General features: G+C 54.5%; 103 protein-coding genes and 1 tRNA gene (2 of these 104 cut by a window edge). 53 read left to right on the top strand and 51 right to left on the bottom strand.

From position 1 onward, the window contains the following. From pdxA to LG301_RS12065, 5 genes are all read left to right on the top strand, one after another. On the top strand, positions 1-68 hold the 3' portion of the coding sequence (gene pdxA / locus LG301_RS12085; RefSeq protein WP_404471406.1) for a 4-hydroxythreonine-4-phosphate dehydrogenase PdxA. It extends 997 nt beyond the left edge of the window; only the last 68 of its 1,065 coding nucleotides appear in the window; the start codon falls outside the window, past its left edge; it ends in the stop codon at positions 66-68. 96 nt (positions 69-164) lie between these two features. Then, positions 165-992 carry a 16S rRNA (adenine(1518)-N(6)/adenine(1519)-N(6))-dimethyltransferase RsmA gene (gene rsmA, locus LG301_RS12080; RefSeq protein ID WP_404471404.1) on the top strand — a complete coding sequence of 276 codons (828 nt, stop codon included), beginning with the start codon at positions 165-167 and terminating at the stop codon, positions 990-992. Next, the gene (apaG, locus tag LG301_RS12075) at positions 989-1,366 is read left to right on the top strand and encodes a Co2+/Mg2+ efflux protein ApaG (RefSeq protein ID WP_404471403.1); all 378 of its coding nucleotides are present in this window, start codon (positions 989-991) and stop codon (positions 1,364-1,366) included. The genes rsmA and apaG overlap by 4 nt, the downstream gene beginning before the upstream one ends. A 23-nt stretch (positions 1,367-1,389) precedes the next feature. After that, complete coding sequence (locus LG301_RS12070; protein ID WP_404471402.1) at positions 1,390-2,202, top strand: symmetrical bis(5'-nucleosyl)-tetraphosphatase; 813 nt, start codon at positions 1,390-1,392, stop codon at positions 2,200-2,202. 1 nt (position 2,203) lies between these two features. Continuing rightward, entirely contained in the window at positions 2,204-3,319 is a 1,116-nt protein-coding gene (locus LG301_RS12065) for a polynucleotide adenylyltransferase (RefSeq protein ID WP_404471401.1), read from the top strand. A 9-nt stretch (positions 3,320-3,328) separates the two neighbouring features. On the opposite strand, the gene folK is transcribed toward LG301_RS12065, so the two are convergent. Both folK and folB read right to left on the bottom strand, forming a co-directional pair. Next, entirely contained in the window at positions 3,329-3,874 is a 546-nt protein-coding gene (gene folK, locus LG301_RS12060) for a 2-amino-4-hydroxy-6-hydroxymethyldihydropteridine diphosphokinase (protein WP_404471400.1), read from the bottom strand. After that, positions 3,871-4,251, bottom strand: a complete 381-nt coding sequence (gene folB, locus LG301_RS12055; RefSeq protein ID WP_404475251.1) for a dihydroneopterin aldolase — start codon at positions 4,249-4,251, stop codon at positions 3,871-3,873. Before folB ends, folK begins: the two co-directional genes overlap by 4 nt. A 117-nt stretch (positions 4,252-4,368) precedes the next feature. Between folB and plsY the strand changes: the two genes are divergently transcribed. Next, entirely contained in the window at positions 4,369-4,938 is a 570-nt protein-coding gene (plsY, locus tag LG301_RS12050; protein ID WP_404471399.1) for a glycerol-3-phosphate 1-O-acyltransferase PlsY, read from the top strand. Here the strand turns inward: plsY and tsaD are convergent. Beyond that, positions 4,922-5,980 (bottom strand): tRNA (adenosine(37)-N6)-threonylcarbamoyltransferase complex transferase subunit TsaD, encoded by a 1,059-nt coding sequence (gene tsaD, locus LG301_RS12045; protein ID WP_404471398.1) that lies wholly within the window; start codon positions 5,978-5,980, stop codon positions 4,922-4,924. The two genes, plsY and tsaD, sit on opposite strands and share 17 nt — an antisense overlap. Before the next feature lie 209 nt (positions 5,981-6,189). Between tsaD and rpsU the strand changes: the two genes are divergently transcribed. The 3 genes from rpsU to rpoD all read left to right on the top strand — a co-directional run bounded on the left by rpsU (position 6,190) and on the right by rpoD (position 10,533). Continuing rightward, positions 6,190-6,405: a 30S ribosomal protein S21 gene (rpsU, locus tag LG301_RS12040; RefSeq protein ID WP_008956349.1), complete on the top strand. Its 216-nt coding sequence runs from the start codon at positions 6,190-6,192 to the stop codon at positions 6,403-6,405. A 187-nt stretch (positions 6,406-6,592) separates the two neighbouring features. Further along, positions 6,593-8,452 carry a DNA primase gene (gene dnaG, locus LG301_RS12035; RefSeq protein ID WP_404471397.1) on the top strand — a complete coding sequence of 620 codons (1,860 nt, stop codon included), beginning with the start codon at positions 6,593-6,595 and terminating at the stop codon, positions 8,450-8,452. 224 nt (positions 8,453-8,676) lie between these two features. Continuing rightward, on the top strand, positions 8,677-10,533 hold the full coding sequence (rpoD, locus tag LG301_RS12030; RefSeq protein ID WP_404471396.1) for an RNA polymerase sigma factor RpoD: 1,857 nt from the start codon (positions 8,677-8,679) through the stop codon (positions 10,531-10,533). Positions 10,534-10,619: 86 nt separating this feature from the next. On the opposite strand, the gene LG301_RS12025 is transcribed toward rpoD, so the two are convergent. Together LG301_RS12025 and LG301_RS12020 are read right to left on the bottom strand one after the other, a co-directional pair. After that, on the bottom strand, positions 10,620-12,191 hold the full coding sequence (locus LG301_RS12025) for an AbgT family transporter (protein WP_404471395.1): 1,572 nt from the start codon (positions 12,189-12,191) through the stop codon (positions 10,620-10,622). A 186-nt stretch (positions 12,192-12,377) separates the two neighbouring features. After that, positions 12,378-13,025: a hypothetical protein gene (locus LG301_RS12020; RefSeq protein WP_404471394.1), complete on the bottom strand. Its 648-nt coding sequence runs from the start codon at positions 13,023-13,025 to the stop codon at positions 12,378-12,380. 188 nt (positions 13,026-13,213) lie between these two features. On the opposite strand from LG301_RS12020, the gene LG301_RS12015 reads away from it, so the two are divergent. Beyond that, complete coding sequence (locus tag LG301_RS12015; RefSeq protein ID WP_404471393.1) at positions 13,214-14,581, top strand: L-serine ammonia-lyase; 1,368 nt, start codon at positions 13,214-13,216, stop codon at positions 14,579-14,581. Here the strand turns inward: LG301_RS12015 and LG301_RS12010 are convergent. After that, a complete protein-coding gene (locus LG301_RS12010) occupies positions 14,578-15,474 on the bottom strand; it encodes a LysR family transcriptional regulator (protein WP_404471392.1) in 897 nt (298 codons plus the stop codon). The genes LG301_RS12015 and LG301_RS12010 overlap by 4 nt on opposite strands. 160 nt (positions 15,475-15,634) lie before the next feature. On the opposite strand from LG301_RS12010, the gene LG301_RS12005 reads away from it, so the two are divergent. The 3 genes from LG301_RS12005 to mtgA all read left to right on the top strand — a co-directional run bounded on the left by LG301_RS12005 (position 15,635) and on the right by mtgA (position 18,406). Next, positions 15,635-16,744: an S-(hydroxymethyl)glutathione dehydrogenase/class III alcohol dehydrogenase gene (locus LG301_RS12005; protein WP_404471391.1), complete on the top strand. Its 1,110-nt coding sequence runs from the start codon at positions 15,635-15,637 to the stop codon at positions 16,742-16,744. 80 nt (positions 16,745-16,824) lie between these two features. Further along, complete coding sequence (gene fghA / locus LG301_RS12000; protein ID WP_404471390.1) at positions 16,825-17,679, top strand: S-formylglutathione hydrolase; 855 nt, start codon at positions 16,825-16,827, stop codon at positions 17,677-17,679. Positions 17,680-17,689: 10 nt separating this feature from the next. Further along, complete coding sequence (gene mtgA, locus LG301_RS11995) at positions 17,690-18,406, top strand: monofunctional biosynthetic peptidoglycan transglycosylase (protein ID WP_404471389.1); 717 nt, start codon at positions 17,690-17,692, stop codon at positions 18,404-18,406. Here the strand turns inward: mtgA and LG301_RS11990 are convergent. Together LG301_RS11990 and LG301_RS11985 are read right to left on the bottom strand one after the other, a co-directional pair. Beyond that, the gene (locus LG301_RS11990; protein ID WP_404475249.1) at positions 18,403-19,092 is read right to left on the bottom strand and encodes an EAL domain-containing protein; all 690 of its coding nucleotides are present in this window, start codon (positions 19,090-19,092) and stop codon (positions 18,403-18,405) included. The two genes, mtgA and LG301_RS11990, sit on opposite strands and share 4 nt — an antisense overlap. Positions 19,093-19,212: 120 nt before the next feature. Next, positions 19,213-20,136, bottom strand: a complete 924-nt coding sequence (locus tag LG301_RS11985) for a DMT family transporter (protein WP_404471387.1) — start codon at positions 20,134-20,136, stop codon at positions 19,213-19,215. Between the two features lie 132 nt (positions 20,137-20,268). Here LG301_RS11985 and LG301_RS11980 point away from each other — a divergent pair, with 132 nt between their 5' ends. From LG301_RS11980 to LG301_RS11970, 3 genes are all read left to right on the top strand, one after another. Further along, a complete protein-coding gene (locus LG301_RS11980; RefSeq protein ID WP_404471386.1) occupies positions 20,269-20,658 on the top strand; it encodes a DUF4168 domain-containing protein in 390 nt (129 codons plus the stop codon). Between the two features lie 257 nt (positions 20,659-20,915). Beyond that, a complete protein-coding gene (locus LG301_RS11975; RefSeq protein ID WP_404471385.1) occupies positions 20,916-22,826 on the top strand; it encodes a DUF294 nucleotidyltransferase-like domain-containing protein in 1,911 nt (636 codons plus the stop codon). 1 nt (position 22,827) lies between these two features. Continuing rightward, the gene (locus LG301_RS11970; RefSeq protein WP_404471384.1) at positions 22,828-23,553 is read left to right on the top strand and encodes a 3'-5' exonuclease; all 726 of its coding nucleotides are present in this window, start codon (positions 22,828-22,830) and stop codon (positions 23,551-23,553) included. 78 nt (positions 23,554-23,631) lie between these two features. Here the strand turns inward: LG301_RS11970 and LG301_RS11965 are convergent, their stop codons facing one another. From LG301_RS11965 to LG301_RS11945, 5 genes are all read right to left on the bottom strand, one after another. Continuing rightward, positions 23,632-25,272, bottom strand: a complete 1,641-nt coding sequence (locus LG301_RS11965) for a BCCT family transporter (protein WP_404471383.1) — start codon at positions 25,270-25,272, stop codon at positions 23,632-23,634. Between the two features lie 82 nt (positions 25,273-25,354). Continuing rightward, positions 25,355-25,777 carry a universal stress protein gene (locus tag LG301_RS11960; protein ID WP_404471382.1) on the bottom strand — a complete coding sequence of 141 codons (423 nt, stop codon included), beginning with the start codon at positions 25,775-25,777 and terminating at the stop codon, positions 25,355-25,357. A gap of 151 nt (positions 25,778-25,928) precedes the next feature. Next, complete coding sequence (locus LG301_RS11955) at positions 25,929-26,801, bottom strand: glycine betaine ABC transporter substrate-binding protein (protein WP_404471381.1); 873 nt, start codon at positions 26,799-26,801, stop codon at positions 25,929-25,931. 104 nt (positions 26,802-26,905) lie between these two features. Continuing rightward, a complete protein-coding gene (locus LG301_RS11950) occupies positions 26,906-27,742 on the bottom strand; it encodes an ABC transporter permease (RefSeq protein ID WP_404471379.1) in 837 nt (278 codons plus the stop codon). Next, positions 27,742-28,944: a glycine betaine/L-proline ABC transporter ATP-binding protein gene (locus LG301_RS11945; RefSeq protein ID WP_404471378.1), complete on the bottom strand. Its 1,203-nt coding sequence runs from the start codon at positions 28,942-28,944 to the stop codon at positions 27,742-27,744. The genes LG301_RS11950 and LG301_RS11945 overlap by 1 nt, the downstream gene beginning before the upstream one ends. 475 nt (positions 28,945-29,419) lie before the next feature. On the opposite strand from LG301_RS11945, the gene LG301_RS11940 reads away from it, so the two are divergent. Together LG301_RS11940 and LG301_RS11935 are read left to right on the top strand one after the other, a co-directional pair. Beyond that, positions 29,420-29,824 (top strand): hypothetical protein, encoded by a 405-nt coding sequence (locus tag LG301_RS11940; protein WP_404471377.1) that lies wholly within the window; start codon positions 29,420-29,422, stop codon positions 29,822-29,824. Positions 29,825-30,052: 228 nt separating this feature from the next. Next, positions 30,053-30,271 carry a hypothetical protein gene (locus LG301_RS11935; protein WP_404471376.1) on the top strand — a complete coding sequence of 73 codons (219 nt, stop codon included), beginning with the start codon at positions 30,053-30,055 and terminating at the stop codon, positions 30,269-30,271. Positions 30,272-30,327: 56 nt separating this feature from the next. Here the strand turns inward: LG301_RS11935 and LG301_RS11930 are convergent, their stop codons facing one another. The 8 genes from LG301_RS11930 to LG301_RS11895 form a co-directional block, all read right to left on the bottom strand. Then, positions 30,328-31,731 (bottom strand): sigma-54-dependent transcriptional regulator, encoded by a 1,404-nt coding sequence (locus tag LG301_RS11930; RefSeq protein ID WP_404471375.1) that lies wholly within the window; start codon positions 31,729-31,731, stop codon positions 30,328-30,330. Positions 31,732-31,742: 11 nt separating this feature from the next. After that, entirely contained in the window at positions 31,743-33,188 is a 1,446-nt protein-coding gene (locus tag LG301_RS11925; RefSeq protein ID WP_404471373.1) for an ATP-binding protein, read from the bottom strand. A 159-nt stretch (positions 33,189-33,347) separates the two neighbouring features. Beyond that, the gene (locus LG301_RS11920) at positions 33,348-34,517 is read right to left on the bottom strand and encodes a PQQ-dependent sugar dehydrogenase (protein WP_404475248.1); all 1,170 of its coding nucleotides are present in this window, start codon (positions 34,515-34,517) and stop codon (positions 33,348-33,350) included. Between the two features lie 123 nt (positions 34,518-34,640). Next, positions 34,641-35,516, bottom strand: a complete 876-nt coding sequence (locus tag LG301_RS11915; protein WP_404471372.1) for an AEC family transporter — start codon at positions 35,514-35,516, stop codon at positions 34,641-34,643. A 69-nt stretch (positions 35,517-35,585) separates the two neighbouring features. Next, complete coding sequence (locus tag LG301_RS11910) at positions 35,586-36,509, bottom strand: LysR family transcriptional regulator (protein ID WP_404471371.1); 924 nt, start codon at positions 36,507-36,509, stop codon at positions 35,586-35,588. 142 nt (positions 36,510-36,651) lie between these two features. After that, a complete protein-coding gene (locus tag LG301_RS11905) occupies positions 36,652-39,792 on the bottom strand; it encodes an efflux RND transporter permease subunit (protein WP_404471370.1) in 3,141 nt (1,046 codons plus the stop codon). Then, a complete protein-coding gene (locus tag LG301_RS11900) occupies positions 39,792-40,892 on the bottom strand; it encodes an efflux RND transporter periplasmic adaptor subunit (RefSeq protein WP_404471369.1) in 1,101 nt (366 codons plus the stop codon). Before LG301_RS11900 ends, LG301_RS11905 begins: the two co-directional genes overlap by 1 nt. Before the next feature lie 228 nt (positions 40,893-41,120). Then, positions 41,121-43,322 (bottom strand): TonB-dependent receptor domain-containing protein, encoded by a 2,202-nt coding sequence (locus LG301_RS11895; RefSeq protein ID WP_404471368.1) that lies wholly within the window; start codon positions 43,320-43,322, stop codon positions 41,121-41,123. A 288-nt stretch (positions 43,323-43,610) separates the two neighbouring features. Between LG301_RS11895 and LG301_RS11890 the strand changes: the two genes are divergently transcribed. The 5 genes from LG301_RS11890 to LG301_RS11870 all read left to right on the top strand — a co-directional run bounded on the left by LG301_RS11890 (position 43,611) and on the right by LG301_RS11870 (position 49,408). Continuing rightward, positions 43,611-44,546: an ABC transporter substrate-binding protein gene (locus LG301_RS11890; protein ID WP_404471367.1), complete on the top strand. Its 936-nt coding sequence runs from the start codon at positions 43,611-43,613 to the stop codon at positions 44,544-44,546. Between the two features lie 56 nt (positions 44,547-44,602). After that, positions 44,603-45,571, top strand: a complete 969-nt coding sequence (locus LG301_RS11885; RefSeq protein ID WP_404471366.1) for a FecCD family ABC transporter permease — start codon at positions 44,603-44,605, stop codon at positions 45,569-45,571. A gap of 26 nt (positions 45,572-45,597) precedes the next feature. Beyond that, positions 45,598-46,728, top strand: coding sequence for a FecCD family ABC transporter permease (locus LG301_RS11880; RefSeq protein ID WP_404471364.1), 1,131 nt, complete (start codon positions 45,598-45,600; stop codon positions 46,726-46,728). Continuing rightward, complete coding sequence (locus tag LG301_RS11875) at positions 46,725-47,525, top strand: ABC transporter ATP-binding protein (protein WP_404471363.1); 801 nt, start codon at positions 46,725-46,727, stop codon at positions 47,523-47,525. Before LG301_RS11880 ends, LG301_RS11875 begins: the two co-directional genes overlap by 4 nt. A gap of 107 nt (positions 47,526-47,632) precedes the next feature. After that, the gene (locus LG301_RS11870) at positions 47,633-49,408 is read left to right on the top strand and encodes an ABC transporter ATP-binding protein (RefSeq protein WP_404475247.1); all 1,776 of its coding nucleotides are present in this window, start codon (positions 47,633-47,635) and stop codon (positions 49,406-49,408) included. A 26-nt stretch (positions 49,409-49,434) separates the two neighbouring features. On the opposite strand, the gene LG301_RS11865 is transcribed toward LG301_RS11870, so the two are convergent. Next, complete coding sequence (locus LG301_RS11865; RefSeq protein WP_404471362.1) at positions 49,435-50,010, bottom strand: hypothetical protein; 576 nt, start codon at positions 50,008-50,010, stop codon at positions 49,435-49,437. Positions 50,011-50,152: 142 nt separating this feature from the next. On the opposite strand from LG301_RS11865, the gene LG301_RS11860 reads away from it, so the two are divergent. From LG301_RS11860 to repC, 5 genes are all read left to right on the top strand, one after another. Continuing rightward, positions 50,153-50,229, top strand: a tRNA-Ile gene (locus tag LG301_RS11860). Between the two features lie 97 nt (positions 50,230-50,326). Next, entirely contained in the window at positions 50,327-51,400 is a 1,074-nt protein-coding gene (locus tag LG301_RS11855) for a tyrosine-type recombinase/integrase (protein WP_404471361.1), read from the top strand. Positions 51,401-51,798: 398 nt separating this feature from the next. Next, positions 51,799-52,032, top strand: coding sequence for a DNA-binding protein (locus tag LG301_RS11850; RefSeq protein WP_404471360.1), 234 nt, complete (start codon positions 51,799-51,801; stop codon positions 52,030-52,032). 3 nt (positions 52,033-52,035) lie between these two features. Then, complete coding sequence (locus tag LG301_RS11845) at positions 52,036-52,911, top strand: helicase RepA family protein (protein WP_404471359.1); 876 nt, start codon at positions 52,036-52,038, stop codon at positions 52,909-52,911. Continuing rightward, positions 52,895-53,779 carry a replication protein C, IncQ-type gene (gene repC / locus LG301_RS11840; protein ID WP_404471358.1) on the top strand — a complete coding sequence of 295 codons (885 nt, stop codon included), beginning with the start codon at positions 52,895-52,897 and terminating at the stop codon, positions 53,777-53,779. Before LG301_RS11845 ends, repC begins: the two co-directional genes overlap by 17 nt. Positions 53,780-54,281: 502 nt before the next feature. Here repC and LG301_RS11835 read toward each other — a convergent pair. Genes LG301_RS11835 through LG301_RS11815 form a run of 5 tightly spaced genes read right to left on the bottom strand, consistent with a single transcriptional unit; the run spans position 54,282 to position 57,097 of the window. Beyond that, positions 54,282-54,476: a hypothetical protein gene (locus LG301_RS11835; RefSeq protein ID WP_404471357.1), complete on the bottom strand. Its 195-nt coding sequence runs from the start codon at positions 54,474-54,476 to the stop codon at positions 54,282-54,284. After that, positions 54,466-55,914: a P-type conjugative transfer protein TrbL gene (gene trbL / locus LG301_RS11830; RefSeq protein ID WP_404471356.1), complete on the bottom strand. Its 1,449-nt coding sequence runs from the start codon at positions 55,912-55,914 to the stop codon at positions 54,466-54,468. The genes LG301_RS11835 and trbL overlap by 11 nt, the downstream gene beginning before the upstream one ends. Further along, a complete protein-coding gene (locus LG301_RS11825; RefSeq protein ID WP_089691387.1) occupies positions 55,911-56,117 on the bottom strand; it encodes a hypothetical protein in 207 nt (68 codons plus the stop codon). The genes trbL and LG301_RS11825 overlap by 4 nt, the downstream gene beginning before the upstream one ends. A 10-nt stretch (positions 56,118-56,127) precedes the next feature. After that, on the bottom strand, positions 56,128-56,880 hold the full coding sequence (trbJ, locus tag LG301_RS11820; RefSeq protein ID WP_404471355.1) for a P-type conjugative transfer protein TrbJ: 753 nt from the start codon (positions 56,878-56,880) through the stop codon (positions 56,128-56,130). Continuing rightward, complete coding sequence (locus LG301_RS11815) at positions 56,873-57,097, bottom strand: TraK family protein (RefSeq protein WP_404471354.1); 225 nt, start codon at positions 57,095-57,097, stop codon at positions 56,873-56,875. The genes trbJ and LG301_RS11815 overlap by 8 nt, the downstream gene beginning before the upstream one ends. 945 nt (positions 57,098-58,042) lie before the next feature. Between LG301_RS11815 and LG301_RS11810 the strand changes: the two genes are divergently transcribed. Then, positions 58,043-60,688, top strand: coding sequence for a DNA methyltransferase (locus tag LG301_RS11810; protein ID WP_404471353.1), 2,646 nt, complete (start codon positions 58,043-58,045; stop codon positions 60,686-60,688). Between the two features lie 89 nt (positions 60,689-60,777). Here the strand turns inward: LG301_RS11810 and LG301_RS11805 are convergent, their stop codons facing one another. From LG301_RS11805 to LG301_RS11795, 3 genes are all read right to left on the bottom strand, one after another. Continuing rightward, the gene (locus tag LG301_RS11805) at positions 60,778-62,022 is read right to left on the bottom strand and encodes a protein NO VEIN domain-containing protein (RefSeq protein ID WP_404471352.1); all 1,245 of its coding nucleotides are present in this window, start codon (positions 62,020-62,022) and stop codon (positions 60,778-60,780) included. 14 nt (positions 62,023-62,036) lie between these two features. Beyond that, on the bottom strand, positions 62,037-63,038 hold the full coding sequence (locus LG301_RS11800; RefSeq protein WP_404471351.1) for a hypothetical protein: 1,002 nt from the start codon (positions 63,036-63,038) through the stop codon (positions 62,037-62,039). Between the two features lie 834 nt (positions 63,039-63,872). Beyond that, positions 63,873-64,349 carry a cupin domain-containing protein gene (locus LG301_RS11795; RefSeq protein WP_404471350.1) on the bottom strand — a complete coding sequence of 159 codons (477 nt, stop codon included), beginning with the start codon at positions 64,347-64,349 and terminating at the stop codon, positions 63,873-63,875. 133 nt (positions 64,350-64,482) lie between these two features. On the opposite strand from LG301_RS11795, the gene LG301_RS11790 reads away from it, so the two are divergent. Then, a complete protein-coding gene (locus LG301_RS11790; RefSeq protein ID WP_404471349.1) occupies positions 64,483-65,226 on the top strand; it encodes a ZIP family metal transporter in 744 nt (247 codons plus the stop codon). 456 nt (positions 65,227-65,682) lie between these two features. Here LG301_RS11790 and nadS read toward each other — a convergent pair whose 3' ends face one another. The 3 genes from nadS to LG301_RS11775 form a co-directional block, all read right to left on the bottom strand. Next, positions 65,683-65,901, bottom strand: coding sequence for a NadS family protein (gene nadS, locus LG301_RS11785; RefSeq protein WP_404471348.1), 219 nt, complete (start codon positions 65,899-65,901; stop codon positions 65,683-65,685). Positions 65,902-66,370: 469 nt separating this feature from the next. Continuing rightward, on the bottom strand, positions 66,371-67,087 hold the full coding sequence (locus LG301_RS11780) for a Crp/Fnr family transcriptional regulator (RefSeq protein ID WP_404471346.1): 717 nt from the start codon (positions 67,085-67,087) through the stop codon (positions 66,371-66,373). 198 nt (positions 67,088-67,285) lie between these two features. Next, a complete protein-coding gene (locus LG301_RS11775; protein ID WP_404471345.1) occupies positions 67,286-68,005 on the bottom strand; it encodes a Crp/Fnr family transcriptional regulator in 720 nt (239 codons plus the stop codon). A 564-nt stretch (positions 68,006-68,569) separates the two neighbouring features. Between LG301_RS11775 and LG301_RS11770 the strand changes: the two genes are divergently transcribed. Further along, positions 68,570-70,405 carry a putative bifunctional diguanylate cyclase/phosphodiesterase gene (locus LG301_RS11770; protein WP_404471344.1) on the top strand — a complete coding sequence of 612 codons (1,836 nt, stop codon included), beginning with the start codon at positions 68,570-68,572 and terminating at the stop codon, positions 70,403-70,405. A gap of 112 nt (positions 70,406-70,517) precedes the next feature. Here the strand turns inward: LG301_RS11770 and LG301_RS11765 are convergent, their stop codons facing one another. Together LG301_RS11765 and LG301_RS11760 are read right to left on the bottom strand one after the other, a co-directional pair. Beyond that, complete coding sequence (locus LG301_RS11765; protein WP_404475246.1) at positions 70,518-71,576, bottom strand: SPFH domain-containing protein; 1,059 nt, start codon at positions 71,574-71,576, stop codon at positions 70,518-70,520. Between the two features lie 14 nt (positions 71,577-71,590). After that, complete coding sequence (locus tag LG301_RS11760; RefSeq protein ID WP_404471343.1) at positions 71,591-72,085, bottom strand: NfeD family protein; 495 nt, start codon at positions 72,083-72,085, stop codon at positions 71,591-71,593. A 165-nt stretch (positions 72,086-72,250) separates the two neighbouring features. Between LG301_RS11760 and LG301_RS11755 the strand changes: the two genes are divergently transcribed. Both LG301_RS11755 and LG301_RS11750 read left to right on the top strand, forming a co-directional pair. Continuing rightward, positions 72,251-72,664, top strand: a complete 414-nt coding sequence (locus LG301_RS11755) for a DUF305 domain-containing protein (RefSeq protein ID WP_404471342.1) — start codon at positions 72,251-72,253, stop codon at positions 72,662-72,664. 142 nt (positions 72,665-72,806) lie between these two features. Further along, positions 72,807-73,520: a trimeric intracellular cation channel family protein gene (locus LG301_RS11750; RefSeq protein ID WP_404471341.1), complete on the top strand. Its 714-nt coding sequence runs from the start codon at positions 72,807-72,809 to the stop codon at positions 73,518-73,520. 36 nt (positions 73,521-73,556) lie between these two features. Here LG301_RS11750 and LG301_RS11745 read toward each other — a convergent pair whose 3' ends face one another. Beyond that, complete coding sequence (locus LG301_RS11745; RefSeq protein ID WP_404471340.1) at positions 73,557-76,508, bottom strand: hypothetical protein; 2,952 nt, start codon at positions 76,506-76,508, stop codon at positions 73,557-73,559. Positions 76,509-76,614: 106 nt separating this feature from the next. On the opposite strand from LG301_RS11745, the gene LG301_RS11740 reads away from it, so the two are divergent. Next, positions 76,615-77,322 (top strand): DUF3581 family protein, encoded by a 708-nt coding sequence (locus tag LG301_RS11740; protein ID WP_404471339.1) that lies wholly within the window; start codon positions 76,615-76,617, stop codon positions 77,320-77,322. Between the two features lie 45 nt (positions 77,323-77,367). On the opposite strand, the gene LG301_RS11735 is transcribed toward LG301_RS11740, so the two are convergent. Beyond that, the gene (locus tag LG301_RS11735) at positions 77,368-78,267 is read right to left on the bottom strand and encodes a universal stress protein (RefSeq protein ID WP_404471338.1); all 900 of its coding nucleotides are present in this window, start codon (positions 78,265-78,267) and stop codon (positions 77,368-77,370) included. Between the two features lie 214 nt (positions 78,268-78,481). Here LG301_RS11735 and LG301_RS11730 point away from each other — a divergent pair, with 214 nt between their 5' ends. From LG301_RS11730 to LG301_RS11720, 3 genes are read left to right on the top strand one after another with little or no spacing between them, the layout of a single operon-like run. Then, positions 78,482-79,468, top strand: coding sequence for a TRAP transporter substrate-binding protein (locus LG301_RS11730; RefSeq protein ID WP_404471337.1), 987 nt, complete (start codon positions 78,482-78,484; stop codon positions 79,466-79,468). A 43-nt stretch (positions 79,469-79,511) separates the two neighbouring features. Continuing rightward, the gene (locus tag LG301_RS11725) at positions 79,512-80,048 is read left to right on the top strand and encodes a TRAP transporter small permease (protein WP_404471336.1); all 537 of its coding nucleotides are present in this window, start codon (positions 79,512-79,514) and stop codon (positions 80,046-80,048) included. Further along, on the top strand, positions 80,045-81,310 hold the full coding sequence (locus LG301_RS11720; protein WP_404471335.1) for a TRAP transporter large permease: 1,266 nt from the start codon (positions 80,045-80,047) through the stop codon (positions 81,308-81,310). The genes LG301_RS11725 and LG301_RS11720 overlap by 4 nt, the downstream gene beginning before the upstream one ends. Positions 81,311-81,328: 18 nt before the next feature. On the opposite strand, the gene LG301_RS11715 is transcribed toward LG301_RS11720, so the two are convergent. The 3 genes from LG301_RS11715 to LG301_RS11705 form a co-directional block, all read right to left on the bottom strand. Then, positions 81,329-82,210 (bottom strand): transglutaminase N-terminal domain-containing protein, encoded by an 882-nt coding sequence (locus LG301_RS11715; RefSeq protein WP_404471334.1) that lies wholly within the window; start codon positions 82,208-82,210, stop codon positions 81,329-81,331. Continuing rightward, positions 82,207-84,612 carry a circularly permuted type 2 ATP-grasp protein gene (locus LG301_RS11710; protein WP_404471333.1) on the bottom strand — a complete coding sequence of 802 codons (2,406 nt, stop codon included), beginning with the start codon at positions 84,610-84,612 and terminating at the stop codon, positions 82,207-82,209. Before LG301_RS11710 ends, LG301_RS11715 begins: the two co-directional genes overlap by 4 nt. 76 nt (positions 84,613-84,688) lie before the next feature. Continuing rightward, complete coding sequence (locus LG301_RS11705) at positions 84,689-88,039, bottom strand: DUF2126 domain-containing protein (protein WP_404471332.1); 3,351 nt, start codon at positions 88,037-88,039, stop codon at positions 84,689-84,691. 451 nt (positions 88,040-88,490) lie between these two features. Between LG301_RS11705 and LG301_RS11700 the strand changes: the two genes are divergently transcribed. Continuing rightward, the gene (locus LG301_RS11700) at positions 88,491-89,975 is read left to right on the top strand and encodes a circularly permuted type 2 ATP-grasp protein (protein ID WP_404471331.1); all 1,485 of its coding nucleotides are present in this window, start codon (positions 88,491-88,493) and stop codon (positions 89,973-89,975) included. Between the two features lie 4 nt (positions 89,976-89,979). Further along, complete coding sequence (locus LG301_RS11695) at positions 89,980-90,984, top strand: alpha-E domain-containing protein (protein ID WP_404471330.1); 1,005 nt, start codon at positions 89,980-89,982, stop codon at positions 90,982-90,984. Here LG301_RS11695 and LG301_RS11690 read toward each other — a convergent pair whose 3' ends face one another. Continuing rightward, positions 90,985-92,046: a putative zinc-binding metallopeptidase gene (locus LG301_RS11690; protein WP_404471329.1), complete on the bottom strand. Its 1,062-nt coding sequence runs from the start codon at positions 92,044-92,046 to the stop codon at positions 90,985-90,987. Positions 92,047-92,276: 230 nt separating this feature from the next. Between LG301_RS11690 and LG301_RS11685 the strand changes: the two genes are divergently transcribed. After that, on the top strand, positions 92,277-93,773 hold the full coding sequence (locus LG301_RS11685) for a CoA-acylating methylmalonate-semialdehyde dehydrogenase (protein WP_404471328.1): 1,497 nt from the start codon (positions 92,277-92,279) through the stop codon (positions 93,771-93,773). 105 nt (positions 93,774-93,878) lie between these two features. On the opposite strand, the gene LG301_RS11680 is transcribed toward LG301_RS11685, so the two are convergent. Continuing rightward, positions 93,879-94,571 (bottom strand): hypothetical protein, encoded by a 693-nt coding sequence (locus LG301_RS11680; protein ID WP_404471327.1) that lies wholly within the window; start codon positions 94,569-94,571, stop codon positions 93,879-93,881. Between the two features lie 214 nt (positions 94,572-94,785). On the opposite strand from LG301_RS11680, the gene LG301_RS11675 reads away from it, so the two are divergent. The 5 genes from LG301_RS11675 to LG301_RS11655 all read left to right on the top strand — a co-directional run bounded on the left by LG301_RS11675 (position 94,786) and on the right by LG301_RS11655 (position 99,465). Continuing rightward, positions 94,786-95,370, top strand: coding sequence for a peroxidase-related enzyme (locus LG301_RS11675; RefSeq protein ID WP_404471326.1), 585 nt, complete (start codon positions 94,786-94,788; stop codon positions 95,368-95,370). Between the two features lie 82 nt (positions 95,371-95,452). Then, on the top strand, positions 95,453-96,421 hold the full coding sequence (gene corA / locus LG301_RS11670) for a magnesium/cobalt transporter CorA (RefSeq protein WP_404471325.1): 969 nt from the start codon (positions 95,453-95,455) through the stop codon (positions 96,419-96,421). Positions 96,422-96,525: 104 nt separating this feature from the next. Next, entirely contained in the window at positions 96,526-97,104 is a 579-nt protein-coding gene (locus LG301_RS11665; RefSeq protein WP_404471324.1) for an NnrU family protein, read from the top strand. A gap of 139 nt (positions 97,105-97,243) precedes the next feature. Next, on the top strand, positions 97,244-98,410 hold the full coding sequence (locus LG301_RS11660; RefSeq protein ID WP_404471323.1) for an alcohol dehydrogenase catalytic domain-containing protein: 1,167 nt from the start codon (positions 97,244-97,246) through the stop codon (positions 98,408-98,410). 11 nt (positions 98,411-98,421) lie between these two features. After that, entirely contained in the window at positions 98,422-99,465 is a 1,044-nt protein-coding gene (locus LG301_RS11655; protein ID WP_404471322.1) for a proline racemase family protein, read from the top strand. A gap of 11 nt (positions 99,466-99,476) precedes the next feature. Here LG301_RS11655 and LG301_RS11650 read toward each other — a convergent pair whose 3' ends face one another. Together LG301_RS11650 and arfB are read right to left on the bottom strand one after the other, a co-directional pair. After that, complete coding sequence (locus LG301_RS11650; protein WP_404471321.1) at positions 99,477-99,674, bottom strand: DUF1289 domain-containing protein; 198 nt, start codon at positions 99,672-99,674, stop codon at positions 99,477-99,479. A gap of 48 nt (positions 99,675-99,722) precedes the next feature. Beyond that, positions 99,723-100,139, bottom strand: a complete 417-nt coding sequence (gene arfB / locus LG301_RS11645) for an alternative ribosome rescue aminoacyl-tRNA hydrolase ArfB (protein ID WP_404471320.1) — start codon at positions 100,137-100,139, stop codon at positions 99,723-99,725. Between the two features lie 108 nt (positions 100,140-100,247). Between arfB and LG301_RS11640 the strand changes: the two genes are divergently transcribed. The 3 genes from LG301_RS11640 (at position 100,248) to LG301_RS11630 (ending at position 104,292) form a co-directional block, all read left to right on the top strand. Beyond that, a complete protein-coding gene (locus tag LG301_RS11640) occupies positions 100,248-100,859 on the top strand; it encodes a flavin reductase family protein (RefSeq protein ID WP_404471319.1) in 612 nt (203 codons plus the stop codon). A gap of 103 nt (positions 100,860-100,962) precedes the next feature. Then, the gene (locus LG301_RS11635; protein ID WP_404471318.1) at positions 100,963-102,120 is read left to right on the top strand and encodes an ABC transporter substrate-binding protein; all 1,158 of its coding nucleotides are present in this window, start codon (positions 100,963-100,965) and stop codon (positions 102,118-102,120) included. Positions 102,121-102,171: 51 nt separating this feature from the next. Then, positions 102,172-104,292: a methyl-accepting chemotaxis protein gene (locus tag LG301_RS11630; RefSeq protein WP_404471317.1), complete on the top strand. Its 2,121-nt coding sequence runs from the start codon at positions 102,172-102,174 to the stop codon at positions 104,290-104,292. A gap of 105 nt (positions 104,293-104,397) precedes the next feature. On the opposite strand, the gene LG301_RS11625 is transcribed toward LG301_RS11630, so the two are convergent. Continuing rightward, the gene (locus LG301_RS11625) at positions 104,398-105,168 is read right to left on the bottom strand and encodes a DUF1499 domain-containing protein (RefSeq protein WP_404471316.1); all 771 of its coding nucleotides are present in this window, start codon (positions 105,166-105,168) and stop codon (positions 104,398-104,400) included. Between the two features lie 108 nt (positions 105,169-105,276). On the opposite strand from LG301_RS11625, the gene LG301_RS11620 reads away from it, so the two are divergent. Beyond that, positions 105,277-105,630: a hypothetical protein gene (locus LG301_RS11620; protein ID WP_404471315.1), complete on the top strand. Its 354-nt coding sequence runs from the start codon at positions 105,277-105,279 to the stop codon at positions 105,628-105,630. On the opposite strand, the gene LG301_RS11615 is transcribed toward LG301_RS11620, so the two are convergent. After that, a complete protein-coding gene (locus LG301_RS11615; protein WP_263067884.1) occupies positions 105,627-105,845 on the bottom strand; it encodes a DUF3820 family protein in 219 nt (72 codons plus the stop codon). The genes LG301_RS11620 and LG301_RS11615 overlap by 4 nt on opposite strands. 216 nt (positions 105,846-106,061) lie before the next feature. Here LG301_RS11615 and LG301_RS11610 point away from each other — a divergent pair, with 216 nt between their 5' ends. Beyond that, positions 106,062-106,487 (top strand): VOC family protein, encoded by a 426-nt coding sequence (locus LG301_RS11610; protein ID WP_404471314.1) that lies wholly within the window; start codon positions 106,062-106,064, stop codon positions 106,485-106,487. A 26-nt stretch (positions 106,488-106,513) separates the two neighbouring features. Here the strand turns inward: LG301_RS11610 and LG301_RS11605 are convergent, their stop codons facing one another. Further along, on the bottom strand, positions 106,514-107,407 hold the full coding sequence (locus LG301_RS11605) for an AraC family transcriptional regulator N-terminal domain-containing protein (protein ID WP_404471313.1): 894 nt from the start codon (positions 107,405-107,407) through the stop codon (positions 106,514-106,516). 198 nt (positions 107,408-107,605) lie between these two features. Between LG301_RS11605 and LG301_RS11600 the strand changes: the two genes are divergently transcribed. Further along, positions 107,606-108,667 (top strand): NAD(P)-dependent alcohol dehydrogenase, encoded by a 1,062-nt coding sequence (locus tag LG301_RS11600; RefSeq protein ID WP_404471312.1) that lies wholly within the window; start codon positions 107,606-107,608, stop codon positions 108,665-108,667. Positions 108,668-108,817: 150 nt separating this feature from the next. On the opposite strand, the gene LG301_RS11595 is transcribed toward LG301_RS11600, so the two are convergent. Next, positions 108,818-109,585, bottom strand: coding sequence for a methyltransferase domain-containing protein (locus LG301_RS11595; protein ID WP_404471311.1), 768 nt, complete (start codon positions 109,583-109,585; stop codon positions 108,818-108,820). A 256-nt stretch (positions 109,586-109,841) separates the two neighbouring features. Between LG301_RS11595 and nfsA the strand changes: the two genes are divergently transcribed. Both nfsA and LG301_RS11585 read left to right on the top strand, forming a co-directional pair. After that, on the top strand, positions 109,842-110,573 hold the full coding sequence (gene nfsA / locus LG301_RS11590; protein ID WP_404471309.1) for an oxygen-insensitive NADPH nitroreductase: 732 nt from the start codon (positions 109,842-109,844) through the stop codon (positions 110,571-110,573). An 82-nt stretch (positions 110,574-110,655) separates the two neighbouring features. Continuing rightward, positions 110,656-111,285, top strand: coding sequence for a hypothetical protein (locus tag LG301_RS11585; RefSeq protein ID WP_404471308.1), 630 nt, complete (start codon positions 110,656-110,658; stop codon positions 111,283-111,285). A 36-nt stretch (positions 111,286-111,321) separates the two neighbouring features. Here the strand turns inward: LG301_RS11585 and LG301_RS11580 are convergent, their stop codons facing one another. The 3 genes in view from LG301_RS11580 to LG301_RS11570 are tightly spaced (at most 26 nt apart) and all read right to left on the bottom strand, a layout consistent with a single transcriptional unit that may run on beyond the window. Next, positions 111,322-112,140, bottom strand: coding sequence for a PEP-CTERM/exosortase system-associated acyltransferase (locus tag LG301_RS11580; protein WP_404471307.1), 819 nt, complete (start codon positions 112,138-112,140; stop codon positions 111,322-111,324). A 7-nt stretch (positions 112,141-112,147) separates the two neighbouring features. Then, positions 112,148-115,021: an EAL domain-containing protein gene (locus tag LG301_RS11575; RefSeq protein ID WP_404475244.1), complete on the bottom strand. Its 2,874-nt coding sequence runs from the start codon at positions 115,019-115,021 to the stop codon at positions 112,148-112,150. A 26-nt stretch (positions 115,022-115,047) separates the two neighbouring features. Further along, a protein-coding gene (locus LG301_RS11570) for a hypothetical protein (protein ID WP_404471306.1) crosses the window boundary here: on the bottom strand, positions 115,048-115,343 show its end. It continues 916 nt past the right edge of the window; 296 of the gene's 1,212 nt are visible here — the last part of the coding sequence; its start codon lies beyond the right edge, outside the window; it ends in the stop codon at positions 115,048-115,050.

Here is a 115,343-nt window from a genome sequence, read left to right as displayed (position 1 = left end):
CCAGTAGCCTTGCGGTTGCGCTAACGCTGGCACGACGCCTTGCTGACCAGCGCCAGTTGGCGACTTAATAACGTTAGCCATACCGCTTGTGTGTTCACTCAGTTCATGCGCACAGCCCCATTACATCCCCTTCACGAACTATCACTTCCAAGGATCACTGTTAGATGTCTCACGTGCCCCAGCAGCACCGCGCTCGTAAACGCTTTGGTCAGAACTTTCTTCGCGATCTTGGCATTATCTCGCGTATCGTCCGCTCGATTGGGCCTCGCGAAGGCGATCGTCTCGTTGAAATTGGCCCTGGCCAAGGGGCGCTTACCGCCCCGTTGCTGGAGGCGACCGGCAAGCTGGAAGTCATTGAGCTAGATCGCGACCTGATACCCGGGCTGCGGGTGCAGTTTTTTAACTACCCCGGTTTTGTGATCCACGAAGGCGACGCGCTAAAGTTTGATTTTGCCGCCCTGAAAGGTGATGGCCCTGCGCTGCGGGTCGTGGGGAATCTGCCCTACAACATCTCAACCCCTTTAATTGTGCACCTGCTGACCATGGGCACTGCCATTGCCGATATGCACTTTATGCTGCAAAAAGAGGTTGTGGAACGCTTGGCGGCGGAACCGGGTAGCACCGACTGGGGTCGCCTATCGGTGATGGCCCAGTATTACTGTCACGTGGATCAGCTGTTTATCGTGCCCCCGGAGGCCTTTGTTCCCCGCCCGAAAGTGGATTCGGCCATCGTTAGGCTGACACCTCACGACAATCTGCCTCACGTAGCCGATGACCCGGCGCTGCTGTTCGAGCTGGTGAAGCTTGCTTTTGGCCAGCGGCGTAAAACGCTGCGCAATAATTTGAAAGGCCGTGTGAGTGCCGCGACCTTAGAGGCGCTGGGGATTGATCCTGCTCGCCGCCCGCAAACGTTGAGTGTGGCCGAGTATGTTGCCATCGCCAATCAAGTGGCGGTTGATGAAGCAAACAGCCAGGGGGAGGGAGACGCGTGAGCGACCTAGCCATTGAGGTCAGCGTAGCCCCCGAGTACCGTCTGGCTGAGTCAAGCGATGCTGAATCGCGCTATGTCTTCAGCTATACCGTGACGGTGCATAATCAAAGCCCCCACAGCGTGCAGCTAATGGCGCGCTACTGGAAAATTACCCAGGGCAGTGGCGATAGCCAGGAAGTGCGTGGGAAAGGCGTTGTCGGGCAGCAGCCGTTGATTGGCCCAGGCCAGCGCTTTCGGTACACCAGTCGGGCTATTCTGCAGACGCCCGTAGGAGTCATGGAAGGTGCCTACACAATGCTCAATACCTATACCCAGCGCGCTTTTGACGTGCCTGTTGCGCCTTTTCGGCTCGCGGTGCCGCGTCAGCTTCATTGATTATCTGCTAGAGAGTGACGCCTATGAGCACGTATGTGATTGGCGATCTACACGGCTGCCATGCCGAGTTTGTCAGCCTGCTTGAGCGGCTTAACTTTAATCCGGTCAAAGATGCGCTCTGGCTGGTAGGGGATGTCATCAACCGAGGCCCCGGCTCGCTTGCTTGTTTACGCGAGGCAAAAGCGCTGGGCAGCAGGTGCGTACTGGGTAACCACGATTTCCATCTGCTGGTAGTGGCCCGCGGGGGCGGCACGTTAAAAAAACGCGATACCCTGAGTGATATTCTCTCCGCACCAGATCGGGAAGGTCTACTGGATTGGCTGCAAAGCCAACCCCTAGCTATTTATGAAGACAATACGCTGATGACGCATGCCGGCGTACTGCCCACCTGGAGCGCCCAGCAAACGTTATCACTGAGCCAAGAGGTGCAGGCAGTGCTGATGGGGGAGAATTCGGGGACATTCTTAACCCAATTATTTGGCAACCAGCCGGACCGCTTTCATAACGCATTAGACGGTGTTGAACGCCTGCGCTGTATCGTCAATGTGTTAACTCGCATGCGCTTTATTGATGACCAGGGGCGGCTAGACTTTGCTGCAAAAGAGGGGCTGGATAGCGCCCCCGAAGGCTTTTACCCCTGGTTTCAGTACCCAAGAAATGATGCGCTGCAGCTGCTCTTTGGGCACTGGGCAGCGCTGGAAGGACGCACGCCGGGCTCAAAAGTGAATGCCATTGCTACCGATACGGGGTGTGTTTGGGGTGGTTCACTGACCGCGCTCAACCTCGACACCGGCGAGCGAACAAGTGTGCCAAGCCAGCAACTGAGAGGCCGCTAACGTGTTTAAGGAAGACCCCAGAGTAAAAGGGCTTGAGGTCTATCGGGTGGGTGGCGCCGTGCGCGATGAGCTGCTGGGCTGGCCGGTTTACGATAACGATTGGGTGGTGGTCGGCGCGACGCCCGACATGATGCGTAAGCGGGGGTTCAAGCCCGTTGGCCGTGACTTCCCTGTATTCCTGCACCCAGAGACATCAGAGGAGTATGCGTTAGCCCGCACCGAGCGCAAGTCAGGGCACGGCTATGGCGGTTTTGAGGTGCACGCGAGTCCAGAGGTCACCTTGGAAGAGGATTTGCTGCGTCGAGATTTAACCATCAATGCCATTGCTCAACGAGCCGACGGGGAACTCACCGATCCGTTTCATGGCCAGCAAGATATTGAAAATCGTTTGCTACGCCATGTGTCGCCAGCATTTAGTGAAGACCCGTTGCGGGTGCTACGTACCGCACGTTTCCTGGCCCGCTATGCCAAACTGGGATTCACCATCGCCGCCGAAACGCTCAACCTGATGCAGCAGGTGAGTCATAGCGGTGAGCTTGAACACTTGGCAGCGGAGCGGGTGTGGGTCGAAACCGAAAAAGCACTGGCTGAGCCAAGCCCCGATATCTATTTCACAACGCTACAACGCTGTGGCGCATTGACCGTTTGGTGGCCAGAGTTAAACGACCCTTTGTTGGCAGGTTTAACACGACTGATGCAAGCGCCAGAACAGACGCGTTTGCCCTTGGCCCATTGGCGCTACGCACTGCTTGTCTCGGTGCTGGATGACGTGCAGCGCGATGCCCTCGCTCAGCGGCTTCGCTTGCCTAACGCCGTGGCCCAACTTGCTCGCCACGTGACGCTTAGCTTTAACCTGATGGCGGCACCGCTGACGGATGATCGCGTGCTGCACTGGCTAGAGCGTTTAGATGGGTGGCGCAAGCCCGAGCAGGTTGAGGCGCAGCTACAGCTGATTCGTCAGGTTAACAGCGAACACGAGGCGCCGCTGTTTCGCGCTTGGAAGAGCGCTAGGGCGGTTAATCCCCAGGCACTGGTAAGCGAGGGCTTGCGTGGCGGCGAGCTGGGTGAGGCGCTGCGTGCTAGGCGGCAGGAGGCGGTCGCCGAGGCCCTTGTTTAACGCTAGCAGTTACCTTGCCTGGGCGGCTTGGGGCTGAGGGTCTGCTTGCGAAACCCAGCGGCCGCGCCAGTAAAAATCTACTGCCCAAAGGCGCTGTTTGCCCATCTTAAAACGCTCCCACAGGATGGCGTAGGACGTTGAGCAGCTGGGATGGCGCTGTGTAGGAAGCAGCTCGGCTAGTGGCTGCAGTACAAACGCGTTTTGAGTGATTTCAGCGCGGGGCAGGGGGATGCCGTCTACCATGCCGCTGGCATCGCCCACCGTAAGCAGGTCAATATCCAGCGCTCTGGGGCTGCACTTGGTCATTTCGGGTGTGCGCCCATGGGCTATTTCAAGCTGTTTGGCCCACGCTTGTAGCTCGCCCGCTGACCAGTCGCTATAAAAGGCAACCACGGCATTATAAAAATTACGGCTATCTTTAAAGCCTACTGGTTCGCTTTCAAAGATACGCGATATTTGTAAATGGCCGAACGTGTCCTCAAGAGCATCGAGACAAAGGCGGATATGTTTGTCGGGGCAAATATTGCTGCCTAAACTGACGGTCACCAAGCTCATGGATGCGTCGCCTCGATGGCCTCCGGCAATTGGCCGCGGATAATCTCAAGCCCTACGCTGGAAGCCTGGGGCACAGCACCTGGCTTACGCAGGGTGAGCCGTAACCAGCTAATCGAAAACTCGCTGCGTAAACACGCCGCGAGGCGCTCAGCAAACGTTTCCACCAGTGCGAACTGGTGCTCATTGGCGAACTGCTGGATTCGTTGACAAATAGCGGCATAATCAAGCGTGAGGCGTAAATCGTCTGTGGCCGCCGCAGGTCGGATATCCGTTGCTAGCGATAAATCTAAGCTTAGCGATTGCGCTATCGTGCGCTCCCAGTCGTACACACCGATGACGGTGTCTACTGTGAGTCCTTCGATCAAAATACGATCCACAGGCATTCCCCTCATGGCAACAAGCGGGCGATTGTACTTGAGGATGGCACCAAACGACAGTAAGGCAATAGACAAGGTGCCGGGGGAGTATTCCGTCACGCTAAACGTGAGCAGATCATGGTCTTGATAGTGCTAGGTTACTTAAGCGGTAGCTGGCTGGCGGCACTTAGCGTGTGTCGCCTGGCTGGCGTGGCAGATCCGCGGTTGAACGGTTCCTGTAACCCTGGATTTTCCAACGTGCTACGCCTGTATGGCCCGCGTTTGGCAGCCGCGACGCTGTTATTGGATGCATTAAAAGCAGTGCCCGCTGTGTTGGCTGCCAAGCTGCTTGCGCTGCCGGTCTGGTTGCAGGGAGCGGTAGGGTTGGCGGTACTGCTGGGGCATAGCTACCCGCTGTGGCATAAGTTTCGTGGCGGTAAAGCGGTGGCGAGTGCGTTTGGCGTGCTGTTGGTGCTCGTGCCCAGCGTTGCACTGCTGAGTGCCCTGTGCTGGGCGTTACTCGCATGGCGGCTACGCACCGCTGCTGCAGCATCGGTGGTGAGTGCCGTGATTGCGCCCATAGCCTGTTTTTGGTTAGCCCCTGATTACGTCAGCGTGGTGGGCGGGTTCAGCCTATTGGTGTTGGCCCGCCACTGGTTAAATATTCGCCGCTTGCGTCAAGGTGAAGAGCCTAATCTGCGTGGCTAAGAGAAGGTGGCGACAACGTGTCGAGCGGCCAACGAGGCGTTGCTTGCATTATCCCGCTCTTATCGCGCTCGCCTGCCGCTAATCGCTGAGCGCCCACATAAGCAATCATAGCGCCATTGTCGGTACAAAAACGACCTCGCGGGTAGTAAGCCCGGGCGTTCCGTTTTTCAGTTTCCAGCGCCAACCTTTCCCGCAACCGAGTATTCGCGCTCACCCCGCCGGCCATCACGATGCGTTTTAGGCCCGTTTGATCCAGCGCACGGCGGCACTTAATGACCAGCGTATCGACAACGGCTTCTTCAAAGGCGCGTGCCACATCGGCTTTTGCTTGTGCATCTAGCTCGCCTGCCGCTTCTAGCTGGCGAATAGCGGTGAGGGTGTGAGTTTTTAACCCGGAAAAGCTGAAGTCCAGGCCCGGACGGTCGGTCATGGGGCGGGGAAAGCGGAACCGTTTAGGGTTGCCCTTTTCGGCAAGTTTGGCCACCAGAGGGCCGCCTGGGTAGGCAAGGCCCAGCATTTTAGCGGCTTTATCAAACGCTTCGCCTGCGGCATCGTCCACGGACTCGCCTAGTAGCTGATAGCGGCCTAAGCCCTGTACTTCAACAAGCTGCGTATGCCCGCCGGAAACGAGCAGCGCCACAAAGGGGAACTCGGGCGCGTCATCCTCAAGCATGGGGGCGAGTAGATGGCCTTCCATATGGTGAACGCCGAGCACGGGGATATTGAGCGCGCGTGCCATGCCATGGGCAGTGCTAGCGCCTACCATCAGAGCGCCTACCAAGCCAGGGCCTGCGGTATAGGCTATGCCATCTAAGTCCTGCCGAGTGAGCTTAGCGTCGTGGAGTACCTGCTCAATGAGTGGCAAAAGCTTGCGCGTATGGTCGCGGGAGGCAAGTTCGGGGACGACGCCGCCGTACTCTGCGTGCATGGCAATTTGGCTATATAGCGCGTCGGCCATCAAACCGCTGCCGCCCGTTTGTGCGGCGTCATAAATCGCGACGCCTGTTTCGTCGCAAGACGTTTCAATGCCTAATACGCGCATAATAATGGCACCCGTTAAAATAGTCGTTGAAGTAATCGGAGTAAGATCGCCGAAAAAGCGTCAGTAATCGTTAAACGGCGTAGTCTAGCATTTGCAAAGATAGTCAACCACGACTAGACTACTGTGCGCTGTAAAACTGGGTCGCATACCGCATGTTGCAGTATGCGTACTATCCGAACTCAAGACTCCTTAAGGTAGGTGAGTGCTTAATGCCTTCTGTAAAAGTACGTGATAACGAGCCGTTTGACGTCGCCCTGCGTCGCTTCAAGCGTTCTTGCGAAAAAGCCGGTGTTCTCTCTGAAGTACGCCGTCGCGAGCACTATGAGAAGCCGACTGCTGAGCGTAAGCGCAAAGCGGCAGCTGCCGTAAAACGTCACGCTAAGAAAGTCCAGCGTGAACAAAAGCGTTTCGAACGGCTCTATTGATCCGTACCTGGGGATAGCCAGCGCTGTTAGCCGGTTATCTCAAGAGGGATGCCAAGCGGCCGCCACTAGGTGGCCGTTTGTTTTTCGTTGTTGGTCGTATGTTTTGCGTTGTTTAAGGTGATCGGGCGCGCTGCCTGATGACGTTAAACTCGCTTGTAAGCGCTTCGCGCGAGGATGCCCGCAGTTCATGGCAGGCCAGATCCCACAGCGTTTTATTGACGACTTGCTTGGCCGCGTCGATGTGGTTGAGGTCGTTGGCGAGCGCGTGCAGCTTAAGAAAGCGGGCCGAAACTACGCTGGTTTGTGCCCCTTTCACCAGGAAAAATCGCCGTCATTTACCGTTAGTGCTGACAAGCAGTTTTATCACTGCTTTGGCTGTGGCGCCCACGGCAATGCGCTGCGTTTTTTAATGGAGTACGACAAGCTGCCGTTTCCAGAAGCGGTAGAGCAGTTGGCCGGCAGGCTAGGTATCGAGGTGCCAAGAGAGGGTGCTGATGACCCCCGCGCCCAGCAGCGTGAGAAAAAGCGCAAAGAGGGCGTCAACCTGCTTGAAGTGGCCGCTAGTTTCTACCGCGAGCGGCTAAAAATGCAGGAGGGGCAGAGCGCCCAACGCTATTTGCAGTCGCGCGGCTTATCGCCTGAAGTCGTTAGCACTTACGGCATCGGCTACGCGCCGGGGGGCTGGGAAGCGTTAAAACAGCACCTAAGCGATAAAGGTATCGGCGAGCCTGTCCAGGTGGAGTATGGCCTGCTGATTCATCGCGAAGATACCGGGCGTACCTACGACCGCTTTCGCGACCGGGTGATGTTTCCGATACGCGATCTGCGTGGCCGAACGATTGCTTTTGGCGGCCGGGTAATGGGCGATGAGCAGCCTAAGTATCTCAACTCGCCAGAAACGCCTGTTTTTCATAAAGGGCGCGAACTTTACGGCCTTTATGAAGCGCGGCAAGCGTCCAGCAAGCTGGAGCAGTTGGTGATTGTCGAGGGTTATATGGATGTAGTGGCTCTCGCCCAATACGACATTCATAACGCCGTCGCGACGCTAGGCACTGCCACCACAGAAGATCATCTTAGCCGCTTATTTCGGTTGGTGAGTCGGGTGGTTTTCTGCTTTGACGGTGACCGCGCAGGTAGGCAGGCCGCGAGCCGTGCACTGGAAACCGCGCTGCCGCAAATGATTGATGGCCGTGAAGCGCGGTTTCTGTTTTTGCCAGAAGGTGACGACCCGGATTCCTTGGTGCGCCGTGAGGGCACCCAGGCATTTCAGGATCGTGTGACCTGTGCCATGCCGCTTTCCGAGTTTCTCTTTGAGCAGGCGGCTCAAGGGCGCGATCTCAATACCGTGGAAGGCCGTGAGCGGTTTGCGACTCATGTACTTGAGGCGTTGAGCAAAATTCCTGAAGGCATGCTGAAGTCACTGCTGCTTGAAGCGCTTGCCAAGCGCAGTGGCCTGGCGCAGGCACAGCTTCAGGAGTTGCTTGCAAAGCGTGCTAGTGCCAAAGGGCGGAACGAGCAGGCGCATTGGGAGCCGGTAGAGATGTCGTCAGCAGCGCCAGTGCATGACGTGCCTGCTGCTAGCCAAGGCCTCGGTGCTCGTTCTCGACGTCAAGGCGCTTCGCAGGTGCTCTCTACGGTGGGGCGGATTGTGCAACTGCTCCTGCATGAGCCAACGCTGGTATCAGCACTGCCGGATACGTTGGATTGGTTGCCTGAGGATGAGGAAACACCGCTGTGTCGAGAGCTGATCGCGCTACTGCGTGCCGGCCGTTATCGAAGCCCTCAAGTGGTGTTAGCCCACTTTCAAGGTAGTCATGAGGGTCAGGTGTTGGCGGCGCTGGCAAAGAGAGAGCTGCTGATACCGAAAGCGGCGCGGGAAGCGGAACTTGAAGGGCTGGTTGCGCATCTGCTGGATAGGCAGCGCAAGCGGTCACCTCAGGAAGAGTATGAAGCGCTGATTAACCTAGAGCGTTCTGGTCAAAAGCTTGATAAGGCTCAAAGGCAGCGTTTAGCAAGCTTGGTAATGGAACTTGCCCAGCGCCATTAGCGGTATTTGAAGTTGAGGGGGGTTGAATTCCTTGGCTTCGGCACCACATAAAGGTCAGTCGCCAAACACTGGCCTAACCGAATAACCTAACACACCTGAAAGATTGCGCAAATACGTTCTGCTGGAAAAAAACCAGCTATTTACGCTATACTAATCGGCTTGTTGAGTTTAAACGATTCAGCGCCCCCAGGTGTTTCATTCTTCTTCGTCGAGATAGGGTTTCTATGGCTGGAAATGCGCAGCAGCAGTCACGTCTGAAGGAGTTGATCGCGCGCGGCAAGGAACAGGGCTACCTGACCTATGCCGAGGTCAACGACCATCTACCCGAGGATATCGCCGACCCGGATCAAGTGGAAGACATCATTGGCATGATCAACGACATGGGTATTAGTGTCGCTGAAGAAGCGCCAGATGAAGACACTTTGATGATGTCGGATCACTCCGCGGACGAGTCCGCTGCGGAAGAGGCCGTTGCGGCCCTCGCCGCCGTGGAAAGCGACGTGGGTCGCACCACTGACCCCGTGCGCATGTACATGCGCGAAATGGGCACGGTTGAGCTTCTAACCCGTGAAGGCGAAATTGAAATCGCCAAGCGAATTGAAGAGGGCACCCGTGAAGTAATGTCAGCCCTGGCGTATTTGCCGGGCGCGGTTACCTCTATCCTTCAAGCCTACGATGCCACCCAGGATGAAGAGGCGCCAGGGCGTTTATCAGACCTGTTCTCTGGCTTTATTGACCCGGATGAAGGTATTCCCGGCGTTGCCGAAGCAGAAGTTCCCGAGCCAGAAGTCACCACTGAGTTAAGTGATGACGACGACATCGAGGGCGATGCCGACGACGAGGATGATGACTCCACCGCGAGCGAGGGTGGCCCTGATCCCGAGGAAGCGAAAGCGCGGTTTGAGCAGATCCGCGAGCAAAATGCCGCCGTTGAAGCAGCACTTGCCAAATATGGCCGTGGCAGTGCTGAGCTCAAGGTTGAGCAGACTCGCTTAGCTGAGCTGTTTTCACCTATCAAACTAGTGCCTAAGCACTTCGAGCGCTTGGTCGGTCAGGTGCGCATCAGCGTTGAGCAGGTGCGTGCGCAAGAAAAAGCGATTATGCAGCTCTGCGTTAAGAAAGCGAAGGTGCCGCGCAAGACGTTTATTAAGTCTTTCCCAGGCAGCGAGTCTGACCGTAAATGGCTAGACGCTTTTCAGGAAGCGCAGCCTAAATATGCTGACCGGCTAGAGCCGCTGCGTGCCGATATTGCCCGCTCTCAGCGCAAGATTGCCTTTGAAGAAGACATGGTGCAGCTCTCGGTGGCTGACCTTAAAGAGGTTAACCGCAAACTATCGATTGGTGAGGCCAAAGCGCGTCGCGCCAAGAAAGAGATGGTTGAGGCGAACCTGCGCTTGGTTATCTCGATTGCTAAGAAATACACCAACCGTGGCCTGCAGTTCCTGGATCTTATCCAGGAAGGCAATATCGGTTTGATGAAAGCGGTCGACAAGTTCGAATACCGTCGCGGTTACAAGTTCTCTACTTATGCGACGTGGTGGATTCGTCAGGCGATTACACGTTCTATCGCGGATCAGGCGCGCACTATTCGTATTCCGGTACACATGATTGAGACGATTAACAAGCTCAATCGCGTATCACGCCAGATGCTTCAGGAAATGGGCCGTGAGCCAACGCCTGAAGAGCTGGGCGAACGCCTGGAAATGCCGGAAGACAAAGTGCGTAAAGTGCTCAAAATTGCCAAAGAGCCGATCTCCATGGAGACGCCGATTGGTGATGACGACGATTCGCACCTGGGCGACTTTATCGAAGATGGCACCATGCTGTTGCCAATCGATATGGCCACCGGTGAGGGCTTGATCGAAGCCACGCGTAACGTGCTGGGCGGTTTGACGGCTCGCGAAGCGAAAGTCCTGCGCATGCGCTTTGGTATTGATATGAATACCGACCATACGCTGGAAGAGGTGGGTAAACAGTTTGACGTTACCCGCGAGCGGATTCGTCAGATTGAAGCAAAAGCGCTGCGTAAGCTGCGCCACCCCAGCCGCTCAGAGCCGCTGCGTTCGTTCTTAGATGAATGAGTAGTCAGTAGCAACAAGAGCCGCTAAAGCCAAAAAGCCCGCTGTTCTCAGAACAGCGGGCTTTTTGCGTTATGCCGTTTAAGCGCTTATAGCGTGTAGTGTGTGGCAGACCCAGGGCCGACCGGCAAGCCGAAAACAAACACCCAGATAAAGAACAGCAGTGTCCAGCCAACCAGCATAAACAGCGTGTAAGGCAGCATGATGGCAACTAGGGTGCCTATGCCCATGTCTTTACGGTAGCGGGTTGCCACGGCCAGAATCAGTCCAAAGTAGCTCATCATCGGTGTGATCAGATTGGTCACCGAATCGCCAATACGATAAGCCGCTTGAATCACTTCTGGCGCATAGCCCATCAGCATTAGCATGGGAACGAAGATGGGTGCCGTCACTGCCCACTGTGCTGACGCGCTGCCAAGCGACAAGTTAACGAAGGCGCACATAATAATAAACAGCGCAAAAAGGCCCGGACCACGTAACCCAAGTGATTGCAGCAAGTCGGCGCCAGCAACGGCGGTGACCGTGCCAAAATTGCTCCAGTTAAACAGCGCGACAAACTGGGCAGCAAAGAACACCAGGACAATATAAAGCCCTAGGCTGCTCATGCTCTTTGCCATAGCGTCGACCACATCGCGATCGTTTTGCATGCTGCCTGCTAAGCGGCCATAGATGAAGCCCAAGACAGTAAAGGAGATTGCGACGATGACGACAATGCCACGTAAAAACGGTGAGCCGCTAATTAAGCCGGTGTCAGGGTTGCGTAAAATGCCGCTCTCCGGGACGACCATAACAGCAACCAGTGCGATGAGCGCTAAGGTGGCTAACCCTGTTCCTTTTAGTGCGCGCTTTTCGGTGTCGGTGAGGCCTTCCATGCGCTGCTGGTCGATATCGCTGTCCGCGTAGGCGGAATCAAATTTGCCTAGTTTGGGTTCAACAATACGCTCGGTGACCAAGCCACCAATCAGCGTAACGAAAAACGTGCTGGCAAACATAAAGAACCAGTTAGCCTCGGCGCCCACCACATAAGCGGGGTCGAGAAGGCGTGCGGCCTCCTGTGTAATGCCCGAGAGCAGTGGGTCAACAGTACCTATCAATAGGTTGGCGCTGTAACCGCCGGAAACACCGCAAAACGCGGCTGCTAAGCCTGCCAGCGGGTGCCGCCCTAAAGAGTGAAAGATCATCGCCGCCAGCGGAATCAGTACCACATAGCCAAGCTCGGCGGCCATGTTCGACATGATGCCCGCAAATACCACGGCGTAAGTCACAATGCGTGGCGAACGGTTCAGTACCAGAGCGCGCATACTGGCCGACAGCAGGCCGGAGTGCTCGGCAACGCCAACCCCAAGCATGGCGACCAGCACGGTGCCTAATGGCGCAAAGTTGGTGAAGTTGGTGACCATTTCGGTCACTAAGCGGCGCAGACCCTCAGCGTTTAGCAATGAATTAACCGCAATCCATTCCCCCTCATTTGCAGGGCGAGGGTCGGCTACCGAAACGCCTAATGCGCTAGCAATACCGCTGGCGATGACAACCGTTACACAGAGAATGGCAAACAGGGTGACGGGGTGGGGCAGTAGGTTGCCGAGCCATTCGACGCTATCGAGAAAGCGTGTAAAGGCTCCTCGTTTTAGGTTTTCTTCACGATTTTTTAGGTTTGTCATAGGGTTTATGTCGTTAGTGTGGGTTTTTTTAGAAAAAGCGCCCATAAGGCCTAGCGCGCGACACTACGTTGAAGCGAGGGATCGCGCAAATGGCTTTGCGTATAGCGACATATAAAAAATGAAATGCCGCCTTGTGCGGGCTGCTAAACCGAATAAAGGCGGCAGGTATAACGGCTAAGGGAAGCGTTACTGAGCGGTATTGCGCGCTTTATGAATGCGCAGGGCGAGAAGCAGTAATTCCAGAGTGGCGATCAAAATTAAGCTATAACCCAGTAGTTCAACGACTTCTTCTGCAACGCTTTTAAAGGTTCCCGAATAGCTCTCTTCAAGCACCGCGCGCCAAAAGTCTTGCCGACCATAGAGGCGGGAGAATATATAGGTAGTCAGCACACCCGCCGTGAACAAGCCAAAAGCAAACGTGTTGCTATAGTAAGCAAACTCTTCTAAAAAGCGGCGACGGTGAATAACGACCCAGGTAGTGGAGGGGATGATGATAAGTGCAACCAGGATTTTCCAGGTGTGCCTAGCCACATAGGTATCAAGGAAGTGATCCTGTTCGCGCACCAGCGAAGCAGCGACAAAAGCCAGCAATAGCAGCGTGACAGTGGGCCACACCTTGAGGGTATGGCGAACATAAATCAGCATCGCGCAGCTCAAGGCCAGCACAAGCGTTTGAGTCAGTTCCGTAAAGCCTAACTCTGAAAAACGCACGGAGGGGAGGTAAAGCGCTTCAAGATAAGCACCTTGGGCAATGGCGCCAATAAATAAGACGTATAGAACTGCGCGCACGAGGATAGTTTGAAATCCTATTGGCCAGGCAGGGGGAGAAGGCATACCAACATCCTTTGTATGTAGGCTGAGTCATTATCTGCATGTTGATACATGCATAAGTGAATGTTCATTATATCGTCACACTTATATGTTCGCACGTCGATATTGCGGTTATTAACGCGACGTCTAGTCGTCAGCTCTACAACATGTTAACCAGGCAGGTATAAACAACGGGGTGAGGCGTTAAAGGCATGGCAATTAGTGTATTTGATCTTTTCAGAATTGGCGTTGGGCCGTCTAGCTCCCATACGGTTGGGCCAATGCGCGCCGCCGGTGCGTTTGCGCGGTCGTTAGGGGAGCAGTCACTTAACCGTCTTGTGGTACGGCTACACGGTTCACTAGCGTCGACGGGCGTGGGGCACGGCACCGACCGAGCAGTCGTTATGGGGCTACTGGGCGAAGCGCCGGAGACGATAGACCCCGATACTATCGAGCCAAGGTTGAACGCGCTTGACCAAGGCGAGCCGTTACGTCTGCCTGGTGGACAAGCACTGGGATTTGACCGCCAGCGTGATATTGAGTGGGACGAGAGTTGCCTACCCTTTCACCCCAATGCGATGGTGCTGACGGCCTATCAAGGGGTGAACGTGGTGGCTGAGAATACGTATTACTCTTTAGGCGGCGGTTTCTACATTGATCAGGCAAGTGCCGACCAGGGCGGTATTGAAGAAGACACAACAAGACTGCCTTACCCGTTTGAGACCGGCAACGAACTGCTTGAATTATGCCAAACCCATCAGCTGCGAATCAGCCAACTGATGTTGGAAAATGAGAAAGTGTGGCGCAGTGAAGAAGAGATTCGTCAGCAGCTACTGACGATTTGGCAGGCCATGAGCGACAGTATTGATAATGGCCTAAAAGCATCGGGCTACCTGCCGGGCGGGCTTAACGTCAGGCGGCGCGCCAACTCGTTGCATCAACAGCTGCTATCACCACCCGCTAACCAGCGGCTAATTATGTCTAGTTTTACGGTGATGGATTGGGTCAATCTTTTTGCCCTGGCAGTTAACGAAGAAAATGCCGCCGGAAGGCGTATGGTGACTGCCCCTACTAACGGCGCGGCGGGCATTGTGCCTGCCGTATTGGCCTATTACCGTAAGTTTGAGCCTGACGCCTGTGATGCGGACGTGGTGGACTTTTTGCTGGCGGCCGGCGCTATCGGTATTTTGTGCAAGAAAAATGCTTCGATTTCCGGCGCTGAGGTTGGCTGCCAGGGAGAAGTTGGCTCTGCTTGTGCCATGGCGGCCGCCGGGTTAGCGGAAGTATTGGGAGGCTCCGCAAAGCAGGTGGAAAACGCCGCAGAAATTGGTCTTGAGCATAATCTAGGCCTGACCTGCGACCCAGTGGCGGGGCTTGTGCAGGTGCCCTGTATTGAACGTAATGCGATTGCCTCCGTAAAGGCAATTAACGCAGCGCGTATGGCACTGCATGGCGACGGCGACCATTTTGTCTCGCTGGATAAAGTCATACGCACCATGCGCGATACCGGCCGCGATATGCAGGATAAATATAAAGAGACCTCCAAGGGGGGATTGGCTGTCAATGCCATCGAGTGTTAAATCAGCGGGTTAGATGGCAGCGTGGCCGTAATATTGTCGACCAAATAATCAACCAGCTGTCGAATTTTGGGCGATAAATGGCGGTGGCGAGGGTAAACCGCCCACACGGCGGTATCGTTGTGTTGAAAGGGTTCCAGTACCGAGATCAGCTCGCCACTGGCCAAGTAGGGGGCCACATAATAGTCCGGCAGCTGGGCTAGCCCCAGCCCTTTGCGAGCGGCATCTAACAGCGCGGGGCCGGAATTTCCGCTCCAGCAACCCTCTACCCGCACCTCGCGGCGCTGGCCGTTAACCTCAAAAAGCCAGTTGGGACGCGAGCCGATCAAGCAGCGGTGTTGGCTCAATTCTGAAAGAGTATGCGGCCTGGGCGCCTGGCGAAAATAGGCACGCGACCCCACGATATACTCCCGCCGTTCGCACAGCCTGCGCGCAATTAAGCTAGAGTCCTTGAGTACGCCCATACGAATAGCAATATCGTAGCCTTCCTCAATCAGCTCCACTGGGCGATTGGTAAAGTGCATGTGTACATCTAGCTGAGGGTGCAGGCGTTGGAAATCATTAACCAGTGGCGCAATGTAGCGCTCGCCAAACGTGGTGGCAGAGGTCAGTTTCAATAGCCCTCGGGGGTTGGCCTGTAACTCACTAATGGCTTGTTCAGCATCGCGCAGGCCGTCAAATAAGTGGCGGCAGTGCTCTACGTAAATAGCGCCTGCATCGGTTAAGCGAATTTGCCGTGTGGTGCGATATAAAAGCTGCACGCCTAACTGATTTTCAAGTTGGCTGACCAAGCGACTGATATGCGAAGTAGATACTTTCAAATGCCGCGCGGCAGCCGAAAATGTGCCCAGTCTCACCACCTCTACAAAGGCCTCGATACGGTCCCATCGCTGCATGGACGCTCCTGATAAACGCTCATTGTTGCCCAGTGGCAATAATCTTATGAGTGTATCCCGCTTTATCCAAGTCGACTAGCTGACCTACACTGCAAGCCATCAAGGTTTATACCCAAGTTAAATATCAAACATTGAATGATACTGTTTAGGAGATAGCGCGATGAAATCACGTGCCGCCGTTGCACTTGAAGCGGGTAAACCGCTTGAACTGGTTGAAATTGATGTAGAAGGCCCGAAGGCGGGTGAAGTGCTGGTCAAAATGGCCGCTACCAGCGTTTGCCACACGGATGCGTATACGCTCTCTGGCGCTGACCCCGAGGGCAATTTCCCTGCGGTACTCGGCCACGAAGGGGCGGGCGTGGTTCAAGAAGTGGGCGAAGGTGTTACGAGTGTCAAACCGGGTGATCACGTCATCCCGCTTTACACCGCCGAATGCGGCAAGTGTAAATTCTGTTTGTCAGGTAAAACCAACCTGTGCGGCAGCGTACGTGCGACTCAAGGAAAGGGCGTTATGCCTGATGGCACGTCGCGTTTCTCGCTAGACGGTAAAATGCTCCACCACTACATGGGCACCTCCACGTTCAGTGAGTACACCGTGTTGCCGGAAGTCTCGCTGGCGGTGGTCTCCAAAGAAGCGCCCATGGATAAAATCTGCCTATTGGGCTGTGGTGTCACGACCGGTATTGGTGCCGTGCTCAACACCGCCAAAGTAGAACCAGGATCGACCATTGCCGTGTTTGGCTTGGGCGCCATTGGCTTGGCGGTGATTCAGGGGGCGGTAATGGCGAAAGCGGCTAAAATTATCGCCATTGATGTTAATCCTGATAAATTTGAACTGGCTAAGCAGTTTGGTGCCACCGATTTTGTGAACCCGAAAGAGTACAGCGACCCGATTCAGCAGGTGATCGTCGATATGACCGACGGCGGTGTCGACTACTCGTTCGAGTGTATCGGTAACGTCAACGTAATGCGTTCTGCGCTTGAGTGTTGTCATAAAGGTTGGGGTGAATCGATCATCATCGGCGTGGCAGGTGCAGGAGAGGAAATCTCCACGCGTCCGTTCCAACTGGTCACAGGGCGTGTGTGGAAAGGCTCAGCGTTTGGCGGCGTAAAAGGGCGCAGCGAGCTGCCGGGCTATGTGGACCGTTATATGAGCGGCGAACTCAATATCGACGACTTTATTACCCACGATATGCCGTTTGAGAAGATTAACGAGGCGTTTGAGCTGCTCCATGCGGGCAAGAGCATTCGTACCGTGCTGCATTACTGAGTATTATCTATTAAAGCGTACCGGGTAAACGAGCGCGGTAGGGTAACCTGCCGCGTTTTCATCTTTAAAGGAGCCTGCCCATGAGCATGAGCGAAACGTTAGAACTGGTGTCGGCTAACCGCAGCTTTGGTGGTTGGCATAAGCGCTATCGCCACTACTCCCGCGCGCTGGACTGCGACATGGTGTTTGCGGTGTACCTACCTCCCCAGGCAGAGAATGAGCGGGTACCACTGCTTTGGTGGTTATCTGGCTTGACCTGTAACGATGAAAACTTTATGCAAAAGGCAGGTGCCCACCGCCTTGCCGCAGAGCTAGGCGTGGCAATTGTGTGTCCTGATACCAGCCCGCGGGGTACCGACTTGCCCGGCGAACACGAGAGCTACGATCTCGGCTCAGGGGCAGGCTTTTACGTTAATGCCACCCAGGCGCCGTGGAAGTCCAACTACCGCATGTATGACTATGTCGTAGAGGAGCTGCCTTCGGTTGTGCGCCAGCACTTCCCGGTGAACGGACGCGAATCGATCAGCGGCCACTCTATGGGCGGGCATGGGGCGTTGATCCTTGCACTGCGCCACCCAGGCCGATTCCGCTCGGTTTCGGCGTTTGCGCCTGTCGTTAATCCCATGAACTGCCCCTGGGGTCAAAAGGCGTTCACCAGCTATCTGGGCGATGATACGTCTCGCTGGCGCCAATATGATGCGTGCGAACTGGTGGCAAACGGTGCTTCTCGTCAGCGGTTGTTCATTGACCAGGGCGAAGCCGATCAATTCTTAGAAGAGCAGCTCATGCCTGAGCGTTTAGAGGCCGTTTGCGAAGAGCATGATCACCCGCTTACGCTGCGTCGTCAGCCTGGTTACGATCATAGCTACTTCTTTATCGCCTCGTTCATTGAGGACCATTTGCGCTATCATGCGGAACACCTCATGAAGCGCTAAGGATACCGAAATGCTCAATCGCGCGCTGCGCCGTTTTCTTCGCCTGCTATGGCGTCTTATGTGGCGTGTCGCGCTGGCGTTTGTCGTACTTTCTGTTGGATTTGTGCTGCTATTTCGCTTTGTGCCTCCACCGGGTTCCATGGTAATGGTGGAGCGTAAAATTCAAAGCTGGGTAAACAGTGAGCCGATTACTATCAACCGCCAATGGCGCAGTTGGGACAACCTGTCCAGTAATGCCAAACTTGCGGTGATAGCGGCTGAAGATCAGCGTTTTCCCCTTCATCGCGGCTTTGACGTTGTGGAACTGCGTCGCGCTTGGCAGGCGAGCCGTGACGGTGCACGTTTGCGTGGCGCCAGTACGCTCAGCCAGCAGACCGCTAAAAACGTGTTTTTATGGAGCGGCCGCAGCTGGGTACGCAAAGGTCTTGAGGCATGGTTTACGCTGCTGATTGAAATGCTGTGGAGTAAGCAGCGCATTCTTGAGGTGTATCTAAACGTCGCCGAATGGGACACCGGGGTGTTTGGGCTGGAAGCAGCGGCTGACCACTACTTTGGCGCCTCGGGCAGTGCCTTGACCGAGCGTCAAGCAAGCCTTTTGGCGGCGATCCTTCCCAGCCCCCGTACGCGAAGCGCCTCACGGCCGGATGCCCAGGTAGAGCGCCGCAGCCAGTGGATCCGCCAGCAAATGCGCAACCTTGGTGGCAAGCGTTACTTGGAGCAGCTTTAATCGTATTTTTCGTCGGCGACTTTCGGCAGCATTTTCACCTGGGGGCGAGCAAAGTAATAGCCCTGCTGCACCGGTATTCCTAATGCTAGCAAGCAGCGCGACTCTTCACGCGTTTCGATGCCTTCGGCCACTAGGTGGACGTCCAGCGTCTCCGCCAGAGAGACCAAACTTTTCAGAATAGCCTGCCGCCGCTTGTTAGCGTTGCAGCCCATGACCAGCTCGCGGTCAATTTTTAGCGTGTTCGGGCGAAGATCCGTCAGTAGGTCAAGGTTGGCGTAGCCGTTGCCAAAGTCATCCAGCGACGTGGTGAAACCCATTCGGCGGTAGCTCTCGATGATCGAGCGCATATGCGCGCGGTCAACCACTCGTTCCGTTTCAGTGATTTCAAAGTTAAGCCGTTCGATGGGCCAACCTACCCGCTGTGACGTCTCAAGCGTTGCCTGGATACAGGCTTCCGGCTCATAGACAGCGTTGGGTAAAAAATTAATCGATAACCTCTCCTGCATGCCGAGTTCACTGGCAAGCTCTATGGCTTTTACACGGCACTCCTGGTCAAAGCGATACATCAATTCATCGGTGACTTGTTCAAGAATCGAGAAGGCCGACTCCCCGTTGGTGCCTCGCACCAGTGCTTCGTAATAAACGATGCGGCGTTTTTCAACATCCACAATGGGTTGAAATGCCATGGTGAAGGCAAACGGAACCTTAGTGTCGCAACGGTTGCAGGCTCCGTTCACTCTGGCGCAGTGAGGTTGTGCTGTCATGGTTGTCCAAACCCTAGAAGTTTCATCGCTGTTTTTAATCGCTTATTTTGCGGCTGGCCGTACTGCCAAAATCACTCCCGCAATAGTGACCGCCATGCCTATCAGTCCCAGCAGTGGCAAACGTTCGTCAAATAGCCACCATGCCTGTAGGGCGGTAACCGGCGGCACTAGATAAAAAAGACTCGCTACCCGCGAAGCTTCCCCCTTTTTTATCAAGGCCATTAACAGCAGGATAGCGGCAATTGAGAGAATCAGCACCAGCCAGCCAAGTGTAAGAATAAACGTTGTGCCCCACTGCACGTCTCGGCTTTCAAATAGCAACGCTCCAACGCCCAACAGCGTGCCAGCCGCCATGTACTGAACCACCGCTCCTGACAGCAGCGGCATGCTGGTGCAGTAGCGCTTTTGATAAAGCGTGCCCAGAGAGATGCCTAGCAACGCGGCAATAACGCTAAACAGGGCGCCAAGGCCGAATCCTTCGAACAGCGAACTGCCCAGTTCCAGTTTACTGCCCAGTACCAAGCTAATCCCGAGCAGTCCAAGTAACAGGCCCATCCACTGGCGGATACTTAAACGTTCACCTAGCAGCGGCCCGGCGCAGGCAGCGGTTAGCAGCGGCTGTAAACCCACTAAAAGCGCTGCAAGACCGGCGGGCATGCCTAAATAGATGCCATAAAACACCCCGCCCAGGTACGTACCATGCACCAGTAAACCAGAAACCCCGATATGCGCCCATAACCTAGGTGAAGTGGGCCAAGAAATACCCATTAAATGAATAAGAGGGATAAGCACCAACAGGGTTAGGACAAAGCGGATAAAGAGAAACGTGAAAGGTTCCGCATAGGGTAGGCCAAATTTTGCGCCAATAAAGCCGGTGCTCCAAAGTAAAACAAACACGACGGGCATGGCCGCCAGGCCAAAGGAAGATACGTTTACGCGGCTGACGTTTTTTAAAAAGTTGAACATAAAGTCTCAATTTGCCCCCTGGTGATTGTTTGGTTACTTTTCGTTACTTTAAATTACTATAAAATTTGAACTTGAGCCTAAACAGCGCGTCACACGTGGCACATTCATAAAGCGCCAATGAGGTTTCTTATTATGCAACGCATGACTGCTCTGTTTTCTGCTGCTCTTCTTGCCACTGGTCTTTTAGCTGGTACGGCACATGCTCAGCAGACCCAAGATCCAGCACAAGACCCGATGGCGACACAGCAAGCGCCAGCCCAGGACTTTTCTGATCAGCAGCTACAGCAGTTTGCCGATGCTTCTCAAGAAATTGCCGTGATCTCGCAAGAGTACACACAGCGTCTGCAGGAAGCAGAAGGTGAAGCCGCACAGCAGGAAGTTCGTGCCGAGGCCAACGATCGTATGATCGATATTGTTGAAGATAGCGGTTTGGATGTGGACACCTTCAATGCCATTGGTCAGTCTATTCAGCAAGATCCGGAAATGATGCAGCGTGTTCAAGAAATGGCTGGTCAGTCCTAATGACAGCAGCTGCTTAATTAGTTTTGTACTTACGTGACGACAAACAGGTAGAGATAGTGACAGATTTTCCTTAACCAGCGAAGTATCTGCCCACTAAATCTTCACTGTCATCAAAGCCCGGCGCATCAGTGCCGGGCTTTTTTTTGGCTGTCAGGGTTTACGCTGCCCCCTAACCCCGCCAAACTTCAAGTAGCAATAGGTGATTTATATTACCAAGGTGAATCTTGAAAGATGCCCGGATAGGGATAGGAGGTGGCATGGAGGTAGAACTGTTAGAGATACGTCAGCATATGGGACAGTTCCCACCCTTTGACGGCCTATCCGATGAGCTGCTTGATGCCATTGCCACAGAAGTTGAGGTTCGCTACTTCAAAACGGGCAGCGAGATTCTGACGCTTGACCAAACGCTTGATGAACTCTGTTATATCCGTAGCGGTGCGGTGGAGGTCTATCGTCGTCAGGGAGAGCTGTATAATCGCTTAGGCGAAGGGGACATATTTGGCCACTTTAGCTTACTGCGAAACCATAAAGTACGGTTGCCCGCTACCGCCATAGAAGACACCCTTATTTATTTTATTTCTGGCGCCGTTTTTAAACGTCTCTGCGAGGAAGATGACAACTTTGCCGATTTTGTAGAGCTGGAGCGCCCACGTTTAGAGACAGCGGCAGAGCAGCAAAAAAAATCTAACGACATGATGGTCTCGCGTATCCGAAAACTGGTAAGCCGCTATCCAGTGATGGTGCCGTCAACGACAAGCGTCCAAGAAGCTGCCAAACAAATTGGCGCCGCCCAAGCGTCTGCCGTTCTGGTCATTGATGAGGGCAGCAGTCATCCCCGCTATAGCTTTCAGGATAGCGAAGGCAAAACCTGGCAGATGTGCGGCATCCTCACTGATAGTGACTTCCGTACCCGCGTTGTTGCAGAGGGTCTGTCACCGCAAACGCCGATTGGTGAGGTGGTATCTGAGCGGCTCATTACCGTTCAGTCAGATGCATCCATCTACGAAGCCATGTTAACGATGCTACGCAACAATGTGCACCATTTACCGGTGCTCTATCGCCAGCGCCCCGTCGGTGTGGTGCATCTCTCTGACATTATTCGCTACGAAACCCATAGCGGGCTCTACCTAGTGAGCAATATTTTCAATCAAGCTAGCGCCCAAGGACTAGCTAAGCTGTTACCCGATGTGCGTGCCGCCTTTGTGCGAATGGTGCAAGAGGGCGCTAATTCGCAAATGGTGGGCAGTGCCTTATCAACCATTGGACGTAGTTTTACCCGGCGGCTGCTAGAGTTGGCGGAAGAGTCGCTAGGCCCACCCCCCGTGCCTTACTGCTTTATGGTCAATGGTTCCATGGCTCGAAATGAGCAGAGTATCGTGACCGATCAAGACAACGCGCTTATTTTGTCCGATGACTTTAATCCAGCAGAACATGACGCCTATTTTCATGCGCTGGCCGCATTTGTAAGCGATGGCTTAGATGCCTGTGGTTATACGTATTGTAAAGGCGACGTGATGGCTACTAACCGCCAATGGCGTCAACCACTGCGGATATGGAAAGGCTACTTTAAAGACTGGATGGCAAACCCAACCCCCGAAAAGTTGCTGCACAGCTCCATCTTTTTTGATTTAGACAGTATCTACGGAGAGGATCACTTCGTAGAAGCGCTGCAGGACTTAATCGCCGAGACGGCCCCCAAGTCTCCGCTATTTTTGGCCGCTATGGCGCGCAACGCCCTCAATCGCACACCGCCGCTAGGCTTTTTCCGCACGTTTGTTATGGAAAAGGATGGTAAGCACAATAACTCGATTAACTTAAAGCGACGCGGTACCGCCCCGATGGTCGATCTTATTCGTGTGCACGCGTTAGCCTGTGGTTCAAAAGCGCAAAACTCGTTTCAACGGTTAGACGACATTAGCAAGACGCAGCTATTAGCCACGGGGGTCAGTGATAAGCTTAGCTATGCGCTTGAGTTTTTATGTATGTCACGAATCCGACATCAGGTGATTGACCTTGAGGAAGATCGCATGCCAGACAATAATATCGAGCCTGAAAATGTCGAGGACAGCGAGCGGCATACACTGAAAGACGCCTTCCAAGTGCTAAGTAATGCGCAGAAGTTTTTGAAGTTTCGTTACCCAATGCCCGCACAGCGGCAGGGTCGTTAAGATGTATGAAATTCGACCTCGCCAAAAACTCGTGCAAGCCGATTGGATCAGCTACATGGCGGAGCGCGGCCGACGATCTCATGACGGTGCGTTAAAGCGGTTTTTTGAAACGCCTCTTCCTGATCCCAGTACGCCTATTTCAGATGTGCCCATGGTGGCGCTGGATATGGAAACAACCGGACTCGACGAGCGGCGCCATGGCATTATTAGCATCGGGGCGGTGCCATTTACGTTAAACCGCATCAAGCTGGCACAACGCCGCTATTGGGTGATTAAGCCGCCCAGACCCCTAGATGAAGCGTCTATTGCGTATCACCATATTACCCATTCAGAAATCGCCCATGCGCCTGATTTAAATGCGGTCCTCGATGAACTGTTAGCAACGCTGGCAGGTCGGCTGGTGGTTGTACACTTTCGCAATATTGAGCGGCCGTTTTTAGATGCAGCGGTAAAAGATAGGCGCGGAGAGGGAGTTATGTTTCCGATGATTGATACTATGTCCCTTGAAGCACGCTTACATCGTCAAACGCTGTGGGCGCGTTTTCGCCGCTGGTTAGGCCAGCCGACCGTCTCTATTCGTCTAAACGCTAGCCGTGCACGTTATGGTCTGCCTGGTTATCAAGGTCATCATGCTCTGCTGGATGCGCTGGCCACCGCAGAGCTATTTCAGGCGCAGATTGCCCACCGTTATGACCCAGATACGCCATTGAACGCGCTGTGGTGTTAATACTACGATGAACGGAAAATGCAAAACGGGCAGCCTAGGGCTGCCCGTTTGTGTTTCACCTACGCTCATTATCGGCGTTTATACGGCCTTAGGTTCAGTCATCAATCCTTTGATAATGGCATAGCACGCCACTAGCAAGATAATCGTGAACGGAAAGCCTGTGGAAACCGCCATCGTTTGAAGCGCGGTCAAACCACCGCCAAGCAGTAGTGCAATGGCGATAGCGCCTTCGATGATTGCCCAAAATACCCGCTGAGGTTTGGGTGCATCTACCTTACCGCCTGCGGTAATAGAGTCGATCACCAGTGAACCGGAATCCGAAGAGGTCACAAAGAAAATAATCACCAGCAGAATGGCAATAAACGAGGTGATTTGTGACAGCGGAAGCTGTTCAAGCATGATGAACAGCTGAAGATCCACGCCCGCATCGCGAACAGCCTCAATCCCTTGGCTAACGTACTGATCAATGGCGGTGCCGCCAAAGGTGGTCATCCACAGTACCGAGACCACAGAAGGCACCAGCAATACCGAAACTAAGAACTCACGAACGGTACGGCCACGGGACACGCGCGCAATAAACATACCTACATACGGAGACCAGGAGATCCACCATGCCCAATAGAAGGCTGTCCAGCCTTGGCTAAAGTTGGCATCTTCGCGGCCAAATGGATTAGAGAGCGCTGGCAGATGTATTGCGTAGTTGAGCAAGTTTTCAAAGAAACCCGTTGCGATCAGAAGCGTTGGGCCAACGGCAATCACGAAGAAGAGCAGCAGTGCCGCCATTGCAATGTTAATTTTCGATAGCAGCTGAACACCCTTATCGACACCGGCTAGAATGGAACCGATGGCAATAATTGTGATGCCGATGATGAGCAAAATCATCGTGATATCGGTTTCTGGTGCCCCAAATAGGTAGCTTAAGCCCGCGGCTGCCTGGGTGGCGCCTAGCCCTAGCGAGGTCGCCAAACCAAAGAGCGTGGCAAATACCGCTAGAATATCAATCACATGCCCAGGCCAGCCCCATACGCGCTCACCCAAAATCGGGTAGAACACCGAACGCATGGAAAGGGGGAGACCCTTGTTAAACGAAAACAGTGCTAATGAAAGGGCAACAACCGCGTAAATAGCCCACGGGTGTAATCCCCAGTGGAAGATGGTGGCCGCCATGCCTAACGCAGCCGCGCCTGCGGTATCGCCTTCAGCACCGGCTAATGGTGCCCAGCTGCCGCCATCCAGTGAGGTACCAAAATGGGTCAATGGCTCGTTAACGCCAAAAAACATCAGGCCGATGCCCATGCCCGCAGCAAACAGCATTGAAAACCAGCCGACATAGGTGAAGTCGGGCTTAGCGTCAGCACCACCGATACGAATTTTACCCAGGGGCGAGATAATCAGACCCAGGCAAAGAATGACAAACACGTTGGCCGCCAGGATGAAAAACCAAGCCAAGTTGCCCGTTAAAAAGCCAAAGACAGCATCGTAAATCGGTGCAATGGTGTCTTGTAAGGCGAGCGTTAATATTACAAACAGCAGCACCAGAATTGACGAAATAGTGAAAACCTTACCGTGTAGGTCGAGATTAACACCCATGGTGCTGGTGGTTATATTGTCTTGACCAATAACGTAATCGGTATCGATCAAGTTTGCCGCGCCCTCGGGGGCGGGAATGCCTTCCGAGACCGGCTCTTCAGGTGGTCGATTTTGCGGCGTTTTATCCACAAATTTGCTCCCATCATTATGTAAAGTGCGTGCTGTTAAGCGCTAGTTGTCAACGCATTGCTGCTACATCGCAAGAGCGCGTTTACGGGTTCACTCGAATCAGGAAAACGGAGGCGTCTGTGTGGGTGGCTACTTTACCGCCATGGGACGGCATAATAATGTCCAGATGGCGGGGTAGATGGGTGGCCATCATCACCAAGTCTGCTCCCGTTTCCTCCACGGCTTCGACAAGCTGCTTATCCACATTAGCAACGGGATCCGTCGAGCTGTAAACCTTAATACTTACCGGTTGACCGTGCACTTTATGTCGCTCGTGGGCAAAAGCTTCAAGTTTTTGCTCGTACTCTTGGGGAGTGCGGGCAACGCTTGTAGGTGTATTAGCGGTAACGCCAACGTAGGTAATATGAGCATCATATTGCTTAGCAAGGTCTGCCACGACGCTTAAGGCAGGCTCCAGTAGCTCTAGATGAGCAAGATCGACTGGCACCATAATGTTCTTAAACATAGCAAACTCCTTATATGGCCTATTAGCACGGGTCGCTGCATGCCAGTACAGTCCATATAGTTGGTTAAAAATATGCCAAGCTGCTGAGCTGAAGCACCATGTGGCTTCAGCTCAGCCAGTTGCTACCAATAGTTATTGGGCCAATACAATATTAGTTGCTTAGCCACTGTGCGACGACATCTTGATTGTCTTCTACCCACTGTTGGGCGTTTTCATAAGGATCGCTGCCGTCTTCCTGGTTCATCAGCATGACCTCACCCATTTGCTCGGGCGTCCATTCGAAAGCATCTAGAATGGCATAGGCCTCGGGCATATCGTCTTTTAAGCCTTGACGCACCACTGTGTGAATCTGCTCGGCACCGCCATAGACGTTCTCAGGATCTTCAAGGTACTTAAGGTCAAAGCGAGCAAACATCCAGTGGGGGGTCCAGGCGGTCACCACAATGTCTTCTTCATTGTTGATCGCGCTGGAAAGCGCTGCGGTCATGGTCGCGCCGCTGCCGCTACGCAGGTTCAGCCCGAGGTCATAGGTATCCACGACCTCTTCGGTGATCGACATCAAGCCTGCACCGGGGTCAATACCGATGATCTCGCCGTTAAAGCTGTCGGCGTTATCGTTTAAGTCAGCAATCGAGTCAACTTCTGTATAGGCGGGCACTACCAAGCCAAGTTTAGTGCCATCGAGGTTCATACCCAGATCTTCAACATTGCCACCCAGGCGTTCCATATAGTCTGCGTGGGTAGTGGGTAGCCAAGCGGCAACAATAGCATCGGCATCGCCTGAGGAGAGTGCCTGGAACATGGCCGCTGCGGAAAGCGACGTTAACTCAACGTCAAAGCCTGCCTGTTCAAGCGTTGCAGCAATGACATTGGTAGAGGCAACTTCTGAAGACCACTCCACATAGGCAAGATTGACGGTGCCCTTATCTTGCGCGTGGGCGAGGCTTCCAGCGGCAACGCCAGTGCCCGCAACAAGTGCTAATGAGGCGAGACGTATACGCTGATTCAGTGTGCGAGTTTTCATACACTTACTCCTTCTTATTTAACGTAAAGGTAATGTTGCCCAATGGTTTTGGCCACTGGGCTTTTTCAACCCTTTGGGTCTTGCATTATGTCGATATCAGGCTACTAGCTTTGACGACGGGTTTTGCGCAGTGATTGGGTTAAGCGATCCAACAGCATGGCCAGTATCACTACCGCAATGCCGGCCTCAAAACCATCGCCGGGGCGCAAGCGCTGAATAGCACGCCATACTTCGCTGCCTAAGCCGTCAGCACCGATCATGGCGGCGATAACCACCATAGAAAGCGCCAGCATGATAGTTTGGTTAATGCCAGCCATTACCGTTGGTAAGGAGAGCGGTAGCTGAACCTTAAAAAGCTTCTGCCCACGAGTGGCGCCGTAAGCATCCGCTGCTTCGATAAGCTCGACCGGCACTTGGCGAATACCCAGCGTGGTGAAGCGAATCGCGGGCGGCATTGAAAATATAACCGTAGCAAAGATGGCTGATACCGAGCCAATACCAAAAAATGGAATCGCCGGAATTAAGTAGACAAAGGCCGGCATGGTCTGCATGAAATCCAGGATCGGCATGATTAATCGGTAAAGCCGATTAGATAGCGCGGCGGCAATGCCTACCGGCAAGGCGATGATAACGGCCACCATCGTTGCGAAGACAACCAGGGTGAGCGTCTCTATCATCGGGTTCCAGAGGCCCAGGTTCCAAATCAAGGCGAGCCCGGCCACGGCGCCAATAGCTAGACGAACGCCCGCTAGCTTCCAGCAGAGTAGGGCAATTAAGCCAAGGAGCGCCCACTCAGGTAACCACATCAAGCTATCGTTTAATACGTCAATGCCGGTTTGTGTAAAGCGTGATATTCCTCGGGTTACGGATGAATACTCGCTGGTTAACCAAGATAGGCCGCTCTCAATCCAATCACCAAGGGGAATGCTGGGAATATCCATTACTGCTCTCCTGCTCGTGCTAATTCATCCAAAACCGCGCCTTTTACCACCACGCCAAGCAGTCGCTGCTGCTCATCAACCACGGAGATTGGGAAGCTTTTATCGCTAAACATGGCGAATAGATTTTGCAGCGGTTCTTCAGGAGGCACTTTACGGAAGTCTTGAGTTAGGTAGTCAGTAATCGTTTCTGACTTAGCATCGATAGCCTTACTTGCAGCATCGGCTTCTAACAGGCCTATTAGGCGGCGATCGCGATCGGTGACATAAATGGAGTCAATGCTATGGTCGCGCATTCGGTGCAACGCTGTACGCGGGCCGTCGCTGTCGCGGGCGGTGGTACGCACGGGCCGCATAGCGCTTTCAGCGGTCAGGATGCGTGAACGATCGACCCCTTCAATGAAGCGACGAACGTAGTCATCGGCAGGCTTGGTCAGAATCTCTTCAGGGGTGCCGATTTGCACTACTTCACCGTCTTTGAGTAGCACGATGCGGTCGCCAATGTTGAGCGCTTCATCCAAATCGTGGGTAATAAAGACGGTGGTTTTCTGCATTTTTGACTGCAGCTGAATAAGTTCTTGCTGCATGTCTTTACGTATCAGCGGGTCAAGGGCTGAGAAGGCTTCATCCATCAACAGCACGCTGGAGTCATTCGCCAATGCGCGGGCAAGACCAACTCGCTGCTGCATACCGCCAGACAGCTGGTTGGGGTACGCATCTTCCCAACCATCAAGCCCGACCTGCGTAAGCGCATTTTGAGCAATCTTCTGGCGTTCTACTTTCTCTACCCCACGAATTTCAAGGCCAAACTCAGCATTCTGCTGCACCGTTCGGTGGGGAAAAAGCGCAAAGTTTTGGAACACCATTGAGAAGTGGCGGCGGCGGCACTCCAGCAACGCTTTTTCACCCAGCGTCGGGATGTTTTCGCCGTCGATGATAATTTCGCCTTCAGTGGTTTCGATTAGGCGATTTAGGCAACGGATAAGGGTGGATTTACCCGAGCCTGACAGCCCCATGATGACCAGTAACTCACCTTCGTAGACATCAAAGGAAATATTGGATAAGCCGAGAGTTTGGCCAGTTTTCTCAAGAATTTCAGGGCGCTTTAAACCTTGGTCGCGAAGCTCAAGGGCTTTTTTGGGCTGTTTACCAAATACCTTGCTTAAGCCGCGCACTTGAATTTTGACAGGGCGTGTTTCTTCCATTAACGATGCCTTTTATGGATATGAATCGCCTGACAGCGAACCTTCTAAAAGTAACGGCAGGCGTTGGTTTATAAGTAGGGGTTAATGTTGACTGCGTAAATGTATTAACAATTATTATACATAAGTGCGGGAGGTGTGTCACAACGGCCCCGCAGGCAGGGCGTTAAACGCTACATGTGCCAAAATTAACCCACCGATTTCTTCGTATAAAGGTTAAAATGGCCTGTTTGCTTTTTCTTAAGATTTTGATTTTAGATATTTTTTTTATTTTTTTAAGGATTTTGGCATGCTATGTGAAAGGTCATCAGTAATGTAAAGGGTATTTAAATGTCAATTGTTTAACGTTAAATGCAAAAAGCTGCATGACTATGGCTTGATGGTGTGGAAACGTCTATTCACCTAGCGAGATAACTAGTCAGCAAAACCGTCCATCCTGCATTAGCGATGTAAACCAGTTTTAACGGAGGCAAGTTTTATGGATAAGCAAGCAAAACCTGCTATTAAGCGTCCTCGCATATTAACGCTGTGCATGTTAGCGGCTACCGTAAGCACGTTAGCGCTTGCAGGCTGTGGTGATAACGATGATGAGTTACCACCGGCGCAGCAGCCAGAGTCGATGGAGCAGGATGCGACGACCCAGCAAGAGCAGGCTCCCGCCGTGGGTGAAGATCCTGCCATGGCAGATGATCAAGGCATGCAGGATCCGGGAGTTGACGATCCTGCTTTAGATGAGAATGCAGCGGCTTCTCAAGAGCCTATGCAAGATGACGCAGCGGGCATGAGCACCACTGATCCTGAGGAAGACCCAGGTTTTGGTGAAGGCGCAGAGCCGATGCCCGGTGCCGACGAAGACGATGACGAGACCATGCAAGGCCAGTAACCGTTTACCGCTCCCTACGATGATAAGCCGATTCAGCTGTCTGTTCCCTGCGGCTGCTCCACACGGTTTATCATCCTTTTCCCTCGCGCCCGCGGGGGTTTTTTTTGTCGCTAGCATGATCACGCGTACAAACAGTGAGTGCATCGATACAGGGTGGATTTGGTAAAATGCCCTATCAACCACTATGTTGAAAAAGCGGTTAGCCCCCAACAAAGGAAGGAGCATGACATGATGTCACGATTAGGCCACGTACGTGGATTAGCGCTACTGTTTGGCGCGTTGCTAATGGCGGGAGTGCTGGCAGGTTGCGGTGATACAGCAGAAGCCCCTCCCACGACAGACTCGGAGGATTTGATCTCTGATGATCCCCAAGAACCCATGGATACAGGGCCAATGTCTAACGATGGAGAGACGCCTGGAGACGCGCCCGGTGGTGTCACAGAGTAAACAGTAACTGCCGGTCGCTCAACGACGACCGGCAGCATGTTATTACGATAGCGCCACTACTCTTCGCTATCTTCCAAGCGGCGGTAAAGCGTGCGGCGAGCAATCCCCAGCACCTCGGCTGTGCGACGTTTGTTGCCCCCCGTAGCTTCTAATACCTTACGGATATAACGCTTCTCCACTTCTTCTAGGCTGGGCCAGCGTGCGGGAGCCGGTGCAGGCACGTGATTGCCGGGTAACACTTCACCACTCACCGTCGGTGCCATTTCACTTACGCTTTCCTGACTGGTTTGTTCGCGTAGCCGTTCGGGAAGGTCTTGATGCTGCATCACGCCTTCTTCGCTTAACGTGACCGCACGCATAATAGCATTCTCAAGCTCGCGCACATTTCCGGGGTAGGGATAATTGAGCAGGCTATTGAGTGCTTCTGGCTCAATCTGCTCAATGTGCTTGCCCTGGGCCTCGGCAAGTTTGTCGATGAGTGCAAAAATAAGGTGTTCGATGTCGCTGCCACGCTCGCGTAGCGGCGGAATTCGCAACGAAAAGGTTTCTAAACGGTAGAACAAGTCGCTGCGGAAATTCTCCTGTGCGATCTCTTTATCCAGGTTACGGTGAGTGGCGGCAATAATACGCACATCGACGGCTTCTTCGCGTTCGCCCCCTACCGGGCGCACGGTTTTTTCCTGCAAGGCACGCAGTAGCTTAGCTTGCAGATTAATGGGCATTTCACCAATTTCATCTAAAAACAGGCTGCCGCCTTGGGCGCTTTGGAAAAGCCCTTTTCGTGCTTCATTGGCACCGGTAAAGGCACCTTTAACATGGCCAAAAAACTCGCTCTCCATCAAGTCCGCAGGAATGCTGGCGCAGTTAACGGGCACAAACGGCGCGTCGTGGCGTGGGCTTTCTTGATGAATCGCGCGCGCCAGTAGCTCTTTACCGGTACCGCTTTCCCCTAAAATAAGAATAGGGGCATCGCTTTTGGCAAGCCGCGAGGCGTCATGAAACAGCGCCTGCATAATGCTGCTTTTCCCGACAATCCCATGAAAGTGGCCAAGCTCGGCTTCGTCATGGGAGAGTGATAGTCGCTGGCGCTCCAGTACACGAAATACGGCCTCACGAATGGCGTCTAAATCGAGTGGTTTGGTAAGAAAGTCATCTGCACCCAGCTTAAGTGCTTCCACCGCCTGATCAATCGTGCCAAAAGCCGTAATCACAATAATGCCAAGTTCGCTGCCGCTGTTGCGCAGCTGCTGAAGAAGCTGAATGCCGGTCATTCCAGGAAGACGTACATCCGTTATCATCATTGCCACAGGTGTGTGGCTAAGAAGTGCCAGGGCATCTTCTGCACTGGGAACGCCTAGCGTTTCGTAGCCCGCGTCGTTGAGCTCTTCTTCTAATAACTCACGTATAGCGGCGTCATCCTCCACCACCAACAAAGGTAAAAGGTGTTCCTGATGGGTCACAAACGTTGTCCTCAAGCGGATGCGGTTTCACTAAGGGGTAGCGTAATCTCAAAGCCAGCGCCACCAAGGCTGCTGTTGAAAACGCCAATCGTCCCGCCGTGGTCGTTAATAATGCGATGCACCATTGATAGTCCTAACCCGCTGCCTTGCCCCACGGGCTTCGTGGTAAAGAAGGGGTCAAATACTTTGTGGTGATCTGCTACTGGGATGCCCGGTCCGTTGTCCTCTACCCACAGCGTTAACTCTTCACTATGCTGCTCTGCACGGACTCGAATAAGGCTTACACCATGAGCTTGGGCAGCATTGCGCAATAAATTGGTTAACACCTGCACAATTTGCTGCCCATTGACTAATAAATGGGGGGAAGATGCAGGCAGATCAACGTCTAGGCGAATATTTCTCGGTTCGAGATCCTCTTCGACTAGCTCGCTGGCGCTCAAAATAAGTTGATTGAGTGCTTGGTCATCTTTCTCTACGTTATGTTGCCGGCCTAACTCCATCAGCTGACGAACAATCTCGACAATGCGCTCTACTTCACCGCGTATACGGCCAAGTTTTGTCCGCTCATCGTCGCCAATCACCTCTCGCCGTGCTAAACGCTGGGCTTGGCCGTTAATCACGGTGAGCGGTGCGCCAATTTCATGGGCAACCCCGGCAGCAAGTACGCCTAATTCGGCAAGCTTTTTAGACTTGCGCAGGCGTTTTTCTAGCTCGATCTCACGCCGCTGGCGGGCATCTATATCGCGGTCTTTTTCGGCCATGGCGTCTAGCATGCCGTTAAGCCCCGAGGCTAAACGGCGGTACTCAATCGGCCCGTCCACGGTAGCCCGCTGGCTGCGGTCGCCGCCTTCTACTAGAAGCATGACGCGCAGCAGCCGGTTAAGCGGCCGTTCGATATAGTGGCGAAACCCCCACCAAATACTGAATACAATGCCTGCCGCGCCAATCACAAACACCAGCACCGCGACAACGCTGATAAAGCCTGTGTAATTTTCGATGCCCGTATTAAGCCGGTTTACCTGCAGCACGCCTTGCACGGTGCCATCCTGAGCGCGCAGCGGTGTTAGTGCAGCGTAGTAAATCCATCCTTCTTGCTGGCGGTAACTGCTGTAAAGGTCATCACTCTCGATAACCTGTCGGATCTCTTCTGGGGTAAACAGGTTTTTACCCAAGCCCAGCCCGTAGACCTCACGCCCTTGTGTATCAAATACGTAGGCACCGTAGATGCGATGAAAAGCGAAGGCAGATTGCAGCGCCTCCTCTAGCGGTGTCCCACTATCTCGCGTCACGGCATAGCTTAACGAGGAGCTTAGCGCCCGGGTGATGATGTCGACTTCTGTTTGTAGCTTAGAGCGAACGTTATCTTCCAGCGACTTAATAGCCACGAGGCTAAACACCACCAACACGACAAACAGCGGAACAATCACCGTTAAGATAATTAAGTTACGTAGTCGCATTGTGCATCCGCGTTCGGTTGGGTGGCTATAACTGGCTGTAACATAGAGCTTAACAACAGGGCTTAAAAACAGGTCTTAAAAACAGGTCTTAAAAACAGGTCTTAAAAACAGGGCTTACGAACCGTATTGCCTTGCCTATAGGCGTAGCGTGGCAAATAGTTAGTTTGCTACGTGCAGGCGGTAAAGACTGCCCTGGTTGCTATCGGTTAGCAAGTAAAGGGCATCGTCCGGCCCTTGGCGCACATCGCGTATGCGGCCTATGTGGCCGTCAAGAATGGTCTCTTCAGTAACAACGTTGCCCCCTTCTAATTCCAGGCGCAGCAAGGTTTCGCTAGCGAGGCCACCGGCCAAAAGGCTGCCTTGCCAGGACCCAAAGGCATCGCTAGTAACTTCGGCAAGGCCGGAGGGGGCAAAGCGACCCTCAAAGCGGTACACCGGGTCTTCCATGCCGGGTTTGGATCGCACGCCAATGGGCTCGTTGGTGGCGTAGTCGTTGCCCAAGCTTACTTCAGGCCAGCCATAGTTGTTGCCAGGCACAATATGGTTCAACTCATCGCCGGTGCGCGGGCCGTGTTCGGTGGCCCAAGGTTCGCCATTGCTGAGCACGGTCATGCCCTGAATATTGCGATTGCCCAGGGTGTAAATTTCATCCAGCGTGTTGTTGTCATCCACAAAGGGGTTATCGTCGGGTACAGCGCCGGTTTCGGTGAGCCGAAGCGTAGAGCCTGCGTGGTCATCGCTGGCTTGAGCGCGGGAGGGGTCTACTCCGCGGTCGCCAATGCTCATCAAAAGCGTGCCATCCTTAAGCCAGGCCAAGCGGGAGCCGTAGTGGCGGCCGGGGGAGGAGGCGCGGTCCTGCTCGAACAAGTGCTCAACGTCGCCTAGGGAATCCCCTTGCCACTTAACGCGAGAGACCGCCGAGTGGCTGTTATTGCCCTCAGGTTTGCTCCAGGTGAAGTAAATCCAGTCGTGCTCGCCGTCACCGTCCCCGGTACCAAATTCAGGATGCAGCACCACGTCGAGCAGGCCTCCTTGGCCGTTTTGACTCACCTGGGGCATGCCTTCCAGCACCTGCGACTGACCATTAGCGTCAACAAGATTTAACTCACCGCTGCGCTCGCTGACCAAGTAACGGCCATCGGGCAGAAACGCTACCGCCCACGGGTTCGTAAAACCATCGGCCACACGCTCGATGGTAATCGCGAAGTGGTTGGTTTCCAGGGCCTCTTGAACCACCTCCGCCTGGGCAGTGCTGGCCAGTAGCAGCCCTGCCAGTGAAGGCGTCACCCAGCGTTTAGCCTGTAAACACAGTGAACGGCGGGGAGTCATCAGGGGGCCGGCATATCGCTTGGGCATAGCGTGTCGAGTTGGCATCGAGTGTCCTCTGTTAGCGCTAGATCAAAGCCTAAGTCTAGCAGTGACTGCCGTAAGCGGACGGGGGTTCCCCCGCGGCTACATCAACAGCGCCAGCAATGCCGGTAAATAGAACAGCGCCATTAGCGTTGAACAGAAGACGAGGCTTGCCACATAAGCGGGTTCGCGTTGTGCACGCTGGGCAAATAGGTAGTTGAAGACCGCCACCGGCATACACATCTGCACCACCAGAATGCTCTGCGCCAGCGGCGGTAGGCCTAGCCAACCGGCAATGAGCCAGGCAGCCGCGGCTGCCAGCGGAATACGGATCAGGCTAAAGCCGACGCCAGAGCGCAGGCTTTTCACCTGAATACTGGCCAGCGACACGCCTAGCGTGATGAGCATCAGAGGCACGGTAAAGCCCGACATGAGATCGACCGTGTTGGCCATCCACAGGGGCAGTGAGGTATCGGTGAGCAGCAACGCCATAGAAATGACGATGGCATACACCGTCGGAGTCCTGAGCAGCGTTTTGATTGGGCTACCGCTGCTGCTTAGCACGGCCCCCAAGGTGAACTGAAACAGTGAGACCGTCACCATCACCGTAATGCCGTAAGCAAAGCCCGCGCTGCCAAACGCGTAAAGCACCACCGGTAGACCCATATTACCCGTGTTGGGGTACATCATCGGCGCGATGAGCACTCGCCAATCTCGGCGCAGCACCTTGGCAACGGCAAAGCTGGCGGCTCCCATGCTGACAATGACCAGGGACGCGGCCAGCATCACTTGCCCGAACGTACTGGCATCGATGGTGGCCCCTGAGAGTGACGCCAGCACTAGGGCAGGCGTACCAATATTGAAAACGAGACGCGTCACAAAATCGACGGGGTAGGGTTGCCCCAGGCGGACCCATAAAAAACCAAGCCCCGCACCAGCCAGTACAGGCGCCATGACGGCGAAGAGTTCAGCGAGCATTAAGGTTCCTTGACGATCGTCGGCTGCCTATTGTGGATAATTAGGCGGCTAACTGGCAAGGCGAATCTCTTAACTAGGATGAACGGCTTCCCCACGGGTTTGCCACGCGGCGGGCACCTGCTCGCGCAGAAACGCCAGCAGGGCGTTTACCCGGCGGGAGTGGTGCCCGTAGGCGTACAGCAGCGTGACGGGTAGCGGGGCAGGCTCCCAGCCTGGCAAACAGTTCATCAAGTCGCCGGGATGATGGCGTTCGCGCCTTTCGACCACCCAGTGGGGCAACAGGCCAATCCCCTGGCCATAAGCAATAGCATCAATGTGCAGCGCAGTCAGATCCACCCGCAGCCGCGAGCGGGGAGCGTTAAAGAGGTAGTCATCGTGTTCACGGTGATGCAGCAGCAGACCGCTGGAAGCGGTATCTAATAAATCGATCCAAGCGTGAGCATCAAGCTCGTTGGGATGCTGTGGGGTTCCTGCGTTAGCCAGATAACTCGGGTTGGCGTACAGGCCGCGGGTGAGATGACCTAAACGCTCTTGGTTCAGACCGCACTCATGGGTGGCGCCTAGCCAGATATGCACGCTGTTGCTGTGCATCTTAGTCGGCGGCGTTTCCCGGGTGTGCAGGGTTAGCTCGACCTTGGGGTAGCGGGTCAGAAACGCATCCATCACACCGGCCATCCAGCCTCTTGCCAGCGCACCGTGTACTTCCAGGGTGACTTTGCCGCTGATCTCCTCGCGCAGCTCGGCTAGAGCCTCTTGGCTGTGGGCGGCCATGGCCAGCAACTCGGTGCAGTAGTGCTGAAATAGCAGGCCCGCTTCGGTAGGGATCAAACGGTTTGCCTGGCGCCGCAGCAGCGGTTGGTTCAGTCGAGCCTCTAGCTGGCTAATCCGGCGGCTTAAAGTAGATTTTGCAAGCCCGAGCTTCTGTGCGCTGCGCGTCAAGCTGCCGGTGGTCATCACGTCGGCAAAGGCGGCGAGTTCATCAAAATCGTACATAGTCGGAGCCACTAGAGAAACGGAGGCGACCATTGTGCCACTTAATTGGTTGAATGAAAATAATTGCTATTTGTGTTTCGGCTGTTAGAACACAAATCTCTGCCGCTTGATGGCGGCCACCAACGGTAGCCGCATCGGGTATTTATCCTTGTGAGCGGGCTGAACGGCGCTCGGTGATCTTGAGCACGCTGATCATCAGCGCGGGCAGGAAGGTCACCGTGACCACCGCCGCACCCAGCAGGCCAAACAGCACAATCGCCCCCACGCCGCGATACAGCTCGGTGCCTTCGCCGGGTAAAAAGACCAGCGGCGAGAGCCCGCACAGGGTGGTCAGCGTGGTGATGGCGATGGGGCGCAGGCGGGTTTGTACCGCCTGTGATACGGCCTCCTGAACGCTGAGCGTTTTGTCATGCAGCCGCCGTCTGGCCTGGTCGACCACCAGAATGGGGTTATTCACCACCGTACCCATCAGGATTAAAAAGCCCAGCATAGTAATCACATCAAACGGTTGGCTAAGCGGCGCCAAGCCGATTAACGGCAACAGGCTGCCCACGCCGTTCATAGCGGCCAGCCCTATAATGCCGCCCACTGCGCCTAGCGGTATCGAGGTCAAGATCAGCAGCGGATAGCCCCAATGGGAGAAGATCGCCACCAGCAGCAGGTAAACGATCACGATGGCGATCAGGAAGTTGCCGGTAAGCGCCTCACGGGTGGCGTTCAACTGGTCGCTAGCGCCGGAAATCGAAACATCCACCGTCGAGGGCAGCACGCCCTCCTGGCGCAGCCGCTCCAGCATCGCCTCGGCCTGTTCGACGCCTGCTTCTAGTGCAATGCTGGCAGGCGGAATCACATTCAGCGTCACCGTACGGCTGCCGTCTACCCGGCGAATCACGCTGGTATCCATGGTTTCATCGATACGCGCCACCGCCGATAGCGGCAGCGTATAGCCATCGGGAGTGTGCAGCGGCAGGTTCGGCAGCTGGTCTAACGGCAGCGACGCCTGCGGGCCATAGAAGTAAATATCGATCTTCTCATCGTCTAAAAAGAAGTCATCCACATACGCACCTTCCCCCAGGGCAGAGACCGAAAACCCCACTGCCTCGGCAGAAATCCCCAGCTCTGCGATTCGCGCCCAATCGGGGCGGATTTGAATCAGCGGCTGGTCGAGTGACAGCGATGAAGGCTGGCTTTGAATACGCGGATTGCCAAACTGCGCATGGGCTTCGCGGTAGAGCGTATTGGCCGCGCCGTACACTGTGGCTAAATCTGGGCCCGCCACATCCAGGTTGATGCTGCGCGTGCCGCCATCGTTACTGGAAATAATCGAGCCTTTCGAGGCAAAGGCGCGCATGCCGGGGAAGCGTTCATAGTAGTTGGTGAGCGCCTCCATCAGAGCTTCGATATGCGCAGGGTCGGCCGCTTCCGCGACGATAAAGAGCAGCGTCGGGGCCACGCGCATACTCATATAGGCCAGCGGCGGCACCTCGGTATCGCCCGCTAAAAAGGCATCCGGCTCCGCCTGCACATGGGGCAGAAAGTACGCTTCGACCTGCTCGGCAATGCCGGCCATCTCCTGCAGGCTGTAGCCAGGGGGCGGGCTCATGCGTGCAAAGGTTTTGGGCTCCTCACCTTCGGGCAGGTACTCGGCGGGCGGTGTCAGGGCCAGGATTGTCCAGCCGCTGATCAGCAGCGTCAGCACTAGAATCACCCCGCGGCTTAGCGGCGTCGCAATCAGCCGCTCAAGCAGCGCGCCCAGCCGAGAAGGGCGCTCGTCGTCAGGTTTAGACGCGTGATGCATCGAAAAGCTAAACCGCGAGCAGAGCGAGGGCACCAGCGTGACGGCCACCAGCATGGAGGCAAATATCGCCGCCGAGACCGCAATGGCCACATCAGAGTAGAGCTGCCCGGCTTCCTCTTCGATGAAGATAATCGGCAAGAACACCAGAATAGTCGTGGCGGTGGAGGCGAGCGTTGCAGGCCACACTTCCTGCACGCCACGCAGTGCCGACTCAATACGGTCCAGCCCCTGGCGGCGGTAGCGCTCGATGTTCTCCAATACCACGATGCTGTTATCCACGCTCATGCCGATGGCAAAGGCAATGCCCGCCATAGAGATGACGTTGATGGTTCGGCCAGTCAGCATTAGCCCCAAAAAGGCGGCAATAGTGCAGAACGGAATGCCGATCACGCCGATAAACGTGGCGCGAGCCGAGCGCAAAAACAGGTACATCACCAGGGTCGCGAAGGCGGCCCCGAGCAGCAGGTTGCTCCACACGTTGCTCACGGAGGCTTCTACGTAGCGCACGTCATCGGCCGTCAGCACAATCTCCATGCCTGCGGGTCGCAGAATGGCCTCGTTGATCGCTGCCAGTTCATCCTGCACAGCGTATTTGATGTCGATGACATTGGCGCCGCTCTCCCGGCGCAGGTCCATCCCAATCCCCGCTTCGCCGTTGTAGAACGACAGCTGATTAAGCCGCGACTGCCCTTGGCGCACGTCCGCCACATCGGCCAGCCGCACGATGCTATCGCCCTCGCGGGCCACCACCAGCTGTGCCAGCGCCTCGGCGCTATCAAACCGGCCCAACGTGCGCACCAGATAACGCCGTTTTCCCGCATCCAGCTCGCCGCCGGAGATATCTCGATTGCGCTGGGTAATCGCTTCGCGCAGCTCCAGCAGCGAGACACCGCGCTGGGCCAAGGCGGCGGGGTCGACCAAAATTTGCAGCTGGCGCTGGGCGCCACCGTTCACGCCAACTTCCGAGACCCCTTCAATGCCTTCCAAACGCGGGCGCACGCGGTCTTCTATGAAGTCGCTCATCAGCTGGATATCCAGCGCGTTGGGGTTGCCGGGCAGGGTGCCGACGTGAAAACGCAAAAACGCATCGGTGGAGAACGCGGCCGACACCACCCGGGGCTGGTCGACGTTATTGGGGTAGGAGGAGACCTGGCTTAAGGCGTTGTTCACCTGAATCAGCGCGGCGGTCATATCCACGCTGAACGGAAACTCCAGCTCGATCTCGGCGCTGCCGCTTTCCGCTACCGCCGTCATACGGGTGAGGTTGGGCACGTTGCGCAGGTACTGCTCCTGCTCCACCAGAATCTCTTTTTCGATATCCTGGGGCGTCGCGCCCGCCCAGCGCGTTTCCACGGTAATGGTGCGCGCTTCGATATCCGGAATCATCTGCACCGGAATACGCAGCGTCGCGGCGATGCCCAACAGCAGGAAAATCAGCGCAATGACGGTCACCAGCGTTTGCTGGCGCAGCAGGGCAGCAAACATTATTCGCCACCCTCCGAGACGGCTTCAACGCTGACGCCTTCCACCAAGGATTCATTGCCGCGAACCACTACCTGCTCGCTGCCGGAAAGCCCGCTGGTAATTTCCACGCGCTCAGCGAAGTTGATGCCCACCTCGACCCTTTGTTCGCGCACCTGGTACGTGCCGCTGTCGTCAGGCGTGGCGACCCATACCGTGACTCGGCCATCTGGGTAACGGCTAAGCGCATCCCGGGAGACGGTGATGCCATCGCGCCCGGTGGCAGCTTTCACCACGGCGTCGACCGCATTGCCAGGGTAGAGCGGCAGCGCTTCGGGCACCTCGGCACGCAGCAAAAACGTCCGCGCGCTAGAGGCGCTGACCGGCACTAAGGTCGCGATGCGGGCTTCAGCGCTCTGCTCGCCTGCCGTTAGGGTGAGTGTGGCGTTCTCCTCCAAGGCGGTATAAAACGCTTCGGGCACCTGAAAATCGGCGCGCAGGGCGTTGAGGTTGACCAAGCGGGCGACGCTGTCTCCCGGCGTGACCCACTCGCCCAGGTTGACGCTTCGCTCGCTGACCACACCGCTGAACGGTGCAGTCATCGTGTGGCGCTCCAACAGTGCGTTGAGCCTTGACTGTTCGGCGTTCAGTCGGGAAAGCGCTGCGTTGGCGACGCTTACCGCGCTGCGCCGGGCGCTCACTTCCGTAGCGGCAATGTTGCGCCCAGCCCCCACGGATTCCGCCTCCCGCAGCAGCCGCTGCGCTTCGCTAAGCGCGGCCCGGGCTTCCTCTTCTGCCGCTTGCGCCCCGGCTAGCTCAAAGCGCGCTAAATCATCATCCAGCGCCACCAGCGTGTCGCCTGCATCAACCCGGTCGCCTGGGTTTACGTTAATCGCCGCGACCAGCCCCGCCACCGACGAGGAGAGCAGCGCATCCTCCAGGGAGTTCACCGTGCCGACCAGGTTAAGCTCTTGATAAATCGGCTCCCGGTTAACGCTGGCCAGCTCAACCCGTGGGGCAGATTGGGCCAGCGCGGTGCTAGCAATGAGTGAAAAGGCCAGTAGCAGCACCAAGCGAGCTAAGGGAACTAAGGGAAGAGGGCGGGCAAGTAAAGGCACCGTCATAACAGGTAGTTTCCTAACTTAGGTGAAGGGCAGTCAAGGCGCAGACGAGCAAGTAACGTACTGTGCTCATACTACCCAAGCGAATGCGTTGAAATAGATTAAAACCATGAATCGCTGCCATAGGGGGAAGCTACTGCGGGGCGCTTCACCCAAAATCACGTCATAAAAAAGCCCCGGCGCGTAGCCGGGGCAGCAAGTCAGCATTGAAACAGTAAGAAACTTCAAACGTTAGAAGTCGTAAGTGGCAGAGACCCAGAAACTGCGGCCATCCAGGGCAATACCGTCGGTGGCGCGGCCTGTTTGGGTAAAGCGATAAGCGCGTAAGGTTTCGCCGTTATGCTCAAAGGTATCTGAGCCCGTAAAGTCTTTATCGAACAGGTTGTAGATGGTGCCGGTAAGGCGCACGTTGTCGCTGAAGCGGTAGGAGCTGCGCAGGTTGAACAGCTCGTAACCATCCAGCTTGTTGCCCAGCTGCTCGACGAGTGAGGCGGATTCCCCGCTGATTTCACCGACAAAACGCTCGCGGGAAGAGTAGTACTCACCTTCCAACGTGGTGCTCCAGCGGTCGTTGATTGCCCAGGTGAGGTCTGCGGTCAGCTTGTGATCAGGCGTGTTAGTGAGTACCTGGCCTTCATTAGCCCCCGAGGTGATTTCGGAATCGGTGAAGGTATACCCACCGCTAACACGCCACGCCGGTGTAATTTGGTAGCTGGCATTTAGCTCAACGCCACGGGTTTCAGCTTCGTCGATATTGGTGAGCTGGCCGAAGCTCTCCTGCTGGGTGAAGTTGCCGACACTCAGGCAGTTCGCTAGCCCGGCATTCGGCGTATTGCCGTTGCTATCGACAAATTGGCAGTTAGGAATATCGGCCGCATCGGCAATGCGGTCGGTGAACCGGTTGTAGAACACCGTGGCACCCGCCGAGAAACCGCTTTGATTATCGTAGATAGCGCCAATTTCATAGTTGGTGCTTTTTTCTGGCTCTAGCGTCGGTGAGCCAAGTGTCACGGTGCGCCCCTGGGCGGTGAAGCCGGTTACGCCATCATGCAGGTCATTAAGCGACGGCGTCTTATAACCACGGCTTACGCCGCCTTTCAGCGTCCAGTTAGGTGTGGTGTTCCACACTAAATAGCCGCGTGGACTAAAGTGGCCACCAAATGCATCGTGGTGTTCATATCGGCCACCGAGTGTCAGCGCCAGGTCGTCGCGCAACAGCCACTCATCTTCAGCAAACAGCGCCCAGCTGGTTTGTTCAAACGGCTGGTTGCCTGAAGCGCCATCTTCTAATTCAGCATCAATGTATTGACCGCCAATGGTTGCAATATGGTCGCCAATGGGGGCAACAAACTTGGTGTCGACGATAATATCGCGGTTTTCTAATAGGCGATCTTCGCCCCCTTGGGCCTCGTAGCCATATTCAGGTGCACTGCCCGCCGGCAGGGTGCGACCGAGGGTCTCGGTGACGTTGCGGGTAATGCTGCTTTCCCAGGTACCCGCGCTATAGTGGCCGGTGTGGCCAATGGCGATTTGGTCGCGATTAAAACGCAGTTCGTCTTTATAGCCGTTCACCGTGCCGGGGGAAGGTTGGCCCGCGCGGTTGGTACCGTCTTGGGTGCCCAAGCGGTTATCGTCATTGGAGTACACCTGACGGGCGCGCTCGGCATCCAGCCAGAACTCGTTCGCCTCATCCGGGGTGACGTTTAAACGCCCACCGATGGAGTAAATACGTGCTTCTACAGGGCGCGGATCGCGGCCGGCGCTGTTTTCAACCATACGGTCTGAGCTATCGCGATCAAACAGGCGGCCACGCACCTGCAGGCCAACGGTGTCTTCCACCAGTGGCCCGGCGCTGTAAAGGTTAATCGCCGAGCTGTTGCCCGCATCGCGATCTTCCTGGAAGGTGTTCTCAACGCTCACCGAGCCCGCCCAGTCATCGCCAATGCGGCGAGTGATGATGTTGATAACCCCGCCCATGGCGTCAGAACCATACAGTGTCGACATCGGGCCACGAATCACTTCAATGCGTTCAATGGCAGAGAGCGGCGGTATAAAGCTGGTAGAGGTTTCGCCAAAGCCGTTCGGCGTGACGCTACCGGAGGTGTTCTGGCGACGGCCATTGATAAGAATCAGCGTGTAGTCGCTGGGCATGCCACGGATAGAGATGTTCAAGCCACCGGTTTTGCCTGTGCCTGCACGCACATCGACGCCCGGTACGTCAGCAATGGCTTCGGCGATGTTAGAGAACTGTTTTTGCTCCAGCTCTTCACGGGTTATCACGGCAATACTCGCAGGGGCATTGTTCAGCGTTTGCTCGTACCCGGCGGCGGTCACCACCATATTGTTAAGCTGGGTGCTCTCCTGGGCATGAGCTGTCGCAGTAACGCTAAGCGCGATGGCACTGGCGAGGGCGGTGCGAGTAAAGCGTGGCATGGCGATCCCCTGATATGAGTATTGTTTACCAATGAAACTGATTATCAAATGAGCCGCGGATTCTAAGAAGAAAAGTTCCCATTTGCGAGGCTGCTCCATCGAACATTACGTTGCGTTTAATGGAACAGTGCGCTTCAAGGCGCAATGCTCTCAGCGTTTTTTACCTTGCTAGGGAAGTGCTGAAGGCCAGGGTTGCAGAAATGGCAACACGCTATTCGTTGTAATAGGAGTGCAAGTGCTTTTGAGAATCGTTACTATTGGGTTAACGGTTAATCAGGAGAGGCTCACATGCGACACACGTTTCTGCAGCGCGGTTTACTCGGGATGGTGATGGGCGGCTTGCTGATGGGCACCGCCCAAGCGCGCACGCTGGAGACGGCTTACGGCGACGTTGAGGTTGTTGATCACCCGGAGCGTGTAGTCACCCTATATGAAGGTGCGCTGGATGCCGCGCTGGCGGCGGGCGTGACCCCGGTAGGGGCGGTCACCACCCGTGGCGGCGACAACGTGGCGGAATACGTGACCGACTACCTAATGGCGAACGAGCTAGAACGCCCTGAGATTGTGGGCGTTGTGCGAGAAATTAATATTGAAGCGGTATTGGCTCAGCAGCCGGATCTGATTTTAGCCGCGGCCCAGCTGCCGGAGGAGCAGTACCAGCTTTTGTCACAAATCGCTCCTACCGTGGTGCCCCACACGCAACCGCTGGCGGCGGATAACTGGGAAGCCGAAGCGCGTCTGTTCGGCCAGGCCTTGAACCAAGAAGAGGCCATTGAGGAAGCGATCAGCGCCGTCGATCAGCGGGTCGACGCTATGTCAGACGCAGTAGCTGAAGCCGACGTGGGCAGCAACGCCTATCTGGTGCGCTGGATGCCCGGTGGCCCCATAGTGATGTCGGAAAACCTGATTGCCACCGGCCTGTTAGAGCGCGTCGGCCTGGACGTTCAAGGCGGCGAGCTGATTGGTGAGCGTGGCGTGCATAGCGACGTATTAAGCCTTGAAAACCTTTCCCAGGTTGACGGCGACTGGCTGTTTTTGGCCACGCTAAATGATGACGGCCAAGCCGCCCTAGATAGCGCCAAACAGAGCGCCGCCTTCAACCGCTTGAACGTGGTACAGAACGAACGAGTGGTGCCGGTAAACGGCCAGCTCTGGAGCAGTGCCAACGGCCCGCTGGCGGCTCAGGCGATTCTGGGTGACATCGAGAATGCGTTATTGCCGTGATGCTACTTACCAAGGCAGGGAGTAGCGCCAGGTGGCGCTGTTCATCCCGATACTGGATGCTGATTCTGCTCACCGCCCTTGTGGCGGTGAGCGTCGTTAGTTTGTTGATAGGCGCAGGCAGCGTTGGCCCCCGCCAAGTGCTGGGGCTGCTAAGCGGTAGTGATCACGCGGAAGCGCGTTTTATCGTCTGGGAGCTGCGCGCCCCCCGCACGCTAATTGGCATTGCCGTTGGGGTAGCGCTGGGCGTAGCGGGGGCGCTGCTGCAAGCGGTTTCCCGCAACCCGCTGGCCGAGCCAGGCTTGTTGGGCGTGAGCGCTGGTGCTGCGTTTGCTGTTTCCCTGGCACTGGTGTTAGGGGCCAGCGCGGCCACTTTGCGCATCCCCGTGGCCCAGTTAGGCGCGCTCATCGGCTGCGTGTGCGTGCTCAGCGTGGCGCGGCTGCGCGGTGTGGGGAGCGACCCGGTGCGTTTAGTGTTAGCAGGGGCCGCGTTTTCAGGGCTGCTCGGTTCGCTCAGCGCCCTGATGCTGCTTTACGACCAGCGCGCCGCCGATGAGATTCGCTTTTGGGTAGTGGGCAGCTTGGCCGGTAGGCGGCTAGACGATTTATGGGCCGTGCTGCCCAGCCTGCTGGTAGCAGGAGTAGGCGTTGTATTGATTGCCCGGCCGCTGGCCGCGCTGGCGCTAGGAGAACGGGCCGCCAGCGGTTTAGGGCACCGCCCTGGGCTGATTCGCTGGCTGGCGGTGGGCTGTGTGGCGCTATTAGTCGGTGCAGCCACCGCCATTGCTGGGCCAATTGCGTTTGTGGGGCTGGTGGTGCCTTTTGTGGCGCGGGCCATCGCCGGGCCGGATATTCGCTGCACGCTCTGGTTCTGCCTGCCCGTCGGCCCGCTGATCGTACTCACCGCCGATATTATCTCCCGTGTCGTCGTCGCCCCCTCCGAGCTGCCCTTGGGCGTGCTCACCGCGCTATGCGGCGCCCCGGTGCTGATTGCTGTGGTGCGGGCCAAGCGCCTGCCCATGCTCTAACGCACTCTCTTTGGTTATCTGATGCTATGAAAATGACGGCAAAACAGTCGATGAGCGGTGTGGCACTGCCCCGCACATCCACCGCTTATCAAGAAGCTTCGAGCGCACAAAAGGTGGCTGCCCCGCAGGGCTACTGGCGCGCCGAGCTGCCCCGCTATGGGGTGAGCGTGCTTCTGGAAAAGCGCGCCGTGGCGGTCAATATCGGGTTGAGTGCCGCGCTGTTGGCCGCCTGCGTGCTCTATTTAAGCCTGGGCAGCGTGACGCTTTCCCCGAATGCGGTGGTGGCTTCCTTAGTGGGGCGGGGCGATAGCATGACGACGTTTATGGTGCAGCAGCTGCGCCTGCCGCGCCTGATCGCCGCCTGTTTTACTGGGGCTGCGTTTGCGCTGGCCGGGGTGTTAATGCAAACCCTGGCCCGTAACCGCTTGGCGACCCCCGGCATTATCGGCATCGATAACGGTGCTACCGCCTTTGCGGTGGCCTCGATTGTTGGGTTAGGCGTAGGGATTGCCCCGCCTGCCATGGCGCTGGCGGGGGCGACCACCGCCGCCGTGCTCACCTTTGGCCTAGCGTCGGGCAGTGGCACCCAGGGCTACCGCTTTATTGTGGCGGGCATTGGCGTGGGCGCGGTTTTTGGCGCGGTTACACAGCTGATGTTGGCGCGGGTAGCGATCGATACCGCCAACGCCGCCTACCCCTGGACCGTTGGTTCCCTCAATGCCCGCCCGGCAAGCGCGGTACAGCTATTGGGTATTGGCTTAGCGCTTGGGCTGGTGGCCGCGCTGGCGCTGTCCCGCTCGCTCACGCTGCTGCGCTTTAAGGATGCCATCGCCAGTGGCTTGGGCACCGCTGTGAAAGCGCGGCGGCTGCAGGTGTTGTTACTGTCAGTGGTGCTCACTGCGCTGGCCGTTGCCGTGGCGGGGCCGGTGGGCTTGGTGGCGCTGATCGGCCCTGAAATTGCCCGCTCGCTCTCCAGCGCCCGCCATGTGCCCATTCTAGCCGCCACGCTGGCGGGAGCCCTGGTGATGGTGTTAGCCGATTTAGCGGGCCGCACGCTGTTTGCCCCCATCGAGATCCCCGTGGGGATTGTTACCGCCGTGGTGGGTGGCCCCTGGCTACTCTGGATACTAATGCGCCCGCAACGGAGCCGCCCATGACCTCATTACCCACACTTTCTACCGATGCGCTCAGCATGAGCTACGGCCAGCGCCAAGTGATTCACGAACTCGGCGTTAGCTTGCCCAGCGGGCAGGTAACCGCCATTGTTGGCCCCAACGGCTGTGGTAAATCCACGCTGCTTTCTGGGCTTGCCCGTCTACACAAACCCGATAGCGGTGCCGTGCTGCTCAACGGTCAAGACATCGCCCAAATGCCCGCCCGCCAACTTGCCACCAAGCTGGCGCTACTGCCCCAAGAGGCGGTCGCTCCGGAAGGGCTGACCGTCACCGAACTGATTCGCTTTGGCCGTCAGCCCCATCAAGGCTGGCTGCGCCAGTGGTCAGCGGAAGATCAGCAGGTGGTGCACCATGCGCTTGCCGCTGCCGGGTTGGAAGCGCTTGCCGACCGGCCGTTGGAAGCGCTTTCCGGCGGCCAACGCCAGCGCGCCTGGATCGCCATGACCATCGCCCAGCAAACGCCGCTTTTACTACTCGACGAGCCCACCTCCGCGTTAGACTTAGGCCACCAAATCGAAGTGTTCGAGCTGGTGCGCGACCTGGCCTGCCAAGGCCGCACCGTGGTGATGGTGCTGCACGACCTCGCCAGCGCCTGCCGCTACGCCGACCACCTGATTGCCATGCGCGACGGGCAGATTGTTGCCCAGGGCGCGCCCGCTGAGGTGGTAACGCCCGCGCTGGTGCGGGAGCTGTATCAGGTGGAGTGCACGCTGCTGCTTGACCCCGATACCGGCAGCCCTTTGCTCGCCAACGTGCGGCGGGCGAGCCAACCCGCGTAACGTGTTGAAGGTTAACCACCCTAGATAACAACGTAAAAGGAATTGATGTGGCTTCTTCCCCGACCCGCGCTGACAAAGCGTCCGTCAATCAAAGCTTTCACGCCTTAATGCGCCTGCTGCGCTACGCCAAAGGCTATCGGCGGCAGATTATCACCGCCACGATTTGCTCGATTATCAACAAGCTGTTCGATATTGCCCCGGAAATCCTGATTGGCGTGGCGATCGATGTGGTGGTGAACCAGGAAAACAGCTTTGTGGCGCGGCTGGGGTTTGAATCGCCTCAAGAGCAGATCACCATTTTGGCGGTGCTCACCTTCTTTATTTGGGCGGGGGAGTCGCTGTTTGAGTACCTGTTCCAAATTCTCTGGCGCAATCTGGCCCAGCGGCTGCAAGCGGATATGCGCCAAGACACCTATGAGCACGCCCAGCGGCTCGATATGGAGTTTTTCGAATCGAAAAGCTCCGGCCAGCTAGTGGCCACCATGAACGATGACGTCAACCAGCTAGAGCGCTTTCTGGATGGCGGTGCCAACGCGCTGATTCAAGTAGTGGTGACGGTGGTGGCCGTAGGCGCGGTGTTCTTCGTGCTTTCTCCGCTGATCGCGCTGCTGGCGTTTACGCCCATTCCGCTGATCATTTGGGGCGCGTTTTTCTTCCAGCGCAAAGCCGGGCCGCTGTACAGCGACGTGCGCGAAAAAGTAGGCGACCTTGCCAGCCGTCTCTCCAACAACCTCAGCGGCATCGCCACGATTAAAAGCTTCACCAGCGAAGCGCGGGAAGCCGAGCGGCTGCGGGATGCCAGCGAAGCCTATGTGGAAGCCAACCGTCGCGCGATTAAAGTCAGTTCTGCGTTTATTCCGGTCATCCGCATGGCGATTCTTGCGGGCTTTCTTGCCACCTTTACCGTCGGCGGCATGATGGCGCTGAACGGCAGCCTCAACGTGGGCGCGTATGGCGTGCTGGTGTTCCTGACCCAGCGCCTGCTGTGGCCGCTCACCGGCCTTGCCCAGGTGATTGACCTGTTCGAGCGCGCCATGGCCAGCACCAAACGGATTCTGGATTTGCTCGAAGTGCCGATTACCGTAAAGGACGACAGCACCACGCCTTTGGCTGCCCCAATACAAGGCGACGTGCGTTTCGAAGCGGTGAGTTTTCAATATGAGACCAGCCAAGTAGGTGTGAACGGCGTGGATCTACACGTGCCCGCTGGCAATACGCTGGCGCTGGTGGGGGCCACCGGCTCCGGTAAATCGACGCTGATCAAACTGCTGCTGCGTTTTTACGACCCCACCAGTGGCCGTGTGTTGGTAGATGGCCAGCCCATCACCGACGTAAGTATGCACTCACTTCGCCAAGCGATTGGCTTAGTCAGCCAGGACGTGTACCTGTTTGAAGGCAGCATTCGCGACAACATCGCCTACGGCCAGCCGGATGCCAACGATGCCGCGATTATCGACGCCGCCAAAACCGCCGAAGCCTGGAGCTTTATCGAAACGCTGCCCCAAGGGCTGGATACGCCGGTGGGTGAGCGGGGCGTGCGCCTTTCCGGCGGCCAACGCCAGCGGCTTTCACTGGCGCGGGCGCTGTTAAAAGACCCGCCGATTCTAGTGCTGGATGAAGCCACCAGCGCGGTGGATAACGAAACCGAAGCGGCCATTCAGCGCTCGCTAAAGCGCATCGCCCACGGCCGTACGGTGATTATGATTGCCCACCGGCTTTCCACCATTGTGCACGCTGATGAGATTGTGGTGATTGAAAAAGGCCAAGTGGCCGAGCGTGGCACCCATGCCAGCCTGCTAGACGCCGATGGCCATTATGCCGCCCAGTGGCGGGTACAAACCGGGGCCGCCCAGGCAGGCGATGTTGAAGCGCTTAGCCACTAAGCGCTCATCTGTGGCTAAGCCAAGCGTTAGCGGTTCACCAGCAGCGCATTTAGCGTGACAGGCACATGCTCATCAATCTGCTGGTAGCCCAGCATCGACAGCACGGTACGCACCGTGCTGTTGGCCATCAGCGCGTTGCCATCCAGCGCCATGGGTTCGGCGTGGGTCACGCGCACCTCGTTCAACCCCTCGCGGGTAAAGCGCAGCGGCACCGCTTCTTCTTGGTTAATCAGATCGGTTTGCACCCGAAAGGTGATGGTTTCTACCATCGACTCGCCAATATCCAAGCCGTCTAACCGCTCCGGCGGCATTTGCGCCACCAGCGTCACCAGCGTGGTGTTCGCCAGCAAGCCCACCCACGGCGGCAATTCCCCAAAGCGATTGAGCAGATCGGTTTGGCTCAAGCGCAGCGGCAGGCGCAGCGTGCCATCGGCAGCAATATCGCCCTGTAAATTATTCACCTGATGGTGATGAGTTTGCGGGGCCTCGCCATCCAGCTGGGTAATCGACGCCTGCACCCGAGACTGGCCAGGATCAAGTTGCCAATCCGCCTGCACCGGCATCGCCAGCAGCAGCGGGAAAAGAACTATCAAAGCTTTCAAAGCGTATCTCCGCATGAGGAACTCACTACCAGACCCCAGGGGGTTCAATAAGTGCCACTAAACAATTGCTGCCATTACCACAAGATACGCCATTAAGGGGTAGCCTCGCCCGAGCACATTCGCTATTATATGCACGCTTTTCGGGCCTATAGCTCAGTTGGTTAGAGCAGGGGACTCATAATCCCTTGGTCGTAGGTTCAAGTCCTACTGGGCCCACCATTAAAATCAGTAACTTAGCAATTGTCTCTGGTGAGTCCCCTAGTCCAAGGGTACAGTTTCGGTACAGTGCCGATCTTTCAGACCCTGGAGATTTTTTGTGGCCACTATCGTCAAGACCCCTTCTGCCACTTGGAAAGCCGTCATCCGCAAGTCGGGTTGGCCCACCATCGCAAAAACCTTTCGTACTAAACGTGACGCCCAAGATTGGGCACGCCGCACTGAAGATGAAATGGTGCGTGGTGTTTATATCCAACGTAGTGCCTCAGAGCGCATGACGCTTGAAGCAGCCTTGCAGCGCTACCTAGCCGATATCACGCCTACTAAGAAACCCAGTACTCAAAAAAGTGAACGCCAAAAAGCGACGACGCTTATTGAGCATTTAGGCAAATACTCCCTTGCAGCGCTGACCCCAGAGCTGATCGCCAACTACCGTGATAAACGACTCAACTCACTAGGACGGCGTGGGCAGCTTATCAGCCCTAATACCGTGCGCCTGGAGCTTGCCTTACTCGGACACCTTTACACCGTGACCATACAGGAATGGGGACTGGGACTTACCTATAATCCCGTCCAGAACATCCGCAAGCCTAGCCCAGGAGAAGGGCGTAACCGTCGCCTGAATTCTGACGAGGAAAAGCGGCTGTTTGCTGTTCTGCGGCAGCATAGCAATCCAATGCTAGCTTGGATCGCTAGAGTAGCCCTGGAAACGGGTATGCGCTCTTCAGAGATCCTGACTCTCACTCGCAATCAGGTAGACGTTAAACGCCGTGTGGTGCGCCTTACAGACACCAAAAACAACGAAGCCCGCCTAGTGCCGTTGACTCAAGTGGCAACCGAAGCGTTCAAACAAGCGCTTAATAACCCAGTTCGCCCGCTCGACTGTGATCTAGTGTTCTTCGGTGAGCCTGGCCAGGATGGAAAGCGGGGTCCCTATGCTTACACCAAACTATGGAACCAGGCGAAGAAGCAAGCTGGTCTGGATGACTTCCGCTTTCACGACCTTCGCCATGAGGCTGTGAGCAGATTAGTCGAAGCTGGTTTAAGTGATCAGCAGGTGGCAGCAATTAGCGGCCACAAGTCCATGCAAATGCTGCGGCGCTACACCCACCTACGGGCTGAAGACCTAGTAGACCAACTCGATGCCATTGAGCAGCGACGCTCGAAGACGTAGCAACAATAGACTTGTAAAGTCTATTCCACTCGAATACCAACATCGTCGAGCCCAAAAGGGCGAGTAAGTTACTTGTAAACGGACACTGCCAGCTTGCTGGCGGTGGACCGTTTACACATCCTGCCCGCAATAAAAACCGCGCCAAGCAGCATCCCCAAAATTTCCACGCAATGAGAGTGAATAATTCTCTGTCATTTAGAATATTTTAGAATATTGAGTACACCAAAAATGAGCTGAGCTTATAGAGTGCGCTTATAGTGCGATTGAATGCGGTTGCAGTGCGCTTATAGTGCGGTTAAGTCTTATTTTTCAATATCTTACGATATATCGTAAGTATACAAGCTAGCTCGATATTCATAACCTCCGTAAGGCAAGTATCAATTACGGAGGATTATACAATGACTATCGAGGACTCCCTTCTCGACCGTTTTGGCCCCCTGCTGAGCCTTCCTCAGTTGGCCAATGTTCTCGACCGTTCACCAGACGGCCTGCGCATCAGCCTGCGCTCAAATAACCCCTGGGCAACTGAACTCAACCAGGCAAAGCTGAAAGTTGGTCGGCGTGTCTATTTTCGCACTTCACAAATTGCCGAGTTGCTGGACAGTGATCGGCTCTGCGGTGATAGGGGGTGAGGCATGGCGATTGATCTGATGTGGGCTTTTGAGAATGAACCGCCGCCCTTGGACTTCATCTGGTCCGGCTTTCTATCAGGCACCGTGGGGGCTCTGGTTGCGCCTGGCGCGACAGGAAAAAGCTACTGGGCACTTGAGGCGGCAATGTGTATCGCAAGCAGTGTTCCTGGTGGCGACGTTCTGCAGCTAAATCCATCCAAAACAGGGCGGGTGATCTACCTCGCAGGCGAAGATCCAGAGGCAGTATTGCTGCGGCGTATCCATGCTATTGGCAAGCATCTGAGTCCTGCCGCCAGAGCAGCCATAGCAAAGAATCTAGTGTTGGAGTCGATAATGGGTAAGGGACTCAACATCATGGATGAACGCCACATGCAGAAGATTCTGGACTTTTGCCATGGCGCTCGCTTGATTGTCCTCGACACACTGAGTCGGGTTCACCATCTCGATGAAAACAGCAATGGTGAAATGGCTCAACTGGTGTCTCGTCTGGAACAGATTGCCTATCTCACTGGCGCTTCAGTGCTCTACCTGCACCATGTAAATAAGAACAGTGCCCGAGAAGGCCAAACCGGACAGCAGCAAGCGGCCCGAGGTGCGTCAGCATTGATCGACAATGCTCGCTGGTGCGGCTTTGTCGAACGGATGACGGAGGAGAAGGCTGAGCTGCTAAGTGATCGCACCTTTGATCGTCGCCCAATTGGTGATGACCGGCGTAAGTATTTCTTGCGGTTCGGTACCAGCAAAATTAATTACGGTGAAGAAATGGATGATCGTTGGTACGAGCGCCAAGCAGAAGGCGTGTTGATACCTATCGAGTTAGTCCCTGCCAAACAAGAAAACGCCAAAAAGGGGCGGGCTACGAATGTCTACACCGGCTGAAAGACTCACTCGCGTTGAGTATGCCCGCTGTGACCCTGCTTTATGGCTTGCTTCATTGTTTCGTACCATGTATCGCGGCCGCCGCCCTGGCGGCCTTACAATCGAACATGAGCACAACGGGTTTAAGTTGAAATTCAATGTCTGGCGGGCACTGGATGCCCGCGACCAATCTGTCTTGCTGGCAACGATTGCATTGGCAGGCGTGCTAGGCAGGCAGGAGTTACATGCTGGTATTAGTCATTGCAGAGCACAACAGCTTTGGCAACGGCTGCAACCCGAAGATCTGGCGATGATGGATCAGGCCACCGTGGTCAAAACGACCCGCTACGCGCTATTGCAGGCCTCAGGCATGGCAGATGGCAAGGCCGAATACAATCGGCTGGAGGACTGTCTTGAGCGCCTTAGCATGGTGGGCTGCCGTGCCCGTAAGGACGGCTACGACTGGTCAATGCGCTTGCTGTCCTATGCGGAGACGCCCGAGGGTCAGCTACATATCGCCTTGAATTCCCGCCTTGCCGAGGCGCTATCGGGGCATCATGTCTATGTATCACTCGTTGAACGCCGGGCACTGCTTAGCGATGCCGCTCAGCTCACCCATGCGTGGCTGTCCGCATGGCTGCGGCAGGGAGCCAGCAACAGTATTCGGTTTGACCGGCTGGCTGAAAAGGTCTGGGGGCCGCCCAGCAAGTCTGTTGGCACCAATCGCAAACGCCGAGAACGGATCGGCAAAGCTCTGGATGATATCGGTAAATTGCATGGCTGGGAGGTGCTGGTCGATGGTCGGGGAGCTACTGCGAAAGCGACCATCAAACGCCCACGGTTAGTCGAGCGCGAGTACCGTATCAACGGTCACGCTCTACCGTATTAACAGTCACGCTTTACCGTATTAACGGTCACGTCCATACTCCCAAAAAATCGCTGGAAAGCCCGCCAATACTGGCTTTTAGCGAATCTGATAAAATCCGTACTAGTAGTTACTAAGAACTACTACGCTGCGCGACACAGCCCGCGCCTGGAAGGCGCGAGCTGGCCTTGCTAATTGAACGCCAAAAAGGAAGGCTTTCACCCAGCGCCAGTGCCAAACCCTGACGCTACTTGGGCTAGCTCTTGAGGCCGTTGCAAGGCGGCATCAAAAGAATGCCAGTGACCATAATAATCAGAATATTATTCTTCTTCTTATTATTATGGATGGGATAACCCAGCTGGTTTCGACACCACAGCTGATATCGCCGCCCCTTTTTGGCGTTAAAACACTGGGTAGCGCCCAACATGGTTGGAATATGCCAGTTTAGCGATGGGGTCTGATTATGCGTAGGGGGGTCCGATTATGCGTACCGCCCCTACGCGACAGATAGCCTCAATAACCACGATCAGGCATCAAGGTTGCTGCGGCGATCTTGAAGCTCTGGCCGCCATGAGACGGCTTTCATGATGAAGGGGTAGCATACCGGCAACATCAGCCAGGCTATCCATGAGCCGATGACAGCGAAGCCAACCAGCAACAGCACTATTCCCACCCAGGCTATTAGATACCAAACAGGAGCTTGCGGACGTTTACTGTTCATCGTTTATGCTCCTTGCCGGTGACATGTAGGGCTGCTCTGAGTCGCCATGCTCGCTACTTGCCGATTCAAAGAGGGAGCGATTATGCGTAGCTTGGGGGGTCTGATTATGCGTACTGCGGCCGTCAGAAGGTGACGCAGCTCGGATAGTACCGCTCATGGCACCTGTCTGGCCGCTGTTCTGCTGGCCACCCATATGGGCTGAATCGCCACCGCCTTCCGACATGCCGAGTCGTTCAGCCCGGAGTTTCTGAGCCATAGAGCCGCCGAACGAGCCGTGACTGGCGTTGTAGTCACCCATAATCTTACCGCCAAAGGTTTCACCTGCCGCCTTTGTCAGGTTCTTCATAGTCTTTCCAGCGTGGCCCATGCCCGCAGCGGCACCGCTCGACGACGAGGCAGAGCCCGGCATGGGAAGCGGCCCATTTCCAGCACCTGTAGAGCTACCACCGCCTGGAACTACGGCCGAAGCGAGCGCGCCACTGCCACCGAGCTGTTCACCAGCCAGCTTGGAGGCTTCACGCATGGCCATAGCGCCACCCGCAGCGCCTACAGCAGCACCTACCGCGACAGACCCGGCAGCCCTTGCCATGCCGCCTACAGACGGCGTTGCACTGCCGAGAGAAGCCCCGTTGATGATTCCCTGAACCGCGTCAGGAATCATCTTCACCAGAATGGCCATCATCAACAGCACCCCAATGATGGCGAGGATGGCCCGAAACGACTCATGATCCTGACTCACAGCCCACTGGTGGATAAATTGCTCACCCGCGCCGATGACCAAGAACATCACATAGAGCTTGGCTCCGATGCTGATGGTGTAGGTGATGTACTTTTTGGCGTAATCCGCTGTCCACTGCGAACCGCCAAAACCCAGCAGAACAATGCCTGCTGCCGTGACCACGTACATTTCAGCCAGCACAAAGAAGGCATAAGCAGCAATCAGCGTGTACAGGATGACAACAGGCAGCGCCAGGATGGTGTAGGCGATCCGGCTCAAGCCACTGCCTGCCGAAATAACATCGCCCCCAAGGGTAAATCCCCGTTCCAGGATCTCCGGCACACTAAGGCTCAAGCTAGTACCGGTAGCTTGTCCGCCGATCCAGACCCAGCCCTTGATCATGGTTTCTGCCAATTGTTGACCACCTTGAATCAGAAACAGGAAAAATCCAGTGAAAATCACCAGCCTGACGAACTCTGCCACGAACTCGCCCAGATCAGCATTTCGCAGCACCATTTGACTTGCTGACCAGGTATAGGAAATCACGGCCAGCGATAGCAGTAGCCAGGTAGCTACCTGCTGCAACGGGTCGTACCACAAGGCTACAGAGTCTCGAAATCCCTCCTGAAGGTCGCGTACTATATCGCCATCCGCAGCGGCGACTGGCCCGCTGAGCAGCACCAGGCCAGCATAGAGCAACGGATATAGCCAAGGTCTCATTGCTCATCCTCCCCGACTTCTGAACTGAACAGATCATCGCTGGTGATTGGCCGTTGAGAAGATGGTTCGCTCTCACGTGGAGCGGTGGCACGTTCCCAAGCGGCATCTTCTTCCGCCTTATCGTTCTGCCACAGGGCCGCTGCGGTTGCGATAGTCGCCACCAAGCCAGCAATGACAATCAGAGTTGTGGTATTGGTATTCATGTCTCACTCCTCAAAACAGATCATTGGCCTGGATGGGCTGCTGGGTATCTGGGTTGTTATCACGGGGCGTAACGGCTCGATGCCAAGCGGAGTCATCCTCTGCCTGTCGGTCGATCTGGCCCCCTACATGGCTAGCCTGTAGCTGCATCTGAGCCATTTGTAGTTGCCGGAGCTTCTGGAGCTGTTCCACCTGCATGGCAGCGATAGAGCCCCCAGCTTGGAGAAGCTGATTAGTACCGGCCGCGCTTTCCATTTGCGCTTCAATGGTGCGAAGCGCTGAATCTTCCCGGTCAAATTGCTGGGCCTGGAGACCAGCCGCACGTAGTGCCCCACGCACGCTGTCATGATTAGATTGAGACCAATCTCTGTAGCGCTCTGCCAATGCATCATGGCTGCCTTGCTGGCGTTGAGCGTAGTATTCGAAGTCGCGGTACTCTCGCTGATAGTCCTCGTCGATCTGCCCAGAACTATATGCTACAGCCCGGACGGTGGTGACGATGCTGGCAAGCGCCTGGAGATCCGCCAACGCTTGTTGTTTGATGTGGTTGGGCAGATTACGCATGTTTTCATACATAATTTCATACTGGCGAATTTGATAAGCGAGGTTTTGTGCCTCGCTAATTGCAATATCCAGAAGTTCTGCGTTATTTAAAAGTTGGGTTATTTCTGTTGCTCCGCCAGTGAGTCCACCGCCTCCTGAAAAGCTTGGAGATGAAGCAGTAAAAGTTGCAATTAATAAAAAAGTAGCAGCTCGCTTATTCATCGTTTTTCTCCTTGATATACTTCCTCACATAAACTGAAAACTGGTTGTATTTAATTTGGAGTTCACCCTTGTTGTGTAAAAGAGTCCAAACGTCCATCGCGGTGTAGCCTTGGTTTAAGGCTTCTTCGATCTCATGCATATATTTAAAGAAATTAATTTTCCCATTCCCCATGGGGCTTTTTTTCTTGGCAGCATGGAGTTCTTCTATCAATCCCATAGGCGTAATCCTCGTATTGCACAGTTGGGATGATAAATGCTGGAGACGAGTCAAACACTTACGATATATCGTAAGTTATTGAAAGACGTGTGGTTGGGTCACGTTAATGACACATTAACAACAGTATTAGGACACTTTAGCGACACTAATTAAGTGATGGTTATCAATCTGCCTTTTTATATTGATAAATATTCTATATTCCACGAGTTTATTGGTTGGATTGTCAGTTTTTGATGAAGGTGTCGCTATGCGGGCACAATATTGTAGCTTTGGATGCGGGCAGGATGTGTAATTGCTATACCGCCGCAAGCGTCGGCATAGCAAATACCTCGAACTTACTCGCCTGGTGGGCTCGACGCTTTCCTGCCTAACGATGGGGAGTGTTCTTAACAAAAAAATTAAGAAAAATTTTTAAGGATTTGAACTAGATCTTCAATATGCTAAAAGTTGTCGATATGGTTAAGAAAGACGTACCTGATGATCTTTGGGGTATCGTTGAACCCTTATTGCTGTAAATGTCGCCCTAGCCCAACGGAGGCAGGCCGCAAGTTTCCAATTGTGCTGCCTTGAACAGACATCCTGTTCGAACTGAAGTCTGGGTTTCTTGAGAGGGAGATGCCCCCCTTAACGGATTGTGTGAGACACAGGCAGACATCGCGCCTTGGATGAGGCCGGTGTCTGGGAGGGTGTACCTAAGCCTTGTTGGAGACCTAAAGTTGACGGGCCGAGGGTATTGCTGTCATTACTGTATAGGCAGTGCCTTTATCAAGGCAATAAAGAGGTATCTGCTACCAGGCTAAACCCAAGAGGCCGATGGCGACTGGTCACAAATCGACGCCTGTTATAGCTATCTCACTGATGCAATTTTTGATACCGAACGGTTGTTATTCAAAAAAGAACAATGTAGTCTTTGTGACTACATTGTTCTTTTTTTGAGGCTGTCTGATGGGTACTTCAATTCATTTTCCTGCATCCAAAGAGCCTGATGGCAAACGCAAAGTTCTAAAACTACGTGCCAATGATGTAGATGAGGATATTCGGGGCCAGATTACTTGCATGTCAAGTTCAGAAATTAGAGAGCTTCTAGGCGTTACCTCTTATGAAGAATTGCGTTTGAAAGCAGAGAAAGAAATGAGAAGCGTCAATTCACAGGTGTTATCAATATTAAAGAGAAAGTTAACAAAAAAGAGCCAACCAGGGTTAGACAAATCAGTGGCACGATCTGGAACATACAGCGGTGGAAAAGGAGACTTTTTTCACGATCTTTTCCCCTACCTAGAAGCTTTTTCACCAAAGTTTGTTGAAGACTTAGCAAGAAAGTACAAAGATAATGCTACTGTAATTCTTGATCCATTTGGAGGGTGCGGTACAACACCCTTGACTTTTACTTCAGGTAATGAGGATAGAAAGGCGTATTACTGTGAAATTAATCCAGTAATGCAGCGGGTTATTGAATTAAAAGAAATTTTTAGAAGTCTTTCTGAAAAAAGCAGGGTGAAACTTAAAGAGAGTATTAAAACCTACTTGCAGTCATTTGATGCAAATTTTATTTCTATAAAAGAAGATGATTTATTAAAGGATTCTTACCCAAAAGTATTTGAGAAATCGGAAATTTTTTCAGAAACAACACTTTCTCAAGTTTTAAAAATGAAAACAGAAATTACTAGGCTACAATGCACTAATGAGCCTTTAGGAAATGCACTCGAAATTGCGGTTCTATCATCCTTAGTTCCCGCATCTAATATGCAGCGGGCAGGAGATCTCAGGCGGAAGCGTCCTAAGGAGAGAGAGCGTATATCTGCTAATGTTTATAAGCATGTATATGATGCTTTAAACAAAATTGAATTTGGCATAAGTGATTTTTATTCTCAGAAAACAAATTCTGTTCTTTTATCTTCTGATTCGAGAGGGCTTGCTGATATACCGTCAGTTAATGCTGATATAGTGATAACTTCTCCACCGTATCTAAATGGCACGAATTATTTTAGAAATACTAAAATTGAATTATGGTTTATAGGAGCCATAAAAGAAAAAGGGGATCTAGGAAGTCTTAGGGATAAAGCAATAACAGCAGGCATCAATGATGTCCGAGGTGTTAGAAGTAAAAAAAACCCAAGTGGTTTTGTCTTCGATAGCTTGTCAGAGTGCCTTATAGGTTTAGATGAGCACGCTTATGATAGTCGAATACCAAAGATGGTGAGGTGGTATGCTCATGATCTTAATCAGGCCTTACTAGGTACTATCTCTCATTTAAAAGATGAAGGCGTGATTGCCGTTGATATAGGAGATTCTGTTTATAGTGATATCAAAGTTCCGACCGATAAGCTAGTGGTTGAGATATTGCAAAAAAATGGATGTGAAATTATTGAGCAAATATTAATCCGAGAAAGGATGTCCCGCAGTGGGAAAAAAGTTAAGCAAGTATGCATTGTTGCAACCAAGAAGCCTAAAATTGATAAGCTAGACACTACTGATGTAAAAAAAGCATCATGGACTAACTTTAAGGAAAGAATAAGTAATCTAAGTGAGGCTCATTCTAAAAGAAATTGGGGCCATAGCTCTCATTCTCTTTGTAGCTATCAAGGGAAGCTTAAGCCTGCGATTGGGAATATTTTGGTCGACTCTTTCGTGCCTCAAGGTGGGACTTTTTTGGATCCTTTTTCCGGTGTGGGAACTATTCCTTTTGAGGGGGCGCTTGCTGGTAAAAAATCCTATGGGTTAGACCTTAGTCCAGCAGGCGTTGCGATTAGCCGTGCAAAAGTATGGGCTCCACAAAAGAATGAAGTTGAACATTATTTTCGTAAATTATGTGACTATATTGAGGAAAATAAAGAAAAGCAGAGCTTTAATCAATGGTTTCCTGATTTTAACAAGAATTTAATTGAATATTATCATGAAGATACACTTCGTGAAATATTGGCAGCTCGTGAATGGTTTTCTATGCATCATCCATGGAATCAGCCAGTATCTTTACTTTTGGCTTCTACAATGCATGTGTTACACGGTAACCGTCCATATGCATTAAGCCGAAGGTCTCATCCGGTGACGCCATTTGCTCCTACTGGAGAAGTCATCTACAAATCTGTAAAGCAAAAAATTTGGCAAAAAGTTGATAAAGTTTTAAATGCAAAACTCCCTAGTGATTTTGTCAACGGAACTATTTTTGAAACGGATGCCACTAAATGCTGGCCAGAAGAAGTCGATCTTCTCGATGCTGTTATCACATCACCACCGTTCTTTTCTTCCACTAGATTTTATTCTGCAAATTGGATAAGGCTCTGGTTTTCTGGTTGGGATGAGTTTGCTTTTAAAGCTGGTGGCAAGCAGTTCTTAGAAACTAAGCAATTGAATGGTTTTAGTTGTTACGATGGGATATTTAGACAAAGTAAAGAGCGCTTGAAAAAAGACGGTGTTTTGCTTCTTCACCTTGGTAAAAGCCATAAATGTGACATGGCAGTTGAGTTATCAAAGCACGCTAAGTATTGGTTCAAATCTGCGGAACTATTCGTAGAAGATGTGGCACATTGTGAAACACATGGGGTTAGTGGGACAGGTGCAGTGACAGATCATCAATACTTACTTTTATATTGATGGTTTCTAATGAAAGCCAGCCTGTTTGAGAAGGTTGGCTTTCATTTATGCAAGACATCGTAAAGCTTTTAGAGATTTCACTAATTTTTTCAATGTGTAGCTTTTTGCCAGCTTCCCTTAGTAATAGTGTAGCTTTGAATTGAGGTTTTTGTTATTTTTGCTTTATTAGCTGGATCTTGCAAGAAGGTTACGCATGGGGAGTCGAGCGCTATATTTTCTACTAACGCGAGTACATAGTTTGAACCGTGTTTTTTCGCTGCGCTATATTCTGTTTCGGTAAGGCTGATTGTTCCCAGCGTTTTCAGACTGCTTTTAACCTCGATCAGCATTGCTTTATTATCCTTGCGAGCCCAAAGATCAAAACCATAGCCGCGCCGATTAGTATAAAAGGCTACTAGCCAACCCTGTGAGCGAAGGACTTTAGCAACGAAACTCTCAGCATCTGCTCCAACATTGCTTGCTGGTGCAGATGGAGGTGCAAGAAGGTCAACTGATTCAGCAGGTTCAGGAATTCTGAGTTCAGGCTTGGTAGTTGTTATCTTGGTCTTCGCAGGTTTGACACGGGAAGTTGTCCAGTTTTCTACAAGGCGTAAACATGTGCCGTCTCGAACCATGCTTGTACCAAGAGAGAATAGCGAGAAGATATGCAGGCCCACATCTCGCCAGTTTGCATATTCCTTGTCACCGGGCATCCTTCTTCTAACTTCATAATGCAGCTCATCTTGCTCAGACGGTTTAAGCATCCGGTATTGGATAATGGCATCTATTGCCCAATCAACCTCATCTATGTGCCTGATCCGAGAAACAAAAAAGTCGAACTCGTTGCGGTCAATATATCCTTCACATTGTCTTAGAACACTCTTAGTGGCCTCATACACTTTTACATTAAACTCATGGTATTGTTCTGCGCGCTTCTGAGAGTACCCAGGCTCATTCGCAAAACTAATGTTTGATAGTACAGTTTCAAGAGTCTTTGCTGGATCTTGGGAAAAGGCTAGTGCGCGCCCATTTCGCGTCAGCTCTACTTCTCGCCAGCTTCTCCCATTTGTGCGTCGTAGCAGCTGAAGCGGCTGATCCATTGCCAAAAGGTGGTGGCGGCGAAGGTGAAGGCCAGGGTCAGCTGCTGAGATCTCTGTAATTGTTGCCATGCGCTGATAGTCTTGTTCGTTGAGCTCCATGCTTGCCCCGGAACTACGCTTTTCTAGATAATCGGCTATGCCCAACAGCCATGACAAAGCAATATGTAAACGCGTAATAATAAACCAACCACGATCTCCACGGTCGCTTTCGTCGAGACGGCTTACTAGTAGTTCTCTTACTTTATCTAAACTCATTTATTGGTAACCTTTTATTGCAAGTCATCCGCCTGTTTTTTCCAGTCCGGTGAGATTTTTAAACTAACGTTGAGAAAGTCAAACCCTGTTTTACTCAGAATACGGTTTCGTAATCTTAAAAGCTCTTGTGGATGGCGAGAAAATTTTTCAAATAAGGATTCAATGAAGGTCGCATCATGGAGCTTTTGAATAGCCTCGGGATTAAATATTGGCTGACCAGCCATAAGGCGGTGTTCAATTCCGGTCAGCGCCGATAAGCGCCTAATTTCCACATCGGTGTAATAGATTCCTGGCCACTTCTCAGCTTTTGCACCATTATGTTCGCGACAGAGTAGCGTAGCGTTATTTGTTGTAAGTGGCCAGAGATAATAGACTGGTAAAGTATGATCAAGATTTCCTTCTTTCTTGGCTACACCAGCTGCAAGATCGTCTGAAAGATCAACGTCGCACTTGAAGCATCTATTACCAAATCGGTCATAGATTGCAGTCATATCCATTTTGGTCTGATCTTCAAAATGCGTATATAATCTGCGTTTCTGACTGGCTTCACGATGCTGTTCAACTAGGCGGGTTTGATTTTTAATACCGTTATAAACCTGCTTACAGGTTTGGCACTCACTCTGACGGCCTGTGCGACGGCCTTTGTGAGAGTCAAAAAGATCGAAAGGTTTCAGAGCCCCACAAACGACGCAGTATTTAAACTCTTTGGCTTCGCCGACGTAATCATCATGCAAGATTTCGAAAAGACCTTCTTCGATTAGAGAATTATTCCGTGTATCTACGAGTTTATAGTCATAGAGTGCGGTTGTTTCGCCTGCTTTATGCACAAAGCCGCAAGTGGAACATTCGTATTCAAAATCTGGATCTATCGCTTCTTCTTGAATAAATAAAAAATTTGTACATTCTTTGTTTAGACACTGAAACCCACGAAATGTCTTATCACCCTTACCTTTCACATGGGACGGATTTGAAAAATTGGTTCGTTCGACCTTAGTGTAAGCAGTTCGTCTAGTCATTTTTTATACATTATTCCGTTGAGGATTTAAGAGATACATATTAATACGAACCAAATTTGTGTCTGACCTAATGGATGAGATTACAAGGGCCATCCAATATAAAGTCTGCCGCAGCGCGTTCTGGGTTGAACATTTCATCGTGGGCGGTCGCATGGCCTAGTCATACCATGCTAAATAGTCGCTTATCGGTACAATACCGGTACACACTTAAATTTTCCATTGCATGCTCAGATTACGCTAAATTACTGATTAAAGAGGACTGTGTTTTTCGCAAAATTACGGCTAATTTCCTTTATTTCTCAGTAACTTATTGTTATAGTAGCCAACTCATAATCCCTTGGTCGTAGGTTCAAGTCCTACTGGGCCCACCATTAAAATCACTTGGCTACAGAGATTAGAGCTTGGTTGCCAATGCGCGTCAATCTGGCAATCACACTACCTCGTCGTGTCGGATCAGCACGAGCATATCGGCTTGTCACGGTAAGCGATGAATGCCCCAGTAAATCCCTGATGCTCGTTAGCGACTCCCCTTTGTTAGTCTGAAAACGTGTGTTTGGGCTTAAGGCCTATAACGCCATTGAATGCATCTTCTTGGTGTTGGGCTTCCGCCTTTAGTGCCTACTGCCTTGCCTCTCCTTCTGTACGAAAGGTTCTTTGAGTGCGCTGGCCGTTGATCTTTGCGCGGACAATCCACGTACCTCTGTCTTTCCTTTATGGAACGGTGTACCCCATTTTCGATCCTCTTTTAACTGAGGATCCGAATCGTACACACCTATACCCATAATACATCCACAAGCAACTGGTGAGGCAGCGTTACCGCCGCGACATCAAAAGCTAGATTGAGCACGAGTTTGAACCCGACGGACAGGGCAGTCGAAGTCGAGTATTTCCAAAAGCAGTCAACACATTAAGATGCCCACTGCGATGCAGGGTCATTCGCCAGGCGTCTGCCTGGTCTTTCGTTTCGTGTTCAGTGCCGGGTGCGTGCTCTGGCGGGCAATACGTGGTGTAGAGTTTGAGTTTAACACTGCCAGTATTGTGGAAGTTATGGAACACACCAGAAGGCACGATGCTGACTTCCCCAGCATGCACAGACACCGTGGTCTCACCGATTGTTGCCTTACCTTCACCTTCGACAAAATAAAGCAGTTGATCATGGCCTTGGTGGACTTCCCCGCCGATTTCGCCGCCGACGGGAATTGCCATCAGTACTAACTGGGTGTTGTCGCCAGTCCAGATAACGTGACGAAACTCTTCGTTTTCCTTGACCATCTTCACAATGGGCAGCGTGGTTTTACGCACTTCTTTCATATAGCGATCCTCCAGTTAAGATGTGAAAGTACCGTAACATGTATCCCATTTTATTCTAACTATATCGCCTTTTTGTTTTTTGATAGGGTGCTAAATTGAATAACGTAATTCTTTTATAGAATTGGAGTGTATTATGTCTGTTGAGGTGACCGTTTGGATCGTGTTTATTGCCGCGATGATTACTGCTCTTGCAACCGGCTTAGGTGCACTGCCGTTTCTTTTTGTGAGGCAGTTCAGTCCTCGCTGGCTTAGCCTTTTTAACGCGCTTGCCGCCGGGCTAATGCTGGCTGCCAGTCACAGCCTCGTCAGTGAAGGTAGCGGAGATGCCCCTTGGTTAACCTTGTTGGGCATGGCGCTAGGGCTATTGCTCGTCGTGGTCTCGGATAAAGTTATTTCCCGCCGAGGCGCGCCGGATGTTAGCGAATTGAGCGGTGCGAATGCACGCAAGGCTCTTCTCATTCTTGGGATTATGACTATTCATTCTTTCGCCGAAGGGATTGGCGTGGGGGTCTCTTACGGCGGCGGGGAATCGCTCGGTATGTTCATTAGCGCCGCGATTGCCATTCACAATATCCCTGAAGGGTTGGCTATCAGCCTGGTTTTGATTCCACGCGGCATGTCGGTTTTAAAAGCCGGAGGTTGGAGTATTTTTACTAGCCTTCCACAGCCGCTGATGGCAGTTCCCGCGTTTTTGATTGTTACCTGGTTTGCGCCTTTTTTGCCTGTAGGCCTGGGTATTGCCGCTGGTGCTATGATGTGGATGGTCTTCGCTGAATTGCTCCCCGATGCACTTAAAGATGCCTCGTCTGAAGCCGTTGCTACCACCGTTGTGCTTGCGTTTTTTTGCATGTATGCCTTCCAGTACGCCATACATTAAAAGGCTGCTATTGATTTTCAGTGGTTGTCGGTAAGCGTACTTGAGGACATGTGGAACACTTTGATTTGTGGCGTGACATTTCGAGCGCTATAAACGGCCCTTATTACTGATTATGCTTGATTACGGGCAAGCCAATGATTGCAGCGCCTGGTGGCTTTGACCAGGCTGCCAAAGAGGCATTGAACCGTATAGGGGTGCAGGTGGGAGCCAACCAGTGCAGAAAAAGCTTATCAGGCGGGCCGTACACAAATTCTGGCGCGGGTAGTGGTCAAAGTAAAAGGCCGATTTAATCGGCAGATTGCCTACGGCAAACACCACTTGAGTATCGAACGATATTCTTCATGAATATTAGCTAGATATTGACATTGCATTCGTACTGTAAAAAAAAGCGCTAATGCGAAGCAAGTTCGTTGAAAAAGGCTGGATTGTCCTGAATCGTCGCCAGTACCTTAGCCGCTAGCCCTGAGGGTTACGTCGCTTGGTTTCCCAGGTTTTGATGGTGTCCACGCTGGTTTCCATAGCTTCAGCAAACTCAGCCTGAGAAACATGGAGCTTAGCGCGGATAGATTTCACATCAGCCACTTCATGACGTGTGATGCGGCTGGCCTGCGCTTTACCTTGTTTGATCTCAACGGCTTCCTGCAGTGAAGATTGCAGTTCGTCAAAGATGCTCATTTGGAAACCTCCCCTGTCAATTGGTGGGTCAGTGTTTTCAGTGCGGTCTTAAACTCAATCGCATGGCTCACCTTCAGTTGTCCTTCCGCCAAAGCTTTGCTAGGCGTACATAGTACATTTTTTCGTTTTCTGTCTACCTATTTAGCGTAAGCAAAGTGACCCCCCTTGGTCGTAGGTTCAAGTCCTACTGGGCCCACCAATTTTCAACGACTTCCCCGCGCGTTACCCCTTCTTAGCTGTACCTTTCCTTAAAGTGTCTACAAAGTGTCCACGCACTAGAATTTTGGCCCGTACGTTATGGCTTGCGCTAGCCCGTATGTGACGGTTTGCGGTTGTGTGTACGGATCGGCTATCCGTCTGGTGGCATGTATAGCAGCTCGACGTGATAGCGTTGTTAGCAAAGTCGTATGGGAAGGGTGTTGCAGGAAAAAAGGAGGGCTAAAGCGGCTATTGCCGATTTAAAATGCTGCTAGTACTCGGTTGCTAATACCCGGTTATATAGCGTGCAATCTTCGATGTAACACTCGCAGGAGGCTTCAATCAGGCCGGGCCGGTCAAGCACGGTAATTTCACCGCGGTGATAGCGAATTAAGCCGCGCGACTGCAGGGCAATGGCGGCTATCGTAATGCCGGCTCGGCGCACCCCTAACATCATGGCGAGAAAGTCGTGGGTTAACTGTAATTGATCGGAGCCAGCACGATCCTGCGTCATCAATAGCCAACGGGCCAGACGGGGCTCAATGCGGTGAAAGTGATCGCAGGCGGCAGACTTCGCGAATTGATACATCACGACATAAAGGTAGCTTTTAAGCCGTTGATACAGCACGGGGCTTTCAGCTAATAGCTGCTGGAACCGGGTGGCATCGATGCGCAGGGCGGTACCAGCCCCTTGAACGAGCGCTAGTAACGGTACTTCATCAACGCCTAGAACCAGCGAGGTGCCCAACATGCCTTCTCTACCCACCATCGCGACTTCAAGCTGGCTGTCAGCGTCGATAGTGGCGATAAGCGAAATAAAGCTATCAATAGGAAAGTAGACGTGGGAAACCGTATCACCGGACTGGAACAGTACCTCGCCAAAGGCAAGTTCTACAGTGTCGCAGGCAGCTAGGCAGGCACTTCGCTCACGCTCTGGAAGTGTAGCGAGTAGCTGATTCATCATGGGGATGTGAACCACGGAAGTCATTGGCCTCTCCGGTTGTAAAAACCTGGCAAACGGCACAATGAGGGGAAGCTATCATTTCAATGTCGGCTGCTGCAGATATAGCGCTATAAATCGTGCTATATCTGCATATTAACACTCGGTGAATCACGCGTCGGCACGCTAGCGTACACAACAGGGTAATGCGTTGACTGCGGTGGTTTACAGCATGCGTTTAGCGAATCACATAACCTCGTATTGATTGAGTAGGCGGTCGTATTCGCCCTTAACCACCGCGTAACACTCGCACACACGTGACTCCAGCGCGTGCCTGTCGGTCACCGTGATATGCCCACGGTTGTAGGAAATGAGCCCCGCCCTCTGTAGCTTACCGGCGGCTTCGGTCACTCCCTCGCGACGCACGCCCAGCATGTTGGCGATTAATTCTTGAGTCATGACCAGTTTATCTCCCGGTAGTCGGTCAAGACTAAGCAGCAGCCAGCGGCATAGCTGCTGATCAACGCAGTGGTGGCGGTTGCAAACGGCTGTCTGCGCCATCTGCGTTAATAGCGCTTGGGTGTAGCGCAGTAGCAAACGCTGCATCGGCCCAGCGCGGTAGAACTCGTTTTTTAGCAGCTGGCCCTTAAGCCGATACGCCTGCCCAGCGCTCTGTACGATGGCCCGGCTGGGCGTTGTTTCTCCCCCCATAAACAGTGAAACACCGACGACCCCTTCATGGCCGACCACAGCAATCTCCGTTGAGGCTCCGTTCTCCATCACGCACAGCAGCGAGACGATAGAATCAATTGGAAAGTAGACGTGGCTCATTTGCTGGCCTGATTCGCATAACGATTGGCCTAGCGTCAGGGTGATCTTCTCCAAATGCGGCTGTAGGCGATTCAGCTCATCTTCTGGCAGCATGCCAAGCAGTGAGTTCTGGTGAAAATTACGCGTTTTAAGCATTGAATACCCCCCGTTATTCCGAGCTGTCGCGCAGTGTTTGTGGCGGACGCCTATCAGTGTCAGCCGATTTTTTATTGTTATAGGGCCATCCCAAGGCAATAGGCGTGCCGCCATTAAGTATAGAGAGCCAAAAGAGCATGACTGTACGCTAGCGCACATAGCGTTTTTTGGCGCGCTAATAAATAGCGCATTTTTTTAAAGGGCAGCCATGGAGAATCATTTGTCTCCCATGTTCGCCAGCGCACGGTGAGACGCTGAGTTAGCCACTAGTATCAGTTTCAGTGAGGCAACGGAGATGCCTAAACAGGATGTTGCACTTTGCGCTGCAGGGAATGCAGCGCCACCCTTTTATCACTCGTTAGCCATTCATTGCTTCTAATTCCAATCAAAGGCGTCATGGGGTGCAGGTAAAAATGCGCTCTATGTGCGCTTGCGCACAGAAGCAGAGCGGATGGCTCTCATAGAGTCGAATTAGTGGCAGCCATATCGCCACTACCAGTGCATGAAGGGCATTCAGAGTCTTAATGGATAGGGATACTGGTTTTTATAAAAAGGAGCAGGCCCGTGGCATCAAAAGCGACCACATTAAGCGGCATCTGCCAAGACAGTTATCATCAAAAGCGTGAGGGGCGTACTGAGACACATCCTGTCGACGCGCGATTACGTGACGCCGAAGCAGCCCTGCAAGCTGTGAAGGAGTGGGCCCAGGTAACCCTGGACTCGATCGGTGATGCGGTAGTGACGACCGATTTAGCCTGTCGGGTTACGTATATGAACCGCGTGGCAGAGAGCCTGACGGGGTGGTCAAGCGTCAATGCGTTGGGTAAACCCTTGGCTCAGGTTTTAATGCTGGTTGACGGAAAAACGCTTTTAACAGCCACGAACCCGGCACAGCGCGCGATGGAAGAAAACCGCACCGTTGGCTTGGCGATTGATTGTGTGCTTATTCGCCAAGATGGCAGCCAGCTTGAAATTGAAGATTCAGCGGCGCCTATCCATGACCAAGATGGCTGTATAAAAGGGGCCGTGATTGTTTTCCACGATGCCTGCCAGTCGCCCACTCAGTCGTCTAAGCTTGCCTATCAGGCGCAGCATGATCCGCTTACCGGCCTGCCTAATCGTATCTTGCTGTCAGAACGCCTCTCCCGGGCAATAGGTTTAGCAAAGCGCCATCAGCACCAAGTGGCGCTTATGTATCTGGATCTTGATGCGTTTAAACCCATTAACGACTCTTTAGGCCACGGAGTGGGGGATCGCTTATTACAGTCGGTGGCAGACCGCCTCAGCCAATGTGTTCGAGATACCGACACGATATGCCGGCAGGGAGGCGACGAGTTTGTGGTGCTGCTAAGTGAAATTGAAAAGCCTCAGGATGCCATAACGCTTGCCCAGAAAATTCTTAGCGCGCTGGATGAGCCGCACCGAATTGGTAAACACGAGCTGCGCATTACCACCAGTATCGGCATTAGCCTCTATCCCGACCACGGTATCGATGCCTGCACGCTGCTGAATAATGCCGACACAGCCATGTACCACGCAAAAAGTAGCGGATGCAATCACTACCAGCTATTTAGCGCCAATATGAATGCGTTGGTAGAGCAGCGCAGCCATATTGAGTCGCAGCTACAGCGGGGCTTAAAGGACGGTGCGCTATTTCTCGATTTTCAGCCCAGGATTGAACTCGCTACAGGTAAGCTAATGTGTGCCGAAGCGTTAGTGCGTTGGCGGAATCCCACGTTGGGGCTTATGCAACCATCGACTTTTTTACCCGTTGCGGAAACCCATGGTCTGATTGTCCCAATTGGGCATTGGGTGCTGCATGAGGCGTGCCGCCAACTGCAGGCGTGGCGTGACGAAGGTATTGAGATCGTGCCCATCGCGGTGAATATGTCGGTCATTGAATTACACGATAAACGCTTGGCTGCCTATGTTGCCGATGTATTGGCTAACACAGGCGTCGAAGCCCGTTTTTTAGAAGTGGAGGTGTCAGGCAGTAGCCTTGTACACCACCAAAATGATGTCACGATCTCAACGCTTTCGGCATTAAGGGCGTTAGGCATACGGATTGCGATGGATGACTTCGGTGCCGGGGATACCAGCCTGACGCATTTGCAGCGCTTTCCTCTTGATACCATTAATATTGCCCCCTGCTTTGTGCAAGAGATGCTCAATAATCTCGAAAACGCCAGTTTTACCAGGGCGCTTATCAGCTTTGGCCAGCAGTTGTCACTGCGGGTGATTGCCAAGGGTGTCGAGACAACCGCGCAGTTTGAACATCTTAAGTTGCATGGGTGCGATGGCGCTCAGGGCTTTTTATTCAGTAAGCCGCTATCGGCAAACGATTTTCGGTTATTGCTTGGCGCCTCGCCGCTCTCTGACCGTTTCAACTCTACGGGCTAGGAGTGTTGACAGGCTAGGTGGGGGGGGAGGCGATAAAAAAGCCGGGCACCTATGGCCCAGCTTAAGCGTTCTACTATGAACAGTTGTTTCTTCAAAGCAGAGCTTTTAGCGTCTAATTACCGCCAGCGGCACCGCCTACAATACCGCTGCGAAAGCCGCCGTCGCTTGGGTTGTTAGTACGGTTTTTAAGGTGATTAGAAACCGCATCTTCAGGTGAACCTGCCATTTCGCGGAACATACCCATAGAGCCAAGCAGCGCTGACGATTCGTAAGGCACAAACACGCGTTCGCCGTTTTTCGCCATATTGGGTAAGCCTTTGATGTAGCTTTGCCCCAGTAGATAACCTACGACGGTGCGCTTGTTCTCTTCGCTGTCGCCGATGGCATTGAGTACCAGTTTGATGGACTCTTGCTCACCCTGAGCGCGTAAAATGGCCGACTCTTTATCACCTTGGGCGTTAAGAATAGCCGACTCCCGCTGACCCTGAGCCATAGCAATGGCGGCTGATTTTTCACCTTCGGCTTCGGTGACCGTCGCGCGGCGCTTACGCTCGGCGGCCATTTGTAGGCGCATGGCTGACTCCACCTCGTCAGGCATGGCAATATCCTGAACCTCCACCCGGGAGATCTTAACACCCCATTTGGAGGCTGGCTCTTCCATGGCGGCTTGAATTTCGTTGTTGACCTCAGCGCGAGATTCAAACAGCTTATCCAGCTCCATTTTACCCACCACCGAACGCAGCGTGGTTTTGGCGAGTACTTCCACCGCTTGGCTCATGTTTTCGACTTCATACACGGCCCGCTTGGGGTCGATGATCTGATAGTAGAGGGCGCCGTTGATCCGTACCGTTACGTTGTCCGTGGTAACCACCGGCTGGCCGGGAAAGTCCATCACCGTTTCACGGCGGTCGATACGGAATTCTTCGTTCATAATGGGTTGGTAATCTTCGCCCATTTTTTTGTAGCGAATCATCTTGATGGCGCGGGGTTGTTCAATAAAGGGAATGATAATGTTGATACCGCTTTCCAGTACGCGGTGAAACGAGCCGAGTCGCTCTACGACCATTACTTCGGATTGGCGGATAATCACCAGCCCTTTAGAAATAATCACAATCGCGATGACGGCAATAATCAGGCTAATCAGTAAACCTGGGCTAATGGATAAGTCCATGAGGTCATTCATGCTTATGGCTCCTTGCGTTGGGACGTATCATCCTGATGAGTGAGGTCTGCTGGCTGTGGCAGCATGACCAAGGCGGTAGTGCCTTCAAAGCGTTTGAACATCACTAGTGTGTCGGGTGGTAGTTCTGTTTCACCGCTTTCTACAACGCGTAAGCGGTAAAAATCGCCGTTCACTTTGATGCCCGTGGCGTTATCAAAATCGCGTCGTTGCGTTCTGTACAGGCTACCTTTTTCAACGCCGGTACCGGTGGTGCCGTAAGCGACGCCTTTGGGTGTAAAACGTGGGCGAATCACCATCACGCCTAAAGGCACCAGCACGCCTGCAAAAACTGCCATGCTTACCAGTTGCCACGGCAGCGTGAATCCTAGGGCTGCGACGGCGGCAGTGAAAGCGGCGGCGATGCCTAGGGCAAGCAATACCATTGCCCCAGAGCTAAGCTCGGCCAAGCTGAGCAGTAAAGCGATAACCAGCCAGCCATATGCAGGGTTCCAGTCCATTGGGGTTCCTCTCTGATGATGAAGCGTACGCTCTCCAGAGTAACGCACTCAGAACCGCTTGACCTGTGGGTTGCCCATAGGTTTTAAACTTTAATTGTTGCTAATGCCTATTTCTCTTGGCGTTATCTGTTATTTGCAGGCTATTTCCCAAAGGAGAGTTCCAATATGGCTGAGCGTTTACAAAACCGCTTGAAGATGATGGCAAGCGTATGCGCAGTGGCGGGGCTGTTGGCCGCCCCCACGGTTTATGCCCATCACCACGATACTGATAATGGCCATGCAGGACATGGGCAACACGGTAGCACTGGCCAAGACCACGGTGACAACCCGGCGGTAGCAGCGTACAAGGCCGCTAATGACCGCATGCATGAAGATATGTCGATGTCATTTACTGGCGAGCCGGATGTGGATTTTGCCAAAGGCATGATTCCTCACCATGAAGGCGCCATTGCCATGGCGGAAATTGCTCTTGAGCACGGGACAGACGAAGAAATTCGCCAGTTAGCACAAGAAATAATCGACGCCCAAGAGAGTGAAATCGCTTTCTTACGTGCATGGTTAGAACAGCGCGGTCATTAAGCACGCTTGCTCTTTTATGTGCTGCCGCCTAAACCTCCACTGCTACCGGCAACTACCCACAACTACCCACAAAGACGCTAGAGAGAGTGCTATTCTTCCGGCTTAGCTATCACCTAACTAGGGTGTAATAAAGGAGAAAGGCGTGTCGGGCGTTATTTACTGGTTGGATATGGCGGGGGTGATTGTGTTTGCCCTTTCCGGGGTGATCTTAGCGTGCCGTTCGCGGATGGACCCGTTCGGCATGCTGGTATTAGCCGCGGTTACCGGCATTGGCGGCGGCACCCTGCGTGATTTAGTGCTTGGCGTGCGGCCAGTGTTTTGGGTCACAGACCCTACCTACCTTTGGGTTATTTTCGCCACGGTGGGGGTTTCGCTGGTTGGATTTCACTATATCCACCGCCTGTCCCGGGGGTTTTTGCCGGTAGCAGATGCCTTTGGGCTGGCGCTGTTTACCGTGATAGGTACGCACAAAGCGCTGCTGTTGGGGTCGCCTGGGGTGGTGGCGGTGCTAATGGGGATGATGACAGGGGTGGCAGGCGGCATGATCCGTGATGTCCTGGCCCAGCGGGTTCCCATGGTGCTGCGGGAAGAGATTTACGCCACCGCCGCGTTGGCAGGTGGGGTTGTGTATGTGGCACTGCATACGCTTGGCGCGCCGCTCACTGCTACCATTGCGGCTTCATTGATGGTGACGTTAGGACTGCGGTTAGCCGCCATCCATTGGCATTTAGCGCTGCCCGTATTTGCCTGGGTGACGCTGCCGCCGAAAACTACCGATGCCGCCACGCCACTCTCCACCCCCGAAAAAGCGAAAGAGCGGGTGCGTATTATTCGTCGCGAGCGTACCCGCCGCTAGTTTTTGAAATAGGTGATTATCCCAGGCTCTGATTATTCAGGGCCTGGGAAAACGCTGTGCTTCCCGCCAGCGGTTAAACCAGCGCCTTGGCTGCAGTATGCGCAGGGTAGGCTCGCTATCGACCAGCTCAACACCAACACCGACTGACCCCAACTGTGCATACAGTGCGCCATTAGCACTTTTATCTGCCAACACCACATCAGAAAGCAGTAGCAGCGGGCCGCCGGTGAGCGTTACATCCTGCAGGCTAATCTGCTCGCCGTTAATGCGTAGCTGCGCGGTGCCATCAATATGGCGCACGTTTAGCAATCTGCCTAGCCAGTCACTTTCACGGGCGCGGGCTAGAAACAGCCTGGCCAACAGGCCAGAATCGCGCATGCTAAAGCGTAGCTGGCTGGTTAAGCGAATCGGGTCATCCCACTCAAGCTGCGCTTCGTCCATGGCGAGCTGCACCCACCAGCCTGCATCCTGCGCACCGGCCTTGCTTTGCCGGAACACATTTTCCAAGCGCAAAAACGAGTCATTGGCGGTAAAACGTCGCGTTTCAAGGTCGCCTTCAGTGAGCTGTAAACGTAATGCCACATCGCCACGCAACTGTTGATCGAGCAGTGCTAACTCTGCTCCAAAGGCGCGCAGGTTGATCTCTCCCTGGGCGGTTAATCCCTCTAATAGCCACTCGCTGGAGAGGCTGGCCTGGCCCCCGAGTAGTTCGATCCCTGCATCTTCAGGCAGGTAGTGGTTATAGCGGGTGAAGTCGGGGACATCGGTAATGGGTAGGGCGATGCGGGTGGTGAAGTAACGGGGTTCTGGGGACGCCAGCACCTCACTAAAACGCTCGGTTTGGGTGGTCAAGGCAAAATGCCGGCCTTCCAGGTGGGGGCGCTCGTCGTCTTGGCGGCGCAGTGAAAAGCGAGGAATGCCGAGCGAAAGCTGCGCCTGCTCGGCGGTGCCGAGCTGCGCCGTCAGCTCACCTCGTCCCGTGGCGAGGTAGTCTAAAAACGCGACTTCAAGCTGGTTGGCGTTCACCCGTAGGCGAGTGGGGGCAAGTAGACGGTTATCGCGAAACGCCCCCTGGGCAAATAGCTGCCCGTCACCGGAAAGGGCCAGTCCGTGGGCATCGGGAAGAAATGCATTTAAAAAGCCTAGCCGCCGTACGCTGCCTTCCATTACGAACTCGCCGCTGAGGCTCTCGTGGTTCTGAAAGCGTCCTTCACGAAGCACAAGCATGCTTTCCAAGCGCTCGCTGGGGGCTTGGATGTCGGCTATTTGCCAACTTAAGCGTGTGCCGCTGAGATCCAGCGCTGAGCCATCCGTGGTGGCCCGGCGAATATTCAAACGTAGCTGGGAATCGCTTTCCAGGGTGCCGGAACGTTCATCGTGCTGCCAGCGAGTGGTTAGCTGCTCGCCTGCCAGGTGAATCTCGCCGCTTAACTCGGCAGTCGTAAAGGCAAGCTCGCCACGGCTAGCCGCTTGGCCGCTGAGTAGCTGAAGCGGGGCCGGGCTGGGCAACACGGCACCCAGATAGCTTTGCAGCACGCTGATATCCGGTAGGCGCGCGTCTTCCCAATTTAGTTGGCCAGATGCTTGCTCTTGCGCGATTGCCGGGTCAATTGGGCTACGTGCTTCCAGCGTGATGTCGGCATCTGCCAGCAGGGTTTGTTGGCGGTGGCTGAGCGTGGCATCGCTGAGTGCGAGCGTGGCATTAAGGGTTTCGTCGGGGGAAAGCGCTGCTGTTAGCGAGCCATCGCCCTGGGCGGAAAAATCAAGCAGCTCAGCACCAAGCGCCGGGGCTTGAACCTTAAGTGAAGCCTGATAAGGCCGCGCATCGCGCAGGGTAGCGCTGGCCTCGATATGGCCGCTACCCGAAAACTGTATCCCTTGGCCTTCAACGGTGTGGGCGAGGTAGCGGTTCAGCATATCTAATCGAATGACATTGCCCTGTATGTCCACGCTTACGTCGGTGGGGAGGTCTAGCTGGTCGAGACGCCGGTTGGGCACGCTGGTGGCTAAACGTAGCTGGGTATCGGTGGCGTAGGGGTGTGTGTCGGCAAGTATGACCTCGTTTAGCTGGGTTGAAAAATGCAGCTGGTCAGCCTCTACGGATAGGCTCACTCGTCCTTCACCGCTGGCCGTATGACGTGGCGGTGGGGTGTCGGCAATCAGCCAGCGGAGGGTTTCCTCTTCAATCGGCCGCAGGCGCTGCTCATCAAGGGTGACGCGCAGTGCGGGGGCGTCCAGTATCAGGTCGCTGCCGGGCTGGAACTGACCGTTCTCAAGATTAAGCTCACCTGACAAGGCGCCTCGACCATTCAGCGTTAACCAGGGCAGCGCTTCTAAATAGGGCATGAAAACATCCCAAGCGTCTGCTTGAGCATTAATGGAAAGCGTTGCCGAAAGGGCGCTCAGCAGCGCAGCCGTTAGCTCATCTCGTGATGATTGGGTGGTGACGACTGATTCTAGGGAGGCGTCAGCACGCAGGTTGATATCGCGAACCAGCGTTGCTTGATCGCTTAAGCGCAGTAAACGCCCTTGGGTAATATCCAACGATGCGCTGGGCACGGCCAGGGCGTCACGGCTTAACTGTGTGTTGCTCACCTGTAGCTGGCCTTCCGCTTCTAGGGCAATATCGCCCACGGTTAGGCGGCGAATACCCTGTGCGTCCAGCGCTTGAATGTGTAGCTCGCCACGCAGTAACCCCAGCAGTGAGAGGGAAAGCGTGGCCTGCTGGGCTTCCACGGCAATGGGAAGGGCGCTGTCATCGCGCGCTAGGTAGAGGTTTTCCACCTCCCAGCGCCCAGGATGAAGGCTGGTCGCATCTGTCCAGCGGATGTCTACGCCGTCAATCTGTGAAATGCGCTGAGGTAACCATTGGCTATTTAGCAGCCATGCACTGCCTATTAGCCATATGAAAGCGACCAGCAGAGCGCTAAGCAGAGTGATAAGTAGCAGGCGTGGCAGCCGACGCGGCGCATGTTTCCTTTTTGTCATAGGGGCTTCCTGGCTGAGACTCCTGTTGGCGCATGTTTTATGGCATTATGCGCGTCGTAAGGCAGTGATGGGTTTTCGATTTCAACGCTAGGCAGGCAGCAAAGCCATGTTCAAGGATTTTTACGCGCAGCGCGGAGAGTATGTGGTGATCTCCGCTGAGCAGGCCAGCCGCTTCGCTAAGGGCGTGGCCGGTGATTACAACCCAATTCATAATCCGGATGCGCGGCGTTTCTGCGTGCCGGGTGACCTGCTGTTTACGCTGGTGCTGGTGAAGTTTGGGTTGTCGCGACAAATGGAATTTCGCTTCACCAATATGGTGGGCGCTGATACGCCAGTTATGTTTAGTGAAGTAGGCAATGGCGATATTCACGTTGTCGATGAAAACGGCAAGTGCTATTTACAGGTAACGCGCAGTGGCGAGGTTACCCGTGAAGAAGCGGCAGTTGAAGCGTTTGCCCGCTGCTACGTCGCGTTTTCAGGCAAAAATTTCCCACATTATTTGAAGCCGTTGATGGAGCAACATGGGGTGATGTTTAACCCTAAACGCCCGCTGGTAATCTACGATAGCATGGGGTTTTGCTTGGAGCGCTTAGACGGCTTTGCACCCGGGTTAGCGCTAACCCGCTCCTCCTTAGATGTTCAGGGTAAGCGCGCCGATGCGCTTTTAGAGTTTTCGATTGAATCGGCTGGGGAAGCGGTGGGGGTGGGCTCCAAAAAATTAGTGGTTAGCGGCCTGTGTGACTACGACGCCGCTGAAATGGCTGCCATTGTTGACGAGTTTTATCGCTTAAAGGCGGCTTATGAAGCCGCCTAAGCGTTGTCAAACGCGTTGTCAAACGCGTTGTTAAACAGTGAGTGGCTAGGCCACAACCGTGACCGGGCAGGGGGCGAGCTCAATCACTTTTTGGCTTACGCTGCCTAGTAACGACTCCTGAAGATACCCCAAGCCCCGACGACCCATAATAATCACGGGGCTGTCGGGGCATTTCTCAGCTTGCTCAATAATGGCCTCGGCGTAGCGCTCAGCCTGTAAAAGCTGCTCGGTGACGCCCGCTGGAACCTCTCCCAACATCTCGCGGGTATGGCGAAAAACTCGCTGCTCTTCGCTCTCGTCGCTGTCTAGGGAGGGTTGAGACGCTGGGGGTTGGCAAAACAGCATCTCAACGCCGATATGACCGCTGCGTGCCAGATCGCCCGCTAATTGTGCGGCCGCGTCGCTGTGAGAAGAGCCATCCACCGGCAGTAAGATACGTCCAATCTTTGCGGATTCAATAATATTGGCGTCGGCATGGATGATGGTAACCGGCCCGCGTGCGCGGTGAACCACTGCATTGCTCACGCTTCCTCTTAGCCATTTGCCCACCTCGCTAAGGTGACGGGCACCCATGACGAGCAACGTTTTTGAGTGCTGGCGGGCGTGCTCCACAATGATGCGCTCTGGCTGGCTAACAAACCCTTTGTCGTATAAGCGTACCTCTTCGACGGTGAGCGACGTGGTAAAAGGCAGCGCCGTTAACTGTTGATGGGCGGCTTGAAAGACAGCGTTGGCTTTTGCACTTTGCTGGGCGCGGTCATGATCGGCGCTGATCTCGCGGTTACTGGGCACATCGCTTAGCTCGGCGGGATTGAGCGGCAGGACATGAATCAGCTGCAAGGTGGCATCGAGTAGACTGGCTAGCAGGGCAGCATGGTGGGTGGCCGCTGCCGCTTCTTCGGAACTATCAACTGCTACCATCACCATGGATATTTGTTCGCTCATGCGCATAGCTCCTTGTAGTTAAGAGCGTCATTTTTATACGCGATAGCCTATCCCAGTTGCGCTTTAATATCTGCGTCAAGCGCAGTAAAGTTTTGCTATCCCGTTAACGGCAGCGGGTGCCATTAACGCAACCGCTAAGGTATTCTCAAAGCCGACTAATTAAAAAAACACCCAAAGCGCTGTATGGCGCTTTGTCTGGACAACGAGGCTTTGCATGAACCGAATGAAAACGCTGACGCTCGCCTGCGCTGCAGCCGCCCTGGCCGTTTCCTCTATTAGCGCCCAGGCGCGTGATTTCCGTTTAGGGCTGATCACCCCCGCCCAACACCTGTGGTCCACCGAAGCCGAAGCGTTTGCGCAAACGTTAAACGAACGCTCCGATGGTGAGCATAGCGTAAGCGTGTTTCCTGCTCAGCAGCTGGGCAACGAAGCGCAGATGGTGCAGCAGCTGCAAACCGGCGCGCTGGACATGGCCTTTCTGACTATCGCCGAAATCTCTAACCGTATTCCCGACTTTGGCGCGCTTTACGCCCCCTATCTGGTGGATGACGTGAACCACGCGGCGCGCCTGCTGCGTTCCGATGCCGCCGGTGAGCTGCTGGACTTAATGCCAGAAGGTGTGGGGCTGGTTGGTGTCGGTTACGGCATGGTGGGTATGCGCCAGGTGCTGAGTCGCAGCCCCATTGAAAGCGCTGATGATTTGCAGGGCCAGCGGCTGCGTATTACCCCCTTCGAGCCGATCCGTGACTTCTACACAGCGACCGGCGCGGCGCCTGCCCCGATGCCGCTACTGGAAGTGTACGACGCGTTGGCGAACGGCCAAGTCGATGCCATTGATATGGATTTCGACTCGATTCTGATTTTGAAATTCTATGAGCAGGCAAACAATCTGCTGATTTCCAACCATATGATGTTCCCCATGGTAGGCGTGGTGTCAGGGCGGGTATGGCGCGAGCTATCTGAAGAGGATCGTGAGCTGATCGATACCGCGATGGCTGAACACCTGGAGAACGTGCTGATCGGTTTTGAAGCGAAGGACGCCGCCCAGGAAGAGGAAATTCGCGCGCTGGATATTAATATCGTCGAAGCCGACGCCGAGTTCTTCGCCGAGGCGATTGCCGAGTGGGAACGCATCTGGGCACCGAAAGCGCCCATGCTGGAAACACTGCGTGACGAGGCGGACCGCCTGCGTGACGAGTAATCCTTAACGCTAAACAAGCCGTTGATAAAGGCCTTTAATCATCATGTTGCAACGCCTTTCCAAAGGGCTTGCCCGCTGCGAAGAGATCACCGCCGCTGCCCTGGCAGCGGCGGTGACGTGTTTGATCCTCACGAATATCGCTTTTCGCGTGCTGGGCAGCCCGCTTTATTGGGTCAGTGAATTGGCGATCTATGCCATGATCTGGATGACATTTTTGATTGCCGGGGCCGTGCTCAAACGCCGCCAGGGCATTGCGGTAACGCTGGTAAGTGACCTGCTGCCAACTAAGGGTAGAGCGTTAGTCGGCGTCGCGGTGGATGCCATGGTGCTACTGTTTGCGCTGCTGTTGGTCTGGCTCTGCTGGCGCTGGTATCAGCCGCTGACGCTGGCCCAAACCGGCTTCGATACCCGGGCTTTTCAGGGGCAAACGTTCAATTTCATCTATGCGGAAAATACCTCCACCCTGGGCATTAAAAAGTTCTGGGCGTGGCTGATCGTGCCTTGGTTTGCGCTCTCGCTAAGCCTGCACGGCGTGGCGAACTTGGCGCAATCGTTGAGGGCATTGAGGGGGCGCGTATGACGGTCGTGGTGTTCTTGCTTCTGCTACTAGGCGCGGTGCCCATTGCGCTGGTGCTGGCGCTAACGGCGATGTGGTACATCCAAGCTTCCGGTAATACGGTGCTGTTTGACTCTTACCCGCAGCAGCTGTTTAGCGCCATTGAAAGCTACGGCCTGCTGGCGATACCGCTGTTCATGTTGGCCGGAGAGTTAATGAACGAGGGCGGGCTGACCAAGCGCCTGATTGCCCTTGCGCGAATTCTTGTAGGTGGCTTTCGCGGCGGCTTGGCCTATATCAACCTGGTGGCCAACATGATGATGGCGGCGATCATTGGCTCGGCGGCCTCGCAAATCGCCATTATGTCCCGCGCTATGGTGCCAGCTATGGAGCAGGAGGGGTACGACACGCCCTACAGCGCGGCGATTACCGCCGCCGGCGGGCTGCTCTCGCCGATTATTCCGCCCTCTATGCTGTTTGTGCTGTTTGGGGTCATGGCTCAGGTGCCCATTGCGGAGATGTTTATCGCCGGGCTACTGCCGGGGCTATTGCTGGGCGCAAGCTTTTTTGTGGTTATCGCCGTGGTAGGGCTAGTGCAGCAATACCCGAAAGGAGAGTGGCCCAGCCGTCAGCAGGCGCTGCACGATGCGCTGTGGGGTATGCCCGCGCTGCTAATTCCGGTGATTATCATTGGCGGTATTTTACTGGGTATCGCCACGCCCACGGAGTCGGCGGCGTTGGCGTCGCTCGCGGCGCTATTGATGGGGCGCTTTGTGTACGGCGACCTGCGTTTGACGCAGCTCCCTCAGGTGCTTACCCGCACGGCGATTAACGCTGGGCTGGTGATTATGCTGATTGCTGCGGCAGGCGTGTTTGGTTGGGTGGTGATTTACGAGCAGCTGCCGCAAATGGCCGCTGCGTGGATTGCCGCGCTGACCAGCAGCCCGTTTCTGTTTTTGCTGCTGGTGATTGGTGCGCTGCTGCTGGTAGGCATGGTGATTGATGGCATTGCGGCGTTAATTCTGGTGGTGCCTATTCTAATGCCGATTGCTCAAAGCCAGTTTGCGATTAGCCCGTATCAATTTGGCGTGGTGGTTTGCTTAACCCTGGTGATGGGGTTACTCACCCCGCCGGTGGGGGCGGGATTGTTTATTGCGTCGTCGATGACCGGCGCGCCGCCGCTGAAAATCTTCCGGGCGCTGTTGCCCTTTTTGTTGGCCACCCTGGTGACGCTGGTGCTGCTGGCGTGGCTGCCCTGGTTAACCAACGGGCTTATTCAGCGATAACGACCGCTTGGGCACTGCTTAAGCCGTGCCCAAGCGCTCCGTGAGCGGCATCACATCGACCTCCACTTCGAGCTTGTGGTCGCCACCGCCGTTCATCACCCCTTTAAGCGGTGCTACATCCGCGTAATCTCTTCCCCAGGCCAGCACCGGATGCTGTTCGCCAGCCACCGTGCCGTTGGTCGGGTCGAGCGCCAGCCAGCCCCAGTCTGGAATCCAGGTGGCCAGCCACGCGTGGGACGCATCCGCGCCAATCAGCCGTGGTTGACCAGGTGGCGGCTGGGTTTCCAAGTAGCCGCTTACATAGCGTGCCGCTAAACCCACCGAGCGCAGTGCGCCAATTGCTAGGTGAGCAAAGTCTTGGCATACGCCACGTCGGTTGGCGAGCACTTCGCTTAACGGCGTGGCCAGCGTGGTGAAGCTGGGGTCGTACTCGAAGGTGTCGTAAATCAACTGATTGAGTGCCAGCGCGGCATCGACCAGCGGGCGGCCAGGCGTGAAACAGCTGCGGGCAAATGCTGCCAGCTCGTCGTTACGACGAATAAACGGTGAGTCGAGCCGGTAAAGCTGCATATCGAAGCGGCTATCGTGACGTAGCTGTTCGGCCACGCTCTCCCAAGCGGGAGAGTTTCCGGGCAGCGGCTCCAGGGGTTGGGTGTTAAGCGGTGTGACGACGGTCACATCCAGCGTTTGATGTACGTCCTCCAGGGCAAAGTAGAGCACCCGGTTGCCAAACACATCGCGGCGTTCCGCCTGCACCTGGGGCTGCGGGCTGATGGTTAACGCTGAGGCGCCACACTGCTGGTGTTGGGTTTTGCGTGGCAGCACTCTGGCCTCGCTATGGCAGAGCGTCACCGGAGCACTGTAGTGATAGCGTGTGGTGTGCCGCAGCGTGTAGTTCATTCGTTGAGTTCCATGCTAACAAGTTGGCGCGGCCGCTCCACATGGCTGAAGTGGCTGTGGCTAATCGCATCAGAGAGCGCATTGAGTGGGGCAATCAGCGCGTCCAGCAGTTGCTCCAGCGCGGCCTGGGCGTCCGGGGTGTCGGCCAGATGGCTTAATCGGTCAATATCGGCGAGATGCAGCGCGGCATTGGCTTGAATGAGCAAGCGCCGTTCGGCATTACGGTAGGGGGACGAGCTGCCGGGCAGCCGGTCCATCTGCCGTTCTAAGCGCTTGAGCATATAACCCACCGAGCGTGGGTTGGTCTCATCGAACAGCAGCAGGTCTAAAATCGCTTCTGGATGCAGCTCGCTACGGTAGCGCCGCCGGTAGGCGGTAAAGTTATCGGTGGTGGCAAGCACCACTTCCCACAACGCCAGCCCCGGTGAGTGGGGCGCGTTGAGGGTGAGCTTGAGCAGCGACAGCAGCCCCAGCACCCGGTCCAGGAAGCGGCCAATATCCATAAACCGCCAGCCGTAATGGTGAGGCATGGTTTCATTACATAGCCCGAAAAACGCAGCAATCTGCGCAGACAGTCTTTCGCAGGCACGCCGAGCGGCGCTAGGAGCCAGCTCAAGGTTAAGGGCTTCCATCTGTTGGCGCAGCTGGTGCGCTACCCGCCAAGAGTCATCGCCTAAATGATCGCGCACGCTGCGGGCATTGCGCAGCAGCTGGGTAAAGAGCGGCTGCAGGGCCTGCGGGTCGTACTCATCGAACTGTGCCAACAGTGCCGTGCGTTTCTGCGCAAAGCCAACGAGCGGCGGTTTGGCGCCCTCGCCGTCATGTTTGAGCGTGGTGATCTCCAAGGCTAGCAGCAGCTCATCCAGCAGCTGGTCGGCGATTTCGTCCTGGTCGTACTCCATGAGCCGCATCAGTGCTTCACGCAGCAAGCGGGCGCGGGCGTCTAAGCGTTCGCCGTAGCGGCCTAACCAGAATAGGCTTTCAGCCACCCGGCTGGGCAGGTCGGTGCCATCGCGGGTCGCTACCATCGGGCCGCGTGCCTGGCGTAGCTGGCTCACATGGGGCTGCGGCGTATTCGCCGTGATCCAGACGTCTTTGACGATAGGGCTACTTAGCGAAGGTGAACCGGGCGCGCCAACCCACGCCAACCCGCCGGGCATGACGTGGTAGTCACTTGACGGCTGGCGCTGCGTTGCGACGCTGCCAGGCATTCGTGAGACAAAGCAGCGCAGGTTCAGCGTCGCCGGTGACAAGCGTTGCATATTGGTATCGAACACCGGCGCTGAGGCCGAGCGGGTGCTGGCATCGGCATTGGGCAGCAGCAGCGGTTCACCGAGCAAATGCTCGCAAAGCGCAGGCAGGTAGGCGGCCAGCTCGGCCATTTCCAGCACGCCAACGCCCAGCGCATTCGACATGGCCACACCGCTGGCACGGGTGGCTTGCAGCAGCCCTGGAACGCCCAATTGGGAGTCGCCGCGCAGCTCCAGCGGGTCGCAGTAGGCGTCGTCGCAGTGGCGCAACACAACGTCCACTGGCTGCAGGCCCCCTAACGTTCGCAGCCATAGCTGGCTATCGCGCACTACCATGTCCTGGCCTTCGGCGAGGTTGATATTCAGGTAGTTCGCAAGGTAAGCGTGCTCGAAGTAGCGCGGGCTGCCAGGGCCGGGGGTGAGCAGTACGATGGTTGGGTTGTCGCGGTGCTGGTAGGCCAACGCTGTGAGAGTGCGGTGGTACTTATCCAAGAAGCCCGCCAGCCGCTTGAGCGGGGCGTTACGGTACATTTCCGGCAGGGCGCGGGCCATCAGAATACGGTTTTCCAGCGCAAAACCGGTGCCCGACGGTGCCTGCAGGCGATCGCTCATCACGCGCCACTGCCCGTTGATATCTTGAATAACATCGATACCGTGGAAGCTAATTGCTGGGCGGTCGCTGGGCTGCGAACCGTGGCAAGGCAGCAAAAAGTGGGGCGAGGCCAGAATGGCTTGGGTAGGCAGTAGCCCTGCATCAAACAGCGTGCGCGGGCCGTAAATATCATCATATAGGGCATTAAACAGGCGGGTGCGCTGGGTCAAACCGACCTCTAGCGCTTGCCACTGCACCTGATCAATCACCCAAGGGAGCGGGTCGAGCCGCCATGAGCGCCCCTTGTCGTCGTGCATGTTAAAGATCACGCCGTTTTCCGCGAGCAGGCGCTGAATCTCTTCATGCTGCTGGTAGCGGCCATCCGCGCCGAGTGCTTCCAGCGCGCCGAGCAGGCCCTGCCAGCCGGGGCGCAGTTGCCCCTGCCGGTCGAGCATCGCATCAAACGTGCTGGGCTGTCCCTTGCCTAGCTGATTCAAGTAATCCTCAACAAGCCCGGCAGCGCCGAGCTCAAGCAGTGAGGGAGAGACAGGGGCGGTCATGAGCCTATTTGTCCTAAGCGAGTAGGGGGCGGATTATCCTGCAGCTAGCGCGGATAAGAAAGCATTAGCCGCTCCATTAGCGTGGGCGCCAGCGTAAATCCAGCGTGCAGGGCAACTCCTGGCTTGGCATTTCGGGCGTGGGTGCCTGATAGCCATGGCCGTGGCCGCTGTCGCTAAACCGGCCCAAGCGGCGAGCTTCTGCTTCAAACGCATTCACCGGGAAGGTTTCAAAGCTGCGTCCTGTGGGATGTACCACATAGTAAGTACAGCCTGCGACTGAGCGTTGGTTCCAGGTGTCGATGATATCGAACACTAGCGGCGCGTGAATCGGAATCTGCGGATGCAGCGCAGAGGGCGGTTGCCAAGCACGGTAGCGTACCCCCGCCACGGCTTCGCCGTTGCGGCCTGTGGGCGTCAGTGGAACGTGCCGACCGTTGCAGGAAATCATATAGCGGTCGCCGCTCATGCCGCTCACTTTGACCTCTAAGCGCTCCACCGAGGAGTCGACGTAGCGCGCGGTGCCGCCTGCGGTGGCTTCTTCACCCAGTACGTGCCAGGGTTCGATGGCTTGGCGAAGCTCGATCGAGAGCATCGGCGTGTGTAGCCGGCCGTGCACCGGGAAGCGGAACTCCAAAAACGGCGCAAACCAGGCAAGTTCAAACTCAAACCCGTGATGGCGCAGGTCGCTGAGCACATCGCTAAGGTCTTCCCATAAGTAGTGGGGCAGCATCCAGCGGTCTTGCAGGGCGCTCCCCCAGCGTACCGGCTTAGCGCGATACGGCGTTTTCCAGCAGCGGGCCACCAGCGCACGAATCAGCAGCATTTGCATCAGGCCCATGCGCGCGTGGGGCGGCATCTCGAAACCGCGCAGCTCTAACAGCCCCAGGCGGCCGCTGTCGCTATCCGGCGAGTAGAGCTTATCGATACAGAACTCTGCGCGGTGAGTGTTGCCGGTTAAATCGGTGAGCAGGTGGCGCAGCAAACGGTCGACCAGCCAAGGCTGTACCACCTCGCCTTCGGGCATTTGCTGCAGGGCAATTTCCAGCTCGTAGAGCGCTTCATGGCGCGCTTCATCGACCCGCGGGGCCTGGCTGGTGGGCCCAATGAACAGCCCAGAGAAGAGGTACGAGAGGCTAGGGTGGTGCTGCCAGTAGGTGACCAGGCTGGCCAGCAAGTCGGGACGACGCAAAAACGGGGAGTCGTCTGGGGTAATGCCGCCTAAGGTAACGTGATTGCCGCCGCCGGTGCCGGTATGGCGGCCGTCCAGCATAAATTTCTCGGTGCCAAGGCGCGCCTGCCGTGCCTCGTCGTAGAGGCGCTCGGTCTGCGCGACCAGCGTTTGCCAACTGGCGGCGGGCATGATGTTGACTTCGATGACGCCGGGGTCGGGGGTAATCTGGAAACTCTCCAGGCGCGGATCACGGGGCGGTGCGTAGCCCTCTATCATGATTGGGCAGGCCAGCGTGCGGGCACACTCTTCGATGCTGCTGAGCAGGTCGAGGTAGTGTTCGAGCTGGGTGAGTGGCGGCAAGAAAAGGTGCAAGCGGCCCTCGCGGGGTTCGATACACAGGCTGGTGTGAATGATCTTATGGTCACGATCCTCCACCGCGCTTGGCTGCTGCTGCACCGACTCGCCTTCTGGGTGGCTATAGCTTGGGTGTGTGGTTTGGCCCAGGCGTTCGGCGCTGGTAAAGCGGTGCTGTTCGGCGTTGCGGCGGGCTACTTCGCCATGAATGTCGCCAAGTACCGGGCGCGGGGCAAACAGCGACTGCGGCTGGGGCTGGTCTTCCGGGTCGGCCCAGGGCAGCGCAGAGAGCGGTAAACGCAGGCCCATGGGTGAGTCGCCAGGCACCAGGAAAAGGTGGTCGCGCTTCAGCGGCCAGCGCCCGCTCTCCCAGCGGTGCGATTGGGCAATGGAGTGGCGCAGCGGCAGGGCATAGCCGACCACCGCGCTCAAGTCTTGTTCCAGCAAGCGTGCTAAGCGGTGTCGTTCAGCATCATCTTTTAAGTCGGCCTGGCGCGGGTCGACGTTGACCGGCAGCGTTTGCTCTTTCCAGAGGTAGTAGTAGGCATCTTCATAGGCCGGAATCCAGCAGCGCTGTGCTACGCCCAGACGTTCGCTTAGGGCGCGAGTGAAGCGCTGCGCCATGGCGTCATCGGCCACCACGGCAGGCGCGCCTTCCATGCAGGCCAGCCAGTTTGGGTCGCGCCACAGCGGCACGCCATCTTTGCGCCAGTAGCAGGCCAGCGCCCAGCGGGGCAGCGGCTCGCCGGGATACCATTTGCCTTGCTGTTGTTGAATTACGCTGCCGGGGGCGTAGGCGGCCTGCAGCCGGGTGAGTAGCGCTTCGGCACGCTCGCGTTTGTGCTCACCCAGGGCGTCGGTGTTCCACTGGGGGCTTTCCATATCGTCGATGGAGACAAACGTTGGCTCGCCGCCCATGGTGAGCCGGACATCCTGCTGGTTCAGCTCGTGGTCAACCTGATCGCCAAGCGCCAGGATGCGTTGCCACTGTTGGTCGCTATAGGGATTGGTGACGCGGGGGTCTTCATGAATACGCTCGACGCGCATCTCCACGTCAAACGTTGCCTCACACTTTTCCGAAAAGCCGGTAATGGCGGCGGCGCTGCCGGTCGTCGGCGTGGCAGCTAGCGGAATGTGGCCTTCGCCCGCAAACAGCCCAGAAGTGGGGTCTAGGCCTACCCAGCCTGCGCCGGGCAGGAACACTTCGGTCCAGGCGTGGAGGTCGGTGAAGTCCACGTCGGTGCCGCTGGGGCCGTCCAGTGCCTTCACATCCGGCGTAAGCTGAATCAGGTAGCCCGAGACAAAGCGAGCGGCAAGGCCCAGATGGCGCAGTATTTGCACCAGCAGCCAAGCGCTGTCACGGCAGGAGCCGCTCGCCAGCGTTAGCGTCTCTTCGCAGCTCTGTACCCCAGGCTCCATGCGCACGAGGTAGCTGATGTCTTTCTGCAGGCGCTGGTTGAGGGCGACGAGGAAATCGACGCTGATGGTCGGCTCAAGAGAGACGTCTTTTAGCCACTCCAGCAGTCGTGGCCCGGCCTCGGTCACTTCCAGGTACGGCCCTAGCTCCTTGGTGAGTTCATCGGGGTACGTGAAGGGAATCTGTTGGGCGACATCATCCAAAAAGAAATCGAACGGATTGATCACCGTCATCGGGGCGATGAGTTCGACGGCAATCGTGAGTTCTTTGCGGGGTTCGGGGAACACCAAGCGAGCGTTAAAGTTGCCGAATGGGTCCTGCTGCCAGTTTAAAAAATGATCGTCGCCTGAAATGTTCAGCGAATAGGCATCAATATGGGTACGGCAGTGGGGGGCTGGACGTAGCCGAACCACATGGGGTGACAATTTAACAGGTCGGTCGAAGCGATACGTTGTGCGGTGATGCAAAGCAACGCGAATGGTCATTAGGCAGCCCCTAAAGTAAGCCGTATTCAACCGACCTAGCTGTTCGCCAGCACCGGTAAGAAAAACAACAGTTAAAAGTTAAGTATAAAAAGTATCGTTCCTGTTGCTCTTTTTTGCAGCTGCAATATTGCATCATGCGTTTAAGAAGTGTGGAAAATTTGCCAAACGTCTCGATACAGCACTCTTTGCACGTTAATGGTGCTTGTTTTAGGTGCTGTGTTGATAAAGCACCAGAAAGGTGCGCGAATAAATAACTAAACGGTAATCACTCTCTCATGAGTTATTTAAACGTTGAAATAACGCGAAAGATGGTACGTATTTTGCCTAAACACTTATGTAGTTAACTAAAAGCATCGCTAATGAGTGTCGTTAGCTATGTAGGTTGCGCGCGGCAGGCCTACACTCGGTTTAATGTAGATGTCGCTTCTACCCTTGCGCTAGGAGAGCGCCCATGAGCCAAGTAAATTGGAATAACTATGAGTGCCATGACTTTTACGACGAACTGTTAGCGGCGCCCGGGAAGCCCCGTACATCGGCAGATGAACTTTGCAATATGCTGGCGCACTTTAGCGCTGAAGAGTTGGCTGAGCGTAAGACTGCGGCAGAGATTGCCATTCGAACAATGGGCATTACGTTTACCGTTTATTCAGAGGGGGCAATGATTGATCGCGCTTGGCCGTTTGATATTGTCCCGAGAATTATATCCGCCAGCGAATGGCGTAAAACAGAGGCCGGCTTAAAGCAGCGTGTACAAGCATTAAATCTGTTTATCGATGATCTTTATCATGATCAAAAAGTGATTAAAGACAAAGTATTACCCGCTGAAGTGTTGGCTCAGTCGGCTAATTTTCGCCCCCAGTGTGTTGGTGTCAATCCGCCCCACGGCGTTTGGGCGCATATATGTGGGTCTGATTTAGTGCGCGGCGGCGATGGGGTGCTGTATGTGCTTGAAGATAACTTGCGTATTCCATCGGGTGTTTCCTACATGCTTGAGAATCGCAACGTGACCAAGCGCGTGCTGCCGGAGCTTTTCGCTTCGGGCAAGATTCTGCCGGTGGATGATTACGTCGCTCAGCTCTACGACATGCTGGCGGCGATGTCGCCGCGCCCTGGGGACGACCCGCAGGTAGTTGTACTAACGCCGGGTATTTATAACTCTGCCTATTTCGAACACGCCTATCTTGCGCAGCAAATGGGAGTGGAGCTGGTGCAGGGCAGTGACCTGCTAGTAGACGATGAGGATGTTGTTTACATGCGCACCGTAGAGGGCTTGCGGCGGGTAGACGTGATTTACCGCCGGGTCGATGATGAGTTTCTCGACCCTGAAGTCTTTAATACAAGTTCTGTGCTTGGCGTGGCGGGTTTAATGCGCTCATGGCGAGCAGGCAAGGTAGCGCTCGCCAATGCACCGGGAGCCGGGGTCGCCGACGACAAAGTGGTTTATGCGTTCGTGCCTGACATTATTCGCTACTACCTGGATCAGGAGCCGCTGCTGCCCAACGTGCCAAGTTATCTGTGCATGTTTGAAGAGGATCGCAAATATGTGCTGGAGCATTTAGACGAACTGGTGGTGAAGCCTGCCAACGAATCAGGCGGCTACGGCATGCTGATTGGCCCCCGCTCCACCCAAGAGACCCGCGATGAATTTGCCCGGCTGATCAACGCGAACCCACGTAATTATATGGCCCAGCCTACGCTGGCACTCTCCACTACGCCTACGCTTGCTAACGGCTTGCCGCAGCCGCGCCATGTGGATCTGCGTCCGTTTATTCTATCTGGGCCGGAAATTCATGTGACGACGGGCGGGTTAACCCGTGTTGCACTCGTAGAAGGTTCGCTAGTCGTTAACTCTTCCCAGGGCGGTGGTAGTAAAGATACCTGGATAGTGGAAACGGATGAGAACGCGGCGCCCGCCACTGAGCATAAAGGAGCCTAGCGTCATGCTGTCACGCGTAGCAGAAAACCTTTACTGGATGGCGCGCTACATTGAGCGGGCCGAAGATACCGCGCGGCTATTGAGCGTCAATAGTCACTTAATGCTGGACTTGCCGCGTCACTTGCCGCTGGGCTGGGCGCCGCTGATTGAGATGACGGGAACACTGGAGTTCTTCAATGAGCGCCACACCAGTTTCGATGAGCGCAGCGTAGTGCACTTTTTGTGTGCCGACGCCCAAAATGGCAGTTCGATTCTTTCGGCGCTGGCCAGCGCCCGTGAGAACCTGCGTACGACCCGCGATGTGGTGCCTCGCGAGATATGGGAAGAGGTCAACCAGCTCTATCTGAATGTTGCTGATCATGCGGAAAACGGCGTAAGTCCCAGACGGCGGGATGCGTTTTTGAAAAGCGTGATACGCGGCTGCCAGACGCTAACAGGGCTGATTGAGGGTACCTTGAGCCACGGCCCCGCGCGCACGTTTATCGAGCTGGGTCGTCAGCTTGAACGGGCAGATATGACGACGCGTATTGTTGACGTGCGCTCGGCCAGTTTGCTGCCTCAAAACCCTGAAGAGCTGCTGCCGTTTGAAAACTTGCAGTGGATGAGCGTGTTGAAATCACTCACCGCTTACCAAATGTACCGCCAGCAGGTGAGGCTTCGGGTGCGCGGGCCAGACGTGCTGCGTTTTTTACTGCAGGACCCTAACTTGCCACGGTCAATTGCGTGCAGCCTGGAAACCTTGGGTCACGAACTGCAGCTGCTACCCAGACAAGACCGAGTGGCCGCAACGGTGTCGCTGGTGCGTGCGGATGTTGTCGACGCCGATATACAGGCCTTAGCCCACTCACCAAGCAAGCTGCATGCCTTTGTGGACGAGCTGCAAATTGGTTTTGCCACTATTCACGACACGCTTAGCGCGACCTATTTTGTTAATAGTGATGAAGTGCCGAGGGTGACGCAATGGCAGAGCCAAAGCCAGAACCACGCCGGGGATAACGACAACGACTAATTACGCCGATGGCGAGCTGGCGCGTGCTTTCTGAATGAGGGCATGGATATACGCCAGCTTATCGTGCACGGCTGGAGCAAGCACTCCCGGCGCTAAATCCAGTAAGCCCATATCGCGATTCAGCTCGTTCACCGCCATGCCGACCTTGTGAAAGTCCCTGAGCATACTCTCCAAGGTGCCGTCACACTCTGCGCGAGAAAGCCCCATGTGTAGGGCGGTGTCCAGCACAGCCACCATATCCAGATAAAACGCAAACGTCTCGGCGAAATCCTCCCAGGGGTGCATGGCCGCATAGGCGGAAATAAAGCGTGTTGGCCAGTCAGCAGGCGCACCTTGTTGATAGTACTGCTCTAGTGCATCGCTATAAGGGGGGTGGTTGTGGTCGCCAAAAACGCGGCAGCTGGCCTCTTCGTCTTGGTCTTTTACCAGCAAATCCCAGTAGTAGTGGCCAATCTCATGGCGAAAGTGGCCGATCAGCGTCCGATGGGATTCATTCATATCCACTCGCAGCCGCTCGCGTTCAACGTCATCCGCCTCTTTCACATTGATGGTGATGTGACCATTGGCATGGCCCGTGTAAACCTTCTCTTGGTTAGCCGTTGAGCGCCAAAGACCCTGATCGGGGAGGGCGTCGGCCATAAACGAAAAGCTCAGTGCTACACGAATATTTTCACCCTCCATGCCATGGGGCAGTTGGAGATGGTCTAAGGTATGAAACAGGCGGCGTTTGGCTGCTTCTAGCGCCGCCCAGCGTTCGCGGTTACCTATAATATCCAGGTCGGGGATCACCTCATTGTAGCGGCAACAGTCGCACAGCGTATCGGCGTGTCCTTCGTTCATTACTACCATGCGGTTACACACATTCTCGACAGCGTAGTTGTGACACTTCATCAGCGCAGCGTTGCAGCCAATGTGTGTGCAGCGGTAGCCCCCATTTGCTAAAGGCGCTAACGCCACAATATGTGAACAGGCCGGGCACCAGCCCACTTCCGACTCACAGGCAAGGCAGTGGGTATTTTCATAGAAAAGCGGGTTACCGCAGCGGCAGCTAAACGTCTGCATGGTTGCCTCCTGGTGGGTGTTGCACTTTGAAAACCACAGGCATAGCGATGTGAGGGCTTGTCTTTATCGTCAGCATAGCGATGGGATGTCGGCGAAGGAAAGGCTGATTATTAGAAATTAAAAATAGGTACTGCACTAAGGGCGATGTTGACGTTTACGTCAACTTGCTGATATACCCTAGAGGCTCCTAATTAGAACCCATAACAAACATAAGCGTGAGGAATAGTGCTATGCCCGTTCGCGAAATACCGATGTATATCGATGGTCAGCAAGTCGTATCCGAAAGCCAGGATTGGCGTGATGTGGTAAACCCCGCTACTCAAGAAGTCGTTGCCCGAGTGCCTTTCTGCACCGCCGAAGAAGTAGAACGCGCCATTGCCAGTGCCAACACTGCGTTTAAAACGTGGCGTAAAGTACCGCTAGGCAAGCGTATGCGCATTATGCTGAAGCTTCAGGCGCTGATTCGTGAAAACACCGCTGAGCTGGCGGCGCTGATTACCGAAGAGCACGGTAAGACGCTGCCCGATGCAGAAGGTGAGGTAGGCCGTGGCCTTGAGGTGGTTGAGCACGCCTGCTCAATTACGTCGCTACAGCTGGGCGAGCTGGCTGAAAACGCGGCAAATGAAGTCGACGTTTACACCATGCATCAGCCGCTTGGCGTTGGTGCGGGTATTACGGCGTTCAACTTCCCGATTATGCTGCCCTGTTTTATGTTTCCGCTGGCCATCGCCACCGGCAATACGTTTGTTCTCAAGCCCTCCGAGCAAGACCCTAGTTCCACCATGCGTCTGGTAGAGCTTGCCCATGAGGCGGGTGTTCCCCCCGGTGTGCTGAACGTTGTGCACGGCGGCCCGGATGTGGCGAATCAGATTGCTGATCATCAGGATATCAAAGCGCTCTCCTTTATCGGTTCGACCCATGTAGGCTCGCTGCTTTACAACCGCGCTGCGGCTGCAGGCAAGCGCATGCAGGCGATGATGGGCGCGAAAAACCACTGCGTTGTTATGCCAGATGCTAACCGCAGCCAAGCCATTGACAGCCTGTTAGGCTCCGCTTTTGGCGCGGCAGGCCAGCGCTGTATGGCGAATTCGGTCGTAGTGTTGGTGGGCGAAGCCCGCGAGTGGGTCAAGGATATTGAAGAAGGCGCGCGGAGCATGAAAGTGGGGCCAGGTACCCAACGCGATGCGGATTTAGGCCCGCTGGTTTCGCCTCAGGCCAAAGAGCGCGTAGAACGCCTGATTACCGCGGGCGAAAAAGAGGGTGCCAAACTGCTCGTCGATGGCCGTAACTTTACGGTGGAAGGGTATGCTGAAGGTAACTTCGTCGGGCCTACCCTGTTTGCTGACGTTACCGCCGATATGACCATCTACCGGGAAGAGATCTTTGGGCCAGTACTCTGTGTGGTGAGTGTTGAAACGCTGGATGAAGCCATCGAGTTTATTAACGCTAACCCCAACGGCAACGGCACGTCTATTTTTACTAACTCCGGCTGGGTAGCGCGGCGCTTTGAAACTGATATCGACGTTGGCCAAATTGGTATTAACGTGCCGATTCCGGTGCCGGTGGCCTATTTCAGCTTCACCGGCTCGCGGGCTTCGAAGCTGGGAGATCTAGGGCCAAACGGCAAGCAAGCTATCTCTTTTTGGACTCAGACGAAAACGGTCACCGCTCGCTGGTTTGAGCCGGAAAACGTTTCAAGCGGTATTAATAGTACGATCTCGCTTTAACGCTTTTCGCACGAGCAGGGCTCAACCTAGCAATGTGAAAGGTAAAAAACGCAACAAGCCCCGTCTAGGCGGGGCTTGTTCACATGCAAGGTTGCTTCACTGGACTTAAAAGTTATCAAACAGCGGTAAGCTTTTTTCAAAGAGCTGCTCGATGGGACCAAGCTGGCTTTCGTGCATTACCAGCAGCGTTGGGGCATCTTTAAAGTGCTTGCGTAGCGGAACGAGCAGCGCAAACTCTCCCTCCTCAAGGTGAAACTCGTGGATTTCACGTAGCCCGTGGGGGGTTTCAAGCTGAGAGCAACGGTAGTTATCGTCTTCGCTATAAATGAGACGGTGATACATTTTGAACAGGGTATAGAGGGCGAGGCCGCCACTAAAAGCAGGCCAGCGCGCTGGGGTTTCGCGGATATCCGGGGCTAAGGTTTTGCCATCGGCTTCAGCATCGGCAATGGCTTCTGCCAAAGGTTCTGCCAGAACCGCCTTAGCATCAGCGGGCAGCGGGCTATTTTGACGTGCTGCCTGGTCAAAATCGCTAACGGCAGCGCGAAAATCATCCAGAGAATGGATCGCGTAATCCATGTGTTGTAGGTCGGCAGGCTCAAAGCCACCGTTTTCCCAGCCATGGATAACACGTAACGTTACTTGACCCCGGCTCATCGGGCGTGCCAAAAGCATATGCAGCATCGTGCGGATATGCATTTGGCGCTCATCGGCATCATTCTCGAAAGCGCTGTATGGCTCGGCAAATAGTTCGTGCAGTCGTCCCGGAGTATGCTCTTTGGCTTCGGCGTATTGCATGGCAGTTTCCCTGTTGGCGAGCCGTTTAAAGCGCGCTATGCACGGCTTTTATGATGTTTTAGTAAGGTGAAAGTATGGCGAGCGTGGCCCTAGATTGATAGTCACTTTGTATAGTATTTTGTTACTGAATTACTAAGCTTATTACATTTTACTGGCCGCACAACCTACTCCTACGCCGCGAACATAACCACAAGATAACAACAAGAGAGAAACTATGATGGCTGCTATAAGTCGCTTTTCCGTACCAGAAACCCTCGATGAGCTGCCCGACGATATTCGCCGCTCAATCTTAAGCGTGCAAGAGAAGGCCGGGTTTGTACCGAATGTTTTTTTAATGTTGGCCCATCGGCCAGATGAGTTTCGCGCTTTCTTTGCCTATCACGACGCGTTAATGGAGCGGACGTCGGATACGCTCACCAAAGCTGAAAAAGAGATGATTGTAGTGGCAACGAGCGCCCGCAATCGCTGCTTATACTGTGTCGTAGCCCACGGTGCTTTAGTGCGTATTTATAGTAAAGACCCACTACTTGCCGATAACGTAGCGGTTAATCATACCGTGGCGAACCTCAGTGATCGCCACCGCTTGATGCTCGATTTCGCCCTGCACAGTGCCATTGAGCTAGGGGAGTTCTCCCTCGCTTGGCAGGAGCGCTTGGCGGAGGTTGGTTTCACTTTGGACGACTGCTGGGATATAGGCGCTATTGCGGCTTTTTTTGGTATGTCTAACCGGCTGGTCACCTTGGCGGGAACACCGCCTAACCCTGAATTTTATACCATGGGGCGTGAGCCTCGCAGGTGACGCTGGCGCTCCACTCCATGCGTCATCAGCGCGCTTGGCCCGTGCCCCATTAAACTCGATAGCCACCGCATCAGGGACGATTATGATTCGAAGTATGCTCACCACGCCCGACGGGCTGGCTCACGAAGGCGATGAAAACCTGATTGAGCGGTGGCAGGCAACGCCGGAAAGCCATATCTGGATAGATATGCAAGGCGAGCCAGAGCTGCGTGAGCGAGAACTGCTTGAGCGTCTGAAGTGCCACCCTATGGCCATTCAGGATGCTCAAAAAGAGCGTCACCCGCCTAAAATTGAAGAGTTTGAGCACCATACGCTGATCATCTACCGCGGTATTTCCTCTTTTGATGCACAGCTCAACTTCTTGCCTCAGCAGGTGTGCTTTTTTATTGGCGCGCACTTCCTGATTACTCTGCATCCCGGCAACGCGCTTAGTATTGATCGTTTTTTTAACGAACAGGGCAGCGCGCTGCTAAAAGAGTCCCCCGAGCGTGTAGCGCTCAGAGTCATGTATACCTCGGCAGGGTTTTATATCGATAGCCTGCTGGAGTTCGAAAGCGAACTGAGCGATCTAGAGGATGAGTTGCTAGAAAATGGTAATGACGTCCTGATGCGTAAACTAACCACCTATCGCTCACGCCTGGTGAAGCTGCGCCGTATTTTTAGTTACCACAAGGGGATTACCCAGGAGTTGACCGCCTACGACTACACGCATCTGCCGCGAGACGAGAACGAAACTCTCTACGCGATTAACGATGTGGCCGAGCGCTTTGAGCGCCTCTATACCCTCACGCAGATGTACTACGATATTTGCGGCGACTTAGTGAACGGCTATATTTCGATTTCTTCGCATCAGCTTAATATTACGATGCGGGTATTGACGGTGATTACGGCTATTTTCGTACCGCTGACGTTTATTGCCGGTATCTACGGGATGAACTTTGAGTACATGCCCGAGCTGAAGTTTCAGTACGGCTACTTCTTTGTGTGGGGTGCCATGGTGGGGATTGGAGGAAGTTTGATTTGGCTTTTCAAACGTAAAAACTGGTTTTAGGCCGTTTGGTGGGTGAAAAGTTGAACCCCTCCCATGTGGTTTAAGCCTGACTGTGGCATTCTCTGCGTCGACCAATGACGTGCATACACCTGGGAGCAAACACCATGACCATTATGATAATTGGCCTGCTGATATTTCTTGGCAGCCACTCTGTGCGTATTTTTGCGGAAAATTGGCGCCAGCAGCAGATAAATCAGCATGGGCTTACCACCTGGAAAGTCGCTTACTCTGTGGTATCGGTGGTAGGCCTTGCTCTTGCCATTTATGGCTTCGGGCAAATGCGCTTGGATCCGATCTATATTTGGTTCCCGCCGATGGGGTTACGCCATGCGGTAGCGCTGCTCATGCTACCCGCCTTTATTTTTCTGGTTGCCGCCTATGTGCCGCGCAATGCGATTCAGGCGAAGCTTGGTCACCCGATGATGCTGTCGGTGAAAGTGTGGGCACTTGCCCACCTGCTGGTCAACGGCCGGCTTGGCGATATTATCTTTTTCGCCGCCTTCTTAGTGTGGGCCATTTTGGCGTTTAAAGCGGCCAAAAAGCGCGACCGTCTTCATCCGCCAGCAGCCGTGGCAACGTCTACTCCCGCGACGATTGCCACGGTGGTCATCGGAGTTGTTGCTTACGTGCTGTTTGCGTTCTATCTGCACACGTTACTCATTGGTGTGCCCGTATTTAGCTAATAGGCATTGTGGCTGAGCGTGTTCAATGGTGGCAGCGCCTTTAGCGCTGTCACCGTTATTTTTTATGTAGGGTGACGCGGGCTAAATTTGCTACTTTGTCAGGCAGGTAATCAAGACGGTCATCTATCGGAGTCAGCCTATGAGCGAAGTAGCTAGCGCGGTGCCAGTCACAATGTCTGCCATGCTGTTAATGGGCCACGGGGACGTTGATCAATTACAGTACCACCAGAAAATACCCACCCCCCAGCCCGGCCCTGGGCAAGTGCTGGTACAGGTGACCGCCACCGCGAAAAACAACACCGACCGTAAAGCCCGCGAGGGGCTGTATCCCACCAAAGGAAAAGAGGAGGTAACCTCGTTTGCCATGGGCGGCACGCCGACTTTGACGTTTCCGCGTATTCAGGGCGCCGATGTGGCGGGACGTGTTGTTGCCGTAGGTGAGGGGGTAGATGAGCGCCGCATTGGCGAGCGCGGCCTGCTGGATTTCAACATCTACGCTGATGAGCGTCGTGATATCAACCTCACGCCGGACTACTACGGCCACGGTGCCGACGGTGGCTATGCCGAGTACATGGCGGTGCCCGCCGATCAGTTCCATCACGTGGCTAACCCGGAGCTGAACGATGCAGAGCTGGCGGCCATGGGCATGTGCTCCTACCAAACGGCCTACCATATGATGACTGCCGCCAACGTGCGTGCTGGCGAGCGCGTGCTGGTGAGCGGTGCCAGCGGTGGCGTTGGCACGGCATTGATTCAGCTATGCCGTATTGTGGGGGCCATCCCCTACGCGGTTAGCCAGCGCGATAAAGCCGAGGCGCTGCGCGCGCTGGGTGCGGAAGCGGTCATCGACCGTGGCGACCTGCCGTCGTTTGTCGAGCGTGTACTAGCAGCCACCGACGGCCATGCCATTGATGCGGTGATGGACTTAGTTGGCGGTGAAATGACCGACCTGTTCATCGATACCATGATCGGTGATATGCAGCGCCGGAGAACTTATCCACGGCTCTCCATTGCCGGGGCTAGCGGCGGCAATCTTAGCGAGATCATGTGGACGCGTATCTACCTCTATCAGGTACAAATCTTCGGTGTCTCCCACGGTACCCGTGAAGAGGCAGAGCAACTGATCGCCTGGATTCGTAGTGGTGAGCTGAAGCCGGTGCTGCATGGGGCGTTCAAACTCTCTGACTTGCATCAGGCCGAGCGCTACTTCGTGAACCGGGGCAGTAACTATCTGGGGAAAATCGTTATTGTCCCCGATGCTCAGTGGGACACCCACGGAGCCCCGTTTGCCATTACCACTGCCTAGGAGCCGGGTGAGTGAAAAATCTTCATACGATTCAATTGTTGGACACGCATGCGGGCGGCGATGTTAGCCGCATCGTCACCGGCGGTATTGATACGCTGCCCGGCGCCACGGTTCGTGAGCAGATGGAGTACCTACGCGACGATGCCGATGGCTTAAGGCGCTTGTTGCTTGAAGAGCCTTACGGCATTCCCGAAATGTCGGTGGACCTACTGGTGCCTGCCACACACCCTGAGGCCGTGGCGGGGTATATCATTATGGAAGTGATGGGCTATCCGATTTATTCAGGCTCCAATACCCTTTGCACCGCAACGGCCGTGCTGGAGACCGGCATTGTGCCCAAGCAAGAAGGTATTCAGCGCTTTAAGCTAGAAGCGCCTGCGGGGCTGGTGCAAATTGAAGCCAGCGTGCGTAACGGCGTTGTGGAGTGGGTGACATGCGAAGGCCTGCCCAGCTATATCGATACCTACCGTGACACCATTCACGTGCCAGGCGTTGGCAACGTGACTTACTCGATTGCTTATAGCGGTGGTTTTTACGCCCTGGTCGATGCTGAAGCCCTAGGGTTTAAATTAGTACGAGACGAAGAGCAGGCCCTAGCGGCCTGTGCCTATAAAATCGTTGAAGCGATCAAAGCCCAGCGCGGCTTTTCTCATTACACCTTAGGAGATGTGGGGCCGCTGCCGTTTCTGCACTTTATGGGGCCAGAAGAGCAGGTGGCGGAAGGCTATATCCGCTCGCGTTCAACGACCTACGTGCACCCTGGGGTTATTTGTAGAAGCACGACGGGCACCGGAACGTCAGCGCGGCTGGCGCTGATGAACTATGAGGGGCGGTTAACGGTAGGTGATAAGCTCGAAACGGTGTCGCTGCGAGAAACCGGGTTTATCGGTACCTTTACCGGTACCCACCAGGAAGGCGCCTACCAAGTAGTGGAAAACACCATTACGGGTCGTAGCTATGTGCTGGCAGAGTCGAAGATTGTGATTAACTGCGACGACCCAATGGTGGCCTGTGGCGAACTGCACCCTATTCTGAGTGACCGTCATAGCGAGTAACAACGCTGGGCTTAGCGGGTCTTGATACCTGCGTCCACATAGCCTTGCTGCTCAATACGTTCCCATACCGGGGCCTTCTCGGCCTCGGTCATGCTTCCCCAGCAGGCGATTTCATCCAGCGTACGTCCGCAGCCCTGGCAAATCTGAGTGCTTGGCTCTATTTGGCAGACGTGAATACAGGGCGATAGCGGACGAGGAGACGTTGACATTTGGTTCACTGTGTTAGGCATGGAAGAATATTGGGAGCTGGATAAACCCTAGCCCACCGGTACTTTACCACGCAGCGACTTAATTTTGCCTTTGCGGGTTTTATGATCCACACGGCGGCGCTGCGAGCCTTTGGTGGGCTTTGTGGGGCGGCGCGCTTTAGGCTGTTTCGCTACGCTTTGAAGCAAGTCTTGCAGGCGCTTTAGCGCATCCTCTTTGTTCAGCTCCAGCGTGCGATAGCTCTGAGCTTTAATAATCACCACGCCCTCCTTGCTGATGCGCTGGTCAGAGAGGGCCATCAAGCGCTCTTTGTAAACAGGCGGCAGCGTTGAGCGCTGAATATCAAAACGCAGATGTACGGCAGAGGCGACTTTATTAACGTTCTGACCGCCTGCGCCCTGCGCGCGAATTTGGCTAATATCGATTTCCCAGTCGGCAAGGCTAACGCTATTAGAAATAGTGAGCATTCAATTCCTTGGTATCCCAATGAGTCTATAAGGCTAACACACTTGACAGTGAGCAGGCTGCGGCGGCCTATTAAGGAACACTTCTCCATCACAAGATAAGGAGCACCCATGGATGCCCTATTAGAACACTCACCGCTGAGTGTAGGGACCCTTTACCGCCTGCTATCGGGCAGCGTATGTCCTCGCCCCATTGCCTGGGTCGCTACCCAGGACAAACGAGGAAACACCAACCTAGCCCCCTTCTCGTTTTTTAACGTGGCCAGTATTGATCCGCCTATTCTGGCGTTCTCACCGCTTTTGGATGGCAGTGCTCAGCCCAAAGACACACTACTGAATTTAGAGGAAGTAGAAGAGTGCGTGGTGCACGTGGGCACTGAAGGACTAGTGGAAGCGCTTAATACCAGCAGTGCCAGCCTTCCCCGTGGAGAGGATGAGTTTACGCTGGCGGGGCTTGAGAAGGCCGCTATGCAAGGCGTTCGCGTGCCGCGTATTAAAACGGCACCGGTCGCCTTCGGTTGCAAACTGGTGGATGTGGTCCGCTTTGGCAATCGGCCACTGGCCGGCAGCTTAATATTGGTGCAAATCGTCGCCGTACATATCGATGATGTTCTTTGGGATGGCCGCCATGTAGATATGGATGCGCTTCAACCTATTGGCCGACTCGCCGGTAGCGACTACGTGCGCATTACAGACCGTTTTGCCATTCAACGGCCAGCGTAACCAACGACACGTTTTATTACATTCTGTTTAGGGCTAGCTAAGCTTAAGTCGTATATTCTTTGGCCGATAAAAGAAAAACGTACCATCTTCTGAGGGTAAATCAATGGGGCGAATCACAGCATGGCTCATGGCCACCGGTCTAATCATTGCGCCAATAGCGCAAGCAGACCTTGAAGTAGGGATGGTCGCCCCTGCCAGCGGTGGAGCTGCACCTTTAGGTATTGGCATGCAGCAGGGCGTTGAAGCCTACTTTGCCAAGCTCAATGCGGAAGGGGGCGTTAACGGCCAATCGCTGAGCCTAACCACCTTTGATGACCAGTATGCGCCGTTGCAGGCTGCCAAACACACTCGTGAGCTGGTGGGTAATGACAACCTATTGGCGGCGATTGGTAATGTCGGGACACCTACCGCCGCGGTAACCATTCCGATTTACAATCAGGAGAAAACGCTCCTGTTTGGCGCCTTTACCGGGGCTGGTATCCTGCGCCGCTCCCCGCCCGACCGCTATGTGATTAACTACCGGGCCAGCTATGTTCAAGAGACAGCCACGATGATTGATGGGCTTCTGGCCGCGGGTATCCAAACTGAAGAGATCGCTTTTTTCACCCAAAACGACAGCTTTGGGGATGCAGGCTATAACGGCGCGATTCGTGCCCTGAATGCTCAAGGCATCTCGGATACCTCCCAGCTGGTGCATGGCCGTTTTACGCGCGGAACCCGTAATATCCACCAGGGCTTAGCCACTATTTTGCAGGCCCCAGTAACCCCTCGCGCGGTGATTATTGTCGGCACCTTTGGCCCTGCCGCTGATTTTATTCGTGAAGCGCGTCAAGACCTCCCCGACACGATTTTCCTTAATGTCTCCTTTGTGGGTAGCCAAGCACTGCTAGAGACGCTAGGCCCACTAGCGGAAGGGGTCATCGTTACTCAAGTTGTACCGCCGTTAGATGCTGACCTGCCTGCCGTTGAAGAGTATCGCCAAGCAATGGCTGAATATGCCCCGGACGAAACGCTCGACTTTATCTCTCTTGAAGGTTACCTGGCCGCTAAACTTTTCGCCGAGGGTGTTAAAGCCGCAGGCAGTAATCCTGACCGAGAGGCCGTTGTGGATGGCTTATTAAGCCTTGGCAGTATTGATATTGGCGTGGGTGAACCGCTCACCTTAGGGCCGAATGACCACCAGGCAAGCGATGCGGTATGGCCCACTATTATCCGAAACGGCCAGTTCGAGCCCGTGGATTGGGCTAGCGTAGCGCCGTAACGGATTGTTAACGTTTCTTTTGCTTTACCTCTGACACAGCGAATACCTCTAATGAAAAAAACCATAAGCATCCGCGCGATGCTGATTAGCCTCTTTGCTGCTGCGGTGCTGGGCAGTATTGTGCTGGCGGGCACCGGTTGGATGACCAACCATAGGCTCATTAGTGTGCAGCATTTTATTACTGATGAGGTACTGCCGCTTCAGGATGCTAGCCGCAGCATGGTGCTGACGATGGGCGCGTTTGGCCAGCGGCATGCCGATTTGCTAGCGATAAGTAATGCCCGAGAGTTGGAGCAGGTCACGCCTCGCAGTGAGCTAGATACGCGCTACAGCCAGGCACGCGCAGGGCTTACACGTATTGAGCAAACAGGTGTTGCTGGGCAACTGACCGCGTTAGATAGTGAATACCAAGCCCTGTTAACAGGCGATGAGGCGCTTGAAAGTGTTCGCCGTGATGCGTTGAGCCTGCAGGCTCAGATGGCCGAGCAAATTGCCCAAATGGAAGCGGACATTACCAACGTGATGCGCAGTGCCGAAGACATTGCGGGCCGTACGGCGCTGGCTCAAGTGCGTGAAGCGCGTCGCCAGCGAGAGCTTATGGAGGCCTGGCGTGAAGAGGGCTCGACCACGTTGCCCACTCAAATTCTAGATAATATGTTCACCGCCCGGGTGGATATTAGTCGCCTGAGTGGCAATGCCCGCATGGCGGTTGCCACGCTGTCCGATTTAGGGCGGCAAATGATGCAGGTGAATAGCATTGATGCATTGGTCAACCTGCGCAGCAATGAGATTTCCCAGCAGGTGTCGCTGGCCCGCCAGTCTCTGGCAGCGATTGCTGATGCCTCCAGCACCACCGTCGAACAGCGCGCATTGATTAACGAACTCGATGCGGTGATTGTTGAGTTAAACGGCTTAATGGTTGAGGACGCTGACTCGGTCTACGCCCTGCGCCAGCAGCAGTTGGACCTGAGTGCCCAAGTGCAGGCCGCACTGGCCAACGTGGCGACTGCAACGAACCAGATGCGTGCTGCGCTAAGTGACATCGAAGCCTACACCGTTGCTCAGGCTGCCGGCGCCAGTGAGGAAGCCGAAACCTTGGCAAATGCGGGGCGTACCCTGCTGATTATGGTAACCACGGGTGTGATTGTGGTGTTGGCAATATTCGGCTGGCGCACCCTGGTTCGCGTGCTCGGGCCGCTGGTCGCTATGCGACAGCAAATGGAGAGTATTAGCGGTGCTGCGGGTAAGAATGCGGACCTTTCAATGCGCTTGGCGTTAGAGCGCAACGATGAGGTAGGCCAAGCTGCGCAGGCTTTCAACCGCATGATGGATACTTTTGAGAGCATGGTGGCGCAAATTCGTGAAAGCGCTGAGGCCATTGCGGCCAGTAGCCGTCAAATTGCGGCGGGTAACGAAAACCTTTCTCAGCGTACCGACCAACAGGCGGCGTCTCTGGCTGAAACGGCATCAAGTCTTGAGCAGATTACCGCCACAGTGAAGCAAACGGCCGACTATGCTGAGCAGGCCAAAGGCGCCAGCGGTGGCGTTGACCATCGGGCGCGTTCGGCAGGAGAAGTCGCCAAGCGCACCACCGAAGCGATGAGTGACATTCGTCAATCAAGTGAAAAAATCACCTCGATTATTAAAGCGATTGACGACATCGCATTTCAAACGAACCTGTTGGCGCTTAATGCCTCCGTAGAAGCGGCCAGGGCAGGCGAGCAGGGACGCGGTTTTGCCGTTGTGGCGCAAGAAGTGCGTAAGCTTGCCGGGCGCAGCGCTGAAGAGGCGGCGCAAATTCGCCATTTGGTAGATGACAGCGTTAAAAAAGTGAGCGAAGGCGAACAGTTGGTCACCGCGTCCAGCAACCATTTGCAGGATATTATCGATAGCCTGACGGAAGTGACCCGCTACGTGACGGAGATTGCCGATGCCACTCAAGAGCAGTCCGCCGGCATCGTCCAAATTAACCAGGCGATTTCGCAGCTGGATCAAGTGACGCACCAAAATGCGCGCTTGGTACAAGAAGCCTCTAGCGCAAGCCACACGCTGGACGAGCGTGCGGGGGAGATGCACTCTCTGGTCAGCCGTTTCCAGGTCACGAGTACGGGTCAGCGCCCTGCTTCATTGCCTCAGCCAGAGGAGCAGGTGCGCCTGCAGCCGCCGGTTTAACCCTCGTTTGCCACGCTACATAGCAAGGTAACCACTAGGCAAGCCCGCCGCTTTCGCAAGCGGCGGGCTTTTTTATCAGGCGTATACGGCACCGTTCTGGGCCGTTTACTCTAAGCGTTCACGTAGTGCCGTCAGAAATGTCTCGATTCGCTGGGCATTGGTGCCAATATCACTGGCGCCTAGCCGAGAGGCAGAGCGCATATCGACACGCACAGCGTCTTGTTGCTCGGTTAGGCGTATTACCACGTCATCTTCAAAGCCAAACCATTGAGTCGTGGCGGTCGCTTCAAGGGTGTTCTCGGTAATCGCCGCCACCTGCCAGCCAGATGCTTCTACCTCCGCTTGGGCTGCCGCTAAAACGCGCTTGACAGGGCCGTCGACCACGAGCGGCTGCACGTTAGGATACGCCGCCCGCTGCTGGCGAGCGGAGGCCTCGCCGGGGTAGTCCACTGCATTAGGTGCCGCTTCGCGGGCGTCTTTTAAGGCAGTGAAGACGGGAGGATTTTGCATGTCGGTGGTAATGTCGTGAATCACAGGGGCCTGCTGCGCGCGCTGCCACTGTTGCCACGGTGAATAAAGCAGCGCCAGGGTAGCTGCCATCACCACTACCGCTACCACCCCAGCACGAAAGCGGCGGGTGATGCCACTCACCACCAGCAGTATCAAACTGAGCAGCATCGCACCTGCAGCGGCGTATACGCCGTTACGTAGTAATGCGAATGCCTCGCCAAGCCCGAGCAGTTGCCAGCGGTAAGCCGGGCCAGCGCCCGCCATCAACAGAACAGCAATAAAAAGCGTTAAAACGCTTACCCAGGCCAATAGCGTTGGCCAGAAACCGCCTTTAGATCGTTGCGAGGTGTTTAATCGTTGAGTCATGCCTTTTTCCTAGCGTCTATCGCGTTAACATACCTAGAGAGTGCCTTAAGCATCACCATCGCTTCCATGGTGTGCTGATTAACCTGACAAAGAGAGTACGCCACAACAATGACTCAACGCGATACAAGCGCCGCCTTAGCGCCCCAGGTGCGCTCACTTCTACTCAGCACGCCCCGCGCTAAGCTGCCCATGACCTATCAGCAAGTAGCGATTGCGTTAGGACTCAAACCACCAGGCACTATTCAGCGTGTTGCCCAAGCGCTTGAACAGCTAATGGAAGAAGATGTGGCCGCCGGGCAGCCAATGATTGCCGCGCTGGTGGTTAGCCGCCGAGGTGATGATCTGCCCGCCGCGGGCTTTTTTGAAAAAGCGGTGGCGCTAGGCCGGTTTCCTGACGATGTTAAGCAACACCCCGCGCGTTATGCCGAAGAGCGTGAGCGGGCGCTGAATGCCATGGGTTAGTAGGTTCTTTTGCGCAGTGGCTCAAGCAGATCGCTTAGGCCGTTATGGTCAATTTCATGCATTAATTGAAGAAGTTGGCCAATCTCTCCTGCAGGAAAACCCTCCCGCGCAAACCAGTTGAGATAGGGGCCAGGTAAATCGGCAATAATCCAACCGTGGTGCTTTCCAAAGGGCATCGTGCGGGTGACGAGTTTTTCAAGGTCTTCAGGTTGCATAAGATAACGTCCGTGCTTGATTACCCGCGTGGGCAGTCATCATGGTGAGGTAGTGAGAATAGTAAGGATGTTTATTGTCGCTAGGGTGTTTATTTTCGCATAGCGGGTGCTGGAATAGTGAGCCAACGGTGAGCTTTATGCGATGATCTAGCGTAGCGGTGACTCAATCGTAAAATGAAGCCGACCTCAAAAACGCCAATGTAACAGGAGATCATCATGAGCCTTTCCCCTTTCCATTTAGCGATTCCAGTCTACGACGTGGCGCTTGCCCGCGCGTTTTATAACGATGTGTTTGGTCTTGAAGAAGGGCGCTCTAGCGACCACTGGGTCGATTTTAACTTTTTCGGCCACCAGCTAGTGATTCACGAGCATCCCAAAACTCCCGGTCAAGAGAGTGCTCACACTAACCCGGTGGATGGCCATAACGTGCCGGTGCCTCATTTTGGCGTGATTTTAGCGTGGGATGAGTGGGAAACCCTGGCCGAGCGCTTAAAAGAACGAGACACCGATTTTATCATCGAGCCTTATATTCGCTTTAAAGGCGAAGTCGGCGAGCAGGCCACCATGTTTCTACTCGACCCCTGCGGTAACGCCCTTGAGTTCAAAGCGTTTAAAGATAAAAGCCAGATATTTGCCAAGTAAGCCTACCGCCTATTGAGGCCGACTATCTATGCACGTAGTGCCTGTTCCTGGCGCTTATGCTGTAACGGTGACTCGCCAAAGTAGCGCTTATAGTCTCGGCTGAACTGAGGCACGCTGCGGTATCCCACGGCCAGTGCGGCTTGGTTCACATTGTGACTATCTTGCAAAATGAGCTGCTGCGCTTTAATCAGGCGCAGCCGCTTCAAATATTGGGCAGGCGATGAGCGGGTAATCTGCTTAAAGTGCTGATGAAACGTTGATACGCTCATATTTGCCTGCTGAGCGAGCTGCTCGACGCTAAAATCGTCAGCAAACTGCGCGTGAAGTTTCGACAATATCTGCACTATGCGTGCGTAGTGCCCATGCCCTGTTACCAGTGCTCGCAGGGCGGGGCCTTGCTCCCCTTTGAGCGCTTCAAATACCACATCCCGGATGCGGGCATCGCCCATCAGCGTGCACTCAAGGTCGTCATGCAGCGTGTGAGCTAAGCGCAGCATTGCCATTTGCATGCCCTCCGTCATCGCAACAGACGCCATGGGCTTAGGGGGCGCTGGGGGTAAGCGACTATCTCCCATGGCGGTAACCATTTCACTGAGTAACGCGGGGTCCAGCTTGACGGAGATGCCGAGTAGCGGCGTAGTAGGCGAGCCATGGGTTTCGCACTCGAAAGGCATGGGTAGCGTCTGTACGAGATAGTGGCCCGGGTTGTAATGGATCTCACGGTCGCCCAGGTAACCCACTTTACGGCCCTGGGCAATGATAATTAAGCTGGGGTCGTACATTAAGGGAGTACGTTCCTGATGGCGCCCCAAGCAGAGCAACCCCACCCGCGCCAGTCGAGACGCGTTTAATCCGTTTCCGCTCACCAATGGTTTGATTAAGTCAGCGAGCGCGCTGCCCGTATGCGCTATGCTAGTCACGGCTGCTTCCCCTTCGTGATGTTACGTCAGTAGCAATCGACAATTATGATGTTTTTAAGCTATTTGTTGTTATTTTATTGCACATAAAGAGAGAAATGAGCAAAAAAAACGTAGCTTCGCTCATCGCTATCTCACCGTTAGCAGCGAATAATGGAACGACACTTCCGCCTATGCGGAGCATTTTAAAAAGGAGTTTGTATGAGCCAAGCAACATCCTACGCGGCGTTTTCTGCCGATAAACCGCTGGCACCGTTTACCTTTGATCGTCGTGAGCCGCGCGCCGACGACGTTGCTATTGAAATCCTCTACTGTGGTGTTTGCCACAGTGACCTGCACTTTGCCCGTAACGATTGGGGCATGAGCCAATACCCAGTGGTGCCCGGCCATGAAATTGTTGGCCGCGTGACCGCTGTGGGTAGCGATGTAACGCGCTTCAAAGCCGGTGATTTAGTCGGTGTGGGCTGCATGGTGGATTCGTGCCGCACCTGTTCTGCGTGTAAAGACGGCGTAGAGCAGTACTGCACGGAAGGCTTTACCATGACCTACGGCAGCCCCGACCGCCAGGACGGCACGTTAACCCAAGGCGGCTACTCTGATGCGATCGTGGTCAGCGAACACTTTGTGCTGCAAATGCCCGATGGCATCGACCTCGCCTCTGCGGCGCCCATTCTGTGCGCGGGTATCACGACCTATTCGCCCCTTAAGCACTTTAAGGTTGGCAAAGGCCACAAAGTGGGCGTGATCGGCATGGGCGGCCTTGGTCACATGGGCGTCAAACTCGCCAAAGCGCTGGGAGCTGAAGTCACCGTATTTACCCGCTCAGACGCTAAGGTAGAGGAGGCCAAGCGCAACGGTGCCGACCACGTAGTGGTTTCTAGCGATGAAGCGCAGATGAAAGCGGTCGCAGACTCCTTCGACTTTATGCTGGATACCATTCCGGTACAGCACGACCTGAACCCCTACCTGACCTCGCTGAAGTACGATGGCACGCACATTCTTGTGGGCTTACTAGAGCCTATCGAGCCTGCTATTGAAGCGTTTAATCTGGTCTTTAAGCGCCGCGTTGTGGCGGGTTCACTGATTGGTGGCATTGCAGAGACCGAAGAGCTACTTCAGCTGTGTGCTGAGCAAAACATCACTTGTGATATCGAGATGTTAGATATTAATAACATCAATGAAGGCTTTGAGCGCATGGAGAAAGGCGATGTGCGTTACCGCTTTGTTATTGATATGGCGACGCTGAAAGACGCTCCTCTGTAAACCCTGTGTAAATAGCGCCATCAATGCAAACCCACCGCCTTCATGGCAAGACGCTCCTCTGTAAACCCTGTGTAAATAGCGCCATCAATGCAAACCCACCGCCTTCATGGCGGTGGGTTTTAATGGGGGCATTGCAAGGTGCGCGTACTATTAAACGTGGGCCGAGACCCTAAGCCGGACATAGTCAGCCGTCCAGTTGCCGTGTCCATCGCTTAGGCTGTGGGCAAGAAGGTTCATCGTATTATCAATAATGGCTTCTTGCAGGTCTTCGTCTAAGTTATGCAGAAAGGGGTTGGCGAAGGTTTTAAGCCAGCCCGCCATGCCTGTAGGCAGCGGCGTCGGGCGGGGGATTAGCTCAATAGAGTCGACATGAAACCCGACGGTTTGCAGCAGGTGGGTATACTCTTGCGTGGTAGGGAAATACCACGGATGGCGCCCGTGTGAGCTGATGCCACGAAACTGCAGCGAGGCGATGAGTGCGGTGCAAATAGCCGCCACATTGCCGTGGCCGCCAAACTCTGCCACAAAGCGCCCACCCGGTTTTAGCGCACGCTTCACACCCGCGAGCACCTTTTGTGGGTCGAGCATCCAGTGCAAGGCCGCATTGCTAAATACGGCGTCAAACTCATGATCAAAAGGCAACTGGTGGGCATCAACGACACGGGCGTTCAGACCTCGCTGACGTGCAGCATCCACCATCTGCTCCGACGCATCGACACCCAATACATCTGCCCCCGCTTGGGCAATACGCTCGGTTAACGCACCATCGCCACAGCCAATATCCAATATGCGCTGGCCCGCTTGCGGGGCTAAAAGTTTTAACACCTCGCCTCCCAGTTTGGGAACGAAGTTAGCATTTTCCGCATAGTTGCTGGCATTCCATTCCTGCCCTGACGGAGTGTGTGAGCTGTAAGACATGGTGGCTTCCTGGTAACGTTATTCCATTAATTTCCATGCCCATCAGTATAGCTCTACACGGGATAACTTATTAGCTAAGAAACCACTGATTAACGGGGGTATTTGTCCATGTAGCTTGAAAGTAGCCGCGTACGCTTCCAAGTAAGCGGCTGACCTACGCCGCTGTTAAAACCGACTCAACGACACACCATAAAGAGGCCGAAGCTGTGCCATGCTAGCTGCTGGTTGATATCACCCTACTGATAAGTGAGATGCCATGAACGACGTTATTAAATTACTGCAGTCCCACCGTTCTATTCGAAAATTTAGCGACCAGGAAATACCCCGCGGATTGCTGCTTGAGCTGATTCAAGCGGGACAAAGCGCGGCGACCTCAAGCCATGTGCAAGCCTATACCGTGATTCATGTTAAAGATGCCGCTAACCGTGAGCAGATCGCCGAGCTGGCGGGGGGGCAAGGGTATGTCGCTAGCTGCGCAGCGTTTTTAGTATTTTGTGCTGATATGAAACGCCCAACAGAAGCATCGGCACGCACGGGAGCCAACGTTGAACGGGGGATGACTGAGCAGCTGCTGGTCGCCACGGTAGATACCGCACTGATGGCGCAAAATGTTGTGGTCGCTGCAGAGTCTGAAGGGCTAGGTATTTGCTATATCGGTGGTATTCGCAATAACCCCCAGCAGATTAGCGACTTGTTGCGCCTACCTAAGCACGTTTATCCGGTATTTGGCTTATGTCTTGGTTACCCAGCACACCAGCCGGAAATAAAACCGCGTCTGCCCGTAGAAGCGATTTTAAAAGAAGACTACTACACTGAAGACACCGATTTGGTGCACGCCTTTGATTCCACCATGCAGGCTTACTACCAAGCGAGAAGCAGTAGCAATAAGAATACCGACTGGTCTCACAACTTAAAGCCACTGTTCGACGACAAGCTACGCCCCCATATGCGTGATTTTTTGGTGAAGCGCGGCTTTGAAATGAAATAACGCACTAAGCAGCATAGGTTCAACATGCCCACCTTGATGGCATGGCTAACAGTGGCACTAAAAACTATAAAAGGAGCCATCAATGACGCTTACGCGCGCCTACTATCTCTTAGCTGGTTTTTATACGCTTATCCCTGTGATAGGTGTGGTTGCGCTGTTTTCAGGTGGGGGTACGCCGCTTGCCATCGCTCACCTCGCGCTGGGGGCGTTGGCTGTGGTGGGCCTATGGGGCTATATCTTAAAACGGGGCTTTATGAATCCGCGCATGTGGCGGCCTTTTGCCATCGTACTGGCCATTGGGGCGGTATTCCAACTGTTGGTGATTGTTACCGTGCCGGTGGCAAACGTTGAACTAACCTGGATGCTGACCAGCACGGTGTTTTCAGTCTTGCTGGTTATTTTGCTTTACCACTACGGCAACCGTGACCAACCGCTGTGGGCAACCTCAGAAGAGCAGGCAGCTGCCCGTCAATTGTCAGCACTGCTGGATACCTCTACGCCGTTAACGGCGGTATACCGCGAGGGTGAACGGGAAAATAGTGTCGACGTTAGTAAGGAGGGTGATGAGTACAAGGCGCGTATTACACGCCGCACGCACGGGCAGCATGAAGCCTTTGAACAGCGCTTTAAACATCCTGAAACCTTAGTGTTTTTTCTGGAGAAGTTTGCCAGCGTAACGGTGCAGGATTTTAAACAGCAACGCGCCTCTTAGCCCTGGGCAGGGGCTGGCTTAGGCTCAGAGTTAAGCTCAAAGTGCGGAAGCATCACTCAGCGCAGAGGGGGCTGCCTGCGCTAGCTGGGTTGCTAAGCTGGATTTAATGAGTGCATAGAGCGGTACAAGTGGCGCTGGTAAGCGCTGTTCAGCTGCCCGCTGGTCGATATAAAAGGCGGCTCTTTTTCCGCAGTATTGGATGGGCTCGCCTACTTGTTGAAAGTGCAGGCCTGAGGCACCAAGCAGACGGTGAAATTTTGGCTCAAGCATCGCGAAAACATGGTGGCGCTGTGTAATTCCTACAATGGCCGTTGCGGCTAGAAATAAACTCAAACTAACCAGCGCTGGGCTTTCACGAATACTGTTCTCATGATTGTGGATATCAGTAGCGCTTTTTCTTCTAAAGGCGGGATGAACCGCCAAACGAGAAACTTCACACACTCTATCTGAAGAGAAGTGACGGGGATGAACGTGGGAAGTAAAAAGGCTTGCATCATAATAGGTTTCAAGGGGAAGGGAGGCTGATGGACAGAGACGCTGTTGGCTAATCAGCACTACACGCACGCACCCCACATCAATGCCGGTATCTTTATGGTGCAGTAAACAGAGTATTGAGTGCTGATCGTGAATGTCCTGTTCAATATTTTGATGGCGCGTATCACCCATATTGTAATTAAGCTCTTCGTTAAAAACGGCATGACGAAGTGAAAAGGCGCGTATTTTTTCGGCGTTGGTTTGCGCAATGATTAAAGAGAAGTGGCTATCAAAAAGCTCGGGTGAAAAAGAGTGTTGTTTGAGGTCTTCGGGGGTGGTGGTCGGTGGCTTAATAGAGCTAATAATGGTCGGTTTTTTCACGGCGACGTTATTCCTTTAGCAGTTGCACTAACCTCTTAGGCTTACCCAAGTGGAAGCCCTGTCCATACGTGATGCCGTACTCTTGAATAATAGTTGTTAATGCTTCCTGGTCAACATACTCAGCAATAGCCTGCTTTCCAAAACCTTTTGCGATGTCTGCTATCGCTTTCACAATGGTGTGGCTATCGGGGTTAGTCAGCAGGCTACGAATGAACGAACCGTCTATTTTTATGTAATCAACGGGTAGCTGGCCCAGGTAATGGAAACTGCTAAAGCCGATGCCAAAATCATCCAGCGCAGTGCGGCAGCCTAAATCGCGAAGGCTTTGCAGTACATTACGTGCCGTGGAAAAGTCGGTAATCGCGGCCGTTTCGGTGACTTCTAAAATCAGGTGGTGCGGGTCTGCGCCACTGCTGCGTAACTCTTCCATTAGGAACTGTCTTAAGCCTAAATCATGCAGTGATTGTCCAGATAAGTTGACCGCGAGCGAAATGCCGCGCTCTTGTAGCGTTTTAAGTGCCTGCAGGCTGTGTTTAATTACCCAGTGGTCAACCTGAACGATTAAGCCGCTCTGTTCTGCGATAGGTATAAAATGGTCGGGCGAGATTAAGCTGCCGTCAGGGTTTCGCATCCGTAGCAACACTTCGTAATGTTTGATATCGCGATCCTGCAGTCGAACAATGGGCTGCGCCATTAATTCAAAACTGTCTGTTTCTAGCGCGCTGTGCAGCTGCTCTACCCAATAAACACGCTCTTGGAGTTCGTCTTTAGCATTGGCCTCCTGGGAGTGCAGGAACCAGTGAGGCTGGCCGCGCTCTTTCGCTTTGTACATCGCCATATCGGCACTGGCGAGCAGGTCTGCTGGAGTTTGCCCATGGCTTGGGAACAGGGCGATACCTATGCTGGCAGAGATATGATGTTTTCTGCCTGCACTGACAAAGCTAATAGCATCTAACAGCTGGGTGATATATTCGGCAATATGGATAGCTTGCTGGCTGTTAACACTCTCTAGTAGCAGTGCAAACTCATCTCCGCCTAAGCGGGCAATAGTGCTACGTTGGCCTAAATTAGCATATAGCGTCTCCGCTACCTTGCAGAGCAGCTGATCACCAATATGGTGGCCGCTAAGCTCATTCACGTCTTTAAACTGGTTAAGATCCAGTAGCAAAATGGCACCCTCACTGCGGCGTGAAAGTGCGTTAAGCAGCGCATCTTGGAAGTAGCGGCGGTTGAACAGCTCCGTTAACGGGTCGTGTTCGGCCAGCCATGTTAATCGCGACTCGGCCGCTTTGCGTTCGGTGATATCTAACCCAACCGATATACGGGCAGCGCAGCCGCTATGGTTGTCGGCTAGAGGGGCATGGTACCAAACGACGGTGTACAGACGATTATCTACCGTGTGAAACGTTTTCTCTTCCTGGCTGGGAGCATCCAATGGCGTTTCAAGGGGAGCTGTTTCGCTACTCTCCGCCTGTGATGATGTGCGGCGGCTGAGAGCCAACGGGTCGTGCTGATCAAAAATATCCAGAAAGTGGCGACCGAGCAAATCGCTATCCTTAAGGCCGAGCCCCTCCCGCGTGTAGTCGTTCACCAGCTGGATGCGACCGGCAGCGTTTTGTACAACGATAAATACCCGCGCGGTATCTAAGAGGCTGCTGATGAAGTCGCGCTCGGTAGCAAGTTCCTCAATGCGCTCTGCGAGTTGGTTGCTACGCTCTTGTACCGCGTTTTCTAGAGATTCAAGCTGATACGCGAGCTCGCGGGTAGAGTGCTCCAACACATCAATTTCATTGGAAAGGCGCGGCGTTGAGCGAGGCAACTTAGCGGTGACACGGCTAAATTGGCCATTGGCTAGTGCAGGAAGTAGGCCGGCAACGCGTCGCAGCCGCGCCATCGGCCCCAATAAAATAATTAAAAGCAGTAGCTGGGCCGCCAGCCAGCCCATTACCCCAACAAAAAGCAGTGTATTTGTGGCTGAAGTAATCGCAGCCACCTGAGACGTGATATCGGAGATAAGCAGGAAGTAGCTAGTGCTACGCCAATCTGCGTCATCTTCCATATAAATCGCGCCAAGTTCTAAGTGGCGGTTAGCATACTCAGCCTTGAAAGGCGTATTCGTTAGGGCATGAATAGGTGTTTCAGCCGAGACAGTTTGCAGGAGTGACAGGGTAGGTTCGCGATTAGTCAGCGCGACTAGATGGCCATTCCAGTCTTGTAAACGGCGCTCTTCTAAGATTCCTGCAATCTCGCTATCTCCAATGACCAGCAGTGCAATTTCGCTGCCTGAGACCTCTTTCGCCTGGCGAGTGACATCCGCTAGCGAGCGTGAGAGCACCACGGTGCCAATACTTTCGCCTTCCATTAGCATAGGCACCGCCGCAAACTGTTGGCAGTCGTTGGCGCAGCGCAGTGTGTTGATGGGTGAATCGGTGGCTAATACTTCACCTATCCAGCTTTCTAAGGGGAGGTCGGCAGGGGAGGTGCTGGTTCCTGAATGGCCGGCCAGCCGCCCTTGGGCATCGAACACAAACACTTCGTCGACCCCAGCTTCAAGCTGTAAGGATGGCCAGCGAGCATTCAGAGCGGTCTCTAATGCGGAGTCGCTGCGGCGGGCCAATGCTTCAGCCAAATCAGGCGCAGCGGCTGTTAAGCCCGCTAGTTGGCGCAAATTGTCGGCAGAGCGCTGCATCGCCAAGCGCACTTCACGCTGTTGGCGCTCGTGATGTGAAAAGCGATTGTTTTCAAACTGCTGGGTTAAATAGTGATGTCCCAGCCATGTGGAAAGCGCCACTAGCACCAGCAGCAGCAGGCTACTCAGCGCCGTGACGCGCCAAGTTAAGCTAAGCCGTTGTCGTGCTCGTACATTCGCAAACGCTTTCATCACGGACGCTCCGGTGTCTTGCCGCGTTAAAAACGCAGCGAAAGCTGAAAGAGCAGCATGTTCCAGTGCTGGCGAGTAGCTGAGGTGTCAGGGTTATCTTGGGTTGGTAGCCAGCCGGTACCATTAACGTGGTGGTACTCCCCTGCAAGCATCCAGCGGGCATTAGGTGTCCACTGAAGGCCAAGGGTTAGATCATCTGCAAACTGCGAGTGGGCTGGGCCAAAGCCGCTTTGTTCGTATTTGCGGCCTGAACGGTCATCGATATTGTTCACGAGGCTGTCGTACCTTACCAGCCAGCTCCAGCTGGGGGTCAGGCGACGCT

Origin of the sequence: Vreelandella venusta, from assembly GCF_044809155.1 — a bacterium.
Classification (GTDB): Bacteria; Pseudomonadota; Gammaproteobacteria; order Pseudomonadales; family Halomonadaceae; genus Vreelandella; species Vreelandella venusta_B.
The sequence above is the reverse complement of the archived record's forward strand: the minus strand, read 5'-3'. Positions and strand labels throughout refer to the sequence as shown.

Coding starts and splice junctions, on each gene's coding strand:
- rsmA (WP_404471404.1), top strand. CDS start 165: ATGTCTCACGTGCCCCAGCAGCACCGCGCTCGTAAACGCTTTGGTCAG.
- LG301_RS12070 (WP_404471402.1), top strand. CDS start 1,390: ATGAGCACGTATGTGATTGGCGATCTACACGGCTGCCATGCCGAGTTT.
- folK (WP_404471400.1), bottom strand. CDS start 3,874: ATGAGCTTGGTGACCGTCAGTTTAGGCAGCAATATTTGCCCCGACAAA.
- plsY (WP_404471399.1), top strand. CDS start 4,369: ATGGTCTTGATAGTGCTAGGTTACTTAAGCGGTAGCTGGCTGGCGGCA.
- tsaD (WP_404471398.1), bottom strand. CDS start 5,980: ATGCGCGTATTAGGCATTGAAACGTCTTGCGACGAAACAGGCGTCGCG.
- rpsU (WP_008956349.1), top strand. CDS start 6,190: ATGCCTTCTGTAAAAGTACGTGATAACGAGCCGTTTGACGTCGCCCTG.
- dnaG (WP_404471397.1), top strand. CDS start 6,593: ATGGCAGGCCAGATCCCACAGCGTTTTATTGACGACTTGCTTGGCCGC.
- rpoD (WP_404471396.1), top strand. CDS start 8,677: ATGGCTGGAAATGCGCAGCAGCAGTCACGTCTGAAGGAGTTGATCGCG.
- LG301_RS12025 (WP_404471395.1), bottom strand. CDS start 12,191: ATGACAAACCTAAAAAATCGTGAAGAAAACCTAAAACGAGGAGCCTTT.
- LG301_RS12020 (WP_404471394.1), bottom strand. CDS start 13,025: ATGCCTTCTCCCCCTGCCTGGCCAATAGGATTTCAAACTATCCTCGTG.
- LG301_RS12015 (WP_404471393.1), top strand. CDS start 13,214: ATGGCAATTAGTGTATTTGATCTTTTCAGAATTGGCGTTGGGCCGTCT.
- LG301_RS12010 (WP_404471392.1), bottom strand. CDS start 15,474: ATGCAGCGATGGGACCGTATCGAGGCCTTTGTAGAGGTGGTGAGACTG.
- LG301_RS12005 (WP_404471391.1), top strand. CDS start 15,635: ATGAAATCACGTGCCGCCGTTGCACTTGAAGCGGGTAAACCGCTTGAA.
- fghA (WP_404471390.1), top strand. CDS start 16,825: ATGAGCATGAGCGAAACGTTAGAACTGGTGTCGGCTAACCGCAGCTTT.
- mtgA (WP_404471389.1), top strand. CDS start 17,690: ATGCTCAATCGCGCGCTGCGCCGTTTTCTTCGCCTGCTATGGCGTCTT.
- LG301_RS11990 (WP_404475249.1), bottom strand. CDS start 19,092: ATGGCATTTCAACCCATTGTGGATGTTGAAAAACGCCGCATCGTTTAT.
- LG301_RS11985 (WP_404471387.1), bottom strand. CDS start 20,136: ATGTTCAACTTTTTAAAAAACGTCAGCCGCGTAAACGTATCTTCCTTT.
- LG301_RS11980 (WP_404471386.1), top strand. CDS start 20,269: ATGCAACGCATGACTGCTCTGTTTTCTGCTGCTCTTCTTGCCACTGGT.
- LG301_RS11975 (WP_404471385.1), top strand. CDS start 20,916: ATGGAGGTAGAACTGTTAGAGATACGTCAGCATATGGGACAGTTCCCA.
- LG301_RS11970 (WP_404471384.1), top strand. CDS start 22,828: ATGTATGAAATTCGACCTCGCCAAAAACTCGTGCAAGCCGATTGGATC.
- LG301_RS11960 (WP_404471382.1), bottom strand. CDS start 25,777: ATGTTTAAGAACATTATGGTGCCAGTCGATCTTGCTCATCTAGAGCTA.
- LG301_RS11955 (WP_404471381.1), bottom strand. CDS start 26,801: ATGAAAACTCGCACACTGAATCAGCGTATACGTCTCGCCTCATTAGCA.
- LG301_RS11950 (WP_404471379.1), bottom strand. CDS start 27,742: ATGGATATTCCCAGCATTCCCCTTGGTGATTGGATTGAGAGCGGCCTA.
- LG301_RS11945 (WP_404471378.1), bottom strand. CDS start 28,944: ATGGAAGAAACACGCCCTGTCAAAATTCAAGTGCGCGGCTTAAGCAAG.
- LG301_RS11940 (WP_404471377.1), top strand. CDS start 29,420: ATGGATAAGCAAGCAAAACCTGCTATTAAGCGTCCTCGCATATTAACG.
- LG301_RS11935 (WP_404471376.1), top strand. CDS start 30,053: ATGATGTCACGATTAGGCCACGTACGTGGATTAGCGCTACTGTTTGGC.
- LG301_RS11925 (WP_404471373.1), bottom strand. CDS start 33,188: ATGCGACTACGTAACTTAATTATCTTAACGGTGATTGTTCCGCTGTTT.
- LG301_RS11920 (WP_404475248.1), bottom strand. CDS start 34,517: ATGACTCCCCGCCGTTCACTGTGTTTACAGGCTAAACGCTGGGTGACG.
- LG301_RS11915 (WP_404471372.1), bottom strand. CDS start 35,516: ATGCTCGCTGAACTCTTCGCCGTCATGGCGCCTGTACTGGCTGGTGCG.
- LG301_RS11910 (WP_404471371.1), bottom strand. CDS start 36,509: ATGTACGATTTTGATGAACTCGCCGCCTTTGCCGACGTGATGACCACC.
- LG301_RS11905 (WP_404471370.1), bottom strand. CDS start 39,792: ATGTTTGCTGCCCTGCTGCGCCAGCAAACGCTGGTGACCGTCATTGCG.
- LG301_RS11900 (WP_404471369.1), bottom strand. CDS start 40,892: ATGACGGTGCCTTTACTTGCCCGCCCTCTTCCCTTAGTTCCCTTAGCT.
- LG301_RS11895 (WP_404471368.1), bottom strand. CDS start 43,322: ATGCCACGCTTTACTCGCACCGCCCTCGCCAGTGCCATCGCGCTTAGC.
- LG301_RS11890 (WP_404471367.1), top strand. CDS start 43,611: ATGCGACACACGTTTCTGCAGCGCGGTTTACTCGGGATGGTGATGGGC.
- LG301_RS11885 (WP_404471366.1), top strand. CDS start 44,603: ATGCTGATTCTGCTCACCGCCCTTGTGGCGGTGAGCGTCGTTAGTTTG.
- LG301_RS11880 (WP_404471364.1), top strand. CDS start 45,598: ATGAAAATGACGGCAAAACAGTCGATGAGCGGTGTGGCACTGCCCCGC.
- LG301_RS11875 (WP_404471363.1), top strand. CDS start 46,725: ATGACCTCATTACCCACACTTTCTACCGATGCGCTCAGCATGAGCTAC.
- LG301_RS11870 (WP_404475247.1), top strand. CDS start 47,633: ATGCGCCTGCTGCGCTACGCCAAAGGCTATCGGCGGCAGATTATCACC.
- LG301_RS11850 (WP_404471360.1), top strand. CDS start 51,799: ATGACTATCGAGGACTCCCTTCTCGACCGTTTTGGCCCCCTGCTGAGC.
- LG301_RS11845 (WP_404471359.1), top strand. CDS start 52,036: ATGGCGATTGATCTGATGTGGGCTTTTGAGAATGAACCGCCGCCCTTG.
- repC (WP_404471358.1), top strand. CDS start 52,895: ATGTCTACACCGGCTGAAAGACTCACTCGCGTTGAGTATGCCCGCTGT.
- LG301_RS11835 (WP_404471357.1), bottom strand. CDS start 54,476: ATGAACAGTAAACGTCCGCAAGCTCCTGTTTGGTATCTAATAGCCTGG.
- trbL (WP_404471356.1), bottom strand. CDS start 55,914: ATGAGACCTTGGCTATATCCGTTGCTCTATGCTGGCCTGGTGCTGCTC.
- LG301_RS11825 (WP_089691387.1), bottom strand. CDS start 56,117: ATGAATACCAATACCACAACTCTGATTGTCATTGCTGGCTTGGTGGCG.
- trbJ (WP_404471355.1), bottom strand. CDS start 56,880: ATGAATAAGCGAGCTGCTACTTTTTTATTAATTGCAACTTTTACTGCT.
- LG301_RS11815 (WP_404471354.1), bottom strand. CDS start 57,097: ATGGGATTGATAGAAGAACTCCATGCTGCCAAGAAAAAAAGCCCCATG.
- LG301_RS11810 (WP_404471353.1), top strand. CDS start 58,043: ATGGGTACTTCAATTCATTTTCCTGCATCCAAAGAGCCTGATGGCAAA.
- LG301_RS11805 (WP_404471352.1), bottom strand. CDS start 62,022: ATGAGTTTAGATAAAGTAAGAGAACTACTAGTAAGCCGTCTCGACGAA.
- LG301_RS11800 (WP_404471351.1), bottom strand. CDS start 63,038: ATGACTAGACGAACTGCTTACACTAAGGTCGAACGAACCAATTTTTCA.
- LG301_RS11795 (WP_404471350.1), bottom strand. CDS start 64,349: ATGAAAGAAGTGCGTAAAACCACGCTGCCCATTGTGAAGATGGTCAAG.
- LG301_RS11790 (WP_404471349.1), top strand. CDS start 64,483: ATGTCTGTTGAGGTGACCGTTTGGATCGTGTTTATTGCCGCGATGATT.
- nadS (WP_404471348.1), bottom strand. CDS start 65,901: ATGAGCATCTTTGACGAACTGCAATCTTCACTGCAGGAAGCCGTTGAG.
- LG301_RS11780 (WP_404471346.1), bottom strand. CDS start 67,087: ATGACTTCCGTGGTTCACATCCCCATGATGAATCAGCTACTCGCTACA.
- LG301_RS11775 (WP_404471345.1), bottom strand. CDS start 68,005: ATGCTTAAAACGCGTAATTTTCACCAGAACTCACTGCTTGGCATGCTG.
- LG301_RS11765 (WP_404475246.1), bottom strand. CDS start 71,576: ATGGACTTATCCATTAGCCCAGGTTTACTGATTAGCCTGATTATTGCC.
- LG301_RS11760 (WP_404471343.1), bottom strand. CDS start 72,085: ATGGACTGGAACCCTGCATATGGCTGGCTGGTTATCGCTTTACTGCTC.
- LG301_RS11755 (WP_404471342.1), top strand. CDS start 72,251: ATGGCTGAGCGTTTACAAAACCGCTTGAAGATGATGGCAAGCGTATGC.
- LG301_RS11745 (WP_404471340.1), bottom strand. CDS start 76,508: ATGACAAAAAGGAAACATGCGCCGCGTCGGCTGCCACGCCTGCTACTT.
- LG301_RS11740 (WP_404471339.1), top strand. CDS start 76,615: ATGTTCAAGGATTTTTACGCGCAGCGCGGAGAGTATGTGGTGATCTCC.
- LG301_RS11735 (WP_404471338.1), bottom strand. CDS start 78,267: ATGAGCGAACAAATATCCATGGTGATGGTAGCAGTTGATAGTTCCGAA.
- LG301_RS11730 (WP_404471337.1), top strand. CDS start 78,482: ATGAACCGAATGAAAACGCTGACGCTCGCCTGCGCTGCAGCCGCCCTG.
- LG301_RS11725 (WP_404471336.1), top strand. CDS start 79,512: ATGTTGCAACGCCTTTCCAAAGGGCTTGCCCGCTGCGAAGAGATCACC.
- LG301_RS11720 (WP_404471335.1), top strand. CDS start 80,045: ATGACGGTCGTGGTGTTCTTGCTTCTGCTACTAGGCGCGGTGCCCATT.
- LG301_RS11715 (WP_404471334.1), bottom strand. CDS start 82,210: ATGAACTACACGCTGCGGCACACCACACGCTATCACTACAGTGCTCCG.
- LG301_RS11710 (WP_404471333.1), bottom strand. CDS start 84,612: ATGACCGCCCCTGTCTCTCCCTCACTGCTTGAGCTCGGCGCTGCCGGG.
- LG301_RS11705 (WP_404471332.1), bottom strand. CDS start 88,039: ATGACCATTCGCGTTGCTTTGCATCACCGCACAACGTATCGCTTCGAC.
- LG301_RS11700 (WP_404471331.1), top strand. CDS start 88,491: ATGAGCCAAGTAAATTGGAATAACTATGAGTGCCATGACTTTTACGAC.
- LG301_RS11695 (WP_404471330.1), top strand. CDS start 89,980: ATGCTGTCACGCGTAGCAGAAAACCTTTACTGGATGGCGCGCTACATT.
- LG301_RS11690 (WP_404471329.1), bottom strand. CDS start 92,046: ATGCAGACGTTTAGCTGCCGCTGCGGTAACCCGCTTTTCTATGAAAAT.
- LG301_RS11685 (WP_404471328.1), top strand. CDS start 92,277: ATGCCCGTTCGCGAAATACCGATGTATATCGATGGTCAGCAAGTCGTA.
- LG301_RS11680 (WP_404471327.1), bottom strand. CDS start 94,571: ATGCAATACGCCGAAGCCAAAGAGCATACTCCGGGACGACTGCACGAA.
- LG301_RS11675 (WP_404471326.1), top strand. CDS start 94,786: ATGATGGCTGCTATAAGTCGCTTTTCCGTACCAGAAACCCTCGATGAG.
- corA (WP_404471325.1), top strand. CDS start 95,453: ATGATTCGAAGTATGCTCACCACGCCCGACGGGCTGGCTCACGAAGGC.
- LG301_RS11665 (WP_404471324.1), top strand. CDS start 96,526: ATGACCATTATGATAATTGGCCTGCTGATATTTCTTGGCAGCCACTCT.
- LG301_RS11660 (WP_404471323.1), top strand. CDS start 97,244: ATGAGCGAAGTAGCTAGCGCGGTGCCAGTCACAATGTCTGCCATGCTG.
- LG301_RS11650 (WP_404471321.1), bottom strand. CDS start 99,674: ATGTCAACGTCTCCTCGTCCGCTATCGCCCTGTATTCACGTCTGCCAA.
- arfB (WP_404471320.1), bottom strand. CDS start 100,139: ATGCTCACTATTTCTAATAGCGTTAGCCTTGCCGACTGGGAAATCGAT.
- LG301_RS11640 (WP_404471319.1), top strand. CDS start 100,248: ATGGATGCCCTATTAGAACACTCACCGCTGAGTGTAGGGACCCTTTAC.
- LG301_RS11635 (WP_404471318.1), top strand. CDS start 100,963: ATGGGGCGAATCACAGCATGGCTCATGGCCACCGGTCTAATCATTGCG.
- LG301_RS11630 (WP_404471317.1), top strand. CDS start 102,172: ATGAAAAAAACCATAAGCATCCGCGCGATGCTGATTAGCCTCTTTGCT.
- LG301_RS11625 (WP_404471316.1), bottom strand. CDS start 105,168: ATGACTCAACGATTAAACACCTCGCAACGATCTAAAGGCGGTTTCTGG.
- LG301_RS11620 (WP_404471315.1), top strand. CDS start 105,277: ATGACTCAACGCGATACAAGCGCCGCCTTAGCGCCCCAGGTGCGCTCA.
- LG301_RS11615 (WP_263067884.1), bottom strand. CDS start 105,845: ATGCAACCTGAAGACCTTGAAAAACTCGTCACCCGCACGATGCCCTTT.
- LG301_RS11610 (WP_404471314.1), top strand. CDS start 106,062: ATGAGCCTTTCCCCTTTCCATTTAGCGATTCCAGTCTACGACGTGGCG.
- LG301_RS11600 (WP_404471312.1), top strand. CDS start 107,606: ATGAGCCAAGCAACATCCTACGCGGCGTTTTCTGCCGATAAACCGCTG.
- LG301_RS11595 (WP_404471311.1), bottom strand. CDS start 109,585: ATGTCTTACAGCTCACACACTCCGTCAGGGCAGGAATGGAATGCCAGC.
- nfsA (WP_404471309.1), top strand. CDS start 109,842: ATGAACGACGTTATTAAATTACTGCAGTCCCACCGTTCTATTCGAAAA.
- LG301_RS11585 (WP_404471308.1), top strand. CDS start 110,656: ATGACGCTTACGCGCGCCTACTATCTCTTAGCTGGTTTTTATACGCTT.
- LG301_RS11575 (WP_404475244.1), bottom strand. CDS start 115,021: ATGAAAGCGTTTGCGAATGTACGAGCACGACAACGGCTTAGCTTAACT.